The sequence below is a fragment of the Pseudoflavitalea sp. G-6-1-2 genome, assembly GCF_012927185.1.
GTDB lineage: Bacteria > Bacteroidota > Bacteroidia > Chitinophagales > Chitinophagaceae > Pseudobacter.
The window spans coordinates 2,132,725-2,248,067 of sequence record NZ_JABBGB010000001.1; the positions used below are offsets into that span (position 1 = coordinate 2,132,725).

Genomic DNA, 115,343 nt, shown 5'->3' on the forward strand with positions numbered 1-115,343 from the left:
CGCTGGCCGCACGCTCCACATAACCATCGCTGGATATTTTGGAGATGCGTGCATCGATAGTGAAATGATTGTTGATCAATCCGCTTCCTGCTTTCACGGTATGTTTCCATGTGTTGAAAGATCCTGCACTGTTGCTGATCTCGCCATAAGGAGTGGTGATCACTTCATTGGTGGAGAGATTGAGTGTAGCGCCGAAGGCAGTACCGCCGTTGCTGGATGTACCAACACCGCGCTGTATCTGCACATTGCTCACATTGGAGCCGAAGTCGGGGAGGTTCACAAAGAATGTTCCCTGCGATTCAGCATCGTTGTAAGGAATGCCGTTGAGTGTAACATTGATGCGCGTGGCATCTGTACCTCTGATGCGCATGCCCGTGTATCCGATGCCGGTTCCTGCATCGGAGCTCACTACAACAGACGGAGTCTGATTGAGCAGAAAAGGAATATCCTGCCCCAGATTCTGTTTTTCAATATCTTTTTTGGTGAGATTGGTTTTGGTGAAAGGCGATTTCTCACCTGCCTGAATGGCTTTCACTTCTACCGGTTGCATAAAGAGGTTGAGCCTTTCGAGTTTGAACTCTTGTTGCTCATCACTTGCTGAAACAGTTATCTCTACTGCGTTGTAGCCGATGCTGCTGATACGCAGACGATAGTTGCCGGCTTTGATTTTTTTGAAAACGAATTCGCCCGATGCATTGGTGGATGTAGTGGCGATATTGCTTAATTCAACAGTGGCCGATGCTACGGCGGCCCCTGATTGGGAGTCTGTTACTTTGCCCTTTATTTGCTGAGCAAGTAAACAATGGGAACACAATAAATAGCATATCCCCAAAAACAATTTTTGCATGTCCATTTGTTTAATGGTGGGAACAAAGTTTCCCGTGATAAAATTGATTTGAGAGAAAATGCTGCGGGAGTGAAAAGTAGGAGCGATAAAAGCCTTAAGTCTACCTTCCCTGCGCAGGCATTACCCTGACCAGGTTCAACGGGTATTATCTCAGCCGCCTTATTGTATTCAGGCAGCACCCCGGGGAATCTGAAATCTCTTTGGCCAAAGAGGGCGTAAAGATACGTTCAAAAAACTGGTTCCTCCAAACGGGTCGCCGGCCATTTTTCATTTTCGCTTCATACTCGTCTGATAGGTTTGTTGTTGTAATTGATCCGCAACTCTCCATTATTAAAATCAAAACAGTATGAAAACTGGATTATTTATTGTCGCCTCCGTATTGCTTTCCGGCACTGTTATGGCGCAGGAAGCTGCAGTGAAATCAGATAATGCCGCAAAAGCTCAGATCGCTACCAAACCTGTATCGGCAAATGCTGAAGCAAAAGCTAAAACCGAATCTGAATTGCTGAAAGGAAAGGGAAAGGGAAAAGAGGCCACTCAACCGAAAGAAAATAAAGGCAATGCCTATGCCTATGGCAAAATCAATGCTGAAACGCCCAAAGAGGACCGCAAAGAAGTGAAAGCTGCATTGAAACAGACAGTGAAAGACAATCAGGAAGAGGTAAAAGCAACAGCTGCCGCGGGCCGCGCAAAAGGGGATGAACTGAAAGTAAAAGGCGAAGCGAAAGCCGAAGCTGCCAAAGCCAAAGCTGACGCGAAAGTAGAAGCTGCCCATGCCAAAGGAGAAGCTGCGAGAGCTGAGGCAGTCACCAAAGTGGAGGCCGCTCACGATAAAGGATCAGAAAAATTGAAATCTTCCGGAGGTTCTGTAAATTCAACGCTGAATAGTGCTGCGCAAACCGAAATCAAAACACCAAAAATAAAAACCAGCCATCACGCCAATGTTCAGTCACAGATAAAAACAAAGCCCATCAAAGCTTCTGTGAAAACTGTAACAGCTGTGAAAGCAGGTCTAAAATAATAACAGATTGTGCTGTCGAAACTAAATAGTCACAAGAGAGCCAAACCAATCGCTGTATTTATTCTATTGGCGATCTGTACCCTGCAAGCCTGGGCCAATGTGGAAAAGCCACAGCCCAGGCTGCGTTATATCCGGAACCATAGCTTCACAACGCTTCTTCAAATCAGTATCAACGACACAGTTCCGATTACCAAACCCGCCAATCCCAATACAAAAGAGGAGCTGAAAAAACAGGAGCCCTCCGTTGGCCAGGCAAAGCAGACTGCTAAAGACGCAGCCAAAGATGTGCCTGTGCAGGAGGCCATCAAACCCATCAAAGAAGTTCCAAAAGCCCGCAGACAAAATAAACCCGTAGTTGTACAGGGACCGAATATCCCTGTGAAAGTGCCGAGAATCAAAACACCCAAAGTGGTGATCAAAAAAATAAAGCTCTGATAACCGAAGGCTGAAAAAATTTATACATGAAACAATTCATCGCGGTTCTGTCTCTGCTGCTTTGCGCTACCAGTCTGAGTTTTGGACAGGAACAGCAAACTGCTGTCTCCGATACTGCCGCTACAGAAGCGGACAGTGTACCTCCTAAATCAACGCTCACCGTTGGAACAACCTTTGCCAGCAATGCCAGTTACTACGGACAACGGGCCGAAGAAAAAACACCTTACATTGCGTTGCTTGCTTCCTGGAACCACAAATCGGGTTTCTATCTCACTACGGTTGCCTATCGTTTGCTGAACGATTCGTCGAGGCTCGCCTCCGCTTACAATATCGGAGCCGGTTATGAGTTCAAACTCTCTGAAACTTTCTCCATGGACCTCGGATACAATTACACTTTTTATCCGAAGCTGTCGCCGTTTTTACAGGCTGCCAATCCGCACATGGTCAACGTTACGTTCTCGCATGAGAAATGGATGAAATCCAGTCTCACGCTCGATTACGCATTCGGCAAAACGAATGATTTTTTCACCACGGCAGGTTTCTCCAAGTCGTTCGATCTGTTCAGCATCGGTAAAAAAGATATCGTCACTTTTACGCCGCTGGCAGAGATTTCAGCCGGCACCCAGCATTTCTACGAGTATTACGGAACAGAGAAAAAGAAACGCGACAGCATACTAGGCAAAATAAAAGATATCATACCTGGTATCGGAAATGGTAATGGTAATGGCAACGGAAACGGCAATGGCAACGGTGGTGGAAATGGTAACGGTAATGGCAACACCACCACCATCATTGAAAAAAGCACTACCAGTTTTGATCTGCTTTCTTACAATCTCAAATTACCCATCGCATATAACCGCTCCAATCTTGTCTTTGAACTGAGCTGTCAGTTTTCTTTGCTAAGCAACAAAGTCGCTTACAGACCCGGTAAGCTCAATACATTTTTCGGAGCCAGTTTTTATTATCAGTTCTGACCATATGAAAGTACTCATAGTAGAAGATGAAAGATCGATGGCGCTGGAAGTGGAACACTTTCTCAAACGCTCTTCCTGGCTCTGCGATCTTGCTTTCACAGCAAGACAGGCGAAGCAGTTCATGGAAGAAGGCAGTTATGATTTTATTCTGCTCGATCTTGGTCTCCCTGATCAGGATGGACTGAAAGTGCTGGAAGAAGCCAGAAAGAATTGTCCGGATGCCTCTTACATCATCATCACCGCCCGCGGCAAACTCGAAGACCGTATCATGGGCCTCGACCTTGGCGCTGATGATTATCTGAGCAAACCGTTTTCACTGCTGGAGCTGCAATCGCGCATGCACGCCATTGTTCGCCGCAAATCGGGATTGAACAATTCAATAGTGGCAGTGGGCGATTTTTCCATTCACCTCACCAATCGTGTGGTGCTGTTCAATGAGGAGGATGTTGGCCTCAGCAAAAAAGAATTCGATCTGCTCAGTTATCTGGTGCTGCATAAGAATCGTCCACTTACAAGAATGCAACTGAGTGAGCATATCTGGGGAGGATTTTCAGACGGCGATTACGATTCCAACTACATCGATGTGCACATCAAAAACATCAGAAAAAAAATGACGGCCTTTGCTCCGGTGGATTGGTTGCAAACCATCCGTGGAGTAGGATACAAAATAAAACTCTGATCACTAACATGAAGCTGCTCACCAAACTCACGCTGTTCTCCACGATATCGAAACTGGTTATCGTGTTGCTGTTCGTTTGGTTGCTGCCGATTCTTGTAGACAGGGTAGCCTTCGGATATGCCGATTACAGGCTGAAGCAGCAGGAGAAAAAAGTGTTCGATGTGATAAAGACAAACGGCATCGATTATTATTTCGCAGGCGATTCAACATACGGCAGCTACACACTGCTGAAAGAAGAATATGTTTCACTGGAGAAAGCAAATGCGTTGGTCTATCCCGATACGTTGCAGACTGCCGAACGTATTGTGGAAGGAGATACGCTCAACTATCGCATGCTCATCCGCAACTTCGATTACAACGATCGGCATTACACGCTCGAAATAGGAAAAACCATTGCCAGCATCAGGCAATACAATGTGCCGCTGCAAAGAATTGCGTTGTATGTGCTCGCGGCGTTGGTGGGCATCACGCTGCTCACCGATCTTTTTGTTACCCGCACATTGTTGCGGCCACTCAGCAATATCATTCGGGATAAACTCATCAATTCATCTTTTCCATTCCGGCAAACATTCAAACCTGTTAAAACCAGCACCGCCGATTTCAGGTACCTCGATGAAAGCCTCATGGCACTGATGCAGCAGATCACGCAGGATTTCGAGCGCGAACGCGCTTTCACTTCCAATGCCTCGCACGAACTGATGACGCCCATCGGCATACTCCAGACAAAAATGGAAAACCTGATGCTCAGCGAAATCGACGAAGCTGCGCAGCAACGCCTGATCGATATGATGACCATCCTCGCCAGGCTCAAGCGGATAGTAAATGCCCTGCTGCTCATCTCCCGCATCGAGAATGCGCAGTACGCAAGAACTGATGTGGTGAATATCGATCAGCTCATTCACGAGATCACAGATGAGCTGAGCGATCGCATGGAAAGCAAGAACATCACCCTTCAGTCCGATATGCAGAAAAACCTGCAGCTGAAACAGCTGAACCGCGATCTCATATTCCAGCTTTTCTATAATCTCATCACCAATGCCATCCGCTACAACAGGGAAGGGGGACGGATCGACATCTCCGGATCGTATGACAATTCAGGATCATACGCCATTACCATCAGCGATACCGGCCAGGGTATTCCGGATGATGAGCTGAATGTAATTTTCAACAGATTCAAAAAAGGCAGTAACCCCACCGGTGAGGGAAATGGGCTTGGACTATCCATTGTTCAGAGTATTGCCGGGTATCATGGGATAACCGTTTCGGTAAAGAGCTGGCCCGGCGCCGGTACGGCCTTTACAGTTACATTTCCGCAATCCATGGTAGCTGAATGACCCTTCAGGCGCAGTTTCCGGTAATCCTTCCAAAAATCTCAGGTTGAGCAGAAAAAACTGTAACATTTCGGTATGGTGGTGCGTCATTATTACTGAAACCGATCAAACCGAAAATAATTTGCTATGAAAAAAATTGGACTAAGCATTGCAGCTCTGCTCTTTACAGTAGTTTTACTGGGTCAACGTACCTTTAACGATCCCAATGCCGAAGTGCGCGAAGTGAGTAATTTCAAGGGGGTGCGTGTATCAACCGGAATTCAGCTGATACTTACGCAGGGAGATACTGAAGCCTGTGCCGTTAGCGTTCCTGAAGAGGAATGGAGAAAGAAAGTGATCACGCAGGTGGAAGACGGAATTCTGAAGATCTTTGTTGAGCATACCGGCGTCACAATCCGGTTCAAGAAATTCAGGAAACCCATCAAAGCGTATGTGAGCATCAAAACGGTGGAGAAACTGGTGGCGTCTGCCGGAGCAAGCATGGAGATCGACGGAACCGTAAAATCGGATGCTCTCGATCTGAAAGTGGCGAGTGGTGCGGACTTTAAAGGAAATATCGAAGTGGCTTTTCTGAAAGCGGAAAGTGAAAGCGGTGCCGATGTGAAAATTTCCGGAGTAGCTTCGAAAGTTGACATCAGCGGAGGAAGCGGAAGTGATTTCCACGGATACGATCTTATCACAGAAAAAGCGAATGTAAAAGTGAACAGCGGAGCATCCGTAAAACTCACTGTAAATAAAGAAATCAGCGCTACAGCCGGTAGCGGGGGAGATGTACTGTACAAAGGCAATGCAGTAAGAACATCTGTACATACCAATAGCGGCGGCAGTGTTACCAATACAAAATAAGCCCGAAAAACAAGCGAGACTATGATCAGAAGATGGATAATAATGTTACTGGCCCTCCTGCCACTTGCGGCATCAGCGCAGAAAGTAATCATTAACGACCCCAATGTAGCCCCCCGAACGTTGAATGAATCTTTCCATTCCATCACCGTTTCTCATTCGATCGATCTTTTTGTTTCACAGAGTGATCAGGAAGGACTGGCAGTAAGCGCTGTAAAAGAAGAGTATCGCGATAAGATCCGGACCGAAATAAAAGGCGGCGTACTCAGAATTTATTTCGAGAACGACAAGATGGTTTCCTTTCATGGCAATATGAAACTCCGTGCCTACGTGAGTTTCAAAGAACTGAAAAAGATCACAGCGTCCGGATCAAGCGATGTTATTGCAACCAACACCATCAATGTGCCCGATCTCACCATCGACATGAGTGGTTCCAGCGATTTCAAAGGAACCGTAACTGTTACCAACTTAACGGCCAAACTCTCCGGCGCATCTGATGCGATACTGAGCGGATCGGCCACTAATGCAGTGATCAATGCCACAGGCGCCAGCGATGTGAGAGGTTACGATCTGAGTGCCGATTACTGTACCGTTGAATCGAGTGGTGCGTCGGATGTTCATATAACGGTGAACAAAGAACTCAATGCGCGTGCATCCGGCTCAAGTGATATCAGTTATAAAGGAGAAGCGCCGGTGCGGAATGTGAGCACCAGTGGCAGCAGCAGTGTAAGCAAAAAAAATAATTAGGTTTCTGCATCATCGGCCGAAGGCCCAGAGCAGAAATGCAGGAAGTTCAGCGCTCCAGTAAGGCCAATCGTGTTGCCCCTGGGGCGCTTCTTTGTATACGATATTTGCTGCGGGAACATTTTTCTCTTTGAGCAGGGCGATCACATCCTGTGTATCGTCGATCACATCGATGATGCCATCTTTGTCCCGGTCTGAATTCTCTTCTTTTGCTCCGGCGTAGAACCAATATTGCTGATCAGGTTTTTTGCGCGATGCTTTCAGGCGGGCGATGATGATGCGGTTCTTGTCGTTATTGTAACTGCTGTCTTTGGTGTCTTTGTCGCGCCACCAGAAAGAGCCGGAGAATACCCCGATCTTATCGATCTTGTCGGAATGTGTGAAGCCGATATCGAAAGCGCTCAATCCTCCGAGTGAGCAGCCTGCAATGGCAAATGACTGAAATTTTCTTACTCCCGATTTCTTTTTGATGTATGGATAGAGTTCGTTGTTGATGAAGTCGTCGTAATGATCGGCTTTGCCGCCTCTTTGTTCGTAATCGGGTTTGCCGGCAACGCCGTACTGCTGCATGCGATCGCCTGCATGAACGGCAACAATCACGAGTGGCTTGATGGCTTTGGCTTTCCAGAGGCTGTCGGTAATGGCTTTGATGCGAAAGCGTTCGGCATCTTGTCCGTCGTTAATGATCAACAAATTGAGTTGAGCATGATCATCGGGTACAGGTGTATTGATAACTGTAAGTAATATTTTTTGCTGAAGGTGGCGGCTGTAAAGTTCGTCCTGTTGTTGTGAAACGCCCTTTCCACAGGAGAAGAAGAAGGGGATGAAAAGCGGTAGAAGGGAGAGGTATTTCATGTTGTGAATATACAATTTGTAAAAAAATGAATCTCAATGAATATGAAACCCCTATATTTGCATCGCGAAGTAGAGCAGCGGTAGCTCGTCGGGCTCATAACCCGAAGGTCCCAGGTTCGATCCCTGGCTTCGCAACCAAAGAAAGTAAGGCCCGCTCATCGAGCGGGTTTTTTCGTTTGGGTGATGCAGGAACGGTTTGTGAGCGATTGCAATTCATAAAAAAGTGAATTTCATTTTGGTAGGAAACTGAAAACCCCTACCTTTGCACTCCACATCGCGAAGTAGAGCAGCGGTAGCTCGTCGGGCTCATAACCCGAAGGTCCCAGGTTCGATCCCTGGCTTCGCAACAAGAAAACACAAAACCCGCTCCTGTAGCGGGTTTTGTGTTTTCTGGATTTCTGCGAAAAAAATAAATGAAGTCAGTGGTGTTTGATTCAGATAGTTTGAAGAACCGATGCAGCTGATCTATTTTTTTGAGTAGAAAGATGTACAAAATTGAAAACGGAGCAGGATGGCCTGCCCGGAAAATTTGTTGATCGTATTCTTTTTTGAAATTTTTAATTGCGGCATACGGAGTCGCAGCGGAATGGCAACTTTATGTAGCTGTTCCGTTTTTTATTGCCTCATAGTGAAGAAGCAGTTGCAGGGCAACAAATTTGCAATAGTCCATATGCGTTTTTCTTAGATGACTAGTGAAGCAGCATGATCGCACCGCGGTTATGCTGCTTTTTTTGAAGGGGACTTATCTTTTTGGGCCTTCCATTGTTCCTGAGAATGATTTTTTCCAGCTTTTCATAACTGTCTGCTAATCATAACTTCACTAAAAATTCCTGCTGCCCGTCCTTATTTCAGTACCTTTGCACCGCCCGCCCCGGCGGGTATCATTATTTCTGACCAGCTCATTCAGTATGAAAACAGGATTTGTGACCATATTCGGCCGGCCCAATGCCGGCAAAAGCACGCTGATGAACGCCCTCATGGGCGAGAAGCTGGCTATTGTATCACCCAAGGTCCAAACCACCCGTCACCGCATCAGGGGCATCCTCACTACCGATGATTATCAGATCATCCTCAGCGATACCCCCGGCATCATCGATCCTAAGTACAAACTCCAGGAGAAAATGATGATGGCAGTTAAAAGCGCCATGGAAGATTCCGATGTAGCGCTGCTGCTGTTCGACGTAAATGAAGATCTCGAAGAAGCCAACACTATCTTCGAAGCGCTCAAGCTGAAAGTGCCGGCCATTGTTGTGATCAACAAACTGGATAAGGCCAGCAAAGAAAGAAAGGAAGAAGTATATGCTTACTTCGGTTCCAAAGCATACTGCAAAGAACTCGTTGGCATATCTGCACTCAAAGGAATGCAACTCGACGATCTGTTGAAGGGCATTCTCAAGTACCTTCCTGAAGGCGCACCATTTTTCGACGGAGAAGAAATGACGGATCTGCCCACAAGATTCTTTGTGGCCGAAATGATCCGCGAAAAAATATTCTACCTGTACAAGGAAGAGATACCTTATCATACCACGGTGATCATCACCGAATTCAAAGAAAAATCAACTTTAACTAAGATAGTGGCCGACATCATCGTGCAGCGGGAAACACAAAAAGTTATCCTGCTGGGCGAAGGCGGAAAAATGATCAAACAGCTCGGAACCCAGTCCAGAGTAGACATTGAAGCCTTCATCGGCAGAAAAGTGTTCCTCGAACTGTTTGTGAAAGTGCGTCCCAAATGGCGCGACAACGAGTTCATGCTGAAAGAATACGGATACTATTAATAAAATCAAGAGGCATCATGGCAGGTTTCACTGTAGCAATCGTCGGGCGACCGAATGTAGGGAAAAGTACATTTTTTAATCGCCTGCTTGAGCAGCGCAAAGCAATTGTAGACGATCAGAGCGGCGTAACGCGCGATCGTCAGTACGGCGTTTGCGACTGGAATGGAAAAGTATTCAACGTAATCGATACCGGTGGTTTCGTTCCGCAGAGCGAAGATGTGTTCGAGCGCGAAATCCGCAAGCAGGTAATGATTGCTGTGGAAGAAGCCAATGCCATCGTATTCATGGCCGATGCTGCAACCGGCATCACCGACCTCGACGAAGCGATGGCCGATGTACTTCGCCGTACTTCAAAACCCGTATTCATCGCAGTAAATAAAGTAGATAATCCTGAACGTCTCCTCGAAGCCACCGAGTTCTACAGCTTCGGGTTCGACAATATATTTTTCATCTCTGCCATGAGCGGCAGTGGCACCGGCGAAATTCTCGATGCCATTACCGAGCTCATCACCGATAAAGAAGCAACAGAGCAGGAAGAGCTGAATGAGCTCCCACGTTTTGCCATCATCGGACAGCCCAACACCGGAAAATCCTCTCTGCTCAATGCATTGATAGGACAGGAGCGTACCATTGTGAGTGATATCGCAGGCACTACCCGCGACACCATCCACACCCGCTACAATCTCTTTCAGAAAGATTTCTTTCTGATCGATACAGCAGGTATCCGTCGTAAGAACAAAGTGAATGAAGATCTGGAGTTCTACTCCGTGATCCGCGCCATCAAAGCGATGGACGAAGCCGATGTTTGTCTGATGCTGCTCGATGCTGAGAAAGGCATCACTCAGCAGGATCTGAACATCTTCAGCCTTGCCGCCAAAAAAGGAAAAGGCATTGTGCTGCTGGTGAACAAGTGGGATCTGGTATCGAAAGAAACCAACACTGCCCGCGATTATGAAAAAGAACTGAAAGAAAGGATCGCTCCATTTACCGATGTGCCCGTTCTCTTCATTTCAGCAAAAGATAAGATCCGCATTCACAAAGCAATCGAAGTAGCGTTGCAGGTGTACGATAACAAGAGCCGCAAGATCCCTACTTCCAAGCTGAACGAAGTAATGCTGAAAGCCATCGAAAGCTACCACCCGCCGGTGGTTCGTGGCGTTCCCATCCGCATCAAATACGTTACGCAGTTGCCAACGCATGTGCCTTCATTTGCGTTCTTTGCCAACCTGCCGGATGAGATCAAAACACCGTATAAGAACTATCTGGAAAATCAGCTGAGGCAGAATTTCGACTTCAAAGGAGTTCCTGTAAGAATATTCTTCAGGAAGAAATAATTGTGAATTTTTGATGATATATGTCAAATCACTTGCAAGGAATAAAAAACCTTCTACCTTTGCGCCCATCTGATTAAACTCTAAAAAGCAAGTTCGCATGAAAAAGATTTTCGCAATCATGGCAGTAGCCGGTGTATTAGTAGCATGTAACGACAGTGGTCATACCGAGCCTAAAACTGGTACTGACTCTTTAACTAATCAACAAGCTGCTCCAACACCAGCACCAGATTCAACTGTAAACAAGTCTGATTCTTCTGCTCCTAAAGTTGACACTACTGCAAAGAAAGATAGCACTGCAAAGCACTAATTGCTTTTCGCATAAACTTCTTGCAAGAAAGGCCCCGGAACATTCCGGGGTTTTTTATTGCCCACACCCTTGCATGGTATCTTTTTTTATTTGTATCTTGCCTTCCTGAACCACACTTTCCTCTATATTCCATAAAGTTTCCTACCAAAAAAACCTCTGGAATCCATCTCCTGTGCATTCTGCTTCCTGATTCTTAAACTACTCATGTATGAAAAAAATCTACATGCTTACCGTAGCATGGGTATTTATCGTTGTGGCCAGCGGTTACGCTCAATCAACTAAATACTGGAGAGGCCCTGCAGGTGGAAACTGGAATAACGTGGCCAACTGGTCTGATGATGGTATTTCAACGCCCGCTTCTTCTGTACCCGGCCCACTCGATGTGGCTATTTTCAACCAGGGGTCCCCGGTTGTAAATGTCGATTTCGGTACTGCTTACAAGCTCAAATCTCTTGTTGTTACCGGTAATATCACTGTGAAACTCGTTGCTGCAACTGCAGCCACCATCGATGTTTCCGGCGATGGTTCCACGGATTATGGATTGAAGATCGATGCAGGCAGCAGGCTCGAAGACAGTACATCTGCCGATGTTTCATTCAAATTCAATTTTGCCGACAACTCAAGAGGACTGGTCAATGGCACCTGGTATTTTGGTGGTCATAGTTCTGTAACCGGAACAAACGGTCCTACGTATAGCTTGCCTGTAGCTAACACATTTACCAACAGACTCGATGTGAATGGTACTGTGATCGTTTCACAGAAATGTTTTCCTTTTACCGGCAGCTCCGGCAGTACCTACATTTACTTCAACGATAACTCCGAGTACAGGCATGCTATGAATGGGGTAGGACTGGTGCGTGCCAAATGGGCTGTTAATTCTACTATCAGAATTACCGGCATCACAACCAACCCGCCGGCCACGAATATGCCGTCGAGTGCAGAAATCGGAAACCTTGTGATTGATTGTCCTAATATAGTTAATGATGGTATGAACCTTGCACTGCCCAACAATCTCAACATTAAAGGCAATCTGCAGTTTCTGAATACTAATAATAAAAGGTTCGAGATTGGTGCTGTGAATTTTCCTACTAATCCTATTAACTATACGATAGAAAAGAATCTCGAGATCAGCGCCAACTCCAATGTTTCGTTGGGTGGAGTAACTGCCAATGCAACAAAAAGCTGGATTGTTCAGGTAAACGGAAATTTCATTCAGAGTGGCGGAACATTCAATATCCGCGATGCTGCTACCGTTAATGCAACAGCTGTTACCGAACTTAAGATCAAAGGCAATATGCTGCAAACAGCAGGTACTTTTGGTGCCGCTTCTACAGCTAACGCAAGTGCGACCGACCTGTTCGTTGTAGAACTCAATGGTGCTGCGGCACAGACCGTAGGCATCAATTCAGGTACCATCGATAACGCAGGAAATTATGTAATGCTTCGCATCAACAATTCCGGCAGCGGAATAACACTTACCAAACCTTTGGCTGTTGGCCGTCTTATCTGGACAGGCAACAAAGGAAAGATCACTGCCAGCGCAGCAAATGCACTCACAGTAAATAACCCTGCACTGACTGCTGTAAGCGGACAAGCTGCAAACGGATACGTTGCGGGCAAGATGATCCGCCGAACCAATCAGGCAACAGCCTATGAGCTTCCTGTTGGTGGTGCTGCTTATCGTCCATGTCATGTAATTCCGAATGCTGCAACTGTATCGTCTTACGCAGCTGAATATGTAACCGGCGCTTATTCCGTTATAGCTGTCACTTCTCCATTAACCAAAGTGTCGAACAGCGAATACTGGAATATCGATCTCGTAAGCGGGGTTCCTGCATCAGTTCAGCTGACATTGAATGGCGCAGTGAATGGCGCCAGCGCGCTCAATGAGATCACCGTTGCACATTTCAATACCGGCACCAACAAATGGGAAAGCGCGAAAGGCGCTACAGGTACAGTTTTGACCCCAGGCAATTCCAGCAGCGGAACAGTGAAGTCCGATGTAATGAACAGCTTCAGTCCGTTTACCTTCGGCGTTCTGCCAGGGTCCGCACTGCCCGTGTATCTTGTATCTTTCAATGCGAAGAAATTATCTTCTTCAACCGCCAAACTTGAGTGGACCATCACTACCAACAGCGACCCCGACAGATTTGAGATCCTGCGTTCCGATGATGGCATCAACTTCCGTCAGATAGGAACTGTAAGAGCAGTTGGATCGCAACTCAGTTATACATATCAGGATGATCAGCTTCCTGCAAAAACTGCTTACTACAAACTGCGCATGCTCGATGTGAAAGGCCTCGAAAACCAAAGCCGCATTGTTACGGTATTCAACAGCGTTGAAGGTCTCGTTATCAACTCCATGTTGCCTACATTGGTGACCAGTCAGGCAAAACTCAATATCAGCACGGCGGGTAGAACAAACCTCAGACTTGCTGTAACAGATATGTACGGAAGAGTTGTGTATCAGCAGCAGACTGCACTTGCCGCAGGCAGTCAGGATATATTCCTGCAACTCGGTCAGCTTGCTGCCGGAGCCTATCAGGTGACCGGTTATCTTGAAAACGGACAAAGAACCACCAGCATCCGTTTCATCAAACAATAGACGTTTTTGATGTTCTGAATATGCAAAAGCGGCAGCCCTGAGGCTGCCGCTTTTATTTTTCAGCACTTACAAAGTCGCTGCATTATTTCCACTTCTTCGCAAGCGAAGCGATTGTTTTTTTATACTCTTCCAGCGAAGCTTTTTCCTGTTTGATGAACCCGTTGTCTTCCAGTTTGCCCAGCACTTTGTTCATCTCCGCAGTGGTTTCGTATACCATTTTGCGGAAAGGATTCTTATAGTCCTTGGCTCTTGAAACATAGATCCCTTCTGTCATCCAGGTTTTCACTGCAAGGCTTTGTTGCAACAGTTGCTGCATATCCGCAGGTTTTATTTTTTTCATGTTCAGGCCATACACAGATTGCAGCGCTGCCATGGCATGCACAAATTTTTCCTGTGCATACTTGTCGGCCTGCTCTTTGTAAAATGCATGTACCTGTTCCCAGCTCTTCACTCGTCCCTGATGGATCTGCGTTATCAGCTTGTCGATGGCTGTGCGTTGGATCAGTTGTCCGCCTACATTCATCCAGCTGCTCAACGCTGGTTTGCCAGGGATGCTGCCGATCGATGCATCCAGCTGCCGGAACTGTTTGCCTGCATTGGCGATGAGCTGCTGCACGGCATAGTGAGCGATCAGTTCGCGATAGATATGATACGCATTGGTTACTTTGATCAGCTGAACCGGCCGGGTGCTGTTCTCGAAACCTTCTGCCAGGATCTCCAGCTCATTTACCTGCGGATCGCGGGCCATCAGCAATCGTCTGCCTTCTGCGATGGCATCTTCAGCAGAGAACTTTCTGCTGCCCTTCGTTAGTTTCAGGTAGGCTTTCCCGGTAGATGTTTCCAGAATAGTGATCGCTTCGAGAATCTCATTCACCGAATCAGGAGCGAGGTAATCGAATTCGAGCAGTTGTGTTTTGTTGATGCGTTTATCGCGGTCTCCGTACTTCCATGCATTGCGTGCCAGTGCATACATATTGTGCATGAACCAGTACGCCGGCATCACTATCAGCCTGTTCCTGCTCACATCATTGCTGATGAGAGAGAAGGGCAGAGGGATATTCAGCTCCACCGGAAAATCGCCTTTGGCGAGTATGGAGAACGAAGCAAATTTCGAATTGTGTTTGAGGCTCACACAGAGGCCAGGCCAGAACCCGCGCCCGGCAATGATTTCGCCATCTGCTCCCCGCGAGTTGTGATTGGATCCCACCGTTGCACCCGCAGCCATATTGCTCTGCCCCTGCAGCATCGCTGCGCAAAGGAATGAGTTGTTATGGTGTTGCTCATGCGATGGGAAGATCAGTGAATTCAACACTTCACAACAGGAGATGGTACTGTTCTCTCCGAGATAGGAGTTGATCAGCCTCGCACCATATTTCAGTTGAGAATGTGCTGCCAGAACAAAACGAACGGCTTTTACACCGTAGAACAAACGGCATCCGTAACCGATGATGCCATTCACCAGCTCACATCCTTCTCCTACCTGTGTTTTCGCTTCGGCAGATGAATTGAGGGTAACGTTCTTGATCTTATTGGCGCCTTTGAGATAAGCATCTGTTCCGATCTTCACATCTTTGATGATGCGGCAGTTTTTGATCACTGTACGATCTCCGATGGTGCCGTAACGACCTCGTCTGGTATCGATATTGTTCTGTACAAATTCTTTGAACTTCTGCTGCAACGCATCATCGTCACGGAACCTGCTCCAGAGGAAGGCATCACCGGGAAGCATGCCATCGAAAGGCATGATGCGGCGTGCGCCGTTCTCATTGCAGACTTCGAGCCAGATGCGGATGTTTTCGTCTTCGCCTTCCATCAGTACACCATTGCCGAACTTGGAGTGATTGGAAGCAGTGATCTCGTTCACATTCACCAGCATCACATCGTTGCCGGTGATGTAGTGCGAAATGTAGTTCACATTGTCCACTACAACGTTGTCGCCGAAGTCGCAGCTGATGATGGTGCTGTTGTACAATCCAACAGGGCGGCGGAGATCGTGGAAGTCGAGATAGTACGGTTCGAGTTTTCCGATGCGTACCAATCCGAAGAACTTGCAATCCTGCACCAGTTCTGGATTGAAGGCATCAGACACAAAAATATTGTTCCAGTTGTCTGATGTGTTTCTGTTGCGCACCAGCATCTCAATTTCATATGCTGTAAGATGCCTGTACTGCAGTCCATTTCTGTACTGCTGATTGCGCAGGTAATATTCATCTTTCCCTTTGGGTAAATAAGTTTCGGGAATGAAATTATAACCCAAAGTATTGATGGGGCTTTTCCGGATCTGATTCATATGGAAGAAAACTAGGTGATCAATGATTATTCCACAGTTACGCTTTTGGCGAGGTTGCGGGGTTTATCCACGTCCAGGTCTTTGGCGATGCCGATGTAGTAAGCCAGCAACTGCAGCGGAATTACGCTGAGTATGGGGGCTAAGATCTCATCGGCTTCCGGAACGGCAATTACATCGTCTGCCATGGCGGTGATGGTGTCGTCTCCTTCTGTTACCACGGCAATCACTTTTCCTTTTCTTGCCTTGATCTCCTGAATATTGCTCACGATCTTTTCGTGGTAAGAATCCTTTGTTGCAACAAATACAACAGGCAGGGTTTCGTCTACCAGTGCAATAGGACCGTGTTTCATTTCTGCAGCAGGATAACCTTCTGCATGTATGTAGGAGATCTCTTTCAGTTTCAGGGCTCCTTCGAGTGCGATAGGGAAATTGTACCCACGACCGAGATAGAGGAAGTCCTTCGCATCTTTATACTTCTCTGCAAGCGTCTTCACCTGCTCTGCGGTCTGTAGTGTGGTGCGTACTTTCTCTGGAATATCGTGCAGTTCGTTCAGCAGGTGAATGAATCGTTTCTGATCGATAGAACCTTTCTCATGCGCCACTTTCAGCGCAATGAGCGTGAGTACTACCAGCTGTGCAGTGAATGCTTTTGTGCTGGCTACGCCAATCTCAGGGCCTGCGTGCGTATAGGCGCCGGCGTTGGAGATGCGTGCGATGCTCGATCCTACTACGTTCACCACGCCGAAGATCATAGCGCCTTGCTCTTTTGCTTTTTCGATGGCAACAAGGGTGTCGGCTGTTTCGCCGCTTTGCGATACGGCAATGATCACATCGCCGGGGCGAACGATCGGGTTGCGGTAGCGGAACTCCGATGCGTATTCCACTTCAACCGGAATGCGGCAGAGCTCTTCGAAAATGTATTCTGCCAGCAAACCCGCATGCCAGCTGGTTCCGCAGGCGATGATGATGATGCGGTTTGCATTTTTTATCTGATCGATATTGTTCTGAACACCGGCCATGGTGATGGTTCCGAGCGATGCATCGAGACGTCCGCGAAGACAGTCGAAGATGGTGTCGGGCTGTTCGAATATCTCTTTCAGCATGAAGTGATCGTAGCCGCCTTTCTCGATAGCAGCCAGCTCCATATCGAGCTTGGTGATGAAAGGAGTGATCTTTTCGTTGCCGAGGTTTTTGAGGATCAGTTCATCCGGACGGATGATGGCCAGCTCATAATCGTTCACATACACCACTTCTTTGGTGTACTCGATAATGGGCGAAGCATCGGAAGCGAGAAAATGTTCTCCTTTGCCGATACCGATCACCAGTGGACTTCCCTTGCGGGCTGCGATGAGTGTATCCGGATTATCTTCATCGATCAGCACAATCACATAAGCACCCACTACGCGTTTCAGTGCAATGCGCACTGCTTCTTCGAGTGTGCAGTGATTGTTCTGCTGGATGTCTTCAATGAATTTCAGCAATACTTCGGTATCCGTATCGCTGGTGAACTGGTAGCCTTTTTTCATCAGTTCATTTTTCAGCTGGCTGTAGTTCTCGATGATGCCGTTGTGGATCATCGCCAGTTTGCCGTTGGATGAACTGTGAGGGTGAGCATTACGGTCGCAGGGTTCACCATGGGTGGCCCAGCGGGTATGCCCGATACCGATATTTGCGTGGAGATCTTTGCCCATCAGGCTGTCTTCCAACTCGGCTACTTTTCCTTTCTTCTTATAAACTTTCAGGCCGGAATTAAGCAAGGCCACGCCGGAGCTATCGTATCCACGATATTCCAGACGTTTGAGACCTTTCAAGATAACAGGGTAAGCTTCTTTTGGGCCAACATAAGCAACAATGCCGCACATTTTTTACTGAATTTATTGGTTATTGGTTGTGAGACGACATAAATGCAAAAAGGCCATAGCGCGATTTTTTCCTTCGCCTGATGCTGCGAAGAAAAAAATCCCGTTACGACCTTTTCGGTATTTTCTTAGAACAAACGATTGCGCAATTTATCGAAAAATCATGCCGGAACCTCCGATGCGGCTATTTTTTAAGATTGGTTTCAAATAGCTTGAAAATACGCTTGTATTCGTCGGTCCAGCTGCTGGGCTCCACAAAGCCGTGGTCTTCCACGGGGTAGGAGGCCAGTTCCCAGTTGTCTTTGCCCAGTTCGATCAGCTTTTGGGTAACACGTATGATGTCCTGGTAATGCACATTCACGTCTACCATGCCATGGCACATGAGCAGATTGCCTTTGAATCCGTTCACGAAATTGATCGGTGAACTGCGATAGTAGGCGATGCTGTCCGTGAATGGCTCGTTGAGAATATTGGAGGTATAGCCGTGATTGTAGTGTGCCCAGTCGGTCACCGAGCGAAGCGCGGCTCCGCTGTTGAAAACGCCGGGTTGGGTGAAAAGGGCCATCAGTGTGATGAAACCTCCGTAAGATCCGCCATAGATGCCGATATTTCCGGCATTCACGCCCAGCTTATCCACCAGATATCTGGCGCCATCCACCTGATCGGAAAGGTCTTTTCCGCCCATGTAGCGATAGATGCCGGTGCGCCAGTCGCGGCCATAACCAGCGCTGCCTCGGTAGTCGATATCGAGTACGGTATACCCGTTATCGGCCAGCAAATTGTGGAACATATATTCGCGGAAGTAGCTGCTCCACCATTTGTGCACGTTCTGCAGGTATCCTGCCCCGTGTACAAAAATTACGGCTGGCTTGCTGGGATGCGCATTTGCCGGGCGGTACAATCTCGCGTACACATTGGCGCCATCGCGGGCTGCGAATGTGATCAGTTCGGGTTCTCTCCATTTGTAGGATGCAAATTCCGGCGACTGTGCCAGTTTGGTCACCTGCTTCGGCTGTGCGCCGGCTTTGTTCTCCTGCACGTACAGTTCCCATGGTTTGTTGCTGTAGCTGTAGAGAAAGGCGAGCCATTTTTCATCGGGTGAAAGGCTTACCTGATTGGAGCCGGTCATGCTGGTGAGCTGCTCTGCTTTTCCGCCGGCAACGGGCAGTTTGTAGAAGTGCTGCTCTCCGGGGTGCACCTGATTGGTGGTGATGTAGAAATGTTTTTTATCGCGTGAGAGTTGTACGTCGAGTACTTCGTAGTTGCCGCTGGTGAGGGCTTTCTTGTCTTTGCTCTGGATGTTGAGCGTGTAAAGATGGCTGTAGCCGGTGGCTTCGGATTGGAACCAGATGGTGCTGGCATTGATCCAGCCGATGCTGCGGCCGTTTATGCCGGGACCTGCAATCCATGCTTCGTCGCGCTGACGATCGAGCGGAGAGAGTTTGCCGGTTGATCCATCGAGCAGTACCAGCCAGCGGTCTTTATTGTCCTGTGAACGGAGCTCAACCACTGCGTATGCGCCGTTGGGACTCCAGCTGAGACCTCCGATGCTCACTGCACGTGCAGCAGGGGTTTTAGTTTTTTGCGCCAGTGCTGCAGGATAATCTTTCAGATAGTCGGGCAGGTCTTTGATTCCGGCCAGGCTGTCTGTTTTGATGGCATACGCGGTATCGCGCTGACTGTCGAAAAGATACAGCTCGGTGGTACCGAAGTTGGATCCAACCTTTGTTCTTCCGGGAATATCTTCTGTGAATCCGCTTTCTGTGATGTAGTTGGGGACGATGGTGTTCTTTCCCGGCGTGGTTTTGAATAATCTGTATGCGATGAAACGCCCGTCCGGACTGATCTGTAAGCCGGTAGCCATTTTGTCGGCTGTGTACAATGCTCGAAGCGTTTTGATCTTCGGCATCAGTTTGTTCATGGAGTCGGTGGCTTCTCTTTCTTCTTTTCTGCTTTGCAGTACCGTTGAGTTGGCGATGGATTCCGCGAACAGCCAGTTTTGCTGCGTGCCTTTGTCTGCATTTTTTGCTTCAGGTAATGGTGCATTGCCCGATACAAAATTGGTGAGCTGTGTAATGGTGCCGCCGTAAATCTGCCATGAAAACAAGTTGTTGCCTCGCTGAAATACAATGCGCGTTTCATCGAATCCGAATGCCGGTGACATTTCCTGCTCCACGGTTTCAGTAACGCGTCTGGTAAGGCCTTTCAGGTCGGTAAAATAAATATCGCCATTCATCGCATACACGTATGCGGTATATTTTGAATTGTATCGCACATTGTCTTCCAAAGGAAGGTTTTGCCGGGTCTCCCAGTCAACCTTGTACGGTTTGAGATCAGCCGGATGGATGCTGTACAGCGAGTCGCTGGCCGCATTAACGGGGTTCCAGCTGAACTGCAAAGATCTGCTGTCGGCGCTCCAGGACAGATTGGAAGGTGAGCTGCCGATCCATTTGGGATCGCGCATGATCTTGTCTACCGTCAGCGGGGATAAGGGTGTTTGTGCATTGGCCGATGCCGCAATGAGCAACAGCGCAAAGCCATAAGCAAGCTGTTTCATGAAATGTTATTGGTTTTAGCTACAACAAAATACCACTCAAAATCATATACGCCACGGAAAAATATATGAGCAGTCCGGTTACATCCACCAGTGTAGCCACAAAAGGAGCAGAGGAAGTGGCAGGGTCTGCGCCCAGTTTTTTGAGGAAGATGGGAAGCATGGAGCCGGAGATGGTTCCCCAGAGCACCACGCCAATGAGCGAGAGGCCCACGGTAAAGGCTATTTCGGTGCCATGTTCGCCATAGGTGTGGAATACAGAATTCCAGAACAGTACACGGGTAAAGCCGATAATGCCCAGCACGGTGCCCAGCATCAGACCCGAAATGATCTCGCGTTTAAGTACTCTCCACCATTCGGCGATAGTGATCTCACCCATGGCCATTGCCTGGATGATGAGGGTGGATGCCTGCGATCCGCTATTGCCTCCGCTCGATATGATGAGCGGTACAAAAAGAGCCAGTACAACGGCCTTGGCGATCTCATCTTCAAAATATTTCATCACGGTGGCGGTGAGCATTTCTCCGAGAAAGAGTACTACCAGCCATACTACGCGTTTCTTGAAAAGCCGGCCCAGCGGCATTTCGAGATAGGGCTCGTCGAGGGCTTCGGTACCACCGATCTTCTGAATGTCTTCGCTGAATTCTTCGTTGGCCACCCAGAGCACGTCGTCGATGGTTACGATGCCGAGCAGGATATTGGCATCGTCCACCACGGGCAGGGCCACGCGGTTATTCATTCTGAACACCTGATTGGCTTCTTCCTGATCGTCGTTCACATTGAGCGTGATGTAGCGGTAATCGATGATATCGCCAACACGGCGGTCGGGACTGGCGAGAATTATTTCACGGATACGAACGTCGTCTACGAACTCTCCTTTTTCGTCTACAACGTAGATCACATCGATGGTTTCCATTTCCTTGCCTTCTTCGCGGATGAGATCGAGCACATCCTGAACGGTATCTTCCACATCAACGGAAATATAATCGGGCGTCATCAGACGGCCTACGCTTCCTTCGGGATAACCGAGCAGCGAGAGGGTGATCTGCCGTTCTTCGGGATTGAGCATTTTCACCAGCTCTTTCACCACTTTGCCGGGAAGTTCTTCGAGAAAGGAGGTACGGTCATCCGCCGGGAGTTCGTTGAGCAGCTCCGCTGTTTTGAATGGAGGCAGTTCGCGTATGATGGTTTTCTGATCTGTAAGATCGAGTATCTTAAATGCACTGGCAGCCCGGTGAATACTCATATTGCCAATAATCTGGCTGGCGTATTCGGGCAGTTCGCCGATCAGTTCGGCAACGTCGCTGATGTTCTGGTGATTCAGCAGTTCGCGTACCTGCAGTACATCGTCTTGCCGGGCCAGTTCAAGGAATTGTTCCCTTAGGGCATCAAGTTCAAGCTCCGTACTCATGGCCCCAAAATTAGGGAATAGTGGATGTGTATGCGCATTTAAATGTAATTTCGGGGCGATGATATTACCATGCCTTTATATAGCGCAAACCGGAGAAATGGGGCGCGGCGTATTCACTTCCGAACCTATTGCAAAACACGAGGTAGTTGAAATTGCACCCGTACTGGTGATGAATGCAAGCGACAGAGAACATCTCGAAAGAACCCGCCTGCACGATTATATTTTCGAGTGGGGCGAATTCGATGTGTGCATGGCATTGGGATACATACCTATTTACAATCACAGTTATTCTTCCAACTGCGATTACCATATGGATTACGACGATGATACCATCACCATCATCACCATGCGCGATATTGAAGCAGGAGAAGAGCTGTTCATCAATTACAATGGCGCCTGGGACGATGATAAACCCATCTGGTTCGATGCGAAGTAACCTGCATCACTTCTTCCCAAACTGATATTTCAATCCGAAAATAATTCCATAGCTGTTCAGCTGAATGTCCCCATTGCCGATTCCTTTTACAGGAATCTTCAGATAGGGTTCTGCCTGAAAGAATAATTTCTTGCCGATCTGCCATTCCTTTCCGGCGGAGAGATTGAGCACAGAGAAAAGATAATTGGAATTGGAATCTGTGTTCCAGTTCTTGCTGGCGCGATATCCGTTGTACAGATAGTAGTAATCGTAGTTCTCACTGGTCATGAGATAGCTGGAGATGCCTGCGCTCACAAACGCCCGACTGTTGGGCTTTACAGAAAAATCGTAACGCAGATTGATTGGAATATCCCACATGGCGCAGTTGCCTTCGATGGCTTCGATATTGTAGTAGACCATCGCACCCTTTGGCGTGAAATCTTTTGGCCGGGCTTTGTAGTATTTTTTAGTGAAACTGATGCCGGTGCTGATGCTCCATCTTTCCGCAAAATAGTAGTTGGCCTGTACGCCTGCCATCAGTCCGAATTTACCCATGGAACTGAACTTTACATTGCTGATATCGGGCCCTACAAAAAGTGTAACGCTGAACGATTTTTTTCTTCCGGACGGAGTAGTGTTCAGGGGCTTTTTGTTGGCTGTTGTTCGGGTGGCTGGTTGTTCGGGAGTTGGGTGAGGGATTGCATTCGAATCAGTTGCCTGCAACTGCTGGTTGGGTAAAATGTTTTGTAAGGATGTGTCTGACTCACTGATTTCCTGTTGCGCAGACTGAGGCTGGGTAAGCGTTTGCTTTGATTGATTACCTGCCTGTTGTTCTGCTTCTTTCGCAGACACATCAGCTGATTTATCCAGGATAACCGTAGTAGGAATTTGCAGCAAATTATTTTCTGATGATTTGCTTCTTCCCGAAATCAGGTTGCTGCGCTTGTTTGAAAGATGCATTTTGTCTGCGACCTGCTTCTCTGTAATTCTTCTTCCGGTTATTCTTTCTTCGTTGTTTGCTGATTGATCATTGTTTGACTTGAAGCGGTCATTCACCATTTGTTTTTGTGCAACATTCTCCGGCCCGGAACCAGCAGCGCTTTTTTTGTTATCGTCCTTCTTCACTTCGGATGAGTTGCTCGTATGCTCATCTTCTGCAATCAGCTGCTGCCTCATTCCTGCGGCGGTATCCTTCTGTGTGCTCTGATGTGCCTGCCTGTTTGCAGGCAGCGTGGTTTTTGCTATAGGTTCTGAATTGTCAGATGTAGTTTGTTTGTTGATGATGAACCAGCCACCGCCGAGCAGCAGCATGCCTGCGAGCAGCCACCAGAAGAAGAATCCTCTGCGACGCTTGCGCGGCAGTTCTTCGTCCAGCCGTTGCTGCACGGCCTCCCAACCCGATGTGCCAACCTCCACATCGTACTGGTCGGCGGCTTCGCGGCTCAGTCGGTCCAGTTCATTATCATTGAGGAGAGGCATATACGGTAAAGTGGTTTTTATTCAACAATAGTTTTCTGAGGTTTTCCCTCGCTTTGGAGAGATTGGATTTCGATGCGCCCACTGAAATGCCCAGCTGCTGACCAATCTCTTCGTGGCTCAATCCTTCAATTACGAAGAGATTGAACACTGTTCGGTATGCCGGCGATAATAGCCGGATAGCTTCGATGATCTCTTTGTAACCGAGTACATCGATGCCTGTTTCGCTGTTGTCTGGAATAGTTTCAGATTCATGGGTCAATACATGCCCATGTACAGATGCGTGGTTCTTCCGGTAATGATCGATGCAGGTGTTAACCAGTATTTTCTTGAACCAGCCTTTCAGGCTCAGCAGCATATCGGGTTGCCGTTGCTGGTCGAACTGGTGGATGTTTTTGAAGAGCTTTACAAATCCTTCGTTCACGATCTCCTCCGACTCATGCTGCTCATTGGTGTACCTGTAGCATATCTTCATAGCAAACCCTCTGAGCAGGTAATAGAGCTCCTTCTGGCTGTTCCGGTCATTAGCCAAACAGCCAAGGATCAATGTGGAGACCTTTGGGTTATCTGTATGCAAGAATGGTTTGGTTTGCAGTGAACAGGGTTGCCCCTGCAAAAGTTACGATTTTTCGTAATCTCATTCTTGATACGGGTAGCCCGTCAGAAAGGTTGCCTTGATTATTTCATATTTATAAGATTGGCCGGCGGTGTGCCGATCAGCGTGATGCTGGCACGGATAAATGCCTGAACCTGAACATGGTTTTCCTGCGGAAGTATTCCTACCAGTTTCAGTTCGTGCAGAGTTCCCGTGCTGCTCAGCCAGGGCGTTACCTGCTGGTTCAGCCTTGCTTCGATCAGGGCTTTGTTCTTTTCGATCAGCGCCCGGATGTCGAGTACACTCTGACCCGCAGCTTCTTTCATGATCTTCTTTTTGATCAGTCCCTTTGCGATATTCACCAGTACATCTTTGGTATCGATACCTACCTGAATATCGGCGAGCGACAATACCTGACGCGCGGTATCCAGCACCGGGCGGCCACTCAGACTGATAGTGCCTTTGCGGTTGCCGCTGAAAGAAAGATCTACTTTGATGCGGCCTTCGTTGTTGCCGCTTACATTCACGTCTTTGATCACGAAAGTGCGGCCATCAACATCGAACACGCGATTGCGCAAACTGTCGTTGAGGAGTTTGTTGAAGAATTTGTATTCGTATACGGCATTGAGGAATGTGCTGATATTGCCGCTGCGGTCTGCATTTGAAACGGGCGGAAGTCTGTCGCCGGTAACCAGTTTCGCACTGTCTGAATGGAACTGAGGAAATCCGCTGAAGCCCATGGAGAAAACGAGCGTGTCTTTCACCACATTGAATTTGCTCACTCCCAGCTGACGGAGGTTCAGGTTGAGATAGCCATATTTGCTGAGTGGCATTACACGGCTGCCGCCATTGCGCCAGTTGGCGAGGAAGGCGTTGTTGTTTACACTCTGCACAAAACTGTCGAAGGTGGTGCAGTAGGCTTCGATGGATGCTTTCACACTGTCGAGGATATCCTTGGTCATGTCGTTGTTCATGAGGGTTACCTCACATTTGTCGAGTGGCTGCAGTTTATCCAGATGCGTAACGGTGCTTACAGAGTGATTGGGATTGAGCGTGAGTTGCGAAGAGATGGAGATATCCAGTCTGCGAAGCGGCTCTTTGTCGAATCCGCAGCTTCCGTTCACCCAGGGCGACACCTGTTTGCCGAAGGCACAGAGGGTGCGGCTTCCGGCGATCTGGTAATTGCCTCGGAAGGCGATGGTTACTTTGTTATTTACAACTGCGAAACTGAATGGCGAACGAACAAAGCGGTACTTGTATCTGAAATCGCAGCCGCTTTGCGTGTAGTCGGGCCATTTATCGTTCATAAATTCTTTGGCAGTATTCGATTCCATTACCGACAGTAACGGTTTCATATATACTTTTACAGGAACATTTATAAAACTCATTGGCAGCGCAGGTAAACTGCGTGCCGGTGTGGAAGGTTTGGTATTGGTGGTGGTGGTGGCAGTTTTGCTGCTTCCGCAACTGATCAACACGATAAGGGCAAAGATGAAGGGGATCACCCGGGTAATTGACTTCATGCCGCAAATATCAAAATTTCCGCGCTAATTTTCACTATCTTCAATAGCGGCCCCGTACCTACCGCAGGAGAAGAAAAAATGGTTTATGAACAAAATGCCCAAACCGGCTACCATCCTCCAATTGTTACGAGCGGCTTTCAGGGAATTCAAACAGAATGAACCCTTACGGATGGCCGCGGCTACCGCTTTCTTTGCCACATTTGCCATGCCGGCAATTTTTATCATACTTATTCAGGTGTTCGGGCTGGTGATCAGTCCACGTTTTATAGGACGCAGTCTGGTAGAGGCTTTGGGCGGAGTGATCGGTCCGAACTCCGCTGCCGAAGTACGGCATACGCTCCGCAGTGTTCGCACATTGGCATCCACCTGGTACATCGCATCCGGTGGTTTTATCTTTTTGTTATTTGTAAGTACCACACTCTTCAAAGTGATCAAAGACTCCGTAAATCAGCTCTGGAAAATAAGGGTGGTGAATGGGAGAGGAGTGATGCCTCAACTGAAACAGAGAGGCATTTCGTTTTTAGTGATCCTATTTGCCGGCATATTTTTTCTGGCCACCCTGATGATCGAAGGAGGTGTGGCCATCGCGCGCGAGCAACTGGATTTTCTTCCCGGTAAAGAAGCGGTGGTATGGTCTGTCTTCAGTCAGATCGTTTCACTCACGGTGGTTACAGGATGGTTCACCATTCTCTTCCGTTATCTTCCGGACGGACATACCACCTGGCGCGTAACCATGGGCGGTGCTTTCTTCACAGCATTGTTATTCACGCTCGGAAAATTCCTGCTGCGATTTCTGCTGAGCTACTCCAATATGAGCACCGTGTACGGAACATCCACTTCTTTTGTACTGATGCTGCTCTTCATATTTTATTGCGCATTCATTTTTTATTTCGGCGCCTGCTTTCTGCGCGCCTGGGCAAATCATAAGCAACAGCCTGTAGTGCCCAACCCGCACGCAGAATCCTATATTCTGCAACAGGTGAAAACAGAAACTCTTGACAGATAATTTCCGGATATTATTTTTGTACCATGATCACTTATAATCCTAAAGACTGGTTCACCTTCGTGTTCCGTTTTCATAAGGCCGATACACTGAGAAAACTCATACCCCTCATTCTGGGAATATCTGTATACTGCGCGCTCATCGCTTATCTCGAATTGAATGTGTTCAAACTGGCGGAGAACAATCACATGAAGAATATCTCCATGATGAATACCCTGCTGAGTTTTGTGATCTCCATGCTGCTGGTATTCCGCACCAACACTGCGTACGATCGCTGGTGGGAAGGAAGAAAACTGTGGGGAGCATTGGTGAACAGCAGCCGCAATCTTTCTATCAAACTCAACGCCATACTGGGCCCTGCGGAAGATGATGATAAGAAGTTTTTCCGTCGTGTGATACCGATGTATGCAGCCGTTCTCAGCCGTCACCTGCAAAGCGAACAAACAAGGCTGGCGCTCGATACGGAAGAGCACCACGAGATAGCGCAGCTGGACAGCAGCAAACATTTGCCCAATCAGATCGCATCACTGCTGTACAAAAGAATCACCCGCCTCTACGAGCAGGGACGTATCAAAGGCGATCAGCTGATAGTGATCAATCAGGAATTGCAAACGTTTACCGATGTGTGCGGCGCCTGCGAACGGATCAAGAATACTCCCATTCCATTCTCCTATAGCGTATTCCTCAAGAAATTCATTTTCTTTTATGTGATGACGTTGCCGCTGAGCTTTGTGTTCAGCCTGGGTTATCTCACCATTCCTGTGGTAGCATTTATTTTCTATGTGCTGGCCAGTCTCGAACTGATTGCAGAAGAAATTGAAGATCCTTTCGGCGATGATGCCAACGACCTTCCAACGCAGAAAATTTCAGAGAATATCAAGAAGCATGTGGGAGAGATCTTCAGCTGACAGCAGGATCCTGTTTGAAGATCATTTCCAGGTATTCGTATAAATCAGGATGTTTTTCTTTGAGCAGTTCGGGCCGCTCGAAAAAGTATTCGGAGATCACGGCAAAGAATTCACTTTTGTCGGAAGCTCCATATGGGTTGATGTCCGAACGGTTCTTTCTGATCTCTTCGATCTGTTCTTTCATCAGATTCAGCCAGGGGATGGTATACTGATGCGCGAGCAGGTTTTCGGGAATGCCATCCACAGAGCCATCCGATTTGTCGAGCAGGTGAACAAATTCGTGAATGGCGGTATTGTTCTTGTCGTTGGTTACCTCGAAACCTTCACGGAGCGCGCGTTGTGAGAGAATCATCTTGCCGTTCATCGGGCCGCTGCCTACCATGCCGAGTATAGATCGGTTGTTCCCTTCGAATTGATAATCGGTGTTGAAGGTATCGGGATAGATCAGCACATCGGTAAGATTGCGGTACTCCCATTCCGGAAATCCGAAGATGGGGATCACGGCGCTGGCGGCTACATAGATTCTGTCGCGTTCTTCAATGGTTGCACCTACACCCTCTATGCGCACATTGGCGAGAAAGCTGCCTACCTTTTCGCGGAACCGTTGCTTGCCGGCATCGTCGAGCCGCTGATAATAACGAACATGGTTTGCAAGAATATCATTATCCGGACCGGTGAGTTCAACGGGTTTTTTCTTTACTGGCTTGTAGGTCCAGAGAAAGAAGCAAATGGCTGCAATGCCGATGAGGATGTATATGGGCGTCATGATGATGATTCAGAATTAGTGGTACCGAATATAACGAATATCCGGAAAGGCGAATGCAGGAACGTTGGTGTTATCGTTGATTTAACGAAGCAGGCAGGCGGTGGCCCATCAGTTAGAAAGTCTCGTAAAGCGCATGAAAAGTATTTTTTATTTCAACATTTTCTGTAGGAGCAGGCACATATTTTTTCAATTGTTCTTTGATGTTTGCAATGCGCTTTTCAAACACCGGGTGAGTGCTGAGGAAGTTCAGGGTGTTGTCTTTTCCGCCGGTAGATTTTTGCAGCAAGGTCATCAGGTTCGACATTCCTTCGGTGTTGATATGGCTTTCGTGCATCAGTCTGATGCCATTGTTGTCGGATTCGGTTTCGAGTTCACGCGAATATTCCAGTCCTTTCAGGTTGTCTGCATGTTCGACCAGAACGGAAGTGAAACCAGATTCGCTGCCCAACACCAGCGACAGGAACATCTGCCGAGCGAGTGTGCGGGAAATATTTTTCAGTGAATGACGGAGTTCGATATGGGAAACTTCGTGCCCCAGCAGTGCAGCGAGTTCTTCGGGAGTTTTCATATTATCGAGAATGGCATCGTACACAACGATGTGTCCGCCGGGAATAGCGAAGGCATTTACTTCAGGGCTCGATACCACTGTGATCTCGATGGGATACGTGGTTTTATAATTGAGTTGTTTGTAAAATTCATTGATCAGTTTTGTTCTGCCTGTGTCGATCTTTTCGCCCATGGAGATGGATTCGTACATCTTTTTTCCGATGGAGATCTCTGTATCTTTTGAAATGCCGGAGGCCATTCGTTCGCCGAGCCATGGCGCGAGCCACCAGTAACCGATGAGAAAGAGACCGATGAAGATGGATACCATTACCAGGAACTTGCTGAAGAAGCTGTTCATGGCGCGTGCAGGCATATTGCCGACGAATTTCTGGTGGCGGAAATTCTTTCTGATGGCCTGAAATAATTTCGGATCTCTGAAATGCAGTATGGAGACCTCTCCCTGCTTAGATTGATGATGTAAATAGTAGGAGTCGTCTGCGCGTGTTTCGAGTTGTTGAATATCGTCGCCGAGCCAATGTATCTCCTTTTGGTTGCCTTCTTCATCAGTGTATTGCACGGTGAGTGTAACAGAAGATAAGATGATGGTGGCTAAATATTGCTGCTTGTCGGGGCTATGGTATGTTGCGGAATAGGTAGTGATCATTGTTAATTCGATGCTGATGATCCGCTAAAGTACAAAAAACAAAACCTTGAAGATTGAACCGGCCGTAACCATAGTCGGATCAATCGTTTCAAGGTTTGTTACACCGAAAAAACATCCACCCTGTCTGCGGGAAATTCCCCACCTGTAACTGATCCGCATACCGGCAACGGACATTGCCGGAGGGGTGGAACAAGATTAGGTTTAATAGCTAATGCATTTGAAATAATGCAGGGGCAAGCTACATCGTATTGCATGTTTGCATTCGCGTAGAACTACGGGAATAGTATACGTGGTTACTATTAAATTTTTTACACAGTGTGGAAACCATTACTCAAAACTTATTTTTCTTATGCGGTGATTGCTGAAGAGCGAACTGCCTGTCTATGTATCGGTCGCACAAAAAAAGGGCCGCCCTTCTCAGGCGGCCCTCACAACTAAAAATGATCAACACTATTTTTTAGCAAATGAAGCGCGGATCACGTTCAATGCACCACCGGCTTTGAACCATTCGATCTGCTGCTCATTGTACGTATGATTCAGCACCACAGAATCTTTGCTTCCGTCTTTGTGGTTCAGCACCATCGTAATGGTAGAACCCGGAGCGAAAGTGGTAAGACCATTCAGTTCAATCACATCATCTTCCTGAATCTTATCGTAATCTGCTTTATCGTTGAAGGTAAGCGCCAGCATACCCTGCTTTTTGAGGTTGGTCTCGTGGATACGTGCAAAGCTGCGTACAATGATGGCACGAACACCGAGGTGACGTGGCTCCATCGCTGCGTGCTCGCGGCTGCTGCCCTCTCCATAGTTCTCATCACCTACCACAACTGTTCCGATACCGGCTGCTTTGTAAGCGCGCTGCGTAGCAGGAACAGGACCGTATTCTCCGGTCAGCTCGTTCTTCACGTTATCTGTTTTCTCGTTGTAGAAGTTCACAGCGCCGATCAGCATGTTGTTGCTGATATTGTCGAGGTGACCGCGGAACTTCAACCATGGACCAGCCATAGAGATATGGTCGGTAGTACATTTTCCTTTTGCTTTGATCAGCAGACGCAGGCCTTTCAGGTCGGTGCCTTCCCATGCTGCGAAAGGAGCGAGCAGTTGCAGACGCTGAGACTCGGGGCTCACAATTACCTGAACACCGCTGCCATCGGCTGCAGGTGCCTGATAACCGGGATCGTCTACAGAAAATCCTTTTGGAGGAAGTTCAACGCCGGTTGGCTCGTCGAGCATTACTTCCTGTCCGTCTTCGTTCTTCAGTTTATCTTTCAGCGGGTTGAAAGTAAGGTCTCCTGCGATCGCGAAAGCAGTCACGATTTCAGGTGATGCTACGAATGCGTGGGTAGAAGCCAGACCGTCGTTACGCTTGGCGAAGTTTCTGTTGAAAGAAGTGATGATGGAGTTCTTGCGGTTTGGATCGTCGATATGACGTGCCCATTGACCGATACAGGGACCGCAGGCGTTAGCGAGTACTACGCCGCCGATCTGATCGAAGGTCTTCAGGAATCCGTCTCTTTCGATAGTATGTCTAACCAGTTCAGAACCGGGAGTGATAGTGAACTCGGCCTTTGCTTTCAGGTTCTTTTTGATAGCCTGCTCTGCCAGAGAAGCGGAGCGGCTGATATCTTCATAAGAAGAGTTGGTGCAGCTTCCGATGAGGGCCACTTCCAGACGCTCAGGCCAGTTGTTGGCTTTAACGGCTTCAGCAAATTTGCTGATAGGCCATGCGAGATCCGGAGTGAATGGTCCGTTTACGTGTGGCTCCAGTGTATTGAGGTCGATCTCGATCAGTTGATCGTAGTATTTCTCAGGGTTTGCGTACACAGCTTCGTCGGGGCGGAGGTGTTCGCGAACGCCGTTGGCCAGATCAGCCACTTCGGTACGGCCTGTAGCGCGGAGGTACTCTGCCATTTTCTCGTCGTAAGCGAAGAGAGAGCAGGTTGCACCGATCTCGGCACCCATGTTACAGATAGTTCCTTTACCGGTAGCGGAAAGGCTGTCGGCACCTTCACCGAAATATTCAACAATAGCGCCGGTACCACCTTTTACAGTAAGGATACCTGCCACGCGGAGGATTACATCTTTGGGAGAAGCCCATCCGCTCAGTTTGCCGGTGAGTTTAACACCGATGAGCTTAGGCATTTTCAGTTCCCATGCCAGGCCGGCCATAACGTCCACAGCATCAGCGCCACCAACACCGATGGCAACCATACCGAGACCGCCCGCATTGGGGGTGTGGGAGTCTGTTCCGATCATCATACCACCGGGGAACGCGTAGTTCTCGATCACCACCTGGTGAATGATGCCGGCACCGGCTTTCCAGAAGCCGATACCATATTTATTGGAGATAGAGCTCAGGAAGTCGTATACTTCTTTATTTACGTTCAGGGCATTCTTCAAATCTTCTGTGGCACCGGTTTTAGCCTGAATCAGGTGATCACAGTGAACGGTAGATGGAACGGCTACTTTGTCGCGGCCACAGGTCATGAATTGGAGCAGGGCCATCTGGGCGGTAGCGTCCTGCATCGCAACGCGATCGGGTGCGAAATCCACATAATCCTTTCCCCTTGTGTACGCTTTGGCGGCGGGTTCATACAAATGCGCATATAGAATTTTCTCAGCCAGCGTCAGCGGCGTACCTGTCAGTTTGCGCGCAGCTTCCACTTTTGAGGGGAGGCCTGCGTACAATTTCTTGATTAAGTCCAGATCAAAGACCATGATTAATTATTTAGATTTACGGAAAGTGCTGCGAATTTACCTAAAAAATGCCTTATCAAAATAACCTGAGGGTTGTACATTTTGTTTTATATTTTTTAATTTAGTGGTGTGAACCAAACCCCTGGGTGAAGGTGCCAGAACATTTTTCGCTAACAAATGTTAATTCCAGTGAACCGATTCAGACAATTTATCGAGTGGCAGGCTTTCGGCGTATGCACTGCCATGGGTGACAGACTTGGAATTGCTGCCACCCGTATCCGCACCTGGTTCGTTTACATATCATTTCTTACAATGGGTTCTCCATTAATTGTGTATTTTGTTTTAGCTTTCTGGATGAATATGAAACGGTATATCTTATCCGGTCGTCGTAACCCGCTGAAATACCAATGATCCCTTCGGGTTTCATATTCTGTTACTGTCTTGTTCTGAAATAGAATTTTCGCTTGCTGGCTCTGTTATGTTTTAATTGAAGTTAGGCTGCTCTGATATTGCACCGTAGCTGCATCACTAAAATACTTTGCAGGTGTTCCATCTCGATTACACTCATACCAATTATGAAGCGTTCCTGCATCATGTGGGCGAACGCCTCAATGTGCCCGTTATCAACAACGAAGTTCAGTTTCCGCAGGATACGGCCAATGGCACGTTTACGTTTGTGGAACTTCCGAACGGACTGGAAGCCACCATCATCAACTGTGTACTTACCGACGACTGGCTCATTCACCGCAAAAAGATCTCCGAAGAGTATTACACCCTCCGGATAGATATGCTAACGGTGCCCGGTACACTGGTAGTAACCATCGACGAAGACAAAGTGAAAGACATCAATACCAGCAAGTCGATGGCCTATCTCACCAGTTCCATGTTCGACTGGAGCTACTACAGTACCAAAGGCACCACTTATCTTGGTGTGGCCATCCTCTTCAATAAGGAGTGGCTGGCAAAGTACCTCGATCTCGAAACGGCCGAGAACGTGCTGTCCACCTACATTTCATTGAAAGCGGAGAATATCAATATAGTGCCGCTCGACAATAAATTCCGCCAGTGGATGCAGGCCGTGATGGATGTGGAGCAGGATAATCCCCTTCGGCTCACCATCATCCAAAACCGAATAATGCTGATGGTGGAAAGGTTCTTTGCCATCATATACGAAAAAATGCACAACCCTACTTTCAGGGTGCCGCTCTCGCAGGAAGACATCAACCGCGTAATGCAGGTAGAAGATATTCTCACCAAAGATATTTACCAGAGTCCGCCTCCCATATCACAACTGGCCAAAATGGTGTCGATCAGCGAATCGAAACTGAAGAAAGATTTTAAAGTGATGTACGGATCTCCCATCTATGAATACTATCAGAAAGCAAGGATGCAGGCCGCGCAGGATAAACTGCTTACAGGCAAATTCTCTGTGAAGGAAGTAGCCATGGAACTCGGCTATGCCAACCTCAGCAATTTCACAATCGCCTTTAAGAAGGCCTTTGGCGTATTGCCCAGCAGGCTTTTGTCGAAATCGGCCTAGATATTAAAATAATTTTAACCGGGTAATACACGTTGCAGATGGTCCTGTGACGGTTACAGATAACCATTACCGGTATCGCGTGGTAGCTTTGCGGAACAAGAAACACCGAGAGAAAATCCACGAAAAATCGCAAGGAAGTCCCGTTTTTGATCCATGAGAGCTTTGAAAAGCCTTGACCCCATCCCAACCCTGGGAAAACGGAAAATATACCTACGAAAACTCATTGAAAATAAATCAGCCCCGATGCATGCGGGGCTTTTTTATTTCGAAGAAATCTACACAAAATCCCATGCGTAAGCCAATGATTTTTGGGCATTTGAATGGCCCGCTTTTTATCTCATACAACCCGAAGATGAAGAAAAGATGAAATTCATCTAATTGAAAATCAACTTCGAACAAAGTGTAATTTAGTTAAATATGGCATAATTTTGGACTTGAAAAGGCGTTAGTCCATTTTTAAAACCCACATTATGAAAAAGCTTTTTTTCAGTGCCTCCCTGCTTATTTTATCAACCGTATTGATTACCTCCTGTAATGACTCCGATTCCATGCCACAACAGTCTGCGCGATTGGAAGTGCGCCTCACGGACGCTCCCGGAGACTTCGACGCAGTAAAAATTGATCTGGTAGACATTCAGATCAACGTAACCGGCAACGACGACAAAGGCTGGCAAAGTCTTCCCGGCGTACAAAAAGGAATTTACAATCTGCTCGATCTTGTAAACGATAAAGACACACTGCTGGTGAATGCCTTTATTCCCGCAGGCCGTGTTCAGCAAATCCGCCTGATTCTCGGACCCCGCAACAGCATTGTTGTAAATGGAGTGGAATCCCCGCTTCAGACTCCGAGCGCACAGCAAAGCGGCCTGAAACTGAATATCCATCAGGATGTAGCCGCAGGTATTCTCTACACGCTGCTGATGGACTTCGACGCTGCACGTTCAGTAGTGCATACAGGTAACGGAAAATACATTCTGAAACCAGTGATCAGAACCGTGCTGAAAGCAGCCGGCGGAAGCATTGCCGGTAATGTTCAGCCACGCTCTTTCCGCACAGCCGTGTTTGCCATTCAGGGTACCGATACCCTGGCAGGCACTTTCACAGACACTATTGGCAATTATCAGATCAGAGGCCTGAACGCAGGCGCTTACTCAGTAGGTTTTCTGCCAACAGATACTGCCAACTACCTGGGCCAAACCAAAGTTGGGGTGATGGTTGCAACTGGTGTAGTTACAAAACTCGATACGGTAAAGTTGGTGCATAAATGATAAGCATAGGTTGCAAATGGAAATGGCTGCCCAAAGGCAGCCATTTTTTTATCGTTTCAGTTTTTGTTCTGATGGTGAATCTTCGCCTGTATGCCGGACGTGCATTCTGCTCAATTCTTCTTCTGCAATAGCAATGAAGTGGATTCATCATCCAGCGAAAGATTGCTGTTGGTATCCATCATTCTGAACTGCCTGCTGAATTCCGACGGCGAAATTTCTGCATCTCCGTCTTCATCCGTTACCTGGATGGCACAAAGCTTTGCTGAACCATTACAGGATGAAAATCCTTCAATCTGGAAATAACTGGTGCGCAGAGATTGCGGACCTTCAACATAAATAAGCGTGATATTCGACGGTTCTTTGTGGGGACTGTGTTTGGGCGAGGGGAGGTTATAGGCTGTGAATGTAACGGAGGTCGCAACCGCCATCCAAGGCAAGCAATAATTTTTCATTGCATAAGGTTTTTAATGGAAAATGGATAGCGAAAATACCGGCCATCCAATCAACCTTATTATGAATCCGGGAGTTTTACTTTATCTAAAAATACAATATGGGCGGATGCCATATCCGCCCATATTGAGTTATGTTGTTGATAATCTGTCTGTTCGGTTAAATCACCGCTTTTCTCAGCTTCACCAGCTTTTCGAGCAATGGTTCCAGCAGATCGAGCTTCAGCATATTGGCGCCATCAGACTTGGCAACTGCCGGATTGGGGTGTGTTTCGATGAACAGACCATCGGCTCCGGTTGCAATCGCAGCCTTGGCAATAGTGCCGATCAGCTGTGGATTTCCGCCGGTAATGCCACTCGTCTGGTTCGGTTGCTGGAGGCTGTGGGTACAGTCCATCACCACAGGTGCGCCGTGTTCCTTCATCCAGGGAATATTGCGGTAGTCGACTATCAGATCCTGATAACCGAAAGTATTGCCACGATCGGTGAGTATCACTTTATCGTTTCCTGCCTGACGGATCTTTTCAGCTGCAAACTTCATGGAAGGTCCGCTGAGGAACTGTCCTTTCTTCACATTCACGATCTTTCCGGTCTCTGCTGCAGCAACCAGCAGATCGGTCTGACGGCAAAGGAAGGCAGGGATCTGCAATACATCGATGTATTTTGCAGCGATCGCCGCTTCTTCATGCGCATGAATATCTGAAGTAACAGGGAGCTTGTATTTTTCACCGGTTTTCTTCAGCAACTGCATAGCGGTTTCGTCGCCAAGGCCGGTAAAAGAACTGGCGCTGGTGCGGTTGGCTTTGCGGTAAGATGCTTTGAAAATATAAGGGATGCCCAGGTTTCTGCAGATGCCCGATACTTTGTCGGCTACCTCCATCAATAACTCCTCACTTTCCACCACACAGGGGCCCGCGATCAGGAAGAAATTGTTCTCGTCGTACTGCTGACCGGCAAACAGGTCTTTTAACATTTTTTCCATGGGCGCAAAGATACGACCAATTTTTCATGCCATAATCAGGTGATTCCCAACCCCATGTTAAAGGAATTTGTGATTTGTTCCAATTATGTGTAAATTATACACTAAGTAATAAATACCTTATCACTTCAAAATTGATTGCTGTATGAAAAAACTGTACACTGCCTGCCTGAAATGGGCATGGATACTGGTACTGCTCATCTCTGCGAGCCTGCAGGCACAGAATCCCTGGAACGGGAAAGTAGTGCTGCAAGGTTTCTGGTGGGACTACTGGAACAACAACTACAACAATGGCTGGAGCAATTATCTGGCCGACCTCGCACCGCGCTTGCGCGACATAGGTATCGATGCTGTTTGGATACCGCCCAGCATCAAAAATGCCGGCACTAACAGCAACGGATATTCGCCATTCGATCAGTACGATCTGGGCGACAAATACCAGAAGGGCAGTCTCAAAACCAGAATGGGCAATAAGAATGAACTGCTTCGCATGATCGCCGTAATGCACGCCAACGGAATGGATGTGGTGCAGGATGTAGTGTTCAATCATATGGATAATGCCGGTTCTGCCACTGGCGATGGCGGACAGGATCCACTCGCCAGCGGCAACAGCGATGGCAATCTCTACAAGAATTTCCGGTACGTCAGTTATGCCACACCTGCCAGTTCAGAAACCTCCGTCAACTATCTCGCCCGCTCCGGCAGATGGCCAAAGAACTGGCCCAACTTCCACGCAAACACCGATCATAACTGCAACTCAGGAGATTTGTGCGGCGCATTCTTTGGTCCGGATATCTGCTACTATTCCGGTGCATATGGCCAAAGCTCCAACGCCACCTACAACCCCGTACAAACCAGCAACCATATGCGAAATGGCGCCCGCGACTGGCTGGTATGGATGAAAAAACAAACCGGAGCAGACGGCTTCCGCTTCGATGCCGTGAAACATTTCGAGCCATGGGCCATGCAGGATTTCCTCTGGAATGTTAAGTACAACGCCAGCTGGGCCAATGGTGGCGCCAATATGTTTGCAGTAGGTGAATATGTGGGTAGCGCCACCGATCTCGATACCTGGATCAACAATGTAAAAACAAGCAATGGAGGAAGCGAAGACCTCGTGGGTACTTTCGATTTCAGTCTCCGGCAGGAACTCAAAAATATGGTGAGCGGCGGTGGCGGTTACAACCTCGCCAATATTCCCGGCTCACAACAAACCAATCGTTTCAGAACGGTTCCTTTCGTGAACAACCACGATACGTTCCGTCCCACCAAAGATGCCAACGGCAACTACACCGGATGGGACAGCGGCAATGAACTCGGTGGCGGGCATATCGATCCCTTCGATGGCAGGCTCTCGGCAGCATATGCCATCGCGTTCGCAGTGGACGGCTCGCCGCAGGTATTCTTTGAAGATCTTTTCAATGTAGGAAACACCGGCAAACGATACACGCATCAGCCCACCAGTGCAACCGATCTGCCATTGCGCGATGATATCGTAAACATCATCTGGTGCCACCAGAAACTCAACTTCAAAAAAGGAGCTTACAAAGTTCGCTGGCAGGCCAACGACCTGCTCATCATCGAAAGAGGCTACAAAGCCGGACCCGAAAACAGCTACGCCATCATCGGCGTAAATGATAACTGGAGCACCTGGCAGAGTGCCACCATCCAAACCGATTTCGGCCCAAACAAACAATTGCACGATTACTCCGGCGCCAACGCCTCCGATATCTGGACGGACGCCACCGGCAAAGCCACCATCTACGTACCACCCTGCGATGGCAGCAACATACGCCGTGGCTACAGCATCTGGGGACCCGCAGGTATCAGCGGAGGATTTGCTCCTGCACAACGTAGCACCACCCAGGAATGGGAGATGAACAATGATCTCGGCGACTCACATGCCAGCTCATTGCAGCAGGGCGGTGCATTACCGGCAAGCTCCACTGCACTGCGCAACGTGGGGAAGATATTCGCTGAATCTGGAAAGAGCATCACAGTGAACCTCTATCCTTCCAACACTACACCCAATCTCACTATAAATTTGTACAACAGCACAGGAACACAGGTACAGACAGTAAGTGGTACAGGAAATCTCACACTCAGTTACACACCCGGTTCCACAGGTACATACGAAGTGAGGGTGAAGAATACAAACGCAGCCAATCCTGCGCAGCATGTTTTTGTGAAAGTAACTTATACAGCACCGAAGGTAGCCAGCACAGCCACCAACCCGATGGCAATAGTTGCACCGCCATCGGAAGTGTCAGCCATCAGTTATGAGCTCTCCGGAAACCCGGTACCGGTGCGCAATACAAGCCGCATCAGTTTCACGCTCACTGCAGGTAGCTATACCACATTGGAAGTTTATAACCTGAATGGACAACGCGTGCAGACATTACTGCAGCAAAATCTGACAGCAGGAAAACATTATGCAGACTGGAATAGTAGCGGATTGGCATCGGGCATGTACCTGCTCCGGCTCACCGGAAACAAGGGAACAGAAACGAAGAAAATAATGGTAGGAAATAATAACTGATTTCAGCATCAGCCTTTCCCTGGCCGTCCGCAAAGCGGGCGGCTTTTTATTTAGAAAGATTGGGTGAAAAAACGGTAGAAGTTAGTAAGTGGAATCCCCTACTTTCGGCGCTATTCCTAATACAAATTACTGGTTTATGAAACTGACTTTATTGACGCTTGTTTCAGTACTTGTTTGCCTCTTTGCAATAGGACAAAGAAAAACAACCACTGTAAGAAGTTATTTCAGGAAGGATGGAACTTTTGTTCGCTCACATACCCGTCACTACAATGCAGGAGATGGAAGCGGAAGTTCCTATTCCTACAGCTCAACAGGTGCGAGTTCGGGCGGTAGTACAGGCGCAGGTATAGCGGATAATATTGAGATTAGTGAAACTGAATTGAAAGTTGCAGTAACTGAATCCGGAGAGCTATCTAAAAAGATTGGTGGACTTAAAGTTTACCCCTCCAGAATTAAAGTAGATAGTAATGGTGCTACAATATTGATTGCAGTGCTTCGATATAACGATTCGGTTGTTGACGTTTGCCCTGTACCAAGAAACATTGTTTCTTATGATTATAATGGATATTCAATGGACCTTAAGTTAAAGATTTTGAAAGCGAGATTAAAGCCAGAGCACGTTGATGAACTCACATCAAAATACCAGTTTGAATGGATTGACGACCAGCTTAGAAGAACAATATTCCTGGGATATGGGAAAATTGAGTTACCTAAATATCTTGACCTGAAAATTGAAGCATTAACGCTTAAATAATCGATTTCTCTAAACGTTCATCTCAGAGAAATCCTTTGCAGAAACTCTTCTTTCTTTCGGCGCGCCACATCTACATAATTCCCATTCTGCATTTCAATCTGCCCGCCATCTCCTTTGATATAACGCTTTAGGTATTTCAGATTTATGATATGCGAGTGATGCGGCCTGAAAAACACTTCCTGCGGAAGCAACTCTTCAAACTCTTTCAAAGTTCGGCTGGCAGTTAGTTTCGGCTGGTCTTTGAAATAGATCACCGTGTAATTGCTGTGCGCTTCGAGATGAATGATGTCTTCGATATTGAAGAACAGCAATCCCTCCAGCGTTGGAATGGCCAGTTTATTGAGCGGGTTATTCTTCTGAAGATTATCGGCCAGTACCTGCAGTTTGCGCGATGTTTCCGATTGCGATTCTGCTGCTGCAATTTTCTGTACTGTTGTTCTCAGTTCTTCTATATCCACTGGTTTGAGCAGATAGTCGAATGCCGAAAACCTTATTGCCTTGATCGCATACTGATCATATGCCGTGGTAAACACCAGATGGAATTTCTGCTCAGACAATTTCCGCAACATCGCAAATCCATCCATACGCGGCATTTCAATATCGAGGAAGATGATCTGCGGCTTCAGCTGCTGAATGAGGGCAATGCCTTCTTCTCCATCGCCGGCTTCGCCGGTTACAGTAACTTCCGGACAATAATCCTGCAGTTTCTGGCGGAGGGCGATCCTGCCTTTCAATTCATCGTCAATAATAATGGCGGATAGCATTATTGAATTTTTAATTGTACTTCAATGCGGGTGCCTGCGGGCTGATCGTCTTCTTCTAAATCTGTGATCTGCACGGAGGCATCGGTTTCTTTGTTGAACAGCTTCACTCTGTCGCGGCTCATAGCCATTCCGTACGAAGCGTTCTCCCTGCGAATGGCCGTAATGGCTGCATTGCGGCCTACGCCATTGTCTTCGATCACGTAATGCAGCTGATCTCCAACGCGGAATAAACTGATCCTGAGATGCCCGTTATTGCCTGGCCTGTTGCGCAATCCGTGAAGAATGGCATTCTCTGCATATGGCTGAATAATCAGTGGCGGCACTTTCACATCGTCCTGCAATAATTCTTCCGGCACTTCTATTTCAGCTATGAATTTGTGCTCATTGCGGAGTTGTTCCAGTTCGATATAGAGCCTCAGCGTATCGAGATCTTTTTGCAGCGGAACTACATGCTGATTGGAACTGTCGAGAATATTCCTGATCAGCCGGGCGAATTTATTCAGGTAAACAGTGGCGTTGTATTTATCGTTGCTCTGAATGAGCGCATCGATGCTGTTGATGCAATTGAAAATAAAGTGAGGATTCATTTGCGCGCGAAGCGCCATCATTTCCGTTGTACTGATCTTGTGCTGCAGTGCTGCCTGCTTTCTGATATTGCTGATCCTGCGTCTGATGAGCCACCAGATGAATGCGATCACCAGCAGCAGTATCGCAGCCATGAACCATTTGGTTTGCCAGAATGCCGGCATGATGGTTATGGAAAGGCTTACCGGATCTGCGTTCCAGTTACCCTGACTATTGGCAGATCTTACCTGAAAAACATACCTGCCGGGCGGAAGTTTGGTGTAGGTTGCGCTGCGTCGGGTACCGCTGTTCACCCAGTTGTCGTCCACTCCGGAGAGCTTATACGCATATACGGTTCTGTTAGTATGGGAATAATTAAGCGATGAGAATTCTATGTTGAAGAAATTCTGTGTATGCTGCAGACTGATGGCTGTTTGATTCTGCAACACGTTTTCAGGCTGCTCCGTAGTGTTGAGCAATGAGAAACCTGTGATAACCGGAGATGGATTGAATTTGTCCGCCGGCACATTGCTCGGATGAAACCAGGTAAGCCCATCGATGCCGCCGAAATACATAGTGCCTTCGACGCTGGCATAACAGCAGGAGGTATTGTATTCCAGTCCGGGTAAACCATAGCCCATATCGTAATTGAAGAACCGGTTCTGCACTGCATCGAAACAACTGAGGCCGTTGTTGGTACTTAACCACAACCTGTGCTGATGATCGCGCAGAATACCATACACTACATTGTTGGCAAGCCCGTCGGCGGTTTGCCAGATCTTCTTCACCTGTTTGGCAGATAGCTGATATTGCACCAAACCATTATCGGTTCCGATCCAGAGAAAACCATTGCCGTCGTTGAAGAGGCTTCGGATATTTTTCGTCTGCAAGCCCGGAAGTTCGATGGCCGTAATCTTGTTTTGTGAAGGAGAATAACGGAGCAGTCCCATGCCTTCGGTTCCCATCCAGATCTGCTGTTGTGCATCTTCATAAAAACATCGTACTACAGGTTTGGAATAGAGGAGCAGACTGTCTTTATCGATCCAGTTGAGCCATTGTTCTTTTTCTGTGTCGAACTGATAGATGCCGTTCATGCCACTTACCAGCAACAGCTGACTGTGCTTCGGTCTGAATACGGTGTAGAGATAAGTTTTGCTGGCATCCTTTCCGGTGGAGAATGTTTGGAAAGCCTTTTGTGGGGCGGCTTCCATGTTGAGCTTGCACAGCCCGCCCCAGGTGGCCAGCCAGAGGATGTTTTCGTCGCCTGCGGCGATTCCGTAGACGGTGTTATGGATCACACCATCAGTACTTAGGTCTTTGTAGCTGGTGAAACTGTTTTGGCTGGTATTCCATTTTACTACACCGCCGTTCTGTGATCCGATGTACAGGTGTTCATCACCGTTACTGAAGAGAGAAAAGAGCATATTGTCGGTGAGCTCACTGTTATTGCGATAATTCTTTCTCAGGGTATGGAAGATGGAATTGTAAGGATCGTATTTGGCGAAGCCGCCGCCACTGAGGCCAATCCAGATAAGTCCTTGTCTGTCTTCAAACAGGGAGAGTACAAAATCTTTGCGCAGTGATCCGGGTTGATCGTCTGCGTACTGGCAATGGATCAGTTCGCTGGTAGCGGGATCGTAACGATAGAGTCCTTCATTGCGGGTGCCGATCCATATGCGTTGCTGCCGGTCTATGATCGTGCAGGTGATAGCATGGATACCGTTGTTTTGTTGTGAGGGAGCAAACTTTCTGATGTCACCGGTTTTGGTATTCCAGATGAGAATGCCCTGCTCTGCGGTGCCGATCCAGATTTCGTCGCCTGTGGCGCAGATGCTTCGTATTCGCAGTGTTTTATCGGGAGAAACAGTGGTGAGATTGATGCTGACCGAAGGCGCTTTCATGCCGGGTTCGTACACATAGAGCGTATTGAGATCGGCAATCCATACTCTTTTTTTGTTGTCGGCTGTAATGCCCGCCAGCCGGTCTTTCTGGCCGGGCTCGGAAAAGAAATGCTGCAGGCGGCCATCGCGGTCCGAAACGAAGAGACCATGATAGCGGGTGAGTATCCATGTATTGCGCCAGGCATCTTCAAACAATTGCAGTATGCTTACCGAATCGATCAATGCAGGTGGCTGATGAAAATAATTGCTGAATGCATGCAGTTGATTGCTGTGGGAGTCGAGTAAGAAAAGTCCATCCGGTGTGCCTGCCCATAGCCGGCCATCTGAGCCGGTGAGCAGTGCATCCATCTGATTCGATACTGCCGGTTGCAGTGGTTGTCTGATGGTGGTGAAGCCGTAACCATCGAAGCGGTTAAGTCCCTCCTGTGTGCCCATCCAGATAAAGCCGCGTTTGTCCTGCGTGATGGAATAGCCGCTGTTCTGAGAAAGCCCGTTGAGCATAGTATAGCTCTCGAAAAAAAGTGGGGACTGTCTGCCGGCTGCAAGCTGACAAACAATCAGGAAAAGAGCCGTGATGCAGTATCGGGAACTGTTCACAGGTAAAGTTTGTATGCAAGTTAAAATTAAAATACTGCTTCCGGTGTGATCCTTAAAATATGCGTTTGATCAGTTTTCGGGCAGGTGGTAGAATTTACGCATTGCTTCATAATCGGATGGATCGATTCCAGCCCGGCTATGAAGATTGGGGCTTACTCCCAGTTTGGTGATCTTACCGGCATAGACTCTTATTACTCTGGTTTTGGAATAGAGTTCTCCCGGACCGTTCCTGTCGATGTAGATTTTTGCATTGGGGGACGTATAACCAATGCTTACCCTGTAGGTAGTATTACCACTAAGGCCCTGTCCCGGCAGTGCATACCATCGTTCCAGGCCTGGTTCGAATAAATAGACATACCATTGTGAATTGTCTACTGTGTCCTGGGTGGTAGTGATATTGAAAACAACATATCCGGTTCTCAGATCTGCCTGCCCAAAATTGTACTGCACTACATTGGCATTGCCGTTGATGCCCGGAATGCCGGGTTCCCCTTGCTCTCCCCGATCTCCTTTTTTGCAGGATAATGAAAGGCAAAACAGACAGAAAACTGTAATCGAAAGAATGATTCTCATAACAAAGGTTTTATGGTTTGAATAAAGGCTGCTTTTATTTCCCTTCTCCGATTGCCCTTACCGGAATATTGGTGAATTGCCCGTTGATAGCGTAATTCCTGCCTTTTACATCTTTCAGCGTTCCGGAAAATGTGCCGCTGCATGTTTTGCCGTTGAGTGCGCTTAATTGCAGCGCACCCGCTGTAGGAGTGAGATGGGCTGGTATGCTGTCTGCCGGCCTGCCGGGGGCGGAATAAATGCTGATAGTGGCTTTCCCCTGCTGCTGGTTTTCGCTCAAAGGGTAGTTGCCGGAATGGTTGTTGCCTACATAACCCATGAAAGCGTGGCGTGTATCTGTACTGTTCAGTTCAATCATCAGTCTGTCGGTGTCGATCACGGCATTCGGACTTCTGCATTCGTAGCTCACCAGTGTTTTGCCATTCAAAGAAATAGTTACACTCGCTGAAACGGGCTGTGGTAGCGGTTTTTCGTCGGGCAGGGGAGGGCCGCCCGGACCAGTATTGATATTTTCGCAGGAAAAGAGCAGGCTTGCAAGATAAATTGTAAATATTCGTATGCATATCACCGTTACAGTCATTGGTTTTTTCATACAGGGGCATTTGGTTTCACTGAACTACAAATTTCAGGGAATGAGTAGTGTGTAGAGAAGACGTAATGAGTGGTCAGCGGAATTGGGTTAGCAGATGGCTGAGAATGAATATATTTTGAAGATGATCGTCTGCATCTTACTTTTGGAACCCGTAAAGTATACAGTACCATTATGATGAAAGAAAAGATACTTGTAATTGGCGCCTCCGGCCAGATAGGTGTAGAGCTTACCCTGGCCCTGCGCGAGATCTACGGGAATGCCAATGTAATTGCATCCGACCTTAGAGAAGAGAGCGACCTTCTGAAAGGTTCCGGCCCCTATGTGAGCCTGGATGTAATGAATAAAGAAATGCTCCACGTGCAGGTGATCCGTCAGAACATCACGCAGATCTACCTGCTCGCCGCCATTCTCTCAGCTACCGGAGAGAAGAATCCCAACCTGGCATGGCATCTCAATATGCAGAGCCTGCTGAACGTGTTGGATATTGCCCGCGAGGAGAAGCTCCACAAAGTGTACTGGCCCAGCAGCATCGCTGTGTTCGGTCCCACTTCTCCAAAGCAAAACTGCCCTCAGCAAACGATCATCGAGCCAACCACCGTGTACGGCATTTCGAAGTATGCCGGTGAATTCTGGTGCAATTATTACCACCAGCGTTATGGCGTGGATGTGAGAAGTATCCGTTATCCCGGACTGATCAGCTACAAATCACCTCCCGGAGGTGGTACCACTGATTATGCCGTGGAAATCTATCACGAAGCACTGGAAGAAAAGAAGTACACCAGCTTCCTGAAAGAAGATACCTACCTCCCGATGATGTATATGCCCGATGCTATCCGTGGTACCATCGAACTGATGGAAGCCCCGGCCAGCAAGATCAACGTTCGCCACTCTTACAACCTTTCGGGTATGAGTTTCTCTCCGAAAGAGATTGGCGCAGAGATCAAAAAGCATATACCGGAATTCGCCATCGATTACAAACCCGACTACCGTCAGGCCATCGCAGACAGCTGGCCCGCGAGTATCGATGATTCCGTTGCAAGAAAAGACTGGGGGTGGAAGCACGAGTTCGATCTGGCAAAAATGACTACCGACATGCTGGCGAACCTGAAAAAGTAGGGCAGACTCAGTAAAATCCGACAGGAATCCGGGTTACAATTTGATTATGTATAGCACATACATATAATGATTTGTGCTGCTTGTATATTTCAAAAACCCAACAAACCTTTCGCATGCCTATGCTACGAATTGTGTTACCTGTCATGCTTTGCTGTTTCATGACGCTCAACACCATTGCCCAGAAAAAGAGTAATGCCCCCTCTATCCAGAAAGTTCGCGTAGAGTGGGAGATCATTACCAATCAGGCCAATGGAAAATCAGGATTTCAAAGCGCCTTTACATTCACCAATACGGGAAAAAGCGACCTTCCTGCCACAGGATGGTCGCTTTATTTCAATATGGCCCGTGCCATCAGACCCGAATCGGTGGGTGGTGATATGGTGATCGAAAACATCAATGGCGATCTCTTCAAACTCAGACCCGGCGCTGCTTTTAAAGGACTGAAACCCGGTCAGTCTGTAAAAGTGCCCTTCGTGGGAAGCGATTGGGTGATCAATTTCACCGATGCCCCTGCAGGTCTCTTCTGGGTGCTCGATCAGGATGCTTCCAAAGGATTTACTGTAGCTGACTATCGCATTATCCCTGCGACTCAGCTCAAACAGATCCAGCGCAATGCCGACGACAAGTACGGATTTACCACACCTGCTGATATCTACAAACAGAACAGCAGGATCCAGGACCTGCCTGTTGAAAGCCTCACCAAAATTTTTCCGCTTCCCAATTCTTACAAAGAAACAGGTGGAACCTTTGCCCTCAGCAATATCAAAGCGATCTATGCTGATGCATCATTTGCCAAAGAAGCGAACTTCCTTGCAGAAAAGCTTATACAACTGCTCGGAGAGAAACCACGCGTATCAGCCGGAAAGCCCGATACCATCGGTGGCATACAGATCATCAAAACCGATCTTGCTTCCGAAGCATATGAGATCGATATGAATGCTGAGCAGATCACGCTGAAGGCAGGAGATGCTGCCGGTGCGTTCTATGCCATTCAATCACTGCTTTCTCTGGTACCGGCCGATGCATACAATCACAAAAAGCCGGGCAGCGCCGTTATCCCCGTTGTTGCTGTGAAAGACGCACCCCGCTTCGGTTTCAGAGCCTTTATGCTGGATGTGGGCCGCAACTTCCACTCCAAAGAAGAAGTGCTTCGCGTACTCGATCTGATGGCGTACTTCAAACTGAACGTATTCCATTTGCATTTTCATGAAGATGAAGGATGGCGTATCGAAATGCCTTCTCTTCCCGAACTCACCAGCATCGGTGCCCGCCGTGGTTTCCCTATCGATGAGAACAAACAGTTAATGCCCTCCTTCGCTTCCGGCCCTGATAATAATTCACCCGGCACCGGATATTACACCAAAGCAGATTTCATCGAAATACTTCGCTACGCAAATGATCGTCATATCCGTGTGATACCCGAAATAGAATCACCCGGCCACGCACGCGCAGCAGTAGTGAGCATGAAAGCACGCTACGAGCGCCTGATGAAAGAAGGCAAAAAGGAAGCGGCAGAAGAGTTTATGCTCCACGATCCCAACGACAAAAGCGAATACCGCTCTGTTCAGGGATGGCGCGATAATGTGATGAACCCTGCAAACCCTGGAGTGTACCGTTTCTTCGCACGTGTATTCGATGATTTTATCGCGCTGTACAAAGAAGCAGGCGCTCCGCTCAACGCCATTCACTTAGGTGGAGATGAAGTGCCGAATGGCGCATGGGAAAAATCTCCGATGGCGCAGGATCTGATTGCAAAAGTTCCAACACTCAACGAAACATACGATCTCTGGTATTACTACTACGGCAAACTCAATGAGCTGCTGAAAGCCCGTGGTCTCGTATCATACGGTTGGGAAGAAGCCGGCATGCGCAAAACCAAACTCGATGGCAAAACGCATTGGATCCCCAATCCCGATTTTGCACGCGATACTTTTATGGTAGATGTCTGGAACAATATGCTCGGATGGGGAGCAGAAGACCTCGCCTATCGCCTTGCCAATGCAGGTTATGAAGTTGTGCTCTCTCCTGTAAGCAATGTGTATCTCGATATGAGCTACTACAAAAACTTCGATGAGCCCGGCTACTACTGGGGAGGATTCGTAGACCTAGATAAACCATGGCAGTTCATTCCTTACGATTACTATCGCAATGCGCGCAAGGATAAACACAACAACGATCTGCCTGCATCTTTCTTCGAGCACAAAGAACGACTCACCGAGTACGGCAAAAAGAATATCATGGGTGTGCAGGGATTGCTTTGGAGTGAAACGCTCACCAGTCCCGAAAAAATGGAATACATGCTGCTGCCCAAATTATTCGGAGTGGCAGAGCGTGCCTGGAGTGCTGATCCGGCCTGGACTTCAGAAGCCGAACCAATGGCTGGGACTGCCTATTGGGCCGACTGGTCGAACTTCGTAAACCGCATCGGCAAACTCGAACTGCCAAGACTTGGTTACCGGGTTGGCAAATTCAACTACCGCATCCCTACGCCAGGACTTGTTGTGGAAAACGGAGCTGCAAAAGCAAATATTCAGTTGCCCGGATTTACGCTTCGTTATACCACCAATGGCAAAGAGCCAAACGCAGACAGCAAAGTGTACACTGGTGCAATTACTGAGAAAGCTGTGATCAAAGTAAAAGCTTTCGACGTGTGGGGAAGAAGTGGCAGAACAGCTGAAGTGAATAATCAATAGTCTTTTCAAACACGAGTATATAGAGCCCTCTCCGCACTGGAGAGGGCTTTTTTTGTACGGATGAATTTTGTGCATGTGATGGCGTCGTTTGTCCATGTTCCGGCAAGCAGTCTTTGAGCAATTTTGTGTTGTCGATATCGACATCCAAAACAAAAAAGTAAATCATATGTCACGTTTATTTGTCCCCAATCCTGAAACAACAACCGGTAAATCAAAAGAGCTCTTCAATGCCATCCAGTCAAAACTGGGAATGGTGCCCAATATGATGAAGACAATGGGTAACTCACCGGCCCTGCTGAACGGTTACCTGCAATTGAGTGGTTCACTCGGAGAAGGCGTTCTTGGCGCCAAGCTGGGAGAGTTGATTGCGCTTACGGTAGCTAATCAGAATGGTTGTGAATACTGTAATGCGGCGCACAGCTTTATCGGCGAAAAGCTGGTACATATCAGTGGAGATGCCATTGAAGATGCCAAAAGAGGAAGATCAGCTGATGCTAAAATACAGGCAGCGCTGACCTTTGCAAAAGTGTTGACGGAGAAAAAAGGAAATGTAAGCGACAGCGATGTAGCTGCCGTAAAAGCCGCTGGCTTCGATGATGCGGGTGTTGCCGAAATCATTGGTCATGTTGCCCTGAATGTACTCACCAATTATTTCAACATTGCTGCTGCAGTAACTGTTGATTTTCCGGAAACAGCACTTGCTTAACTTTACTGTATGACACAAACTTCCTTTTCATTGATCGATCCGCAGTCGAAGAACCTGGCCCTGAACCTGTTTGCGTTTGAAGATGATCATGTTTTCAGAGAACAGCAATTGCGTAATTACTATTGCATGGTACTGGTGTCCAAGGGGAAGGGCAGGTTGAATGTGGATTATTCGGAGTACTCGTTTGAAGCTGGTCAGTTGATGTGTTTTTCGGTTTATCAGCCTTTTGTGATAAGGGCGGAGAGTGACTTTGAGGGCTATCTGGTTTGTTTTCATCCTGATTTTTTCTGCATACACAAGCATCAGGATGAGGTAGGATGTAATGGAGTATTGTTCAATAATGCATATGGTTCACCGATCGTTGAACTGAACACGGAGCAACGAAGTGCTTTACTGGCAATAATCGATCATCTGAAAACAGAAGTGCAGCATGAGGGGCCCGCGCGTATGGAGTTGCTGCTGTCTTACCTCAAGATCTTTCTGATTCAGGCTTCGAGATTCAAATTGAGTCTGCTTCCGGAAGTGACGGTAACAACAGAGAAAGAGCCATTCATTCTGAAAACGCTGAAAGATGCCATTGAAGAGCACTACAGGAGTAAACACGGAGCGGCTGAATATGCAAGTTTGCTGAACATTACGCCGAAGGCGCTGAATAAGATCACCAAACAGCATTTCAACAGAACATTGAGTAATCTGATCAGTGAAAGGATCATCATAGAAGCGAAACGCGAATTGTATCTGACGTCGAAACCAGTGAAAGCGATTGCGTATGAGCTGGGATTCTCCGATGAGTTTTACTTCAGCCGTTTTTTCAAGAACAATGCATCGGTATCTCCGCAAACATACAGAACCACGGTTGGTTTTGCGAAGGGTGAGTGATACCTGTGTTACCGTTCGATGCTGAATCCGAAGAAGGCATGTGGTGCTACGGTCTCCACATCCACCGAAGCAACTTCTGCACGTGCAGGGCCTTGCTTGCACCACATCACCAGTTGAAGCAGCTGTTCTGTTGTGCCTGAAGCGAGTATCTTCACAGAGCCATCCGGCTGATTCTTCACATAGCCTGTAATGCCCAGCTGGAGCGCTTTTTCTTTGGTGCTCTGCCTGTAATAAACTCCCTGCACTTTGCCTTTAACGGTGATGGAGTAAGTCTGTGTCATACATGAAAGGTAAATAAAAAAAGAAGGCCATAACGATGCTGTTATGGCCTTTTATCATTGAGAGGAGATGTATTACAATCCCATCTTCTGTTTCAGTTTTGCGTCGATGGCATCGAGGAACTCTTCAGTGTAGAGGTAGTGATCGCCATGGCTCACTTTGTTGCCATGAATGCACACTGCGAGATCTTTGGTCATTTTGCCTTCTTCCACCACTTCGATACAAACTGCTTCGAGAGCGTTTGCGAAGTTGATCAGCTCCTGGTTGTTATCCAGTTTGCCGCGGAATGCCAGACCACGTGTCCATGCAAAGATAGATGCGATGGGGTTGGTGCTGGTTGGCTTACCTGCCTGATGATCGCGGAAGTGACGTGTAACGGTTCCGTGAGCAGCTTCTGCTTCCATGGTTTTTCCATCGGGAGTAACCAGTACGGAAGTCATCAGTCCGAGTGATCCGAAGCCTTGTGCTACGCTGTCGCTCTGAACGTCGCCATCATAGTTTTTGCAGGCCCATACGAAGTTGCCATTCCATTTGAGGGCAGAAGCCACCATATCGTCGATGAGGCGGTGTTCGTATACGATACCTGCATCCTGGAACTTCTGTTTGAACTCAGATTGATAGATATCTTCAAAGATGTCTTTGAAGCGGCCATCATATTTTTTGAGGATGGTATTCTTGGTGCTGAGATAGAGCGGCCATTTTTTGCTGAGCGCCATATTGAAGCAGCTGCGCGCAAAACCAATGATGCTCTCGTCGGTGTTGTACATGCTGAGTGCAACGCCATCTCCTTTGAAGTTGTACACTTCGAAGGTCTGAGGTTCGCCACCATCTTCAGGAGTGAAGGTCATGGTGAGCTTTCCTTTTCCTTTGATCACTGTATCGGTAGCACGGTATTGGTCACCAAATGCGTGGCGGCCAACGATGATGGGAGCAGTCCAGTTACTCACCAGTCGTGGAATATTCTTAATTACGATCGGCTCGCGGAATACAGTACCGTCGAGGATATTGCGGATAGTGCCGTTGGGGCTCTTCCACATTTGTTTCAGGTTGAATTCTTTTACGCGGGCTTCATCAGGGGTGATGGTAGCGCATTTGATACCAACGCCGTATTCACGGATGGCATTTGCTGCGTCGATGGTCACCTGGTCGTTCGTCTGATCTCTGTACTCGATACCGAGGTCATAATACTTGATATCAACTTCGATATAGGGGAGAATGAGTTTTTCTTTGATGAATTTCCAGATGATCCGGGTCATTTCATCACCATCCAATTCTACAACCGGATTAACTACTTTGATTTTTTTAGCCATGTCTATGATTTTAAGCTCAGTTAAGTTTGCGAATCTACAGCAATTGAGCTAATTCAGCAACAGTTCCCATATGCAAAAAAATTATCTGTATTGGCTGAGTTGTAAGGCTGAAATACACGTTTTTTTGTGAAAGGATAGTACCTCTGTGCTGTTTTTGTGTTTCTATTAAAACGGGTACTTGATCTAAAAGCGCACTATGGCCGAAAACACGGAACAAAAAGCAGCGATCCTTCTGGCATATATCGAGCGGCTGCAGCAGTATACAGGCAGGCCGTTGCATCTCACGGCAAGCGATGTATCGTCGCTGGCGCACATAATGGTGCAAAGAACTTACAGGCGAAGAATCACTATGGCGCGCACCGGTGAAAATGAACAATTTCTTCATTTTATGGTAAAAGGCCTCGCAAGGCAATACTTCTACGATGGCAATGATGAAGTAACCATTTATATCGCCAAAGAAGGAGATATGATAAGTTCTTTCGTCTCCTATTTTTCAGGAGCCCCCTCCGAAACCATGATCGAAACACTGGAACCCACCATCACCATGGCCATTCCTCGGGTGAAGCTGGAACAACTGCTTCCTTACTCCAGTCGAGTGAACAGATTTGCCAGACTGGTGTTATCGGAACAGATACTTCAGATGGAGAACTGGGAACTTACCCTGCTCCGGTACAATATCCGTGAACGCTTTCTGATGTTCATTCGCAACAATCCTGATCTGTACACCAGAGTGCCGTACAAGATACAGGCCAGCTTCCTCGATATTAAACCCGAAACCTTCAGCCGGCTGAAATCACAGCTCGACAGAAAAGTGAAAGCAATACAAGGAAAATAGATTGAAAGTTATGGCCAGGATTATTGAAGTGCGGAATTATTTTGATCCATTGTTTTCTTACCTGCATCGTTATACGCAGTTGAGAAAGGAAGAATTGCTGCAGGTGGTTCCCTTCCTGGAGATCAGTATGTTTGAAAAGAAGAGCATCATACTCCACGAAGGTGAAATAGATAACTATCTCAATATTGTAATGAAGGGGATGGTACGCAAATACATTGTGCTCAGTAAAAAGGAAGTGACACTGCAACTGGCTACAGAAGGGCATTTGGTGCATTCTGAGATCAGCTTCAATACGCGTACGCCATCAGAAGTATGGCTGCAGGCGGTGGAGCCTTCGATACTGGTGCGCGTAGATCACAATAAACTGGAGACCATCCTGCAGCAGTATCCGTGGGCCGAAACCATCGGCAGACTGCTGGTTACAAAACTGGCTGCATCGAAAGAACGCCGGATGTACAATGTAAGAATGAAAACACCCAGACAGCGGTTTGTCGAGTATGTGGAGCGGCATCCGCAGATGCTGATGCGCGTACCACAGAATATTCTGGCATCCTACCTCAATATCAATCCTGCTACTTTCAGCAGGCTGAAGCATTTACTCATCAAGCGATAGTTCGCCTCATTTTTTATCGTGATCTGAACGTGGACCAACATTCACTACCAGCACAGGAATGTTCAGTTCGTGACGAACGGAATTGATGGTTTCGCCATACAGCCAGTCTTTGATGCCTGTATGCCTATGCGCACCAATCACCAGCATGTCTGCTTCCTGTTCTTTCACTATGCGAACGATCTCTTTGCTTCTGTTGCGGAAGCCAAGATGGCCACTGGCATTGAAGCCTTTCTCCTGCAATTGCTGCACGTAGAACTGCATGCGCTCTTCATCGTTGCGTGTTTCAAAATCGTCGCTCTCCAGCCCAAGCATGCGTGCAGAGGCGCTTTCAACGATATGTATGAGAATGTAGGCTGTATCTGTTTTTCCCTGCCCGATGGCATGCGCCACCAGCTGATTGTCGTGCTCGCCAAACTCCATGGCTACGGCAATCTTTTTGTAGGCAGGCGTATCGGGCAGATGCAATGGTGTGATCTCCGGATGCATTTCGATGGAGCTGGCCGGTTTTCTTCTTGCCATGATCGGATAAAAAGTGATGTAGGCAAGCAGACCGAGAAAAAAGAGCCCCCCTGCAATGATCACCATTTTCCATACGATGCTGCCATCGGCTGTAAAAACATTGCCTGCCTCTGCCAGCACCATCTTGATGTTGAGATATACCAGCACCGATGCTATCAGCCATGCTGCTACCTGTACAATGGGTTTGATGGCAAACTGGCCCATCGTTTTTTTATCGCTCACGAAATGTATCAGCGGAATTACTGCAAAGCCGAGCTGCATGCTCAATACAACCTGACTGAAAATAAGCAGGCTGTCCACTTCCTGCTCTCCGAATATTCCGATTACGATAATGGCGGGAATGATGGCGAGCAAACGCGTGAGCAGTCTGCGCATCCATGGATTGATGCGGAGGCGGAGATAACCTTCCATTACAATCTGTCCGGCTAAAGTTCCGGTGATGGTGGAGCTTTGTCCTGCTGCGATCAATGCCACAGCAAACAGTACCGGAGCGAGTTTCGAGCCGAGCATACCTTCGAGCAGCCGGTGCGCTTCGCCGATCTCTGCAACGCCCAATCCGTTTTTGAAGAACACGGCAGCGGCGAGTACGAGAATGGCGGCATTCACCAGAAAGGCAACGTTGAGTGCGATGGCTGCATCCACGAAACTCCATTTGAGTGCCTGTTTGATGCCCGGTGTGGTCTTATTGATCTTGCGCGTTTGAACCAGCGCGGAGTGGAGATAGAGATTGTGCGGCATTACTGTGGCGCCGATGATGCCGATGGCGATGTACAGTGCTTCGTTATTGGGGAAGGTGGGAATGAAGCCTTTCACTACTTCGCCTGCCACAGGCTTTGCAAGAATGATCTGTACAAGAAATGATATGCCTACTACTGCTACTAGTCCGATGATGAAAGCTTCCATTTTCCGGATGCCTAACCGTTGCAGCATCAGCAGCAGAAATGTATCGAACACCGTGATGCCTACGCCCCAGATCAAAGGCAGGCCGGTTAACAGGTGGATACCGATGGCCATACCCAGCACTTCTGCAAGGTCGGTGGCTGCGATAGCGATTTCTGCGAGTATGTAAAGAACAAAGTTTACGCCTTTGGGGTAGGTTTCGCGGTTGGCCTGTGCCAGATCCCGTCCACGAACAATGCCGAGCCGGGCTGAGAGACTTTGCAGCAGCAGCGCCATGATATTGCTCATGAGCAGCACCCACAGCAGTGCATAACCGAATTTGCTTCCTCCCGCGAGATCGGTGGCCCAGTTGCCGGGATCCATATAGCCTACACTTACCAGGTAAGCGGGACCGAAGAAAGCAAGCACTTTTTTCCAACGGTTGGTATGTTTCGACACATCCACGGAAGCATGCACTTCGCCGAGAGACTTGTCTGACTGGAGTTTATTCATCATATTTCACAAATACGTTTTTGGCAACATGCTCACTTACAGTTACCACGTTCTGATTTCTGACCTTTATTTCGAGTGAATTGTCGAATGCGAAAACCTTTTTTACTTCAATGCGGGTGCCCAGGCTGATCTGCTTATGTTTGAGCAGTTCGAGCATTTCGGGGCTCTGGTCTCCAATGCCGCTCACGTCGCCGCTTTTGCCCACGGGCAGATGCAGCAGGTCTACCTGCTTCACCAGGGTGAATTTACCCTGACTGTCGGGGATGGGATCGCCATGCGGATCGGTTTTAGGGAAGCCGAGAAATTCATCGAGTTTGTCGATCAGCTTCTTGCTGCTGATATGTTCGAGTTCTTCTGCGATCTCATGTACTTCGTCCCATCCGAATTCCAGTTTCTCCACCAGAAAATATTCCCACAGGCGATGTTTGCGGATGATCTGCAAAGCCACTTTACGGCCTTCCTGACTTAATTTGAAACCTTTATAGCGTTCGTAGATCAGCAGCTTCTGAGCCTTCAGCTTTTTGAGCATATCGGTTACAGATGCAGGCCGGGTCTGCAATTCATTGGCAACATCGTTGGTGGTAACTACTCCGTCACTTTTCTGAAGATGGAAGATGGCCTTCAGATAATTCTCTTTACTGCTCGAATATTTCTGCATAATCATTCGTTGTTTCCGTCGGATGTTCTCTAAAAATAAATTTAGACAAATCTAAAACATAATTCGTAACAATCAAATAACTTTTCCCGGAGTGCGGCTGAATCGCTACTTTTAACGGATCAACCACAAAACCGGTACATGAAAAAAATTCTCTTCTTTTTGCCTGTATTGCTGCTGCTTGCGGGAGCATGCAAGAACAAAAAGACATCCATGAAAGACGACGACAAGGTAGAGATCGGGGACTTTATCGAATTCTTTCCCGAAGCGCCACTTCCTTTCAGGATGGACGACACTACATTGCTCAAAAAATCCACCGATTCTTCACAGGTAGGATTGAAAATTTTCAAACAATTCATTCCCGACAGCATCCTCAGCAAAGAATTCAGCAGCCTTACCAATCTGCATCTGTATTCACTTGCCAGAGCCCAGGAAAAGGATAAAGAGAAATATCTTTTCATGAAAGCCGTAGCCGGCAACAAACGTGTTTGTTACCTCATTTGTTTCAGCAACGACAATAAATACCTCCGTGCAATGCCCATTGTGCGTACAGGATTCGATAATTCTACCAGCGCCTATGGCATACTCGATAAGAAGTTCCAGATCACTACTTACCGCGAACGCAAGCAGGGCAATGATTTCAGCTTCAAGCGCAATGTTTACTTCTACAACAATACTTCCAATGAGTTCACGCTCATAATGACGGAGCCGAATGAAGAGATCATCGAGAATGTGATCAATCCCATCGACACATTCAGCATCAAGCACAAACTCGCGGGCGATTATGTGCTGAACAAAAAGAATTTTATTTCGTTCCGCGACAGCAAGCGTCCCAATGAACTCAGTTTCTTTGTACACTTCGAGAAGAACGACGGAACCTGCAAAGGCGAACTGAAAGGTGTAGCCAAACTGGTGAAACCCAATCTGGCCGTGTATAACGAAGGCGGCAACCCCTGCGAACTGCAATTCACTTTCGATAGGAATACTGTAACCATGAAAGAAACAGGCGGATGCGGATCATACCGCGAAGTGAAATGCTTTTTCGAAGGAAGTTTTACCAGGAAAAAAGCGGCAAAACCCGCTGAAACCGCGCCTAAGAAAAAGTAACCGGAGCATCCGGCTTTCGTTTTTTTGGAAAAGGAAGTATATTGCACTTGTTTGTGTATTTAATACACATTGTTAAATCGCTAATTTTCTGATCATTATGAGCTTTACCAACTATACGGTTCCGTACCCCATCAACGAAAGTTATAAAACAAGCGTAGCCTACTTCTCCATGGAGTTTGCCGTGCATCAGCCATTGAAGATCTATTCCGGCGGCCTCGGATTTCTGAGTGGTTCGCACCTGAGAAGCGCTTATGAACTGCGTCAGAATATGATTGGAATCGGCATTCTCTGGAAATATGGTTATTACGATCAGGCCCGCAATCAGGACGATACCCTGCAGGTTACCTGGATGGAAAAACACGCCAGCTTTCTCGAAGATACCGGCATCAAATTTCAGATCACCATTCACGATGCACCGGTTTGGGTGAAGGTTTGGTACCTGAATCCCGAAACATTCAAATCAGCTCCTTTATTCCTGCTCAGCACCGATCTTCCTGAGAACGATTACGTGAGCCAAACCATCACACACCGCCTCTATGACGCCAACGTAGCTACGAAAGTGGCGCAGTTTATTCTGCTGGGTGTTGGTGGCGCAAAGTTGGTGGATGAGCTGAACTTCAACCCGGACAGATACCACCTGAACGAAGCGCACGGCGTTTCTTCGGTATTCTACCTCTATAAAAAATTCGGCAGCGTGGAGGAAGTGAAAAAGCGACTGGTGTTCACTACGCACACTCCCGAAGAAGCCGGCAACGAAAAACACGATATCTATCTCTGCCACAAAATGAGTTATTTCTGTGGACTGGGGCTCGATGAAGTGCGCAAGCTCACTGGTATCGAAGACGATCAGTTCAATCATTCGCTGGTGGCGCTTCGCTTTGCACATCTGGCGAATGGCGTATCGCAGCTGCATGGAGTGGTGAGCAGGCTGATGTGGGGAAAGTATCCCGGCGTTTGTCCCATCATTTCCATCACCAATGCACAGAACTGGCGCTACTGGGCCGACAAGCAGCTCTACAAAGCAACGGAAGACGGCAACGATGCAGCCTGGGATGATCGTAAACGTTACCTCAAGCAAAGATCATTCGAAATAGTAGCCGATCAGACCGGCAAGATCTTCAATCCCGATGTGTTTACCATCGTATGGGCCAGAAGATTTGCAGGATACAAACGCGCCGACTTCCTTACACGAAATAAGGAAAGATTCGAGCGACTGCTCAGCAACAAGCAATATCCTGTTCAGATCATCTGGGCCGGAAAGCCTTATCCGATGGACTATCCGGCGATCAATGAATTCAATGGTCTGGTTAATCTCAGCAAGAATTACAAGAACATTGCAGTGCTCACCGGATATGAACTCACGCTCAGCAAAAGACTGAAGCAGGCAGCAGACTGCTGGCTCAACAATCCACGCGTACCGCGCGAAGCATCCGGCACCAGTGGTATGACTGCCGCTATGAACGGCGCTGCCAACTTCTCCACCGACGATGGCTGGATCCCCGAATTTGTGGATCACGGTAACAATGGCTTCGTTGTTCCCAAGGGCGATTATGCGCACATGAACACGCAGGAGCAGGATGAGTATGATCTCAACAAAATCTACGATATTCTCGAACAGGAAATTCTTCCACTTTATTACAATCAATACGACACCTGGAGAAATGTAGTGAAGAACGGAATGCGCGATGTTCGCTTCCGCTTCGAATCTGGCAGAATGGCCAATGAATATTATCAGGAGTTGTACAAATAATCAAAATATTTTCCCTTACACAAATTTGTTTGTGTAATCGCAAAGAACTGCGCATCCGGTTAGCTGTATTCACCAAAATCTCTTTGTATGAAGCAGCTAATACTTGTCGCAGTTTTTTGTTTTTCATCGTTATCCGCTCTGTTGGCGAAGCCCGGCCCCGGCGGAAATATAGTGTCTTCCAGCCTGAAGTCTGCTATCGTATACCGCTCTGGTGCTGAGTTGTATCACACAGCCAAAGTAACACTGTCGCAGGGTAACAATGAATTTATAATAGATGGTATCAGTAACAGGATAGAGTTAAACAGTGTACGCGTGGCTTCCGATGCTGCGCTCACTATTATGGCCATTGAATTCGGAACCAATTATCTTGTCGAAGAGAATCGTTCTCCCGAACTGAAAAAACTCGATGATTCTCTCATAGCTGTAAACAAAGATTTCTCCCTCGTTCAAAGCAATATCAAAACCAATAAGGAATTGCAATCTGTACTCGCTTCCAACAAAACCATCGCAGGTGCACAGAATGGTGTGAATGTACAGGAGCTGATGAAAATGATGGATTATTACCGTAGCAAATCGCTGGAGCTTCAGAAAGAATTGCTGCAGTTGCAGGAGAAAGAAGATAAACTGCTTAAACTGATTCGCAAACTCGGTGAGCAGATCAGCGAAGCTGAGCAGAAGAATGTAAAAACAACCGGACAATTATCCATCCGTGCTTTTTCTCCGGCGGCAGGTGCAGTGAACCTTACCATATCATACATCACACCACTCGCCAGCTGGAACCCCACCTACGACCTGCGTGTAGACAATATCAACAAACCAGTGAACATCGGCTTCAAAGCGAAGCTCACACAGACTTCCGGCATCGACTGGAAGAATGTGAAACTCACGCTCGCCACTTCCATGCCGAACCTCAATGCTACAGCACCTGAGCTCCAAAGCTGGTTGCTGGCTTTTCCTGCCATTGCACAGGCAAGACAAAATTCATTGCAATATGCCCTTCAGGGAAAGGTTGCTGGTGTGGCAGTTGCTGCAGCACCCTTGCAGGAAGTAGTTGTAACCAGAATCAGAGGTAACTCTTCCATAGCTTCAGATGAGGCAGTTGAACCGATCTATGTGGTGGATGGCAATGTTATGGAAACTGATGATTACAAAAAGATCAATCCGAAAGCCATCAAATCCGTGAGCATACTCAAAGATAAATCTGCTATGAGTTTGTACGGAACACGTGCTGCCGGTGGTGCAATTGTAGTTACATTGAAGAAAGGTCTCGAAGATTATGTTGCGGTAAGCGATAACGAACTCAACGTTACCTACGAAATAGAGCTGCCTTACGATGTACCCACCAATGGCAAAGAACAGGTGGTGGGATTGAAAGATCGTGTTGCGGAAGCATCCTACAAATATTTCTCGGCGCCTGTGCGCGACAAAGATGCTTACCTGCTCGGATGCATTGCCGACTGGGGCAATCTCCAGCTGCTGCCCGGCGAAGCGAATATCATTTTTGAAGGTACCTATGTTGGTAAAACTTTCATCGATCCCGGTACAACTAAAGACACGCTGAATCTCACGCTGGGCAAGGATAGGCGCGTAGTGGTGACCCGCGAAAAACTGAAAGATTTCAGCAGCGTGAAATTCCTCGGCAACAATAAGAAACAAATTCTCACTTACGAGATCACCGTGAAGAACAATAAGAAAGAAGAAGTGCAGCTGCAATTGAAAGATCTGTATCCGATTCCTACCGATAAAGAAATCGAAGTGGAGTTGCTCGAAGCCAGCAACGCATCTGTAGATAAAGAAGCAGCCTTCCTTACCTGGAACCTGCAACTGAAACCGGGAGAATCGAGAAAGCTACGGCTGAGCTACAGTGTGAAATATCCGAAGGACAAACAATTACCTCTTTAGTCAGAACAGGGTTATACTTTAAGCCGTTCCGTTTTCGGAGCGGCTTTTTTGCTGAAAAGAAAAAGGGAGTTTCGCTCATCTGAGGAAACTCCCTTTTATATTTTGATGGATGCAATTACTTCTTGATCACATCGAGCAGTGTTACTTCAAAGATCAGTGCTGATCCTGGTTTGATGTCTGCACCTGCACCCTGATCGCCATAAGCGAGTTCAGAAGGGAGGTAGAGTTTCCATTTGCTGCCCATTGGCATGAGAAGCAGGGCTTCTGTCCAGCCGGGGATAACATTGGTTACACCAAATACGATTGGTTGTCCGCGCTGAACGGAACTGTCGAATACTTTACCATCGATGAGTGTACCGGTGTAGTGAACTTTTACTTCATCGTTCACTGTTGGTTTTTCTCCGGTTCCTTCGTCGATGATTTCATATTGGAGTCCGCTTGCAGTGGTGATCACACCTTTTCTCTTTTTGTTTGCTGCGAGGAAGGCGTCTCCTGCTTTCTTGTTAGGTCCTGCGCTTTCTTTTTTGATGGCGTTGATGCGGTTCATGATGATGGACTGCACCTGACCTTCGTTCAGCAAAGTCTTACCGGCTTTATGATCTGCCAGTGCTTTGGATAATGCCTGGTTGTTGATATCGGTAATGCCTCTGTCTTTGTAGAAGCTGGCGAGGCTAACGCCGAGTGCATAACTGAAGCTGTCCACAGCATTCTTCAGGCTGGCTTGCACAGGTTTGGATGCAGGTTTAGCTGCTGGCTTTCCGGCCACCGGTTTCTTGGTTTGAGCTATAGCGCCGAGGGCTGCGAAGCAGATGGCTGAAAGCAGGATCGATCTTTTCATTCAAAAAATAATTTTAATGGGCCAAATATAGGGGAAAACTCACTGCTTCGGAATATTGGCCGCTTTTTGAAATATGGCCTGCGCCGCAGCTGCATCCACACGCTGCAATGAGATGCCCAGCTGATTCCACACTGCAGGCAGATCCGGGTAGAGCATGCTGTTGAGCCGATGTGTGAAAACCGCCTTCTGCACTTCTCCGGCTCCCAGTTGAATGCGTCCGAGCGACAGCAGCTCTCCCGCATTTTTACAAAGCGGTTTCAGTATCGAAAGCAGCTCCGTAGTATCGCCGGTTCGCTGCTGCCATTTCGGATTTACATACCATTTCAGTAAGTATCCTGCTGCCCGATACTGCGGAACATACTGCTCATTGCGGCAGATAGCCAGCAGATCGGCTTCGATGCTGTGTACTGGCGATTCAACAATGCGGCCCGTTTCTTTTCCATGTTCATACACAATAAGGGTGGGTACACGAAAAATATCCTTCCCGCGCTCTTCATGCGTAGGACTTTGTTTGTAGGTGCTGTCGGTTCTTCCGGTGCAGATCAGCTGTATCGATGATGGCTTAACGCCGCATTGATGCAATACTTTGAACATGCGCGGCACTTCTCTTCTGCTGTCTCCACACCAGGTTCCCATAAAGATTTGAATATTCTTCCCTTTGAGCAATGAGCTGAGTTGAACGATTAGACTGGCATCCGGCGAATATGCCTCATAGTTAGTATTGTACCATTGTCCGAAAGGCGTTTCTTTCAGTCTGCTTTCGGTTGCGATGCCTGCAAGTTCAATATCGCCGGAAGTGTCTGTGAGAATATGATTCACTGGAATTCCCGTCTGTGCTGACTTAGGGCTGGAACAGGAAATGAGGAGGATGGCAAAAATAATTATGATGATGAATGATTTCATACAAAAGGTTTGAAGAATAAATAAATAAAATGATGATTGATTACACGGGCATAGCCGCGCTTAACATGCATTTGTTTGCAGCCAAACAAATTATCGCAGGTGCATTGTGGCTGATTCTGCAATAATCATCCGCTGCCATATGTGAAGCCGGGCAGGAAGCAATATTCCGCCTGCATCAACAAGCAGGTTTTGTTCAGCTGCAAAGGGCAGCGCAGCAATTTTGTATGAAATCAGCAACGGGGAGGCCTGAGGATACCGGAATCATTTCCTTCCGGCAGGGGAGCAGACAATAATTGAGTTTGTTCCAAAACGGAACCTGCTGCACTGAGCTCCGGCAGCAAATGGTATGAATGCTCATACACATCTTCCGAAACAATCTTCTGTTGAACGGATACGCTGAAATTGCCCTTCGCATCTGCCTGTTTGGCTATCAGCTTTTCGCAGTCGCAGCGTGCTGCCGTGGAATTGGCCATCAGCCGGCATTCCCAATAGCTCATGATTCTGCCATACTGGATGGCAAAGAAGCAGACGAAGCATAGGAGTGCAATCAAACGGCGCATATGTTAATTCTTGCTTCAGGAAAAATACCCATATTTGTTGAATAAAAAAATACGGTCATGAGTGCATTTCTGAAACCATTGGAGGTTCGTTGGTCAGACCTCGATCCTAATTTTCATCTGCGCCATTCTGTGTATTACGATTATGGTGCATATGCCAGAATAAGTTTTCTGGAAGAGCATGGGCTTACGGCTGCCTTCATGGCTGCTAATCAGATCGGTCCCATTTTGTTCCGCGAAGAATGTGTATTCCGGAAAGAGATCAGACTGGGAGATACCATCACTATCGATCTGGAATTGCTCGCAGCCCGTGAAGACCAGAGCCGCTGGAGCATCCGCCATAACATTCTCAAAAATGGCGATACCGTTGCCGCCATACTCACTGTGGAAGGCGCCTGGATGGATGTGGCCAAACGCAAGCTCACAGCCCCTCCTGAGAAAGTATTGGAAGTGTTCAACAATATGGTTAAGACACCGGAGTTCAAGTGGATATAAATATGTGTGGTCTTAACAACTTTTTGTGAGCACTCATCGTTTCTTTACACCAAATGATATCGCTATGAAACGTATACTTCTACCTGTTTTACTGTTGGCTTCTGCCGTTTCTTTCGCACAGGGCGGATTGCTGAAAAAAGCAGGTGACCTGCTGAATAAATCCAAAAGCGGAACCGGACTGAGCAATGACGACATCGTATCCGGACTTAAAGAAGCGCTCTCACTCGGCGCTCAGAACGGCGCATCCAAATTGTCTGCCGTGGATGGATTCTTTGCCAATGCAGCCATCAAAGTACTGATGCCCCCTGAGGCTAAAAAAGTAGAGACCACGCTTCGCGGTCTGGGTATGGGAAAACTCGTAGATGATGCTATTCTCAGCATGAACCGCGCAGCAGAAGAAGCAGCCAAATCAGCCGCTCCTATTTTTGTGGATGCCATCAAAGGCATGAGTTTTCAGGATGCGTTGGGCATTCTCAAAGGAAGCGATACCGCTGCCACCGGCTATCTCAGAGGCAAAACATTGCCTGCACTCACTTCTGCTTTCTCTCCGGTGATCGAGAGCGCATTGCAGAAAACAGAAGCCACCAAATACTGGAAAACAGTATTCGAAACCTACAATAAACTCCCAACCACTTTCAAAAAAGTGAACACCGATCTTTCCGGATATGTTACGGAACGTGCATTGGGTGGTCTCTTTATTCAGGTAGCGCAGGAAGAGCAGAAGATCCGCAAAGACCCTGCCGCCCGCGTAACTGAAACATTGAAAAAAGTATTTGGATAAGCATTTCCTACTTTTGCGGCATGGTTCCAGAAAAATTCGAAATGTTCCGCAACAGGTTGGTGAAAGTGTTCAAACATATTCACAAACAGGCAGTTCGTCAGCATATCACTTGTTACAGAGTGTATGATCACGATCTGCCTGAATTTCCCTTCTGCATAGAGATCTACGAGAACCAGATCTATCTTGCCGAATATAAACGCAGACATTCCCTCACCGAAGAAGAGCATGAGCAGTGGCTCGAAGACTGCATAACAATCATCAGCGAAATTCTGCAACTCCCATCTGAGAACGTATACATCAAACAGCGTCAGCGCAAGGCAGGCAGACTGGGGCAGTATCAACGGGTGGATACTTCAGGCAATTTCTTCACTGCTAAAGAAGCAGGGCTGGACTTCAAAGTAAATCTCTCCGATTATCTCGATACCGGTCTCTTTCTCGATCACCGCATTACGCGCGGGCTGGTCCGTGATATTTCCGAAGGCAAAAGAGTGCTCAATCTTTTCTGCTATACCGGTTCATTCTCTGTATATGCTGCCGCAGGTAAAGCGGCGTCCGTAACTTCCGTAGATCTTTCCAAAACCTATCTGAAATGGGCGGAAGAAAACCTGCAGCTCAATAATTTGTTCGACGAAAAGAAACATCAGTACGTACATGCCGATGTATTGCAGTATCTCGATACGCTTCCTCCAAATTCATTCGATCTGGTGATACTGGACCCGCCGACTTTCAGCAACAGCAAACGCATGAAAGATTTTCTGGATATTCAGGCAGATCATGTGACATTGCTCAATAAAACTCTGAAAGCCCTGAGTCCCGGCGGCATTATCTATTTCAGTACCAATTACCGACGCTTTGTGCTGGACCAGGAAAACATACAGGCGGCTGAGATCAGGGACATCACCAAAGCCACCACTCCATTTGATTTTCAGGGTAAACTGTTCCGCTGGTGCTACAAACTCACTGCACCTCTCTGATCGGTTGATACAGGTATTCCCGCAGTTTGTTGAATAATTGCTGCAATATGTATGAGCAGTGCATCAGCCCTCTGGCAAATGCCATAAATTTTGTGTACATTTCATACAGTGATAAAACCTGAAAATCCTACATATGACTCGTTTAATTTTCTGCCTGCTGATGGTTGGTGTTCCCGGCCTGCTGCAGGCGCAGAGCTTTGGGGTGGGCAGTATGGGTGGCCCGAAAATAGTGCTGCCTCCCACCATTTTCCTTTCTGATGTTTCCGGCCGGCGTGCCATGGATGAATGGAAAAGCGACCTCGTTAAAGGAACTCCCTTCTTTATTCAGGACTGGGCTTATTCGCAGGTAACATTAAAGGATAACCGCAGTTTCGAACGTGTATCCATCCGGCTCAACTGTGTTAACAATACCATTCACTATCAGAATGCCAATAAAGAAGAACTGGTAGCGCCTTCCGGCCTTATCCGGGAAATATTGCTGCGCGATTCGTCGGACAAAGGCATTCGTGAATATACCATCGTAAGTGGCTATCCGCCCATTGATAAATTCAATGAAGAAACTTATTACGAACGCAGGATGAATGGGAAAGCACAATTGCTGGTATACACAAAGAAACGCCTGATGAATATCCAAACCATGGGAAGTGCAGGCAAGGAGCAGGAATATTTTTCTGTTGAAATGATCTATCTCTACAAAGATGGCATCATCAAAGAGTGGAAGAAGGATAAGGAATTCCTCATCGATTTTCTCTCAGACAAAAAAGACGAACTGACCGAGTACATCAAAAAAGAAAAGCTGAAATGCAAAACCATGGAAGATCTGAAAAAGGTATTGTCTTATTACAATATCAATTCCTGATCTTTCGCGTAAAATATGGCAGCAGCATGGGAACCCGCTGCTGATACTCTTTGTAAGCTTCGCCGAAAATCCGGCGGAGCTTTTTTTCTTCGAATAACGTTCCGATACAGGTGTAGAGAATGATCATCGAAGCATCCACCAGATTGCCACCTGTGGGAAACAATACAAAGAGACAGATCACCAGCAGTATGGTTCCGCTGTACAAGGGATGACGCACGTAGCGGTTAAGTCCTCCGGTTTCGAGTTTGTCTGATTGCTGCTTTGCAGGAAACAACACATCGATACCGCTGAGATGAAAGAAGTATTTACGGATGCAGATGCTCATGATGGCAATCGCTGCAATCAGCAACAGCCATGCCGGAATGCGCAGCCAGAGCGGGATGACGAAGAGTGATATGTCTGGTTGATTGTATTGATAAAACAAAATGCCGCCCAGCAACATAAAAGACAAAAGCGAATAGTATAGTCTGTAATAACGAAAGTGATTACCCATCAACCGGCTGAACCATCGTTTAACTCCTTCAGCAGCGAGCAGGCTGTGAAGCAATCCGAAAAGCAACCAGTATGCGATAAGCCATCCGTACATAAGTATTACAAATGAAAAGATACATTGAGCGAGCAGCCTTTGTCCGGCGACGATGTCAGTTGCATTCTGCCATTCACCTGCTGTAGTCTGCTGCGGATATTCATCAATCCCATTCCGGGGATATTGGTACGCGGATCAAATCCTTTGCCATTGTCTGTGATCGTGAGCTGCACATCTGTTTTCTGTTGTTTGAGATGTATCAGCACATGATTGGCTTTGGCATGTTTCAGCACATTGTTGAGCTGTTCCTGCACAATACGGTAAAGCATCAGCTGTACGGGTTCGGGAAGGCCTTCATCTGCAAGCCCTTCATTTTTCAGTTCGATGCCGATGGCATTCACTTCGCGCATCACGTTCACCAGTTGGTCGAGGCTGGTGAGCAATCCGTTTTCATGGAGGGCAGGAGGGAGCAGTGAGCGGCTGAGCAGTCTTATTTCTTCGATTACCTGGCGGATATATTCTGAGCATTTTTCGAGCAGTTCATCCTGCATGGCTTTGTTCACCATGGCATGCTGCACATAGAGTTTCACCACACCCAGGAGCTGATTAATGTTATCATGTAATTCTTCTCCCAGTTTTTTCCTTTCTTTTTCCTGTGCTTTCAGTACGGCTTCGGCGAGTTCGAGGCGGTGTCTCTCTTTTTCTTCCTGCAGTTTTTTATTCACCCATTTTTCCTGGGCGGCTTCCATTTCGTTGAGGATCTTTTTGCTGCCGAAGTAGATCAGCAGGGCAGCCAGGACCATAAACAGAAGTCCTTTTGAATGTTGAATGATGGAATACATCTCCAGATCATCACGGGTTAGCTGGCGGGAGATCAGATCGGAGCTGATGATCCATGCAACGCCAAAAACAAGAAAAATGGCGGCCAGTTTCAATGAGGATACGATGGGGCTCTTCATAAAGGGTGTAATGGAACTACAATGATACAATATAGATCCTGAAAATTGTCCCCTCGTGGATAACCCTTTCATTTCGGTGGATTCAGGTATCTTCGCGCCATGCATTATGTTTCTGTAGAAGGGCTTTCCAAAAGCTATGGCGTAAAGCCCCTGTTTGAGAATATATCTTTCCATATCGAAGAAGGCGACAAAATTGCGCTGGTAGCCCGCAACGGAAGCGGAAAATCTACCCTGCTCCGCATTCTGTCCGGCGCCGAAACCGCCGATTCGGGTACGGTCTGGATCAATAAAGAATGTACCGTAGCCCTCTTTGAACAGGAGCCCGAATTCTATGAGGGATGGTCGGTGCTGGATAATATCTTCCATCACAATCACCCCGTTATCAATGCCATCAAAGAATATGAAGCAGTGAGCGAAAGCGGCGATCCCGAGAAACTGAGCGCTGCTATTGTGAAGATGGACGAAATGGGCGCCTGGGATTTCGATGCCAAAGTGAAGCAGATTCTCGGCAAGCTGAATATCCATCAGCTCAATCAGGCTGTTGGTACACTCTCCGGAGGTCAGCGCAAGCGGGTAGCCCTCGCCAAGACCCTTATCGATATTGGCTTTGAACATAAACACGTGCTGCTGATCATGGACGAGCCCACCAACCACCTCGATGTTGAAATGGTGGAGTGGCTGGAACATTACCTCAGTCAGCAACATATAACGCTGCTGCTGGTTACCCACGATCGCTATTTTCTCGATGCCGTTTGTGAAGAGATCTGGGAACTCGATCGCAGCGAACTCTTCGTTTACAAAGGCGATTACGAAAACTATCTCGAAAAGAAAGCAGCCCGCATGGAGAACGATGCAGCCAGCATCGATAAAGCACGCAATACCTACCGCAAAGAACTGGAGTGGATGCGCAAGCAACCCAAGGCCCGCACCACCAAATCGAAGAGCCGGCAGGATAATTTCTACATCGTTGAAGCCAAAGCCAAACAACGCATCGAAGAAGAACAGCTGCAGCTGCAACTGAAAATGAACCGCCTCGGCGGCAAAGTGATTGAGCTGAAAAAAGTGTACAAGAGCTACGGCGAAAAAGTGATCCTCAAAGGATTCGACTATACTTTCAAAAAAGGCGAACGCGCCGGTGTGGTAGGAAAGAATGGTGTAGGAAAAAGTACATTCATCAATATTCTGCAGGGTATCGAAGAAGCAGACAGCGGCAAGATCAATATCGGCGAAACCGTGATCTTCGGTAATTATTCGCAAGGCGGACTGGTGCTGAAAGAAGACATGCGCGTGATTGAATTTGTGAAGAATATCGCCGAGAGTTTTCCGCTCGCCAGTGGCGGATCGCTGAGCGCCGCGAAGTTTCTCGAACTGTTCTTATTCCCCGCAGACCAGCAGTACACCTATATTTCGAGCCTCAGTGGTGGCGAGAAAAGGAGACTGCACCTGCTGAGTATTCTCTTCCGCAATCCGAACTTTCTGATACTCGACGAACCTACCAACGACCTCGATCTGCCAACACTCGGTGTACTCGAAAACTTCCTCAGCGAGTTTCAGGGATGTCTGCTGATAGTGTCGCACGACCGTTATTTTATGGACAGGCTGGTAGACCATCTTTTTGTATTCGATGGAGACGGCGTAGTGCGCGACTTCCCCGGCAACTACACACAATTCAGAATATCGAAGAAAGAAGAAGAGCAGAAAGAAGCTGCTCCGCGTGTTCAGGAAGTAAAGCAGGAGAAAGCCGCGAAAACAGAAGAGAAAAAACGATTGTCTTTCAAAGAAAAGCGGGAGTTTGAAATGCTGGAGAAAGAAATTGCAGCGCTTACCAAAGAAAGAGAAACGGTAACGGAGAAGCTGAACAGCGGCAGTGCGCCTTTCGATGAATTGCAGCAACTGAGTGTACGCATCGGCGAGATTGCGGCCCTGCTCGACGAGAAAGAGCTTCGCTGGCTGGAGTTAAGTGAGTTTGAGTAACCATTCAACATTGCAAATTCGCCATTCAGCCATAGCCCCGCTGAATTTATGGGCGTCATTCATATTTTACCGTTAAGAAATTGGGAATAATGAAATCATACTTACTCATTGCCATGACAGGAATGTCACTGGCCGCGGTTGCACAAAAGCCCGCCAATCCAAAACCGTATGCCACTACAATCACGGCAGCGGACCTCAAAAAGCATCTCTACATTGTAGCATCAGCAGACATGGCAGGCCGTGAAACGGCTACCGAAGGTCAGCGCAAGGCAGCTGCTTACATTCAGGATCAGTTCAAGGCACTTGGACTGGCTCCGGGCAATGGAAGCAACTACCAGCAGGCGTTTCCGGTTTATCAGGATCAGCCTGGCGACATCTATGTAGAAGTGAACGGTACTAAATTCTACGATGTTGCCACTTACGGCAGCTACGCATCCACCATGTTTCTGAACGAAGTGGTGTTTGTAGGGGATGGCCTCACAGACGAGAACCACGACAGTTACAAAGGCATCGATGTACACGGAAAGATCGTTCTGATCAGCGGAGGAAAAAGCGGTGCGGTACGTTATCAGGGCAGCAACAATGCCGGTACAAACCCGATTGCCAATGCCAAAAAGAACGGAGCCGTTGCTGTTCTGATGGTGAACGATAAAGTGCGTGCAGGCGCTCAGCGTCCGCAGATGTACCTGAATCCATATAAAGCAAGTGCGGGTCCGAATGTTTTCATGGTCTCCGATAAAGTGGCTAAAGCCATCATGGGAGAGCAGGAGTATGCAGATGGTACAGCAGCAGCCGGTAAAGGCACTGCGGTATCCAAAGTTTACAAATCCGAAGTGGTGATCAATTACGAGAAAACCATCGAGCGTCTCGAAAGCACCAATGTGCTGGGGGTACTCGAAGGAACGGATAAGAAAGATGAGTATCTCTTCATCACTGCCCACTACGATCACGAAGGGGTGAAAGCCGGCGAGATCTATTACGGAGCAGATGATGATGGTTCAGGTACAGTAAGCGTTCTCGAACTGGCCGAAGCATTCGTGAAAGCGAAAGCGGAAGGCAAGGGGCCACGCAGAACCGTCGTGTTTATGTGTGTATCCGGAGAAGAGAAAGGTCTCTGGGGATCTCAGTACTACAGCGAGCATCCGATCTTCCCGCTCGAAAAAACCACTGCCGATCTCAACATCGATATGATCGGAAGAATCGATCCATTACACAAAGATGCCGATTCTGCCAACTACGTATATGTTGTGGGCGACGATAAGCTGAGCTCAGATCTCCGCATCATCAGCGAGTCTAACAACAAGAAGTATACGAAGATGAAGCTCGATTACAAATTCAATGCACCCAATGATCCTGAGCAGATCTATTACCGCAGCGACCACTACAATTTCGCACGTAAGGGAGTGCCCATCATTTTCTACTTCAATGGTGTGCATGCAGATTACCACAAGCCAACGGATACACCGGACAAGATCAATTATGAGCTGCTCGCGAAAAGAGCGCAACTGGTATTCTATACAGCATGGGAAATGGCTAACAGAAACGACATGCTGAAACGCGATATTCCTCTGCCTGCTGCATCCAGATAGGCTATTCGCCGGCAACGGCCATCATCAGCCAGCATAGCAGTGCAGTGATCAATAGCACAACAACCCACTTGTAGCGGTCCCACAGGGACCGCTGCTTTTTTATACGGAGGTTCTGATGCAGCAGATCGTGCATTAAAGCATCATCACCGGCAAGCTGAAGCAGCAGATCGTGAACAGGAAAATAATGCTGAAGAGGCAGTGCGTCGGCACAATGCACCAGGTTTTGAATGATGCTTCGGTTGGTCGCTTCATTTTTGTATTGCTGCAGTATGCCGATATTGGTTTGGCTGAGCAGCTGCTGGATGCTGTAGGAAAGTGAATTGAAATCGAGCCTGAAATGATTCATGCCTGCCACCGTTTCTTTCAGCTGCGAAGAAGCGCTCAGCAGCTCATCGGGTGTAAGCGGACGATTGGCATAACCTTCGCCTTTGTAGCGTACATACCATCTTTCGTAATTGTAGGCTTCCCTTCGTTTGGGATTGCTGAGGATCTCGTAGGCTTCCTGAATTTCAACGAAACGGGCAGCAGAAAGCTGGTCGCCATCATTCTTATCCGGATGATATTTCAGGGCAAGTTTTCTGAAAGATCGTTTGATCTCCTGCAGTGTGGCAACGGGCGTTACCTCGAGGATTGTATAATAATCTTTTAAACTCATTTATCAATCGCAACAAAACTATACCTTGCGTCGTTTACAAAAAAGTTTTGATTTCTCAGTTACCATTTTTCTACTATGAACACCCTGCTCCTGAACCCTGTTGCGAAATTTCGCACATTAACCCTTGTGATAGCAGCTGCCGGCATTATGCAGGCCTGCAACAGTACAGACGCTAAACCAGCCGATGCCTCCAAACCTGCTGTGGCAGCAGATTCTGCGGCTCCGGCACCAGTGGCTAAATCAGCTGCGAAGCCCGCTGCGCCTGCCACCGATATCAATGGCATTAAAGTAGCGGATGCAGCATCAGTACTGGCGAAGCCGGAAGTGCCCATTCTCTGTTATCATCAGGTGCGCGACTGGAAACCCACCGATTCAAAATCAGCAAGGGACTATATCGTTCCCGAAGAATCTTTCCGTGCGCAGATGAAAATGCTGGCCGACAGTGGCTACCATACCATTCTGCCCGATCAGTTGTATGCTTACCTCAATACGGGAGCAGCGTTGCCATCGAAACCAGTGATCATTACTTTTGATGATACCGACCTCGATCAGTTCACGTTTGCAAAGCCATTGCTGGATAAATACAATTTCAAAGGTGTATTTTTCATCATGACGGTATCGTTGGGAAGACCGCGATACATGAGCAAAGAGCAGGTTCGCACGCTCTCCGACGAAGGACATGCCATCGGTTCGCATACCTGGGATCACCACAATGTGAAAAAATATCAGGGAGACGACTGGAAAATACAGATCGAGAAGCCATCCAAACAACTGGAAGAGATCACGGGCAAGCGCATTCAATACTTTGCCTATCCCTTCGGACTCTGGAATCCTCAGGCGATCCCTGAGCTGAAAAAGAGAGGAATGGTGGCTGCATTTCAGCTGTATGCCCCAAGAGATCAGCAGGACCCGCTGTACACGATACGCCGGATCATCGTTCCGGGTACATGGAGCGGCGCAACACTCGATGCCCGCATGAAGAGCAGTTTCGGATTCAAATGAGTAAAAAGATTGATGCAACGGTAATGATCCCAAAATTGTCTAGCTAAGATCACAGACAATTATTTATTTTAGTTACCACGTTTTTTCAATTACTCATTTAAAAGATTACACCGTGCAAAGAATGAAACGATTCGCATCATGGGGTGCAGGTTTAGCAGTGATTGCATCGATCATGACTGGTTGCCTTAAATCAAACAACACCCCTCCTGAGCCTTTCACAAACATCAAGATCATGCAGATGGCAGCTACTGCGCCTGCAATCGATATGTTTATGAATGGTCAGAAATTCAACTCCTCTGCTCTTGATTTTGGCATCGCTCCGCACGGGTACATGCCTTTTAAGATCAATCAATATGATGTGGTCTATAAAAAGTCTGGTGCAGACAGCCTGGTAGCAGAGTTGCCTAAACTTTCTTACGATTCAGCCAAAGCATATACGCTCTTATTGTATTCAAAAGCAGATGGTACTGCAGGGGCAACAAGAATCTCTGATCTTCCTCCTCAGAACGCAGGAGACAGCAAAGCTTACTACCGTTTCTGGCATCTGGCACCAGGTGTAGGAGAAGTGGAAGTTTGGTTTGGTGATAAACGCATGGAATCTGGCCGCAACCTCATAGACAATGTGAATTCCGGCGCATTCAACAGTTTTGAGAGCATCGATGCCAGCGACTATAGAATACAGGTGAAAAAAGCAGGTACCAACGAAGTATTGGCTGTATTAGAAAATATCAGCCTGGCCAGATACACAGGTTTCACCATCTACCTGAAAGGTATCGAAGGTGTGACGGGAGGAAACAAAGACCTCGCAATAGGCATTACGAGAAACTTTTAACCGATCGGTGGTTTCGGCATACCGTATCTATGATAGTATCGCCATCCCTTGCGGATGGCGATTTTTTTTGCCCTGTATTTTCTACACTTCAAATCTGCGTACTTCAGGATCTGCCAGCAATGCCTCTACCAGTTTCTCCTGATTCTTTTTCGAGCCCTGTACACGCCAGCTGCACTGGATCATGCCATCGGTTTTGCTTCTTTTCTCCAGTTCAAATTTCAGCAGGCATCGTGTCATCAGCGATTCGTAATGGGTAATCACTCCTGGTTCATATTTGCATACGATGGTGTAGATCCTTTCCTTATTGATGGTAGCAATCAGGGTTTCAAAACGAATAAAGAATGCCAGCACCAGCAGCATCATGGCGGCAGCAATTACTGAAGCCAGATAAAGACCTGCGCCTACCGTCATGCCCAAAGCAGCTGTAGCCCAGATGGCAGCTGCGGTGGTGATACCATTAACCCTTACTTCGCTTTTGAAGATCACACCGGCACCAATGAAACCGATGCCTGTAACGATATTGGAGGCAATTCTGTCGGGTGTGCCGCCGGTTAAGCTCAGCGATACTATCATAAACAGGCAGCTTCCCATACAGATGAGAATGAGCGTTCGGAGACCGGCAGATTTATCGCGGTGTTCTCTTTCGATGCCAAGTGCAAAGCCGATGGCCATGGCTATCAGCAGTCGTTCGGTAATTGTTTCCGGTGAAAGCATGCAGTATCAAATGTTTGAGTTGGCATTGGGGTCTTCTTCTTCATTCTCTTTGTCTACACTCCATTGATTGTTGGCTTCGTCTTCGGAGCCGGCGGCTTCATCGGCATCATCGTCTTCACTGCCGGGTACATCGAGGTCGTCGCCGGCATAATCGTCGGATTCGTTGAGCGGATCGCCTTCATCATCCACTTCATCGAGCCGGCCACGGCGGAGGGCTTCGTCGTCGGGGTCGTAATCGCCGGCTTCGTCGAGCAGTTCTTTTTCTTCGGGAGATACATCGCTGTCGTCGTCCAGCAGCTCATCATCCTCGTCATCGAATATACCGGAGCCTTCTTCTCCTGCGGAACTGGCAGTAACATCGTTGAACTCCCTGAGTTTCGGCGGGCGGATATGCTCCTGACCAGGAATGTCTTCTACGTCTGGCAGTTCGATGGAGTCCGGCTTGGATGGCTTAGCAGACTTCGGAATGGGTTTGTCTGTCTGGTTTTGCTGTGGCGTTGTTTGCTTGTTTTCCTCATTACTCTTTTTCATAGCGCTGTATTTTAAGTGAGTTGAGTAAAAATGCATGCCCGGAACATAGGCGTATGTTTTACACGGCAGGGGTGGTTTGAGAGGGGGCTACAAAGATCATGAAAAATGTTGGTTTCAAAATTGCAATGGTTATGCATGGCGATTATTTCTTTTATGTAAAATTTTCGCTAATAGCCGGAATGCAGTGGGCTTTTGTACTACCTTTATTGTATTCAATTCTGCTATTACCCCGGTACCTGACCCGCAGCCAACCTGAAAATCAACATGGATTCTTGCTATATGTCCGATTATGCCAATGTGAAATGATGGAATCAGATCCGTTCATCGACTAAAAGTATGGGACATGAAAAAGTACAAAGCAAACGGTCTTGCAACTACCATTACCAGAGCTCCGTTAAGAAAGCTCACACACCGCAGTAATGCATTGTCTACGGTTGCCACGCAGGTGAAACTGTCAGGAGTAACCGAAATTAAAACAGTAACGCCTCCCAGTGAAGAAGTGGTGAACCGATTGAATGCAATGGGGAAGGAATATCCTTTCTGTGTGATCAACAGATCGGGTAATCATCTTATTCTCTGAACGTTTTGGGAAGGGTATTAAAAAGTGAAGCCGTGTTCATAACAAACGTTATGAGCGCGGCTTTTGCATTTACTTCGGGGGCAGCTCCTGAACAATTCAGCTGAAAATAAAAAAGGGCCGACCTTTTGGGTCAGCCCTCGATATTATTTGAAGTAAGATTAATTCGCTTCAGCTTCAGCATAGGCAGAAACAGGTTCGCAGGTGCAGATCAGGTTTCTGTCGCCATACGTATTGTTCACTCTGCTCACACTTGGCCAGAACTTGTTCTCAGCTACGTATGGCAGCGGGAAGGCTGCTGTTTCGCGGCTGTAGTTGCGGTTCCAGTCGCTGCTGATCACCACCTGTTGTGTGTGTGGTGCATTCTTCAGCGGATTATCTTTCTTATCAGATTTGTTTTCTTCGATAGCGCGGATCTCTTCGCGGATGCTCAGCATGGCATCGCAGAAACGATCCAGCTCGGCCTTGTCTTCGCTCTCTGTTGGCTCGATCATAATGGTGCCCGGTACAGGGAAGCTCAGTGTAGGAGCGTGGAAGCCGTAATCCATCAAACGTTTTGCTACGTCTTCTGCTTCGATCTCTGCTGTTTTCTTGAACGGACGCAGATCGATGATGAACTCATGCGCACAAGTGCCGTTGCTTCCGAGATACAGAATCTCGAACTGCTCCTGCAGGCGTGAACGCATGTAGTTTGCATTGAGGATCGCGTATTCAGTAGATGCTTTCACACCGGCATTACCCAGCATGCGGATATATGCGTAGCTGATCAGCAGGATAGATGCAGAACCGTAAGGTGCTGCGCTCACTGCATGGATCGCTTCTTTACCGTTCTCGATGGCAACGTGGCCGGGCAGGAAAGGAGCGAGGTGCTCTTTCACGCAGATGGGTCCCATGCCAGGACCGCCACCACCGTGTGGGATAGCGAAGGTCTTGTGCAGGTTGAGGTGACAAACGTCTGCGCCGATGAGTCCGGGAGCGGTGAGGCCCACCTGAGCGTTCATGTTGGCGCCATCCATGTATACCTGTCCGCCATGTTCGTGGATCACTGCTGTGATCTCTTTCACGGTTTCTTCGTATACACCGTAGGTGCTTGGGTAGGTGATCATGATACCAGCCAGTTCTTTGCTGTACTGCGCTGCTTTTGCTTTGAGGTCAGCTACATCGATGTATCCGTTTTCGAGTGCTTTCACCACTACCACTTTCATACCGGCCATCACTGCGCTGGCAGGGTTGGTACCGTGTGCGGAGATAGGGATCAGCATTACGTTACGGTGTGCTTCGTTGCGTGCTTTGTGCCATTCGCGGATCACTAACAGTCCGGCATACTCGCCCTGTGCACCGCTGTTCGGTTGCAGGCTGCATGCGTCGAATGCAGTGATTTTGCAGAGGTACTCGCTCAGTTCGTCCACGATCTGCTGATATCCCAGCGTCTGATCTTTAGGTGCGAACGGATGCATTTTGCTCCAGTGGCTCCAGCTCAAAGGAATCATCTCACTGGCTGCATTCAGTTTCATGGTGCAGCTTCCGAGGGAGATCATGGATGTATTGAGAGAAAGGTCTTTGTTCTCCAGTTGTTTGATGTAACGCATCATCTGTGTTTCGCTGTGGTGAGCGTTGAACACCGGATGTGTGAGATACGGAGATGTACGTGTGAGTGAAGAAGGCAGATGATAGATGCCTGCATCTTCGCTGATGGTGAAACCTGCCACACTGTGATCGTTTGGCTGATCGAGCAGCAGCAGAATATCGAGCACATCGGAGAGTGAAGTGGTTTCGTCTACAGAGATACCGATCTCGGTATTGCTGTAGTAGCGGAAGTTGATCTGCGCTGCTTCTGCTTTGGCGCGGATAGCGGCTGCATCTTTCACTCTGATGGCTACGGTGTCGAAGAAATTATTGTGAAGCACATCATATCCTTCAGCAGCCAGTTCTTCGCTGAGTGCATTGGCGAGGATGGTTACGCGCTTGGCGATATTCTTCAGTCCTTCCGGTCCATGATATACTGCATACATCGCGGCCATGTTAGCCAGCAGTGCCTGTGCAGTACAGATATTTGAAGTAGCTTTTTCGCGTTTGATGTGTTGCTCTCTTGTCTGCAAAGCCATGCGCAGTGCGCGTTTGCCCTGAGCGTCGATGCTTACACCGATGATGCGGCCGGGGATGGTTCTTTTGAAATCTTCTTTCACAGCGAAGAATGCTGCGTGAGGTCCGCCGAATCCGAGCGGAACGCCGAAACGTTGTGCAGATCCGCAGGCTGCATCTGCTCCGAGTTCTCCGGGAGGAGTGAGCAGGGTGAGCGCCAGCAGGTCGGTTGCCATTACAACATAGGCTTCTGCTGCATGTACTTTATTGATGAACTGACGATAGTCTTCTACAGATCCTTTATCGTTGGGGTATTGTACCAGTGCACCGAAATACGTGTTGTCGATGTCGGCTGTTCTGTAATCTCCCTGAACCACTTCGATACCTACGGGGGTAGCGCGTGTGAGAATCACATCGATGGTTTGAGGGAAAGTATCTTTATCTACAAAGAATTTAGGACGGGTGATATGATCATGATCTCTGTTGAGCGCGTTGAAGAACATGGTCATGGCTTCAGCAGCGGCAGTGCCTTCGTCGAGGAGAGAGGCATTGGCGATGGGGAGACCTGTGAGGTCGCTCACCATTGTCTGGAAGTTCAGCAGGCTTTCGAGACGGCCCTGAGCGATCTCAGCCTGGTATGGCGTGTACTGCGTGTACCAACCTGGATTTTCAAACACATTACGCAAAATCACACTGGGGGTGATGGTATCATAGTAACCCTGACCGATATAGTTCCTGTACACCTTATTCTTCAGACTCACTTCCTTGATGTGCTGCAGGTACTCATATTCGCTCATGGAGGGCGGGATGCTGAGCGCTTTGCTCATGCGGATGGTTGAGGGAACGGTTTTGCTAACCAGAGATTCCAGGCTGGATTCTCCTACAACAGCGAGCATTTGTTTCGTCTCAGCTTCATTGGGCCCGATATGACGGCTGATAAATTCAGCGTTTTGTTGTTCGAACAGATTCATATAATGTAATTAAAGTACTTTTTGCGCTAAAAGATTTGCAAAGTTAGCACTTATTCAGCTAGACTAACTGATGTTTGTAGACCTGGTTAATTCATTGGGGAAAAAGGGTAAATTGTGGCTACTTAACCTTTAACCAGCATGCACCAAGCTAACTGCCTCAATTGCAACGCAGAACTCGCGTCCGTACAGCATTTCTGCTCAAATTGCGGCCAGAAAAATCCGGTTCACCGCATCACTTTCGGCCATGTGCTCCATGAATTCTTCCACGCATTCACCCATGCCGACAAGGGCATTTTGTTCCTGCTGAAGGAGCTGACCCTCCGTCCCGGCACCGTTGCCAGAGAGTATGTAGGAGGAAAAAGAAAGAAATATTTCAATCCCTTCACCTTCTTTCTGCTGGTAATGGGTCTGTTCGTGTTCTCCAATACGATGTTCCTGAAATCCGATATTCCGGCGCAGCCCGATCCGCGGGTGCTGGCCCAGCTTCCAACTCAGGAGGCAAAGGACAGTTATTCGGGGATAGTGATCCGGTCTCAGAAGGCCAGTCATTTCATGAGCCACTATTCGAATGTGGTGGGGATGGTCGCCGTTCCGTTCCTCAGCCTTCTCACCTGGCTGTTCTACAGAAGACGGGGATTCAATTATGCAGAGCATCTTACAGGTAACCTGCTGTTTACATCTTACAATAATTTATTATTTGCGATACTGGTGGTTCCGCTGGACCGCACCATGACCACTCCTCAGCATCATGTGATGCTGCTGGGTTCCGGCATGCTCATCCATGCCATCTATCTGAGCTGGGGCCTCAGCGGATTTATGCAGCTGCGGGGTTGGTGGAATCGCATAAAAGCTTTTCTGGTGGCTACTTTCGCCACAGGGCTCTGGGCCTGCCTTTCCTTGCTTGGAGTAATGATGTACATTATGGGCGATCTGCGTTTCTGGAAACTGTTCACCTGGATGGCAGGCAAACACTAGCGCAGGGCGGATTATTTCGTCTGTACCCTTTCTTCCTGCAAAATGCTGGTATTGCCGTGTTGGGCGTCTTCGTCGGCACGCATTTCATCGCTGGTCATGCGGCTGCCGTCGTGGCTCCATCCGGGAGGACCGAAGAGATAATTCCATTTGTCTTTCCACGAAATGTCGGTGCGTCTGATATCTTTCCAGATGCTGGTCCATTCGTGAAAAACAATGGTAACCGGTGTTTCTTTCTGGAGAGGACTCGTAAGTCCGTATTTGATAGGTTGGTATTCTTCCTTTGGCAGCTCCGGCTGGAAGGTTCCGAAGATCTTGTCCCAGATGATCAGGAACATGCCCATGTTCTTATCGAGGTATTTGGGATTGCTGGCGTGATGCACTCTGTGGTGCGAAGGCGTAACCAGAATATGTTCGAGCCAGCCCATCTTATTGATGAACTCCGTATGCACAAAAATGCCCCAGATCTGCGTGGCTGAATACACGAAAATGATATCCAGCGGCGAGAAGCCCATCATGGCAAGGGGAATGAAATAGAGGAAACGATACAGCGGCTGAAACACCGAGCTTCTGAATCCAACAGTAAAGTTGAACAGATCGGAAGAGTGATGGGTAACGTGCACAGCCCAGAACAACCGTACTTCGTGATCGAAACGGTGAAGCCAGTAGTACAGGAAATCTTCCAGCAGCACTAACATAAACCAGTATACGATCACATGGTCGAAGTTGAAAATGTGATGACGATAGAAATAATCGAGCACAACGAGGTAAACGCCACGGAACAGCAGATCGAGCGCTCCGTTCATGAGCATGAGATAAAGGTTCACGCCGGTGTCTTTCCAGGTATAGGCCTTCTTGTGTCTGTAATTGCTCAGCAGTACCTCTGCGAGGATAATGATCATGTAAACCGGAGTACTGAGCAGAATCAATATTTGTTCTCTGATAGCTTCCACTGCGGGCAAAAGTAATGCGCTTGCGGATACATGCCAATGCGTTAACTACATCTTAATACTTTTTTATTACATCTTTCTTATCGTGAGACCATCCGGGAGCGCGGAACATATATTGAATTTTTTGCTTCCAATTGATGTCCTTTCTTTTGATATCCTTCCAGATGCCGCGCCATTCGTGGAATACAAGCGATGGAATGCTTCGGTTGTTCAGTGGTTTGGTGAGGCCATAGCGAATGGGTTCATATTGTTCTGCCGGCAATTCTTTTTGAAAAGATCCGAAGAATTTATCCCAGATGATGAATACGCTGGCCATGTTTTTATCGAGATACTTATCGTTGGAGCCATGATGCACCCGATGATGCGAAGGCGTCACCAAAAAATTTTCGAGCCAGCCAAGGTGGTTTATTTTTTCGGTGTGTGTGCAGATGGCCCATATTTCGAGGCAGGAATAAACCAGCAGAATGTCTATTGGTTGAAAACCCGCAAACGCAAGCGGGGTAAAGAACAGAAAGCGATACACAGGCTCCAGCACCGCTGCTCTGAAACCTGTAGTGAAATTGAAATGTTCGGATGAATGATGGTTTACATGAACCGCCCAGAAGAAGCGGCTGGAATGGCTGAGCCGGTGCAACCAGTAATGCAGAAAGTCAACTGCGAAAATGAGTATGAGCCAGTACCACCATGTTTGTGCCGGACTCCATACCGATAACGAAAAACAAAAACTCAGCACTGCAAGCGATACGGCTCGCATCAGCAGATCGGTAAATCCTCCTAAAATGCTCAGCGAAAAATTATGGAATGTATCGCGCCAGGTATAGCTTCGCGTATGATGCAGGGTGCTCAGCAGCAATTCTATGCCGATGATGATCACATAGAGCGGCGTACTTATCAGCGTAACGAATTGCTGGTGCAGCGTATTCATAGCACGTGATATTCAAATTAAATACCATGTTATGGATATTTTGTCTGTAATTTTGCAGCACGCAGTTCAATTAACCAATTTTTAATTGATTTTCAGGTGGCTAAACCCCTTTTCAGCAACGGATTTACAATAGAAACACTCGACAAGATGCAGTGGAAGCGTCGTTCTGCCGAGCATCAGAAACAGTACAAACATTTTCTGAAAGCGGCAGATAAGAACAAAGTGCTGAAACAATTGCCCAATCTGCACGAAGAAGCTTTCAGTCAGATCGATTGTCTGCAGTGCGCCGCCTGCTGCAAAAACTATTCTCCAAGATTTAAAACGCCCGATATAAAACGCATCAGCAAACTGATGCGCATGAAAGAAAGTGCGTTCATAGATACCTATCTCAATCTCGATACCGAAGGAGATTATGTGGTGAAGACTACTCCCTGTCCGTTTTTAGGTGCAGATAATTTCTGCAGCATTTACGACGACAGACCTTCGGACTGCCAGCGTTTCCCTTACACCGATGAAGATGTGATATTGAAACGCCCGCAGCTTACATTGAAGAACTCCGAGTTTTGTCCGGCTGTGTTTGTTGTAATGGAGAAACTGCTTGCCGCAGGAACTTAATATTCGAACTTGCGCAGGCTCGGCGCTTTGAACCAGCTGCCGATCACCACCAGCAACGTCATGCTTCCTCCAAAAATAACAGAGGGCACTACGCCCATCAGCTTTGCAGCCACACCGCTTTCGAAACCGCCGATCTCATTGGCGGAGTTGATGAACATGCTGTTGATGGCCGATACACGTCCACGCATTTCATCGGGTGTTTTCAGTTGCAGAATGGTTCCGCGGATCACTACGCTGATGCCATCGAGCAATCCACTTACCAGCAATGCAACGAAGCTCAGCCAGTAGATGGTACTCAATCCGAATGTGATTATGCAGATGCCGTATCCTGCCACTACGTAGAGCAGTAACAGTCCCTGTTTTTTCTTCAGCGGAAACAGTGTAAGGAATATGATGATTACAATAGATCCTATATCTGTAGCGGCATTCAGCCATCCGAACCCGATAGCGCCCACCTTGAGTATCTCTCCTGCGAAGAAGGGGATCATGGCCACGGTTCCTCCGAACAGAACAGCGAAGAGATCGAGCGTCATGGCGCTGAGCAGTTCTTTTGTTTTGAGAACGTACGACAATCCTTCTTTCACACTGTCCCAGGTTTTCTGGTCGGTTCGTTTATTCTGGATCGGTTTGGGTTTTATCAGAAATGCCGCCACCGACGCAATGAGAATTAAAGTGATGATCACTGTGAAAGTTACCGTCAATCCAGCATAAGCGATGAGAAAACCTGCCGATGCGTGGCCGATCACGGATGCGCCCAGCCATACCCCCGATCTCCAGGTAACTGCAATCGGCAGCAATGGCTTCGGAACCAGTTGCGCAAGTATGGCATTGGTAACAGGGCCGAGAAAGGCACGCACCACACCCGTACCGAATATGGTGAAGTAAATGGCGTATTGCATGAAATGCTTGCCCACAGCATGTTCTACCGAAGGCAATGAGATCACCAGCAGCACCAGTGCAAAGAATACATACATCAGTGTGGTGATGAACATCAGCTTGCGGTTATCTGTCTTATCCACCACATGCCCTGAGTAAAGCGACAATAAGATTGCAGGAACTGCTTCTGATAAACCTATGAACGCAACTGCCAGCGGATTCTTTGTGATAACATACATCTGCCAGAACACAACCGTGGCAATCATTCGCATGGCCATGGTGAAGAAAAGACGTTGGATGATGTACAGCCTGAACTCTTTCAGTTTGAGTACGGCAAATGGACTTTCGGGTCTAAGGTCATCATTTTCCATACCCCAAAAATACTACAGCGAATATTTTATGGCAAAGTAAAAAAGTGCTGACCGGGACCATAATCTTTTCCGAGGGCATCGATGATCACCTGCAAATGCTTTTCATTGCCGAGAAAATCGGCATTGCTGGCATCCACAAAAATGGTTTTCATATTGTGCTGCTTGATGTACTGCGTATAGGTTTCCTGAATGCTGAAGAGGTATTCATCAGGGATATGCTGTTCGTATGATCGGTTGCGTCTGCGGATATTCGATTGCAGGCGTTGTACAGGCGCATGCAGATAAATAAGTATGTCGGGCTGAACAATCTGCTGGTGAATAATTTCAAACAACTTTTGATACAACCTGAATTCTTCTTCGGGCAGATTCACTTTAGCGAAGAGCAGACATTTGGTGAAGAGGTAATCGCTGATAGTGATGGTTTGAAAAAGATCCCTGCTCTGTACCAGTTCTTTCAGTTGCTTGTATCGCTCCGCCATGAAGAACAGTTCCAGCGGAAACGCGTATTGCTGCGGGTTTTCGTAGAATTTGCTCAGGAAGGGATTGTCGGCGAATTCTTCCAGTATCAGCCTTGCTTCGAATTTCTTGGCAAGCAGATGGGCCAGGGTAGTTTTTCCTGCGCCGATATTGCCTTCGATGGTAATGAAATGATAATTCATGAACTATTTTAATCGTTTAACCGGTAACGGATCAGTGCATTCATCCAGCAATTGTGTGATGGATTTATGATGAACGGGATGCTGGAAATCCGGTGCCAGTTCGGCCAGCGGCTCCAGCACAAATCTGCGTTGCGCCATGGCAGGATGCGGAACTGTCAATGATGGTTCATCAATAACAGCATGATTGTAAAACATGATATCGATATCGATGGTGCGCGGTCCGTTCTTCTCCATGCGTTTTCTTCCCATCTCCTGTTCGATAGCGAGGGTGTGCTGCAGCAGATCCAATGGCTGCAAATGTGTATTCACCAGCAGTGCCTGATTGAGAAAGGCAGGCTGATCGGTTTTGCCCCAGGCAGCTGTTTCGTACAGTGAAGACACTTTAGCTACATTTCCGATCCCATTATGAATCAGCTCAATGGCATGTTTCAGTTGTTCTTCCCTGTTGCCCATGTTGCCGCCTATCAGTAAATACACTTTATTCATATATTGCACTTGCTCAAAGTTCAAATATCAAAGAATTTTGTTTAAAACTCAATTGTAAATGAAGAGCTTTTTCAAGATATTTCTGGCGACCCTGCTTGCACTGGTGATCTTTTCCCTGATAGGATTTTTTATTCTGATGGGCATCGTGGGCGGCCTCGCAAGTTCAGATAAGCCAACGGTGGGAGCAAGAGCAGTGCTGGTGGTTGATCTGGAAGATTATTATCAGGAGATCGCAGAAGAGAATCCACTTGCACAGATCGGTGGCGGAGAGAACAGCGACAAACCTGCACTCTATGATCTTATCCGTATCATCCGACATGCGAAATCAGATTCAGCTGTGAAAGGCATTTATCTCCGTTGCGGAAGCAATGCCAACGGATTTGCTTCAGGAGAATCTATCCGCAATGCGCTGGCCGATTTTAAAACCAGCAACAAGTTTGTGATTGCCTACGGCGATGTGATCTCACAAAGCGGTTATCGCGTAGCCAATATTGCCAGCAAGATCTACTGCAATCCCAAAGGTGGTGTAGACTGGAGAGGATATGCAGTGCAGCTCGCTTTTCTGAAAGGCACTTTGCAGAAACTCGAAATAGAGCCGCAGATATTTTACGCAGGAAAATTCAAAAGCGCTACGGAGCCATTCCGCGAAACACAGATGACGGATGCTAACCGTCAGCAAACATCGGAGCTGATCAATTCGCTGTACGGACATATGCTGCTGCAAACAGCAGAAGCCAGAAAGCTCGATACAGCAACACTGCACCGCTACGCGAATGAAAGCCTCATCCGTTCTGCCAGCGACGCTTACCGTTACGGATTGGTAGACGGATTGAAATACGACGACGAAGTAAAGGACGAAATCAAAAAACTGGTCGGCATTGGAAAATACGACGGACTCAATTACATCACTGCCGCCAAATACATGAAAGCGGTTGAGATCAAACGCGACGGAAAAGATAAGATCGCAGTGATCTTTGCACAGGGAGACATCATCGACGGAAAAGGGGAGCGTGATATGATCGGCAGCGAAAGCTATCGTGCCCTCGTGCGCAAAGCGAGACTGGATAAAAATATCAAGGCAATTGTATTCCGCATCAACTCCGGTGGAGGAAGTGCACTGGCCAGCGAAGTGATCTGGCGCGAACTCACGCTTGCAAAAGCAGAGAAGCCCGTGATCGTAAGCTTTGGCGATGTAGCAGCATCAGGCGGATACTATCTGGCCTGCAATGCAGACAGCATCTTTGCTGAGCACAATACCATCACAGGAAGCATCGGTGTATTTACCATGCTGCCCAATATGCAGAAGTTCTTCAACAATAAACTGGGCATGACATTCGACGGCGTGAAAACATCGCCCGATGCAGATGCGCTCACTGTTACCAAACCACTCACCGAAGCGCAGAAACGTTACCTTCAAAATGGGGTGGACAGTACCTACTTCGATTTCAAGACCCGTGTAGCCGAAGGCCGCAAGCTCGATATCAACTATGTGGACAGCATTGGCCAGGGACGTGTATGGATCGGCAGCAAAGCCCTCGAACTGAAACTGGTGGATCGCATCGGCAGTCTCGATGATGCCATCGATTGTGCAGCGCGAATGGCCAAACTCACCAATTATCGTTTGCGCGAGTTCCCCGACAAACGCAGCTGGATGGATATTCTGCTTGGATCGAAAGATGCAGCGCCGCAGGCTGCGCTCCGCAAGGAACTCGGCGAAGACGGTTTCCGCACCTATCAAACCATCAAACGCGTAAAATCTATGACGGGTGTGATGCAGGCGAGAATGCCGTTTGAGATAGTATTTGAATAAGGGCACTCATCAATAAATTCAGTGAAAGGACGCCTCCGGGGCGTCTTTTTTTTGTGGCGTTGCCTGTAGGTGTTTCAGCCTATCTTCAGCCTATCTTCAGCGCTTTTTCAGGGTATTTCAGGGGGAAGCCAGCCAGTATGGTGCCATTAACGAGCCAGTACGGAGCCATTCCGGAGCAGGTACCCGGCAAGCACATACCGGTTTTTGCAGCCCTGAGAGCTCAGATTTTCAATCCGGAAAATATTCAGTGTTCCCCGCTTTTTGCATCATTCTACAGTAACCTGATACTTCGCTCCGAACATATTTTTTCTGAGTTAACCTGTATTAGCTGCTATTTGCTGCTGCATCAACTAACCAGTCGTTAACATAAGCCGGGATGCTTTGCGCAAACTCCGCATTTCTTTTTCAGCTGAAACCGTGTAGTTTTGCTGCTCTATGCCGCAACCATATAACCAGATACGCGCGATGCTGGCCATCACAAAAGCCAGCGCGAAAGCCATCTTCAAAAGCCCCCAGGCCGTTTTCTTCGGATTGTTCTTCCCGATTGTACTGATCTCCATTTTCGGAGCACTTGGTGGAAGAGGCGGTGGCGCCAGTGTAGACATTGCTTTCGTTAAAGGAACCGATACGAGCAACAGCGTTTACCAGACCATCAAAAATGTTCCCGTACTTAATGTGGAAGACGGAACCGAAGCTGAGCTGCTGGATGATCTGATGAAAGGCCGCATCACTGCACTGGTAGAGATCAAAAAGAATACTGCCGGCAGTAAGGTGAATTACGATGTGCATCTGAAAACAACTTCAGCAGGCATGAAAGAGCTGCCGCTGCTGGAAACGATATTGAAACAGATCATCGGTGAGATCAATAATGAGATAACTCCTGCTGAACATACCTATGCAAGCGTGAGTTCGGAACAGCTGCCGGGGCGTCCATACAAAATGATCGATTTCTTTCTGCCAGGCATGATCGGTTTCTCACTGATGGGCTCTGCAGTATTTGGTGTGGCATTCGTATTCTTCACTTTCCGCGAAACACTGGTGCTGAAACGGCTTTACTCAACACCTATCAAACGATTCTATATTGTTCTGGGTGAGAGCATCGCGCGCGTAACCTTTTTGCTTACCACAGCAATCGTGCTTATCGGCTTCGGTTATTTCTTCTATCATTTTACACTGGCGCATGGAGCTGCTACTTTCTTTGAGTTGCTGTTCCTCTGTCTGGTAGGCTCGCTGGTGTTCATGGGCTTCGGTTATGCCATCAGCGGACTGGCTAAAAACCAGAATGTGATCCCCGTATATGCGAACCTGTTTATGTTCCCGCAATATTTTTTGTCGGGTACTTTCTTCCCCAAATCCCAACTGCCCGCAGCTATGCAGCCGATCATTAAATTTCTGCCGCTTACTGCCATGAACGATGCATTGCGCAAAGTTTCTTTTGAAGGCATGCATATCTGGAATGTAGGAACAGAGATAGCCATTTTGCTTGGATGGTGCGTAATTGCGTATGGCCTTGCAGTGAAAACATTCAAGTGGGAGTAATCCAATAATCTTTTTCTATTTATGCGTATTGTTAAGCTGGCACTGATCAGTGCCGTAGTGATCTTCGGAGTTATTTTTCTGTTGAGCCTGCTGATCCCTTCGCAGGTGCGCGTGAGCCGCGCTATCAATATCGATGCACCTGCCGATTCTGTGATGGCACAGATCCGCGATCTCCGTACCTGGAAGAACTGGAACGAAATGATGAACAATGCCCAATACACCAATGTGGCATATGGCGAGAACGATTTCTCATCCGATCAGGTGAAAGTGGAGTTGCTGAGAGCAAGCAAAGACAGTGTGATAACCGACTGGCATCAAACTGGCGGGAGAGATATCCATTCCGGTTTTGCAACCATGACCATGAGTGGGGTAACCGTAGTGCAGTGGTATTTCGATTTCAAACTGCGCTGGTATCCCTGGGAGAAAATCGGCAGCATTATTTTTGATAAGCAATTAGGCCCGCCCATGGAAAAATCTCTGGGCAACCTTAAAAAGATACTCGAAAAGCAGCCCTGAGTTCAGTACATTCATCCAGCAAAAAAATACTTTCGTCATGAAAAAATTATTGTTCTTATCCTCTATGTTGCTGGGTGTGCTGGGTGTGTTTGCACAGGAAAAACCTGCCAGCCCACCGGCAAATGTGTCTGAAACTGTAGGCGGAACCGTTGTAACAATCAATTACAGCCAGCCAGCCCTGAAAGGCCGTACCATTGGAAATGAAGTAGCTCCTTTTGATCAGGTATGGCGCACCGGTGCCAATGAAGCCACTACGTTTGAAGTAAGCAAAGATGTGAAAGTGAATGGCAAAGCCCTTGCTGCAGGCAAGTACGGCTTCTTCACTATTCCCGGAAAGGCAGAGTGGGTACTGATTTTCAACAAAACCTGGAAGCAGTGGGGCGCTTATGAATACAAAGATGCAGATGATGTGCTGCGTTTGAAAGTAAAACCGGTAAAGGCAGCAACAGCCAGCGAACGCATGACCTTCGTTATCGGAAAAGATGGCAAAGTGCAGTTGTTGTGGGGAGATGTGGCAGTGCCGTTTGAAGTGAAGTAAAAGCGACTGAAAAAATTGAAAGGCCGTTCGTGAGAGCGGCCTTTTTTATGCATTATGGTTTTGGAATAACCGTCATTGTATCGAGCTGCTGCAACAAACTATCCATCCTCGCTTTCAGCGATTCTTTTTCTCCTGTTCCCGGTAATCTTTCTTTCTGATAGAATTCCATCGAAGGAAGTGTTTTCACTACTTTCAGCAACACATACATATCATGTACCGTGGTGTTCTTTCTGTTGATGAGGCTATCGAGTTCCCGGTGCGATGCCACAGATGCATTGTATTCTTTCAGGCTGCTTTGAAGAATTGTCCTGATCTTTCTTTTGATGGCTGAATCAGATACTGTGCCATTGGCGCCTTCCGCAAATTTGTAATAAGCGCGGTTTCTGCTGTCGTATTGAGCAAAGCTGTCCGCAGCCTGCGATTGAAGCTGACCGAGGGCTTTGATATTGGCGTCGAGGATTTGGAGTTCCTGCGATTTGCTCAGCAGTTCCTCGTAGAGATTTTCAAAAAGATCCGCTCTTTTTTTGGAGAGGCTGGTTACATCCACATGCTTGCCTTCGAGCACCATTGGGATTTTGGCATTGGCAGGTTTGGCTTTCTGCTTTTCAGTACAGGCCGCAATGCATATCAGTAGCACAATGGGTAGAATCGATCTCATTGAATAGGTTTTGTGTTGCTGAATAGCTTCGTCGAACAAAATAGTTCAATTTCCGGTTACGGTCAAGCGAACTCAGGCAGTATTTCCAGGATCACTTTGTATACATCTTTCAACTCTTCTTCCGTGATGCAGTAGGGCGGCATCAGGTACAGCGTGTTGCCTAACGGCCTGAGGTATACGCCGCGTTCCATCACCATTCTGGTAACTACGGTACTGATATTGTTGAGGTATTCATCTTTCCCCTTATCTATTTCAAATGCAATGATGGTGCCCAGCACCCGGATATTTCTCACGGGTAGTTTCGTCTGCTGCAACTCCGATCTGAATTGCTGATGCTGTTGCTGAATGCGCTGCATTTGCTTATTGCATTCTGGTGTAAGCAACAGGTCGAGGCTGGCGAGTGCGGCAGCGCAGGTGATAGGGTTGGCGGTATAGCTATGTCCGTGGAAGAATGTTTTCAGCAGGTCGTCGTGTACAAATGCTTCGTAGATCTTTTGGTTGCAGGCGGTGATAGAGAGGGGCATGGTTCCGCCGGTGAGGCCTTTGCTGAGACAGATGATATCTGGCTGATGGCTCATGTAAGCGGATGCGAAGAGTTTTCCGGTTCTTCCGAAACCCGTCATCACTTCGTCGGCAATGCAGATGATCTGGTGTTGGCGGCATTGGGCGATGAGGTTATCGAGGCCGGCGGCAACGTACATCTTCATACCACCTGCACCCTGAACCAGCGGCTCGTAGATGAAACAGGCGATCTCGTCCCAGGGAATATCATAATTGACAGCGGCTGATTCGGGGGCATCGATGAAAATCACTTCAAAGAGTTTTTCATGGAAGGCCATGGTGAAAACGCTGCGGTCGCTCACGCTCATGGCGCCGAAGGTGTCGCCATGGTATGAGTTATTGAAAGCGAGTATCTTATTGCGTTTGGGTTCGTTGCGGTTCCACCAGTACTGAACAGACATTTTGATGGCAACTTCGGTGGAAGTGGAGCCATTGTCGGAGTAGAACACCCTGCTCATGGGGGCGGGGAGTATTTCGAGGATCCTTTCGGCCAGCCGAACGGCGGGCTCATGCGTGAATCCGGCAAAGATCACCTGTTCGAGGGTGCTCGCCTGTTCGAATATTTTCTGTGCAATGTACGGATGGGCATGTCCATGCAGGGTGACCCACCAGCTGCTGATGGCATCGATATACCGGCGGCCGGCGGCATCGAACAGGCAGGTGGCTTCAGCTTTAACAATTGGAATGGGTTCCGGCATATACTTTTGCGGTGTAAAAGGATGCCATATCACTTTTTTGTCTCTGGTAATCAGTGATTCCGTGTTCATGATCCAAAGGTAAGGGACTGGGGCACGGAGGAAAAAAGAAAGTGAATGCAACGGCGCAACCCTGTTTAGTGTCAAGCGTTATACTAAGAAGATGGACTATAGCAGGCTGGTAAAAGAATGTTTGAAGGGCCGCCCTGATGCCCAGCGACAACTCTATGAGCATTTTGCCGAGGGTATGTTGGGGGTATGCTATCGCTATACCAAATCCATGGCCGATGCCGAGGATGTGCTACAGGAAGGATTTATAAAGGTATTTACCCATCTGGGTCAGTTTAAATCAGAAGGGGAATTGGGAGGATGGATCCGCCGCATCATGGTGAATACCGCCCTCAATTTTCTGAAGAAGAACAGCCGCTATCAGCAGGATCTGTCTTACACCGATCCGGGATTGCATCCCGTTTCAGATGATAACCCTGAAGTATCTCTGAATGCAAAAGACCTGGCTGAACTGATCCGTCAATTACCCACCGGTTATCAGACAATATTCAATATGCATGCAGTGGAAGGGTTTTCGCATGTTGAGATCGGGAAGATCCTCGGAATAAATGAAGGGACCTCCAGATCGCAATATGCGCGTGCCCGTGCATTGCTGATAACATGGCTCAAAAAAAACAACATGGAAGCAACAAAAACTGAATCGTATGTCCGCCCATGATTTTGAAAAACAGGTGCAGTCGACAATGGAGCAGCTGAAGCTGCGACCATCGGAGGCGGTATGGACTAAAGTGGATAAGCGGATCCGAATGGAGAGGCGACGCCGGAGAATATTGCTCTGGTTGCCGGCCATGGTGCTGATGCTTGGCGCCGGCGGATACTTTTTCTATACCCATCAAACTTCCGAAAAACAAATCACTGCCTCTGACAATAACTCTACGCTTCAACAATCTGTTTCACCGAATGAGGGTAATACTGCTGCATATCCTGCAACACCGGTACAACCCTCCAATACAACCGAAAAAAATTCCGGAGATAATTCAGCAGCTCCTGCAGTTGCAAATACGGATGCTTCTCCATCGACATTACATGCAGCAGATCAGCCTGGCAGCACTCCACCTGCTGCCCCTGCTGTTTCTTCCGAACAACCTGCAATCGTTTCTCCGAAAGATGCGGCACAACAACCTGCTGACCCCGGCATCGCGAAAAAAGAAAGCAATACTCCTGATGCTTCGGTTACCACTGTAAATAAAAACCTGCCCGCAGGTATATCAGCCGAAAACAAAATTGTTACCGGCAAAACTGAAAAGAACAGCAATAAAAATTCCGGAACCAGACAACAGGATGTTATTGCAAAAGCGCCAACAGTTTCGCCTGCCTATGACGGCAACAATCAGCCATTTAGCCTGAAGGCTGGCAAAACATCTTCAAAAGACCGCCCAACATTGAATAAGGCAAGTCTTGTTCAGTTAGAACGCTCATCCGCCAAACCAACTGCAAACGATAAAAATATTGCTCCTGCCGGTAACACCACCACTGTTTACAACTCCGGCCAGCAGCAGGTTTCAACAGAAGCAGATCAAAGAGAACACGATCTTGCATACAGCACTCCCGGGTATCACCGTCTCACTTCTCTGAACAACGAATTGCCAGGTACATTGAATCCGGTGTTCGATAAAAGATTATTCAAATCCATCCCCAGACATCAGCGTCTGGCAATGCTCAACAATCTCGAAGAAGAAAAACTGAAGAAGACCAGCAAGTGGAGTTACGGAGTAGTGGCATCGGGGGGCGGATCGCATATCTCCAAAGGTGATCCCTTCGATATCTTCAACAAGAAGAATAAAGAACCTGAGAACCTTGCACAGAACAGTCCAACAACAGGAGTAAGCGGAGCAGTGGGCTTCAACAACGGTGCTGCCACCTACAATAAGCCTTCCGAGATCAGCATGGGATTTTCGTATACTGTTGGCGGATTTGTTCAGCGAAAAGTAAGCGAGCGTATCAGCTTTTCAGCCGGACTGGAATATGGCTATTACAGCACAAAGATGGAAGTAGGCACACTGGTAAATTCGCCGGCCAATGTTCGCAGTGCAGATCAGCAGGATAAGCATGTGAATCAGTACTATCAGGGAAGGAATAACTTTATGGCCAATTCCTTCGTACCGATGTATGGCATACCTCCTCCGACAGAAACTAAAAAGTACACCAACAAATATCATTTCCTGGAATTGCCGGTGAAAATGCACTGGAGGGTGAATGATGGCGAAATACTTCCGATTCTTGTAGATGCCGGATTCACCGTATCACAGCTGCTTTCTACGAATGCGCTGCATTACGACGGTACCAACGATTTCTACTACGAGGATAAATCTTACTTCAACAAAACGCAGTTTGGAATGAATGTGGGCGTGAGCTTCGCCCTCTTCAACAACAGCAAACATCCGCTGTGGATTGGTCCAACAGCGAAATATCAACTCACCAATCTGCTGTCTACCAAAGTCTCTAACGGACAACATATCTGGTCGTTCGGATTGAGCGCTAAGATGTTCCTGAAAAAATAATCACTGCTGAATGAAGCGGAGGTTGCGGTGAATGCCTGCGAATTTTGCCCGCTTCAATGGTGAGTGGCGGAAAATGCTTTTGAAAGCATCTTCGGTGAGAGATTCCCAGTCTTTGATGTTGAACTCGAGCAAAGCCTTGATGGGCTTGAATTCGGGCTCGCTGGTGGAAACGGAGAAGCGGTTCCATGGGCATACGTCCTGGCAGGTATCGCAGCCGAACATCCAGTTGTCGAACTTCCCTTTCATTTCGTCTGGTATCAGCAGATCCTTCAGTTCGATGGTGAAGTAGGAGATGCATTTGCTTCCATCCACCACTTTATTGGCACCGATGGCCTGTGTAGGACAGGCGTCGATGCATTTGCGGCAGGTGCCGCAGTAATCTTTTGCAATAGGATCGTCGTAGAGCAATGGTACATCAACAATCAGCGTGGCAATGAAAAAGAAACTGCCTTGTTGTTTGTTGATGAGGTTGCCATTCTTTCCGATCCAGCCGAGTCCGCTACGCTGTGCCCAGCTGCGTTCCATCACGGGGGCGGAGTCTACGAACCCTCTTCCGGTAACAGCGCCGATCTCTTCGTTCATCACGGCCAGCAACTGATGGAGTTTGGTGCGGATCACTTCGTGATAATCATTTCCAAATGCATACTTGCTCACTTTGGGAGCATCGGTTGCCTGCTGCTGTTCGGGGAAGTAATTCATCAGCAGCGTGATAACGGAGCGGGCGCCGGGAACCAGTTTGCCGGGATCGATCCTCAGCTCGAAATGGTTTTCCATGTATTTCATGGCGCCATTCATGCCTTTGTTGAGCCAGGCTTCGAGGCGGCGGGCATCGTCGGTAAGGGGAACGGCCTGAGCGATGCCGCAATAGCTGAATCCCAGCCGGGTAGCGGCAGACTTAATGAGGAAGGTATTTTTCTCTACAGGGCTCATGCGTGGAAGAACCTGCAAGGTACAAGCTTTTGAAAAGATGACCACCGGGCTTACTCAATGGCCAACCAGACTGAAAATATTTTTATGTAATCGTTTGCACAAATCATGCAAAAATGCCTACTTTAGATGCTTCTCCCTAAACGATTGCTTATATGAACAATTCACTGGGCTACGGCGATTACTTAGTATTTCTGATCTACTTCTTCATAGTAGCCGGTTATGGTTACTGGATCTATAAAAAGCGTCAATCCAAAGAAACAGACACCCAAAGTTTTTTCCTTGCAGAAGGTTCGCTCACCTGGTGGGCAATCGGTGCATCGATGATTGCGAGCAATATCTCTGCTGAGCAATTTGTGGGCATGAGCGGAAGTGGCTTCTCCATGGGGTTGGCCATCTCGGCCTACGAGTGGCTGGCGGCGATTTCGCTGATCATTGTGGCGGTATTCTTTATGCCGATCTATCTGAAGAACCGGATCTTCACCATGCCTCAGTTTCTGAAGCAACGGTACAATGAGAAAGTGGCGCTGCTGATGGCCATCTTCTGGTTGTTCCTGTATGTATTCGTAAATCTTACATCCATTCTTTATCTGGGATCGGTAGCAATCAGCAACCTCGCAGGTACACAATACTTTCACCTGATTATGATATTGCTGGCCATTTTTGCGCTGGTGATCACATTGGGTGGTATGAAAGTGATCGGTTATACCGATGTAATTCAGGTGATCTTCCTCGTGATCGGTGGTCTCGCAGCCACTTATCTGGCGCTTACCAAAGTGAGTGAACATTTCGGTTATGGAAAAGATTTCATTGCGGGTATCGATCAGCTTTTCAAGAAAGCGCCTGAGCATTTCGATATGATATTCGACAAGCCTACTACCAATTCAACGGAAGCAGAAGTGAAGAACTATCTCAGTCTTCCGGGAGTTGCGATGTTGCTGGCTGGTCAGTGGATTGCCAACCTCAACTATTGGGGATGTAACCAGTATATCACGCAACGTGCACTGGGCGCCGATCTCCCAACGGCAAGAAAAGGAATTCTGTTTGCAGCCTTCCTCAAAATTATGATGCCGATTATTGTGGTACTTCCGGGTATCGCTGCATTTGTGTTGTACAAAGGCGGACACAATGATGTGCAGGCTGCGATGGAAGTGGGAGGAAAGGTGAATGCAGACAGAGCTTACTCAACAGTACTGGCATTCCTGCCTGAAGGTTTGCGTGGATTGAGCATGGCTGCACTCACAGCAGCAATTGTGGCGTCACTCGCAGGTAAGGCAAACAGTATCTCTACCATCTTCACACTCGACATCTACAAAAAATACGTAAGCAAAGAAGCATCAGAAAAGAAACTGGTATGGACTGGAAGGCTCACCGTACTGCTTGCGATGATCATTGCCATTCTCTTCACATGGAACGACTGGCTGAACATTGGCGGCGAAGGCGGCTTCACCTTCATTCAGAAATACACTGGCTTTGTATCTCCGGGTATCTTTGCAGTATTTCTGCTTGGCTTCTTCTGGAAGCGCACCACATCACTGGCAGCAGTGGCAGGTATTGTTGGAGGCTTTATTCTTTCAGTACTCTTCAATAGTTATTTCCCTCAGTGGTTTGGCCATGAGACATTGTTGTATACTGCGTATATCAACCCGGATAACGGATTGTACGAAATTCCGTTCCTCACCAGCATGGGATGGGTATTCGCCATCTGTGTGGCACTGATGGTAACCCTTTCTGTGCTCGATCCAAAAAGCAGGAACAATCCGAAAGCAACGCAGTATGATAGCAGCATGTTCAAAGTATCCAATGGTATGCTGGCGATGATACTGGTGATACTTGGCATTATTGCAGCACTCTATGTGAGATTCTGGTAACTGATTCAGATTCCCTCTTTAATAAATCAGTAAGTGAAACCTGCGCTCCGGCGCAGGTTAACTTTTTTTATGGGCATACTGTAACATCTTACATTGAAATTACCACCGATGAAAGTTCAGTATGTTTTGATGTTGCTGCTGTTGATGACAGTGGCATCCTGCTCAAAAGGAAACAACAAGAAGAATGATGGGGACAATAACGGCGATACCACTTATCCGCGAAAAGGCTTCGGTACTTCCGAAGAAATGCCGGAAGGAGAGCAGTTCAAATTGCCGGCTGGTGTTTCACTTATAGGCGAGATCAAAGGATATAATGAAGCTCTGAAAGAATTCTGCGATCACAAAACAATGAAAGATGCCCGTGGCAGCGGACTGGGTGTGCCCCTTTGCATTGGCCTTCGTAACACAACTACGCAGATCATACACGTGAGTTTTCCTTCGGGAATGATCTTTATCAGTCAGGAACATAAGACACAGCACGGTATTCTGGTTCAGGGAGAAACGGTAGAGTTGCCACCCGGATTGGATTTCTATGTGCCCATCATGCTTTGCTGTATGAATTCAAGTCTGGTAAGTGCCGGTCCGGATGATAAATACGTTTTCGGTCCTGTTTCGAGCGACAAGGAAATTAGAAAACTGTGTGCATTGCTCGAAAACAAAAAACTGGATGCAAATGGCCCAATTGGACAAAAGCTGGAACAGATTATCTGGCATTTATCGGATGAACCGTTGCGGGACGAAGATCGTGCTTTTGTACTATCACTTCCCAACAAATAGAAAGGTGTAGCTGTACAAAATAAAGCCGCTTCAATTGAAGCGGCTTTATCATTTTATATGCAATAAGTTATTTGCAATTCCCCAACCATGCATCGATGATTGCCTTAAACTGAACAGCTACATCGCGTTTCACTTCTCCTTTGGCATCTTCCACAAAAATGATGGCCGCATACTTTCTGCAAAAATCAACATATGGCCAGGTGCCGCCAAGTGAAGGGCTGCAAATGGTCTGTGCATTTCCTGCGGCATCGCGTTCCTGCACATAATTACCCATCGCTATATCGTAACCTGCCAGTTGCTCCGGATTGTATTTCACGGGTGTGTTGCCAAGTTGTGCACGCTGCAATTCTTTGATGGCCTCGGCACTGAGAACTTTTTTGCCTTCGAATGTGCCGCCGTTGAGCAGCATCACCAGAAAATTGATGTAGTCGTTTGCGGTGGAAACGGCGCCGAATCCGGGATTGGGGCTCTTGCCATCGTTGTTGTTGAAATTGGTGGCGCGCATCTTACAGGGGCGGGTAATACGTTCCTGCACCAGGCGCTCGAATGGTTTTTTACCCACGATTTCAATCACTCTTGCTGCGATAGCCGGACCATAATTACCGAAGAAATATTCTTCTCCTGCATTGGTGGAGATCTCTTTGGCAGCAAGTGCATTCACCTGAGCTTCGAGGGTTTCGTATTTGCGGCCAAAGCTCAGTTTATTGGCTAATCCTTTCTCACGCTCGAAACCGGTGCTGTGCATCAGGCATTGCCTGATAGTGAGATAGCTTTTCATGTAAGAGTTGAAAACAGGAATGTATTTGCCAACAGGATCATCGAGTTTGAGCTTTCCTTCATCTACAAAACTCATAACAGTTGCAGCGGTTAACCATTGACTGGCAGCTGCGATGGGAGCCTGCACTTTGCCGTTGAACTCTACACCCGCATCACGTTGGAAAATGATCTTTCCATCTTTCCATACCAATGCAACAGCGCGGCCGAATGCTTTCTGATTTTTAGTCAGCAATGGACCTATTGCAGCCGTATCCGATTGAGAGAATGCAGGTTGAATAAAAAGCAGCATACACAACATGCCGCCGAAACGGGGAATTAGTTTGAACATAACTATCAGGATTAGGGTATATGCACCAAAGTTTAAAGTTATCAGAAATAAATGATTCCGGCGAGCGCTGCTCCGTCGGACGATCTGTAGTAACAAAAAATTGACATATTTATTTTGTGTGAAGCCTTCAGCAGCGAAGAAATTGCCTGTTAAATGTGGTATATTTAGCAAGAGTTGTTGCGTAAGAGTTTCTACTTATTTGCTCTCTGCACCAGGAATCCAAACCACTATTCTTTCTTTTCCTCCCTCTCCCTTTCATACCTGTTCATCTACAGGCATGCAGGTGGTTATTTCTATTGCCAACTTTCAAAACCCTTAACACATGAACGAAAGAGCATTGCAATCAAGGCTTAGGAGTGAAGAGCTTATAGCTGAAGCTGCTGCTGCTTTCCTGACAGCCAATCTTCAACGAAAACCTACTCAGGAGCAGGTATGCAAACACGTAGGTGTAAATGAATTCAAACTCAAAAAAGTATTCAAGAAAAAGTACAAAGTGGGACTGTTTCTTTATCTGAGGCTAAAACGGATGGAGAAAGCCAGACTGCTGATGGAAGAATCGGATCTCTCCATTTCCCAGATAGCCAATATGGTGGGATATTCCGAAGCCGCATTCAGCACAGCATTCAAGCGATTGTACAAAGTGTCGCCACGGTATTGGAACGCAGAGCAAGATACTCCCGGATGAAAAAGAAAGGCTCCCAAAAAGAAAAGCAGGTGAGCGTAACTTACACTCAGTAGATCACCAAAAGATACCATGTTATGAAGACAGTTGAACCTGTACTGATGCCTCCTGCAGGCACTGCAAGGATTCCTTTGCATAAAAGGGTAGTGAGTAAGAGCAGACAGTGGCTGAATAAACTGGCACGTTTTCTATCAAAGAAAGAGACCATCACGGAGGCGATCTGTGCATTGCTGATAATATTGTTTTTGTATACGGGCGTGAATAAGATGTGGGATTACAATGAGTTCAAAACACAGATGGGCAGATCGCCTTTTATCGGCGAACTGAATGGTTTTATTGCTGCCGCATTACCGGCCGGAGAAATGTTGTTGTCTCTTTTACTGGTGATAAAGAAAACCCGCTACATAGGATTGTATCTGTCTTTTTTACTGATGGGGATGTTTACCGGATATATCTGGCTCATGCTGACATACGCTCCTGATCTGCCATGCAGCTGCGGAGGCATACTCGCTGCGATGGATTGGAAAGATCATTTGTATTTCAATGCCGGCTTTACTGTACTGGCAGCCATTGGTATGCTGCTGCAGGGGCGGATCGCAGCCCGTGGCTGATGTTGGGATGAGTTTGTTGCAATAATTTTCTAATCATTAAAAAATTAACCATGAGACGTTTCAGAATTAGTTTTCTGGCAGTTATCGCCGTGCTCGCCATTGGCCTCACTGCTGCAACCAAAGCCGATCTTTTCAAAAAGAAAGATGTGTCTGTGTATGTATGTAAACCAGGAGTTGATTTCGAGAAAATTTTCCCTACGGCACCAGGTATCGGTGGTTTGTTTATACCAACCGGCATTCCGGTGAATGCTCCGGTAAGAAACCCATGGGTACCGGGCACTGAACCTATCAATTGCCAGATGGATTTAGGCATGGCCTGTATCCGCAACGGCCAACTCGCCACCCAGCCATGGCAGTGCGATCAGGCAAGCCAGGTTTTCTGTTGTGCTGAACGCATCAATCCGCCTGCACCATGCGGAACAATTGCCGGTGGTGTAGATTTCAGACCATACCCTATCAGAGTAATAATTCATTGCAAATCTGATCGCATTTAACAGTCGCTGTTCAGATAAAAATACCTGCCGGTTTTCCGGCGGGTATTATCATGCAAAACAATTTTCTGTATACTCAACGATTAAGCTCATGCAAAAGAAAACAATGCTGTTGCTGACAGGTGGAACAATTTTGATACTGCTTTCGCTTTTCGTATTGTTCAGATTTTCTACGATCCCAAACGAAAGGCCCAATGGCTTTGTGCGTTACTGGCAACCTGGAGTACTGTCCACCAGTTACAGCGTGCCCGTTGCTGCTCCGTTGGAGAATATCGCAGGGTATACTCAAAACCATGTTTACTTTTCTGTGCCCAATCCGCAATGGATCGTTTCGCTCGATATCGCGAAGAAAGAAATGGATACCATTAGTTATGGCATGCAAATGCCGGTAGATGATATCGGCGTAAGAACCACCATTGTCGATTCTCCGCATGTGTGGCTGTTTGCTCAGAATGTTCCGGGGGTGTACAGAGGCATGCTCGGAAAGAATCAATTGTCCGGAACAAGGCTGCCTTATGTTTTCACAAGATCCGAAGTGATCTCCCAGGAAAGTGTAGTGCTCAGGTCTGTTGATACATCACTGGAGAAGCAAACCTTTCAGAAAGTAAATGCGATCAACGGTAGAGTAATTGCCGAAACATCTCTTTTCTCCGATCAGAAAGATGGCGGCTTCGACCGCGATGGATTTCTGAATTATGATTCCGCTACCAACCGCATTTATTATCTCGAATATTATCGCAATCAGTTTTATTGTATGGATACCAATTTCAATCTGATCTATACTGCCCGCACCATCGATACTATTTCGAGTCAGCAGATTGAAATAAAAGAAGTGAAAATAGGCGGCGAAGAACGCATCATGCCTGTATCTCCCAGAATACAGGTAAACAGAAATTGCTTCATCGGAAACGATATGCTGTGGGTTGTATCCGGACTCAAATCCGATAACCAATCTTACGGAGATTTTCGCTCCAATGTGCCCATCGATATGTACAGATTGAAGGATGGGAAATACATGGGCAGTTTCAACCTGCCGCGAATCGGCATCATCCGGCCAAAATCATTGGCTGCTGCAGGAGATAACCTCATAGCATTGTACGAAAAAGAGATCAGGCTGTTTCAACTGCGGTTGACAGACCTGAAAGAACCTCATTGATTCCTTCCGCATCCTCATTCCTCCATGTTATAAAAATTCAGGATATTTATAGTCCGGCCATCGACCGGACACTTCCCCTTTGCAACCACTTTCCGGGCCTGCAACAATTGCAGGCAAACTGCGCTGAAACTGAAGATGAGACAGATTTTGTTGATATTTAATGACATAACTGCGGGATTCACCGGGCTGGTGTATCCTTTGCAGCAATAATTACGCTGTTCGGGAAGCCTTAGTTCCTGGCGGCTCAAAAGGAGAAATACAATGAATCTGAACAATTTTACAATCAAAGCACAGGAGGCAATCGCACAGTCGCAGCAGCTGGCTTTCAATAACAACAATGTAAATATTGAAACCGAGCACCTGCTCAGAAGTCTGCTCGATCAGGAAGATTCGCCTGTTGAATACTTACTCAAAAAGAATAACGTAACCGTCAATCTGCTCAGCACAAAACTGGATGAAGCCATTGACAAGTTACCCAAAGCAGTGGGTGGCGCACAGCCGGCACAGATGATCGGCAGAGACGCCAATAACGCCATCCTGCGTGCAGGATCGGTACTCAAACAATTCGGCGACGAATTTGTGAGTGTAGAACACCTGCTGCTTGCCATATTGCAGGGATCGGACACTGCCGCGAATCTGCTGAAGGATGCAGGCCTCACGGAGAAAGGGCTTGTTGCAGCGATCAAGGATCTCCGCAAAGGCGATACCATTAAAAGTCAGACACAGGATACACAGTTCAACGCTCTCAACAAGTATGCGAAGAACCTGAACGAACTCGCGCGTCTGGGTAAACTCGATCCTGTTATCGGCCGCGATGAAGAGATCCGCAGAACCCTGCATATTCTCAGTCGCCGAAGCAAGAACAATCCGATACTCGTGGGTGAACCCGGTGTAGGTAAAACCGCCATCGTGGAAGGATTGGCGCATCGCATCATCAATGGCGATGTACCGGAGAACCTGAAAACAAAGATCATCTACGCACTCGATATGGGCCTGCTGATTGCAGGAGCCAAATACAAAGGAGAATTTGAAGAAAGACTGAAAGGCGTTATCAAAGAAGTAACCGGCAGCGATGGTGAGATCATACTCTTCATCGACGAGATACATACGCTTGTTGGCGCCGGTGGTGGAGAAGGAGCGATGGATGCTGCGAACATACTAAAGCCCGCACTCGCAAGAGGCGAGCTCAGAGCAATCGGTGCAACCACACTCAACGAGTATCAGAAATTCTTCGAGAAAGACAAAGCGCTGGAACGTCGTTTCCAGAAAGTGATGATCGAAGAACCAACTGTAGAAGATACCATCTCCATACTTCGTGGTTTGAAAGACAGGTACGAAACCTATCACCATGTAAGAATCAAGGATGAAGCGATCATCGCTGCCGTGGAATTATCGCATCGTTATATCACCGATCGTTTTCTGCCCGATAAGGCTATCGATCTGGTCGACGAAAGCGCCGCCAAGCTTAGGCTTGAGATGAACAGCATGCCCGAAGAACTCGACAGAATGGAACGTCAGATACGTCAGCTGGAGATAGAGCGTGAAGCCATCAAGCGGGAAAACGACGAAGAGAAACTGAAAGAACTCAATACCGACATAGCCAATCTCAGTGTAGAACGCGATACGCTCCGCGCAAAGTGGAAAGAAGAAAAAGAGATCGTAGAGAAAGTGCAGAACGCGAAAGCTAGCATCGAGCAACTGAAGCAGGAAGCAGAACGTGCAGAGAGAAATGGCGATTACGGAAAAGTGGCCGAGATCCGCTACGGAAAAATAAAAGAGCAGGAGCAGGTGATAGTTCAGTATTCCGAAGAGCTGCAAAGCATCAACGAAAAAAGAATGCTGAAAGAAGAAGTGGATGCAGAAGATATCGCAGAAACAGTAGCCAAAGCCACCGGCATACCTGTAACGCGCATGTTGCAGAGCGATAAGGAAAAACTGCTGCAACTCGAAGAACACCTGCATCAGCGTGTAGTTGGGCAGGAAGAAGCGATCACAGCCGTAGCCGATGCTATCCGCAGAAGCCGCGCAGGATTGCAGGACCCGAAGAAACCAATCGGATCATTCATTTTCCTCGGAACAACAGGTGTTGGTAAAACCGAGCTGGCGAAAGCGCTCGCAGAGTTCCTCTTCGATGATGAAAGCATGATGACGCGCATAGACATGAGCGAGTATCAGGAAAAACATTCCGTATCACGCCTCGTAGGTGCGCCTCCGGGATATGTAGGGTACGATGAAGGTGGACAACTCACAGAAGCCGTGCGCCGCAAGCCTTACAGTGTAGTGCTGCTGGATGAGATCGAGAAAGCGCATCCTGATGTATGGAATATCTTATTGCAGGTGCTCGACGATGGAAGACTCACCGACAACAAAGGTCGTGTAGTGAATTTCAAGAACACCATCATCATCATGACCAGCAATATCGGAAGCCACCTGATCCAGGAAGCATTCGAGAATGTAACCGAACGCAACCGTGATGAAGCAACCGAAAAAGCGAAGGGTGAAGTAATGGGCCTGTTGCGCGAAACCATCAGACCGGAGTTTCTGAACAGGGTAGATGAGATCATCATGTTCCAGCCACTGCTGAAGAAGGAGATCAAAGGCATCATACATATTCAGCTGAACAATCTGAAGAGTCTGGTTGCGCAGAACGGCATCAATCTGCAATTCAGTGAATATGCAGTTGATTACCTGGCCGAGAATGGATTTGATCCGCAGTTCGGTGCGAGACCGCTGAAAAGGCTTATTCAGAAAGAGATAGTGAATACGCTCTCACGCAAGATACTCGCAGGAGATATAGATAAATCGTATCCGGTACTGGTAGATGTGTTCGATGGAGTGGTGGTGTTCAGAAATGAATTGAATGGAAACGGAAAACCACCGGCAGACGATAAGAAACAAAAAGCCGCTTCGTAAGAGGCTCATTATAAACTACACTGCAATACCGTTCTGCGATTGCTGAACGGTATCTGCATTTTAAAGAAGGGATGCGCGAACAACGGCATCACGGAAATTGTTATATAACCAGCCAACTGTTGCCCGAACACTTGCTTTGAGACAAATAAAAAAAGGAGAAATATGGCAACGAACAATAAACCTAAATTGGTAGAAATCAAACCGCCCAAAGACATTTGGGTAGGATCGGCGGATGCGCCGGTAAGCCTGGTTGAATTTGGGGATTATGAGAGTGAGGCCTGTGCCAAAGCGCATGAGATAGTGAAGAAGATCATGGAGGATTACGAGGGCAGGGTGAAATTCAATTTCCGCCATTTTCCATTGACACAGGTGCATCAGCGTGCACAGAAAGCTGCGGAAGCCAGCGTAGGAGCAGCCCAGGAAGGAAAATTCTGGGAAATGCATAACCTGCTGTTTGCGCACCGCAGGCAATTGGGCAGCGTGAGCTTACGGGAATATGCCCGCGAAGCAGGCGCAAAGGATAAGAACTTTTTGCCCAAACTGGTAGATTCGCTCTACGGCTGGACTGTAAGGAATGATCTGCTCGAAGGCCTCGACAAAGGCATTCGTGATATTCCTGCATTCCTCATCAATAACGAAATATATACCGGGAAAGTTACTTACCCCGGGCTGAGCAAGGCTATCGATGATGCCTTGCAAAGCAGCAAGAAAAAAACTACGGTAAAACAAAGAGCCTGATCGTGAGATCGGGCTTTTTTTTGTGCAGGATTCCGTATCGATTCTCCTCCGGCGACATTAATTGCGCACCGCTGTGTTAATGCTTCGCAAACACTGGCAATTAACCACTTGCCGCAGCACAGGATTTGCAGGTTATTTACGCTAAAAGCTTATTTTGCCGTAAATACTATGGAGGTCCATGAGAGTTAGCCGGTTGCTGATAATATTGTGTTGTACTGTATCCCTGTTAGCGCTCGACATCCGGAGCCTGCAGGCGCAGAAGGATACTGCGCGTACCCGGCAGGGGCTCGACAACTACATCCAGAAGCGCAAAGGCCTCATCGGCAAACTCGCCCGTAACCTCCTGCGCGATACTCTCCGCGAAAATATAGCCGCACTCACCCCCATCAGAAACGACCTTGTTTTCAGCATCTACGAAGGACGTGTGATCCGCAGCGTAACTGTAAAAGGACTCGATTTCGGTACACCCATCAACGATACGGCCAAAGTATTCAGAAGCAGGCTTACCAGAATGGCCAACGGCTTCCATCACAAAACGCGAAGCTGGGTGATCCGCAATAACCTCTTTTTTGAACCGGGTGATAAAGTGGAAGCCTATCTGATGGCCGATAACGAAAGGCATCTTCGCGACCAGCCTTACCTGCAGGATGCCCGCATTATTATCAATACTGCCGATAACAGCAACGATTCGGTAGATGTGATTGTGCTCTCCAAAGACGTACTCAGCATCGGTGGATCCCTGCATATACACAACACCAAAGCTTTCGACGTATCGGCCAAAGACGATAACCTGGCAGGGTGGGGCGACCGCATTCAGGGCGGTGTTCTCTACGATACCCGCCGCGTAGACAGAATGGGTTATGGCATGGAATACATCAAACGCAATATCGGCGGATCTTATATCGATGCTTTTGCAGGATACAGCACATTTGCGGATGGCATGAACAGTGGCCGCGATGAAGAGACCACTTTCTACATGCGTTTTCTGAAACCTCTCGTAAACCAATACACGAAATTTACTTATGCTGCGGAAGCCGCATGGCATGAGACTTCCAACCAATACATTGCCGATACCAGCTACAGAAAAGAATTTCAATACAAGTATTACAACTACGATGCATGGCTGGGCTGGAATACCGGTGCTTTCAGCATCATGGAACTCAAACAAAATGATAACCGTCTCCGTACCATCGTAGGGGCACGTCTCATGAAGAAAAGGTTCGAGCTTACTCCGGATACCTTCAGGATAAAATATGATGCGCGTTATGCCGATCTCTACGCCGTGCTGGGATCGATCTCCATATTCGGACAGAACTTCTACAAAACCCGCTACATCTATGGCTTCGGCAGAAACGAAGACGTTCCCGAAGGAATGGATATCTCCGCCACTGCCGGCTGGACCCGCAAGAATGGCCAGGACCGGCCATACATGGGGCTCGATGTAAGCCGCAACTATTTCACCGCTCAGGAAAGCTATTACAATTTCACTTTCAGGGTCGGCGGCTTCTGGCATAAGAGTAGACTCGAAGATGTGGACATACTCACCAATCTTGAATATTTCAGCAAGCTCCGCACCATGGGGCCACGCTGGAAGCAGCGCACATTTGTGAGCCTCGGCATAACCGGACAAATCAATAAAGTGCTGAATGAGGAACTCTATCTCGAAAGTGCATTCGGACTGCGGGAGCTCTACAATGCCCGGAGAATCGGCGGCGACATGCGTGCCGTGCTGAAGTCGGAGAGTGTGTTCTTCAGTCCGTGGACCTTTCTCAACTTCAAATTCGCGCCATTCGGGTTTGCCAATTTCTGCTTACTCACGCCGCCCGGCGAACCAGTGAAGAAAAGCGATCTGTATCAGAGCCTCGGTGCAGGACTGCGCGCGCGCAACGAGAGCCTTATCTTCGGAACTGTTGAACTGCGTGCGCATTATTTCCCGCGCGCCAATTTCTATGGCGATCACTGGCGAATCGACTTCAATACCAATATCAAGTTCAAGTACAATACGCAGATCATCAAACGTCCTGAGATCATTGTGGTGAATTAGACATAACAATGCCGCAGTCACTATGCAGCGTCTGTTGAATGAAGATCCCCTAAAAGAATGTTAGTGTATCAATCAGCCATGCAGTTTGTTTTGCAGGTACAGGGCATTCTGAATCGCATGTCCTTTTGTGGTATTGTTGAAATAGAGATATACATCCCTCACCTCTTCATTGCTGCCTATGGTGTCGCTGATGGTATCGAGAAACTCGGTAGGGTACTCGCTTTTGTAGAGTATGGGTACGCCGTGAAAGCGGTAGTATACAAGTGGAGTGTTCATTACCGGTTCATCAGGTAGTTTGGGATGGCTCACGCCACAGAAAGACACATTGCGGCTGCTGAGGCTTTGGTATACATCGGGGCGCCACCAGCTGACGTCCCGGAATTCGAGTACGTTGGTGAGGCTGGTGTCGAGCTGATCTAAAATTTCTTCGAGCAGTTCAGGACTGTACACCGTTTTGGGGTGAAACTGAAACAGAATCGGCCCCAGTTTTTCTTTCAGTCCTTCTTTGGCAACATTGTAGAAATCGTCGAGCAGTGGCCGCACATCTTTGAACTGTTTGAAATGTGTGATCAGTCTGGGCGCTTTGATGGAGAAGTTGAATTTCTCCGGGCTTTCCTGATGCCAGTTCTCCAGCAATGCCACCTGTGGGAATCTGTAAAAAGTGTAATTGAGTTCAAGCGTATTGAAGCGGGTGCAATAGTAATCGAACCATTTGCGCTGAGGAGTTTCGGGCGGATAAAAAATATGTTTCCACTCCCGGTAATGAAAACCGGAACACCCGATCCGCCATTGAATTTTATATGCCATAACCATTGGATTCTTCTAAAAATTGTGCCGCCCTCTTATGTCTAAACACCTACTAAAGATACATATCTATATAATTAAAAAGTTTTATTCTCACAGTCGGGCAACAAAAAAAGGCAGTGTAGAAACACCGCCTTTCATCAACGATTGCTTGCCATATGAAAAAAACACTTCTTTAAATACCGATGGCTATGGCTGCCATAATTTTTTATGAAGGCGATGTAGAAACACCGCCCTGGGGCTCAATGATATTGAACCGATGCAAATAAGCAGTTACGGGTGGATTCGAACCACCGTAGAAGGTCTTGCGTACCTTCGCCTTCCCCCTCGGCCACGTAACTCATATTCAATGGATTCAGCGTCTTTGCTGATATACCCAGCTCAGGTAATATTCTCTGATTGTTTCAAAGTATCGCAGTATCAGCAGGCCTGCTGGCAGCAGCAAAACACTCAGCCAGATGGCAGGATATGCGATCACTATTCCGATGGTTACCGTGAGTAACCTGAGAAATTCCAGATAAAAAACCCATCTCTTTTGCTCCATGATCGCACCGCAATTGATTAATGTCAAAATCAGTGCAAGCGATATCAGCAACTGCTGCGTAAGGGGCAGATAATGCTCAAAAAGGATAAACACAAAGAGCAGTGAAAGACTGAGTATGATCTGCCACACAACGTATCTGTTCAACCGATGCTCCACGGCATAACCGAGATGAAAAATGTTGAACCTTTTCTCCACTGCTTCGCGTGCCTGCGGATCTACCAGATCGGGTTTGCCGAAGATCAGTTTCAGGCGTTGTGTAAATCCTTTTGTACGTCTTACAGCATATACCAGCTCTGCCATGAAATGCACATGCTGCCATAGAAAACTGTAACTGTTCAGTGGTTTGGTAAGTCCGTATGTTATCTCCACTTCGTCTTCTTCTTTCTGAAATGTTCCAAAGAGCTTGTCCCAGATGATGAACACATCACCATAGTTTTTATCGAGGTACTGTTCGTTGCTGGCATGATGCACTCTGTGATGCGATGGCGTTACCAGTATGTATTCCAGAATGCCCAGTTTGCCGATCAGCCGGGTATGGATAAAAAACGGGTAGAGCCCATGTACCAGCAGCAGACTGGTTATCATCAAAGCCGGAAAACCCAGCAATGGAAGAATGGCCCAGAAACCGGTACGGATGAATGCCTGAAAAACAGTGATGCGCGCACTCACGGTATAATTGAAATCTTCGCTCTGATGATGCACCACATGCGCTGCCCAGAATACATTCACTTCGTGTGCAAGCCGATGATACCAGTACCAGATGAAGTCTGTAGCCAGCAGCAACAGTATCCACATCAGTACGCCGGATTTTATCTCGAAGAGTCCATAGTTCGTTTGCAGGTAATCGTAGAAGAAATAAAAAGCACCTGTTACCCAAACATCGAGCAACCGCTCTGCAATGCCGATACTCACATTGGCTACTGAATGATGCAGGTTGAAGTAAGGCAGCTTCTTCTTTCTTGCAATCAAATACTCCAGCACCATGAACAATACGAAAAATGGAACTGCAAATGCCAGCAGATTGAGCTTCATAGAATTTTGATATTCGTTTGAGTTCAGTCTTTGGGTTCAAGTTTGATCACCTGCTTCTCCGAAGCATCCGATGCACTCACTTTCTTCTTCTTGAATTGCGGATGTTCAATTATCAATGTTACCGGCAGGGGTTGCCAGGTGGTGATCCTGAATTGTCCGTTTTTGTCCGAAAGACTCTCTTCTTCGCCCGAAACAATATAGATGTAAGCGTTCTCTACTTTTTGTCCGTTTCCGCTGTGAACGATCTGTCCGCTGATATTGGATGGCTTGGCCGGATAGATCTCCGTTGTACTGAAGATCAGTGCCGGAACGGCTATCAGCCAGGGATATGCCGGTGTTGGTTTCATACAGAGCTGATTATGATTGCTGATGGTTGACAGCACAATATTAGAAGTAAATTATTAGTCCACCAAATTAGTAGACTAAATATTTTGCCCTCCGGAAACTTATCCACCTTTTTTAACACAGGCACAGTAATTGTCGTTCATAGCCGTTACCTCATTCTTCTACAAAAACCGCTCTGTATGAAAGTGTCAAAACTGTTTGGTTTTGGGACCGCTGTTGTATTGTCCGGATTTCTTTTGTACTCCTGCTCCAAAGACAATTCAAAAGGTTCTGAAGAGCTGCCTCCCGGCAAGCAGCATGTAAGTCTTTACCTCACCGATGATCCGGGATTTTTTGATAATGTACTGGTGGATATCAAAAGCGTGAAAGTGCTGATCGATACCTGCAATAAGAAAAATGATGATGACGACGATGATGATCACGACGATCACAATCGTGTGCAAAGCAATGGCGATCATGATCACGACAAAGGCAAGTGGGAGCGCGAAGACAGCTGCGTCAACTGGCAATCGCTCGATATCAAACCCGGCGTGTACGATCTGCTGACGCTTCGCAATGGTACAGATACTTTACTTGCGAACGGCGTGATACCCAAAGGCAAGATCAAATTCATAAAGATCGAACTGGGCAATAACAATTCTCTGGTGAAAGACAGTGTGAAGTATCCGCTGAAACTGTTCCCCGGAATTTCGAGCACCATCATAGTGAAGGTCAGAGGAGGAGATTGGGATGAGTATACACCAGACAGGTTCCGTCTCTGGCTCGACTTCGATGTGGCCCGCTCCGTAATTCGTGTACGCGATGGTGTGTTCTACCTCAAACCTGTGATAGTGCTGTTTACGGTACGTGCTACCGGATCAGTGGCAGGAGTGGTAGCGCCGAAAGATGCATGGCCTGTGATCAGCGTGTACAACGCTGCAGACACTGCCTATGCGTTGCCCTTCTGGAATGGACAGTGGCGTGCACGCGGCCTCAAAGAAGGAAGTTATACGGTATTCGTAAATGCGTCCAATGGCTATAAGGATACTACCATCACCGGTGTAAATGTTGTGAGAGGAAAAGAAACGGTGCTGGATAGAATAACCCTGCATAAATAGATCTGACATTCATGTGAATCAGCCCATGTTAAATCAGAAAGAGGCCGCTGTTGGGCGGCCTCTTTGTTATAAAGATATGCGGATGATTATTTCACTTTGCGCTCGATATTCTCTACTCTTTTTTCCATTGCTTTGAGCAGTTCTTCCTGTTTCTTCAGCAGGCTCTGCAATACATCGATTTCCTTCTCCTGTGTTTTGATGGTCTTCTGATCCTGTACCTGTTTGTTCTCCAACACATCTACCGCTTTATCCTGCACCTGCAGTTTCTTCTGCATTTCGAGGATCAGTTTCTGATGCGATTCTACCTGCTTTTGCAGATCGATGGTGTACAAGGTGAGCTCTTCGATTTTCTTCAGTGCGATGGCTGCATTGCTGCCAAGATCAACACCTTCTTTGTGAACCTCTGCTGCTGTAGGAACGCCGGGCAGGTGACGATTCTGCTGAATGAATTGTTCCAGCTCGCTGAGCGGCATCAGCGCATACTCTTTCTCAAATACATAGTCGGGCCATGTGCTGTTGTCTACACGTACTTTTCTTGCGCGGATATTTCCTTCTACGTACAGTTTATATCCGGTTGCTATCTGAGTGGTTCCGATACCTACGCTTCCATTGCTGGAGATGCGCATTCTTTCTACATTGTTGGTGATGATCGGCAGATCGAAGTTGTCGATAGTGCCCAGCATTTTGATAGCGCCAACACTTGAACCTCCCTGGCCCCAGCCGGTACCGCTTCCTGCCGGAAGATCTTTCCAGGTACCGATACCTGTCGCATCTGTAGTAAGCACTCTGCCTGCTACTGCATTGGTGGGCATAGTGAATCCTGTGGCCTTCAATGTGCCTACAACGTTGGTGTTGCCTTGTACGTGCAGGGTGAAACCGGCGAGCGGTGTATTGTTGATGCCTACCGGTCCTCTGAACACCACATTTCCATCTGACTTGATATAAGAGGTTACATCGTTGTTTACCCCTCTCCACTCGAAGTTCTTATAAAGTGTTTGGTTAGAGAACTTTGTTACGAGGCCATTCTCCACGTTGGGGCGATCCATGATATATTCCATTTCAGTCATGCTGATGATCTGGGCAGCAGGCGCAGTTAAAGTGATTTCGATTACCTGCAAGCCGTTGAAATTACTGCTCAGCGTGCCTTCCCAAACATTATTGGTAGGTATGGTAGCAATGTTTGTCCAGTTGGTGATATCCTTCCATGTTCCGTCGGAAATTCTGAATCTTCCTGTGATTGACTGTGGCCCAAGCGAACCATAAAAGTGCAGGTAGAATTTGCCTCCGGGATAAGTTACATTGCCTGTACCTTTTGTGGTCATATCAATGGTAATAGTGCCTGTTCCATTTGCCGCTACTTTGTATGGCATGCCATCATACCCCCCGTCGAACAAAGCATCAGGAGTGAATAAGTCAACTGGTGTAGATGTTACAGTAAACCGGGAAGTAGCTGAGTACAAAAAGTTATCAGCATGCTGGTACCGCAGAAATGGTTGGCCGAAAGGGCCGGAACCACTTACATAAGCTTTGTATGGGATATATTGTTGCGCGGAGGACTGTATTGATAACAGAGAAAGGGCGAATACTGCCAACAGCGTAATTTTTCGCATATGGTTTGGGGGTAATTTTTTAAAGTGCGCAAAAATAAGGAGAAGTCCTTCATCCTGTATTGTTGATTTAGTAACTGTGCAGTTTCATCCAGTATTTACTCAAAATCCCACCTGATTTTCGTCATTTATCCGTATCTGGCAATTACCCTACCTTTGTTTTACATTCTATTCTATGCTCATCTATAAAGAGTTCACATTCGACTCCGCCCACTTCCTGCCCAATGTACCCGACGGACATAAATGCAAAGAAATGCATGGCCATACCTATCGTCTCCGCGTATGGATAGAAGGGCAGCCCGATCCGCATCTCGGATGGGTGATGGATTTTGCCGTACTGAAAAAAATAATCAAACCGGTGGTAACTGCACTCGATCATAAATGCCTCAACAATATTCCGGGATTGCAGAATCCTACCTGCGAACTGATTGCCGTTTGGATCTGGGATCAGCTGAAGCCGCAGATTGCGCAAATGATCAAACTGGAATTGCACGAAACGCCCACCTCCGGCGTTGTCTACGAAGGAAAGTAATGCACATTATTCCGAAGTGGCAGGTTATTTGGGGTGTTGCCTGAAGTAATTATCCAGTGATAACGGTCCGCCACCTTCTACGAGGAAGAATATCAGCAGCAGAAAAATCACTACTGTCATCGGAAACATCGATCCGGATGCGAAGATGCCCTGCTGGTTAGCGATGAATACCAGCGCTCCCAGCAGAATCGGGATCTGCAGTGCTACCGCCCATCTGGTGAGCAATCCGATGATGATCATGAAACCTCCGAGAAGGTGCGCCCAGGTTACGCCGATGGCTATCCAGCTGTCGTAGGCCGCCAGCCTTGAGTTTTGAACATACTGCTCTACCGCAGCTGAATTGATCATAAAAGATATTCCCTTGATGAAAAGGCATAATCCCAGTGCAACCCGGATGACTACCAGCCAGCGCGGGTGATGTGTTAAGCTCCACGTGTGGATTTGTTGAAGCGTACCCATGGCAGATATTTTTATGAACAATTGAGAAATTTGTCTCATATAAAGTTACACTTATCCGGGGCGGTTGGCAAGTTAAAATTTGGATGTAAAATATTTTTCACAGTGCCGCGTTTTCTTGAGTATTAACGCTGATCTTTGCGCACATTTTAAACAGTTTTAATCAAATTTCAGCGCTGATCCGACCGTTAAAACAGCAATAACTTATGAAAAGATCCACCTGGTTATGGGCAGGAATAGCTGCCGTAGTAGTAATTGTTTTGGTTCTCGTATTCACCGGGTGGAAACCCGGAACTGCCGGCAAAGCAGCAGAACCCCAAATTCCCCAGCAAACCGCAAAAAAAGACACTGATGTTGTAGCTCCATCTCCTTCTGTACAAACAGCTGCAGCCACTACGCTCGACACAGCGCTTTACAATCAGAAAATGCAATGGATCGTGAACGGAGATTCCACTGGCAAATGGCCGGTGAAAGCCGATTATCCATTACCCGGCGCTATCCTTCCATTCAAAAGAGTACTCGCTTTCTATGGCAACCTGTACTCTACCAAAATGGGTATCCTCGGAGAATTGCCGGAGAAAGAAATGCTGGCCAAATTGCAGGAAGAGGTAAAGAACTGGCATGCTGCCGATACAACCATGGAAGTGGTTCCGGCGCTTCACTATATTGCTGTAACTGCACAGGGCAGCGCAGGCGCTGATGGCAAATACCGCCTCCGCATGGCACATGGACAGATCGATAAGATCCTCGCCATGGCAGAAAAGATCAATGCACTCGTGTTCATCGATATTCAGGTAGGATTGAGCAGCCTGCAGGCTGAAGTTCCTTTGCTGGAAAAATACCTGAAGATGCCGCATGTGCATCTCGGCATCGATCCTGAGTTCTCCATGAAAACAGGCAAGAAGCCCGGTTCTGTAATCGGAACTTTCGATGCTGCCGATATCAACTACACCACTGAATACCTCGCCAAACTGGTGAAAGAAAATAACCTGCCTCCTAAAATGCTGGTAGTTCACCGCTTTACGCAGGCGATGGTTACCAACTACAAGAACATCAAGCTCCGTCCGGAAGCACAGCTGATAATGGATATGGACGGATGGGGAGCAAAGGCAAGAAAGATCAGCACCTACCGTTCTTTCATTCACCGCGAACCCGTTCAGTACACAGGTTTCAAACTGTTCTACAAAAACGATTTCCGTGAGAAAGGCAGTGCAATTATGACGCCCGCAGAAGTACTGAAGCTGAAACCTCAGCCGATTTACATCCAGTATCAGTAAGCCGAACGGTTTTACAATAGCATTTCCGAAAGAAGCATAATAGAAGGCCATCCGTTGAGGGTGGCTTTTTTTGCTGGGTACATGGTGAGGTAGATTCGGGATGATGGGGTGTCCGGCTCGATTTCGCTGATGGTGCAACGGGTAGAGTCACCTTTCATTTACAAGATCAGCTTTGTTGAAAAGCAGGATGGATGAGATGGCCATTGATGGAATAGAGGGCAGGCCGGAGTTGGGGCTGTCAAATGATGGTCTTGAAATCTGTTGCGCAGCAGCTGAGATCAGCAGCACAGTTCAATCCTGCCTCCCTAAGCTTATCGAAGATCCTACTCTGCCCGGCAGATTTCACAACCGAATTTGACAGCCCCAACTCCGGCCGGCAGCAACACTAATCCAATCTATTTTACTGGTTGTGCACCCAGCCATTGCTTCCTGAATTCCAGTTCGGCTGTGCCGGCTGTTTTTCCTTCTTTCTCAAATGAAACCAGCGTGAGTGCAGGACTTTCGGCGAGTATGATCTTTGTACTCACTTTCTGACTGCGATGCTCATATTCGATACCCAGTTCTTCGCCGGGTTTATGTGCGGCGAGTATGGCTTTGAGCTCTTCTTCTTTCTTCACGGGTTTGCCATCGATGGAGATGATGAGATCGTCGATATCGAGGCCTGCATTGTAGAGCGGTGTGCCGAGTACGGTGTTGGATTCGATCTTCAATCCCTTCTCTTCATTCCAACCCACATTACCGATCCAGGCTTTACCGGGATTGGCCTTTTTCAGCGCCAGTCCGGCTTTTGCGAGCAGCGGCGTGTAATCGAGGTACTCATGCCCGTAAATGTATTTTTTGAAGAAGTCGGCTGCAAAGGCTTTGTCTTTGGTGAGGCTGGCCAGAACATCTTCGAGTCCCGGAATAGTATAGGCTACTTCTGGTTTGGCAAATTTCTTCCACACGGCAGCCATGTAATTGTCGAGCGTAAGTTTGAAACGTATGCGCAGTTCCAGCTCCAGCGCCATGGCAACCGATGCGCCGTAGGGGTAGTAGGAAGTA

The 115,343-nt window shown here is 47.6% G+C and carries 103 protein-coding genes, 2 tRNA genes and 1 riboswitch (2 of these 106 only partly in view); of the genes, 59 read left to right on the plus strand and 46 right to left on the minus strand.

What is annotated here, in order from left to right:
- Positions 1-847: the beginning of a TonB-dependent receptor gene (locus HHL16_RS08910; RefSeq protein ID WP_169424775.1), read on the minus strand. The gene continues 1,496 nt to the left of window position 1, outside the view; the window shows 847 of its 2,343 coding nt (coding positions 1-847); its start codon is at positions 845-847; its stop codon lies beyond the left edge, outside the window.
- An 89-nt stretch (positions 848-936) separates the two neighbouring features.
- A riboswitch (TPP riboswitch) is annotated at positions 937-1,040 on the minus strand.
- Between the two features lie 153 nt (positions 1,041-1,193).
- Here HHL16_RS08910 and HHL16_RS08915 point away from each other — a divergent pair.
- From HHL16_RS08915 to HHL16_RS08945, 7 genes are all read left to right on the plus strand, one after another.
- Positions 1,194-1,868: a hypothetical protein gene (locus HHL16_RS08915; RefSeq protein ID WP_169424776.1), complete on the plus strand. Its 675-nt coding sequence runs from the start codon at positions 1,194-1,196 to the stop codon at positions 1,866-1,868.
- Between the two features lie 9 nt (positions 1,869-1,877).
- Entirely contained in the window at positions 1,878-2,303 is a 426-nt protein-coding gene (locus tag HHL16_RS08920) for a hypothetical protein (protein ID WP_169424777.1), read from the plus strand.
- 26 nt (positions 2,304-2,329) lie between these two features.
- Positions 2,330-3,277, plus strand: coding sequence for a hypothetical protein (locus tag HHL16_RS08925; RefSeq protein ID WP_169423094.1), 948 nt, complete (start codon positions 2,330-2,332; stop codon positions 3,275-3,277).
- Positions 3,278-3,281: 4 nt separating this feature from the next.
- Positions 3,282-3,956, plus strand: coding sequence for a response regulator transcription factor (locus HHL16_RS08930; RefSeq protein WP_169424778.1), 675 nt, complete (start codon positions 3,282-3,284; stop codon positions 3,954-3,956).
- Positions 3,957-3,964: 8 nt separating this feature from the next.
- A complete protein-coding gene (locus HHL16_RS08935; protein WP_169424779.1) occupies positions 3,965-5,290 on the plus strand; it encodes a HAMP domain-containing sensor histidine kinase in 1,326 nt (441 codons plus the stop codon).
- 123 nt (positions 5,291-5,413) lie between these two features.
- On the plus strand, positions 5,414-6,133 hold the full coding sequence (locus HHL16_RS08940; RefSeq protein ID WP_169424780.1) for a head GIN domain-containing protein: 720 nt from the start codon (positions 5,414-5,416) through the stop codon (positions 6,131-6,133).
- Positions 6,134-6,154: 21 nt separating this feature from the next.
- Positions 6,155-6,877 (plus strand): head GIN domain-containing protein, encoded by a 723-nt coding sequence (locus HHL16_RS08945; RefSeq protein WP_169424781.1) that lies wholly within the window; start codon positions 6,155-6,157, stop codon positions 6,875-6,877.
- A 9-nt stretch (positions 6,878-6,886) separates the two neighbouring features.
- Here the strand turns inward: HHL16_RS08945 and HHL16_RS08950 are convergent, their stop codons facing one another.
- On the minus strand, positions 6,887-7,729 hold the full coding sequence (locus HHL16_RS08950) for an alpha/beta hydrolase-fold protein (RefSeq protein ID WP_169424782.1): 843 nt from the start codon (positions 7,727-7,729) through the stop codon (positions 6,887-6,889).
- Positions 7,730-7,792: 63 nt separating this feature from the next.
- Here HHL16_RS08950 and HHL16_RS08955 point away from each other — a divergent pair.
- The 6 genes from HHL16_RS08955 (at position 7,793) to HHL16_RS08980 (ending at position 13,753) form a co-directional block, all read left to right on the plus strand.
- A tRNA-Met gene (locus HHL16_RS08955) sits at positions 7,793-7,867 on the plus strand.
- Positions 7,868-8,004: 137 nt separating this feature from the next.
- Positions 8,005-8,076: transfer RNA gene (locus HHL16_RS08960), tRNA-Met, on the plus strand.
- Between the two features lie 561 nt (positions 8,077-8,637).
- Positions 8,638-9,507: a GTPase Era gene (gene era, locus HHL16_RS08965; RefSeq protein ID WP_169424783.1), complete on the plus strand. Its 870-nt coding sequence runs from the start codon at positions 8,638-8,640 to the stop codon at positions 9,505-9,507.
- A gap of 17 nt (positions 9,508-9,524) precedes the next feature.
- Positions 9,525-10,841 (plus strand): ribosome biogenesis GTPase Der, encoded by a 1,317-nt coding sequence (der, locus tag HHL16_RS08970; protein WP_169424784.1) that lies wholly within the window; start codon positions 9,525-9,527, stop codon positions 10,839-10,841.
- A 97-nt stretch (positions 10,842-10,938) separates the two neighbouring features.
- Positions 10,939-11,148 carry a hypothetical protein gene (locus HHL16_RS08975; RefSeq protein ID WP_169424785.1) on the plus strand — a complete coding sequence of 70 codons (210 nt, stop codon included), beginning with the start codon at positions 10,939-10,941 and terminating at the stop codon, positions 11,146-11,148.
- A gap of 208 nt (positions 11,149-11,356) precedes the next feature.
- A complete protein-coding gene (locus HHL16_RS08980) occupies positions 11,357-13,753 on the plus strand; it encodes a hypothetical protein (protein WP_169424786.1) in 2,397 nt (798 codons plus the stop codon).
- 82 nt (positions 13,754-13,835) lie between these two features.
- Here HHL16_RS08980 and HHL16_RS08985 read toward each other — a convergent pair whose 3' ends face one another.
- The 4 genes from HHL16_RS08985 to mgtE all read right to left on the minus strand — a co-directional run bounded on the left by HHL16_RS08985 (position 13,836) and on the right by mgtE (position 21,867).
- Positions 13,836-16,043 (minus strand): DUF4954 family protein, encoded by a 2,208-nt coding sequence (locus tag HHL16_RS08985; RefSeq protein ID WP_169424787.1) that lies wholly within the window; start codon positions 16,041-16,043, stop codon positions 13,836-13,838.
- 26 nt (positions 16,044-16,069) lie between these two features.
- Positions 16,070-17,905 carry a glutamine--fructose-6-phosphate transaminase (isomerizing) gene (glmS, locus tag HHL16_RS08990; protein ID WP_169424788.1) on the minus strand — a complete coding sequence of 612 codons (1,836 nt, stop codon included), beginning with the start codon at positions 17,903-17,905 and terminating at the stop codon, positions 16,070-16,072.
- A 181-nt stretch (positions 17,906-18,086) separates the two neighbouring features.
- A complete protein-coding gene (locus tag HHL16_RS08995; RefSeq protein WP_169424789.1) occupies positions 18,087-20,459 on the minus strand; it encodes a prolyl oligopeptidase family serine peptidase in 2,373 nt (790 codons plus the stop codon).
- A gap of 19 nt (positions 20,460-20,478) precedes the next feature.
- Complete coding sequence (gene mgtE, locus HHL16_RS09000) at positions 20,479-21,867, minus strand: magnesium transporter (RefSeq protein ID WP_169424790.1); 1,389 nt, start codon at positions 21,865-21,867, stop codon at positions 20,479-20,481.
- Positions 21,868-21,925: 58 nt separating this feature from the next.
- On the opposite strand from mgtE, the gene HHL16_RS09005 reads away from it, so the two are divergent.
- Positions 21,926-22,303 (plus strand): SET domain-containing protein, encoded by a 378-nt coding sequence (locus HHL16_RS09005; RefSeq protein ID WP_169424791.1) that lies wholly within the window; start codon positions 21,926-21,928, stop codon positions 22,301-22,303.
- Between the two features lie 6 nt (positions 22,304-22,309).
- Here the strand turns inward: HHL16_RS09005 and HHL16_RS09010 are convergent, their stop codons facing one another.
- The 3 genes from HHL16_RS09010 to HHL16_RS09020 all read right to left on the minus strand — a co-directional run bounded on the left by HHL16_RS09010 (position 22,310) and on the right by HHL16_RS09020 (position 25,876).
- Complete coding sequence (locus tag HHL16_RS09010; RefSeq protein WP_169424792.1) at positions 22,310-23,761, minus strand: porin family protein; 1,452 nt, start codon at positions 23,759-23,761, stop codon at positions 22,310-22,312.
- Positions 23,745-24,374, minus strand: coding sequence for a sigma-70 family RNA polymerase sigma factor (locus tag HHL16_RS09015; protein ID WP_346766828.1), 630 nt, complete (start codon positions 24,372-24,374; stop codon positions 23,745-23,747). Before HHL16_RS09015 ends, HHL16_RS09010 begins: the two co-directional genes overlap by 17 nt.
- A 62-nt stretch (positions 24,375-24,436) precedes the next feature.
- Positions 24,437-25,876, minus strand: coding sequence for a DUF4403 family protein (locus tag HHL16_RS09020; RefSeq protein ID WP_169424793.1), 1,440 nt, complete (start codon positions 25,874-25,876; stop codon positions 24,437-24,439).
- A gap of 85 nt (positions 25,877-25,961) precedes the next feature.
- Between HHL16_RS09020 and HHL16_RS09025 the strand changes: the two genes are divergently transcribed.
- Positions 25,962-26,882 carry a YihY/virulence factor BrkB family protein gene (locus HHL16_RS09025; RefSeq protein WP_169424794.1) on the plus strand — a complete coding sequence of 307 codons (921 nt, stop codon included), beginning with the start codon at positions 25,962-25,964 and terminating at the stop codon, positions 26,880-26,882.
- Positions 26,883-26,905: 23 nt separating this feature from the next.
- Positions 26,906-27,787 carry a bestrophin family protein gene (locus HHL16_RS09030; RefSeq protein WP_169424795.1) on the plus strand — a complete coding sequence of 294 codons (882 nt, stop codon included), beginning with the start codon at positions 26,906-26,908 and terminating at the stop codon, positions 27,785-27,787.
- On the opposite strand, the gene HHL16_RS09035 is transcribed toward HHL16_RS09030, so the two are convergent.
- The 3 genes from HHL16_RS09035 to HHL16_RS09045 form a co-directional block, all read right to left on the minus strand.
- On the minus strand, positions 27,780-28,553 hold the full coding sequence (locus HHL16_RS09035) for a M90 family metallopeptidase (protein ID WP_169424796.1): 774 nt from the start codon (positions 28,551-28,553) through the stop codon (positions 27,780-27,782). The genes HHL16_RS09030 and HHL16_RS09035 overlap by 8 nt on opposite strands.
- A 112-nt stretch (positions 28,554-28,665) precedes the next feature.
- On the minus strand, positions 28,666-29,763 hold the full coding sequence (locus HHL16_RS09040) for a M48 family metallopeptidase (RefSeq protein ID WP_169424797.1): 1,098 nt from the start codon (positions 29,761-29,763) through the stop codon (positions 28,666-28,668).
- Between the two features lie 450 nt (positions 29,764-30,213).
- Positions 30,214-32,481 (minus strand): aconitate hydratase, encoded by a 2,268-nt coding sequence (locus tag HHL16_RS09045; RefSeq protein WP_169424798.1) that lies wholly within the window; start codon positions 32,479-32,481, stop codon positions 30,214-30,216.
- A 156-nt stretch (positions 32,482-32,637) separates the two neighbouring features.
- Between HHL16_RS09045 and HHL16_RS09050 the strand changes: the two genes are divergently transcribed.
- From HHL16_RS09050 to HHL16_RS09060, 3 genes are all read left to right on the plus strand, one after another.
- Positions 32,638-32,871, plus strand: coding sequence for a PspC domain-containing protein (locus HHL16_RS09050; RefSeq protein WP_206022304.1), 234 nt, complete (start codon positions 32,638-32,640; stop codon positions 32,869-32,871).
- 133 nt (positions 32,872-33,004) lie between these two features.
- Positions 33,005-34,000 carry an AraC family transcriptional regulator gene (locus tag HHL16_RS25315; protein ID WP_169424800.1) on the plus strand — a complete coding sequence of 332 codons (996 nt, stop codon included), beginning with the start codon at positions 33,005-33,007 and terminating at the stop codon, positions 33,998-34,000.
- Between the two features lie 470 nt (positions 34,001-34,470).
- Positions 34,471-35,268 (plus strand): DUF4382 domain-containing protein, encoded by a 798-nt coding sequence (locus HHL16_RS09060; RefSeq protein WP_169424801.1) that lies wholly within the window; start codon positions 34,471-34,473, stop codon positions 35,266-35,268.
- Positions 35,269-35,378: 110 nt separating this feature from the next.
- On the opposite strand, the gene HHL16_RS09065 is transcribed toward HHL16_RS09060, so the two are convergent.
- Together HHL16_RS09065 and kdsA are read right to left on the minus strand one after the other, a co-directional pair.
- On the minus strand, positions 35,379-35,720 hold the full coding sequence (locus HHL16_RS09065) for a hypothetical protein (RefSeq protein ID WP_169424802.1): 342 nt from the start codon (positions 35,718-35,720) through the stop codon (positions 35,379-35,381).
- 157 nt (positions 35,721-35,877) lie between these two features.
- Positions 35,878-36,699, minus strand: coding sequence for a 3-deoxy-8-phosphooctulonate synthase (gene kdsA, locus HHL16_RS09070; RefSeq protein WP_206022305.1), 822 nt, complete (start codon positions 36,697-36,699; stop codon positions 35,878-35,880).
- A 142-nt stretch (positions 36,700-36,841) separates the two neighbouring features.
- Here kdsA and HHL16_RS09075 point away from each other — a divergent pair, with 142 nt between their 5' ends.
- Together HHL16_RS09075 and HHL16_RS09080 are read left to right on the plus strand one after the other, a co-directional pair.
- Positions 36,842-39,235, plus strand: a complete 2,394-nt coding sequence (locus HHL16_RS09075; RefSeq protein ID WP_169424803.1) for an alpha-amylase domain-containing protein — start codon at positions 36,842-36,844, stop codon at positions 39,233-39,235.
- A gap of 136 nt (positions 39,236-39,371) precedes the next feature.
- A complete protein-coding gene (locus HHL16_RS09080; protein WP_169424804.1) occupies positions 39,372-39,989 on the plus strand; it encodes a hypothetical protein in 618 nt (205 codons plus the stop codon).
- A 17-nt stretch (positions 39,990-40,006) separates the two neighbouring features.
- Here the strand turns inward: HHL16_RS09080 and HHL16_RS09085 are convergent, their stop codons facing one another.
- The 4 genes from HHL16_RS09085 to HHL16_RS09100 form a co-directional block, all read right to left on the minus strand.
- Entirely contained in the window at positions 40,007-40,753 is a 747-nt protein-coding gene (locus HHL16_RS09085; protein WP_169424805.1) for a LytTR family DNA-binding domain-containing protein, read from the minus strand.
- Positions 40,753-43,815 (minus strand): sensor histidine kinase, encoded by a 3,063-nt coding sequence (locus HHL16_RS25320; RefSeq protein WP_169424806.1) that lies wholly within the window; start codon positions 43,813-43,815, stop codon positions 40,753-40,755. The genes HHL16_RS09085 and HHL16_RS25320 overlap by 1 nt, the downstream gene beginning before the upstream one ends.
- 69 nt (positions 43,816-43,884) lie before the next feature.
- Positions 43,885-44,388, minus strand: coding sequence for a hypothetical protein (locus HHL16_RS09095; RefSeq protein WP_169424807.1), 504 nt, complete (start codon positions 44,386-44,388; stop codon positions 43,885-43,887).
- Positions 44,389-44,422: 34 nt separating this feature from the next.
- A complete protein-coding gene (locus tag HHL16_RS09100) occupies positions 44,423-44,977 on the minus strand; it encodes a hypothetical protein (protein ID WP_169424808.1) in 555 nt (184 codons plus the stop codon).
- Positions 44,978-45,148: 171 nt separating this feature from the next.
- On the opposite strand from HHL16_RS09100, the gene HHL16_RS09105 reads away from it, so the two are divergent.
- The 4 genes from HHL16_RS09105 (at position 45,149) to HHL16_RS09120 (ending at position 50,371) form a co-directional block, all read left to right on the plus strand.
- The gene (locus tag HHL16_RS09105) at positions 45,149-46,093 is read left to right on the plus strand and encodes an NAD-dependent epimerase/dehydratase family protein (protein WP_169424809.1); all 945 of its coding nucleotides are present in this window, start codon (positions 45,149-45,151) and stop codon (positions 46,091-46,093) included.
- 113 nt (positions 46,094-46,206) lie between these two features.
- A complete protein-coding gene (locus tag HHL16_RS09110; protein WP_206022306.1) occupies positions 46,207-48,786 on the plus strand; it encodes a family 20 glycosylhydrolase in 2,580 nt (859 codons plus the stop codon).
- A gap of 166 nt (positions 48,787-48,952) precedes the next feature.
- Positions 48,953-49,492 carry a carboxymuconolactone decarboxylase family protein gene (locus tag HHL16_RS09115; RefSeq protein WP_169424810.1) on the plus strand — a complete coding sequence of 180 codons (540 nt, stop codon included), beginning with the start codon at positions 48,953-48,955 and terminating at the stop codon, positions 49,490-49,492.
- A 9-nt stretch (positions 49,493-49,501) separates the two neighbouring features.
- A complete protein-coding gene (locus tag HHL16_RS09120; RefSeq protein ID WP_169424811.1) occupies positions 49,502-50,371 on the plus strand; it encodes a helix-turn-helix domain-containing protein in 870 nt (289 codons plus the stop codon).
- Between the two features lie 8 nt (positions 50,372-50,379).
- On the opposite strand, the gene HHL16_RS09125 is transcribed toward HHL16_RS09120, so the two are convergent.
- Positions 50,380-50,652: an acylphosphatase gene (locus HHL16_RS09125; RefSeq protein ID WP_169424812.1), complete on the minus strand. Its 273-nt coding sequence runs from the start codon at positions 50,650-50,652 to the stop codon at positions 50,380-50,382.
- 72 nt (positions 50,653-50,724) lie between these two features.
- Complete coding sequence (locus HHL16_RS09130; protein WP_169424813.1) at positions 50,725-51,960, minus strand: isocitrate dehydrogenase (NADP(+)); 1,236 nt, start codon at positions 51,958-51,960, stop codon at positions 50,725-50,727.
- Positions 51,961-52,156: 196 nt separating this feature from the next.
- Here HHL16_RS09130 and HHL16_RS09135 point away from each other — a divergent pair, with 196 nt between their 5' ends.
- The gene (locus HHL16_RS09135) at positions 52,157-52,795 is read left to right on the plus strand and encodes a Crp/Fnr family transcriptional regulator (RefSeq protein ID WP_169424814.1); all 639 of its coding nucleotides are present in this window, start codon (positions 52,157-52,159) and stop codon (positions 52,793-52,795) included.
- A gap of 10 nt (positions 52,796-52,805) precedes the next feature.
- A complete protein-coding gene (locus HHL16_RS09140; RefSeq protein ID WP_169424815.1) occupies positions 52,806-53,408 on the plus strand; it encodes a cyclic nucleotide-binding domain-containing protein in 603 nt (200 codons plus the stop codon).
- A 6-nt stretch (positions 53,409-53,414) separates the two neighbouring features.
- On the opposite strand, the gene HHL16_RS09145 is transcribed toward HHL16_RS09140, so the two are convergent.
- Positions 53,415-55,322 carry an Nramp family divalent metal transporter gene (locus HHL16_RS09145; protein WP_240965937.1) on the minus strand — a complete coding sequence of 636 codons (1,908 nt, stop codon included), beginning with the start codon at positions 55,320-55,322 and terminating at the stop codon, positions 53,415-53,417.
- Positions 55,312-55,977, minus strand: a complete 666-nt coding sequence (locus tag HHL16_RS09150) for a metal-dependent transcriptional regulator (protein WP_169424816.1) — start codon at positions 55,975-55,977, stop codon at positions 55,312-55,314. The genes HHL16_RS09145 and HHL16_RS09150 overlap by 11 nt, the downstream gene beginning before the upstream one ends.
- A 138-nt stretch (positions 55,978-56,115) precedes the next feature.
- On the opposite strand from HHL16_RS09150, the gene HHL16_RS09155 reads away from it, so the two are divergent.
- The 3 genes from HHL16_RS09155 to HHL16_RS09165 all read left to right on the plus strand — a co-directional run bounded on the left by HHL16_RS09155 (position 56,116) and on the right by HHL16_RS09165 (position 60,733).
- On the plus strand, positions 56,116-57,081 hold the full coding sequence (locus HHL16_RS09155; protein WP_169424817.1) for a hypothetical protein: 966 nt from the start codon (positions 56,116-56,118) through the stop codon (positions 57,079-57,081).
- A 97-nt stretch (positions 57,082-57,178) separates the two neighbouring features.
- Complete coding sequence (glgP, locus tag HHL16_RS09160) at positions 57,179-58,831, plus strand: alpha-glucan family phosphorylase (protein WP_169424818.1); 1,653 nt, start codon at positions 57,179-57,181, stop codon at positions 58,829-58,831.
- Between the two features lie 87 nt (positions 58,832-58,918).
- Positions 58,919-60,733: a DUF4139 domain-containing protein gene (locus HHL16_RS09165; protein WP_169424819.1), complete on the plus strand. Its 1,815-nt coding sequence runs from the start codon at positions 58,919-58,921 to the stop codon at positions 60,731-60,733.
- A 115-nt stretch (positions 60,734-60,848) separates the two neighbouring features.
- Here the strand turns inward: HHL16_RS09165 and HHL16_RS25210 are convergent, their stop codons facing one another.
- The 3 genes from HHL16_RS25210 to HHL16_RS09180 form a co-directional block, all read right to left on the minus strand.
- On the minus strand, positions 60,849-61,571 hold the full coding sequence (locus tag HHL16_RS25210) for an FKBP-type peptidyl-prolyl cis-trans isomerase (protein ID WP_169424820.1): 723 nt from the start codon (positions 61,569-61,571) through the stop codon (positions 60,849-60,851).
- A gap of 39 nt (positions 61,572-61,610) precedes the next feature.
- The gene (locus tag HHL16_RS09175; RefSeq protein WP_169424821.1) at positions 61,611-62,474 is read right to left on the minus strand and encodes a hypothetical protein; all 864 of its coding nucleotides are present in this window, start codon (positions 62,472-62,474) and stop codon (positions 61,611-61,613) included.
- A 230-nt stretch (positions 62,475-62,704) separates the two neighbouring features.
- Complete coding sequence (locus HHL16_RS09180) at positions 62,705-63,034, minus strand: hypothetical protein (RefSeq protein WP_169424822.1); 330 nt, start codon at positions 63,032-63,034, stop codon at positions 62,705-62,707.
- Between the two features lie 57 nt (positions 63,035-63,091).
- Between HHL16_RS09180 and HHL16_RS09185 the strand changes: the two genes are divergently transcribed.
- The 4 genes from HHL16_RS09185 to HHL16_RS09200 all read left to right on the plus strand — a co-directional run bounded on the left by HHL16_RS09185 (position 63,092) and on the right by HHL16_RS09200 (position 66,140).
- The gene (locus HHL16_RS09185) at positions 63,092-63,526 is read left to right on the plus strand and encodes a thioesterase family protein (RefSeq protein ID WP_169424823.1); all 435 of its coding nucleotides are present in this window, start codon (positions 63,092-63,094) and stop codon (positions 63,524-63,526) included.
- Positions 63,527-63,590: 64 nt separating this feature from the next.
- Complete coding sequence (locus HHL16_RS09190; protein WP_206022307.1) at positions 63,591-64,307, plus strand: DUF4197 domain-containing protein; 717 nt, start codon at positions 63,591-63,593, stop codon at positions 64,305-64,307.
- A gap of 20 nt (positions 64,308-64,327) precedes the next feature.
- A complete protein-coding gene (locus tag HHL16_RS09195) occupies positions 64,328-65,281 on the plus strand; it encodes a class I SAM-dependent methyltransferase (RefSeq protein ID WP_169424824.1) in 954 nt (317 codons plus the stop codon).
- A gap of 133 nt (positions 65,282-65,414) precedes the next feature.
- Positions 65,415-66,140, plus strand: a complete 726-nt coding sequence (locus HHL16_RS09200; RefSeq protein ID WP_169424825.1) for a hypothetical protein — start codon at positions 65,415-65,417, stop codon at positions 66,138-66,140.
- Here HHL16_RS09200 and HHL16_RS09205 read toward each other — a convergent pair.
- Entirely contained in the window at positions 66,130-66,726 is a 597-nt protein-coding gene (locus HHL16_RS09205; RefSeq protein ID WP_169424826.1) for an isoprenylcysteine carboxylmethyltransferase family protein, read from the minus strand. The two genes, HHL16_RS09200 and HHL16_RS09205, sit on opposite strands and share 11 nt — an antisense overlap.
- 5 nt (positions 66,727-66,731) lie before the next feature.
- Complete coding sequence (locus HHL16_RS09210; RefSeq protein ID WP_169424827.1) at positions 66,732-67,625, minus strand: ATP-binding protein; 894 nt, start codon at positions 67,623-67,625, stop codon at positions 66,732-66,734.
- 99 nt (positions 67,626-67,724) lie between these two features.
- Here HHL16_RS09210 and HHL16_RS09215 point away from each other — a divergent pair, with 99 nt between their 5' ends.
- A complete protein-coding gene (locus HHL16_RS09215) occupies positions 67,725-69,599 on the plus strand; it encodes an ABC-F family ATP-binding cassette domain-containing protein (RefSeq protein WP_169424828.1) in 1,875 nt (624 codons plus the stop codon).
- An 89-nt stretch (positions 69,600-69,688) separates the two neighbouring features.
- Positions 69,689-71,188: a M28 family peptidase gene (locus HHL16_RS09220; RefSeq protein ID WP_169424829.1), complete on the plus strand. Its 1,500-nt coding sequence runs from the start codon at positions 69,689-69,691 to the stop codon at positions 71,186-71,188.
- A gap of 1 nt (position 71,189) precedes the next feature.
- On the opposite strand, the gene HHL16_RS09225 is transcribed toward HHL16_RS09220, so the two are convergent.
- Positions 71,190-71,843, minus strand: a complete 654-nt coding sequence (locus HHL16_RS09225) for a J domain-containing protein (protein ID WP_169424830.1) — start codon at positions 71,841-71,843, stop codon at positions 71,190-71,192.
- 75 nt (positions 71,844-71,918) lie between these two features.
- Here HHL16_RS09225 and HHL16_RS09230 point away from each other — a divergent pair, with 75 nt between their 5' ends.
- A complete protein-coding gene (locus HHL16_RS09230) occupies positions 71,919-72,845 on the plus strand; it encodes a polysaccharide deacetylase family protein (RefSeq protein WP_206022309.1) in 927 nt (308 codons plus the stop codon).
- A gap of 121 nt (positions 72,846-72,966) precedes the next feature.
- Positions 72,967-73,677, plus strand: coding sequence for a DUF4397 domain-containing protein (locus tag HHL16_RS09235; protein ID WP_169424831.1), 711 nt, complete (start codon positions 72,967-72,969; stop codon positions 73,675-73,677).
- Positions 73,678-73,758: 81 nt separating this feature from the next.
- On the opposite strand, the gene HHL16_RS09240 is transcribed toward HHL16_RS09235, so the two are convergent.
- Both HHL16_RS09240 and HHL16_RS09245 read right to left on the minus strand, forming a co-directional pair.
- Positions 73,759-74,391, minus strand: a complete 633-nt coding sequence (locus HHL16_RS09240) for an MgtC/SapB family protein (RefSeq protein WP_169424832.1) — start codon at positions 74,389-74,391, stop codon at positions 73,759-73,761.
- Positions 74,392-74,397: 6 nt separating this feature from the next.
- Positions 74,398-74,922 carry a hypothetical protein gene (locus HHL16_RS09245; RefSeq protein ID WP_169424833.1) on the minus strand — a complete coding sequence of 175 codons (525 nt, stop codon included), beginning with the start codon at positions 74,920-74,922 and terminating at the stop codon, positions 74,398-74,400.
- A gap of 343 nt (positions 74,923-75,265) precedes the next feature.
- On the opposite strand from HHL16_RS09245, the gene HHL16_RS09250 reads away from it, so the two are divergent.
- Positions 75,266-75,502, plus strand: a complete 237-nt coding sequence (locus HHL16_RS09250) for a hypothetical protein (RefSeq protein ID WP_169424834.1) — start codon at positions 75,266-75,268, stop codon at positions 75,500-75,502.
- Between the two features lie 158 nt (positions 75,503-75,660).
- On the opposite strand, the gene gcvP is transcribed toward HHL16_RS09250, so the two are convergent.
- Positions 75,661-78,552: an aminomethyl-transferring glycine dehydrogenase gene (gene gcvP / locus HHL16_RS09255; protein WP_169424835.1), complete on the minus strand. Its 2,892-nt coding sequence runs from the start codon at positions 78,550-78,552 to the stop codon at positions 75,661-75,663.
- 138 nt (positions 78,553-78,690) lie between these two features.
- Here gcvP and HHL16_RS09260 point away from each other — a divergent pair, with 138 nt between their 5' ends.
- Entirely contained in the window at positions 78,691-79,527 is an 837-nt protein-coding gene (locus HHL16_RS09260) for a DUF3667 domain-containing protein (RefSeq protein ID WP_169424836.1), read from the plus strand.
- Positions 79,528-79,538: 11 nt separating this feature from the next.
- Here the strand turns inward: HHL16_RS09260 and HHL16_RS09265 are convergent, their stop codons facing one another.
- Both HHL16_RS09265 and HHL16_RS09270 read right to left on the minus strand, forming a co-directional pair.
- A complete protein-coding gene (locus tag HHL16_RS09265) occupies positions 79,539-80,426 on the minus strand; it encodes a sterol desaturase family protein (RefSeq protein WP_206022311.1) in 888 nt (295 codons plus the stop codon).
- Positions 80,427-80,529: 103 nt separating this feature from the next.
- Entirely contained in the window at positions 80,530-81,399 is an 870-nt protein-coding gene (locus tag HHL16_RS09270) for a sterol desaturase family protein (protein ID WP_169424838.1), read from the minus strand.
- A gap of 96 nt (positions 81,400-81,495) precedes the next feature.
- Between HHL16_RS09270 and HHL16_RS09275 the strand changes: the two genes are divergently transcribed.
- Positions 81,496-82,014: a YkgJ family cysteine cluster protein gene (locus HHL16_RS09275; RefSeq protein ID WP_346766829.1), complete on the plus strand. Its 519-nt coding sequence runs from the start codon at positions 81,496-81,498 to the stop codon at positions 82,012-82,014.
- Here HHL16_RS09275 and HHL16_RS09280 read toward each other — a convergent pair.
- From HHL16_RS09280 to folK, 3 genes are read right to left on the minus strand one after another with little or no spacing between them, the layout of a single operon-like run.
- Positions 82,011-83,261 (minus strand): MFS transporter, encoded by a 1,251-nt coding sequence (locus HHL16_RS09280; protein WP_169424839.1) that lies wholly within the window; start codon positions 83,259-83,261, stop codon positions 82,011-82,013. The two genes, HHL16_RS09275 and HHL16_RS09280, sit on opposite strands and share 4 nt — an antisense overlap.
- 26 nt (positions 83,262-83,287) lie before the next feature.
- Entirely contained in the window at positions 83,288-83,920 is a 633-nt protein-coding gene (locus tag HHL16_RS09285; RefSeq protein ID WP_169424840.1) for a deoxynucleoside kinase, read from the minus strand.
- Positions 83,921-83,923: 3 nt separating this feature from the next.
- Entirely contained in the window at positions 83,924-84,406 is a 483-nt protein-coding gene (gene folK, locus HHL16_RS09290; RefSeq protein WP_169424841.1) for a 2-amino-4-hydroxy-6-hydroxymethyldihydropteridine diphosphokinase, read from the minus strand.
- Positions 84,407-84,464: 58 nt separating this feature from the next.
- Here folK and sppA point away from each other — a divergent pair, with 58 nt between their 5' ends.
- From sppA to HHL16_RS09310, 4 genes are all read left to right on the plus strand, one after another.
- Positions 84,465-86,216, plus strand: a complete 1,752-nt coding sequence (sppA, locus tag HHL16_RS09295; RefSeq protein ID WP_169424842.1) for a signal peptide peptidase SppA — start codon at positions 84,465-84,467, stop codon at positions 86,214-86,216.
- Positions 86,217-86,651: 435 nt separating this feature from the next.
- On the plus strand, positions 86,652-87,755 hold the full coding sequence (locus HHL16_RS09300; protein WP_169424843.1) for an ABC transporter permease: 1,104 nt from the start codon (positions 86,652-86,654) through the stop codon (positions 87,753-87,755).
- A 21-nt stretch (positions 87,756-87,776) separates the two neighbouring features.
- Entirely contained in the window at positions 87,777-88,271 is a 495-nt protein-coding gene (locus tag HHL16_RS09305; protein ID WP_169424844.1) for an SRPBCC family protein, read from the plus strand.
- Between the two features lie 37 nt (positions 88,272-88,308).
- A complete protein-coding gene (locus HHL16_RS09310) occupies positions 88,309-88,809 on the plus strand; it encodes a DUF2911 domain-containing protein (protein ID WP_169424845.1) in 501 nt (166 codons plus the stop codon).
- A gap of 52 nt (positions 88,810-88,861) precedes the next feature.
- Here the strand turns inward: HHL16_RS09310 and HHL16_RS09315 are convergent, their stop codons facing one another.
- Positions 88,862-89,467, minus strand: a complete 606-nt coding sequence (locus HHL16_RS09315) for a hypothetical protein (RefSeq protein ID WP_169424846.1) — start codon at positions 89,465-89,467, stop codon at positions 88,862-88,864.
- A 62-nt stretch (positions 89,468-89,529) separates the two neighbouring features.
- Positions 89,530-90,795, minus strand: a complete 1,266-nt coding sequence (bioA, locus tag HHL16_RS09320; RefSeq protein WP_169424847.1) for an adenosylmethionine--8-amino-7-oxononanoate transaminase — start codon at positions 90,793-90,795, stop codon at positions 89,530-89,532.
- A 91-nt stretch (positions 90,796-90,886) separates the two neighbouring features.
- Here bioA and HHL16_RS09325 point away from each other — a divergent pair, with 91 nt between their 5' ends.
- Positions 90,887-91,450 carry an RNA polymerase sigma factor gene (locus HHL16_RS09325; protein WP_169424848.1) on the plus strand — a complete coding sequence of 188 codons (564 nt, stop codon included), beginning with the start codon at positions 90,887-90,889 and terminating at the stop codon, positions 91,448-91,450.
- Complete coding sequence (locus HHL16_RS09330) at positions 91,437-93,293, plus strand: outer membrane beta-barrel protein (RefSeq protein ID WP_169424849.1); 1,857 nt, start codon at positions 91,437-91,439, stop codon at positions 93,291-93,293. The genes HHL16_RS09325 and HHL16_RS09330 overlap by 14 nt, the downstream gene beginning before the upstream one ends.
- Here HHL16_RS09330 and queG read toward each other — a convergent pair whose 3' ends face one another.
- Positions 93,294-94,241, minus strand: a complete 948-nt coding sequence (queG, locus tag HHL16_RS09335; protein ID WP_240965951.1) for a tRNA epoxyqueuosine(34) reductase QueG — start codon at positions 94,239-94,241, stop codon at positions 93,294-93,296. It abuts the gene before it with no gap.
- 134 nt (positions 94,242-94,375) lie between these two features.
- On the opposite strand from queG, the gene HHL16_RS09340 reads away from it, so the two are divergent.
- Entirely contained in the window at positions 94,376-96,091 is a 1,716-nt protein-coding gene (locus tag HHL16_RS09340; protein WP_169424850.1) for a sodium/sugar symporter, read from the plus strand.
- Between the two features lie 108 nt (positions 96,092-96,199).
- Positions 96,200-96,868 (plus strand): hypothetical protein, encoded by a 669-nt coding sequence (locus tag HHL16_RS09345; protein WP_169424851.1) that lies wholly within the window; start codon positions 96,200-96,202, stop codon positions 96,866-96,868.
- Between the two features lie 67 nt (positions 96,869-96,935).
- Here the strand turns inward: HHL16_RS09345 and HHL16_RS09350 are convergent, their stop codons facing one another.
- The gene (locus HHL16_RS09350) at positions 96,936-97,973 is read right to left on the minus strand and encodes a serine hydrolase domain-containing protein (protein WP_169424852.1); all 1,038 of its coding nucleotides are present in this window, start codon (positions 97,971-97,973) and stop codon (positions 96,936-96,938) included.
- Between the two features lie 322 nt (positions 97,974-98,295).
- On the opposite strand from HHL16_RS09350, the gene HHL16_RS09355 reads away from it, so the two are divergent.
- The 7 genes from HHL16_RS09355 to HHL16_RS09385 all read left to right on the plus strand — a co-directional run bounded on the left by HHL16_RS09355 (position 98,296) and on the right by HHL16_RS09385 (position 106,608).
- Entirely contained in the window at positions 98,296-98,658 is a 363-nt protein-coding gene (locus tag HHL16_RS09355) for a helix-turn-helix domain-containing protein (protein ID WP_169424853.1), read from the plus strand.
- 74 nt (positions 98,659-98,732) lie between these two features.
- Positions 98,733-99,266, plus strand: coding sequence for a MauE/DoxX family redox-associated membrane protein (locus HHL16_RS09360; RefSeq protein ID WP_206022312.1), 534 nt, complete (start codon positions 98,733-98,735; stop codon positions 99,264-99,266).
- Between the two features lie 50 nt (positions 99,267-99,316).
- On the plus strand, positions 99,317-99,760 hold the full coding sequence (locus HHL16_RS09365) for a hypothetical protein (RefSeq protein ID WP_169424854.1): 444 nt from the start codon (positions 99,317-99,319) through the stop codon (positions 99,758-99,760).
- Positions 99,761-99,848: 88 nt separating this feature from the next.
- Positions 99,849-100,913 (plus strand): hypothetical protein, encoded by a 1,065-nt coding sequence (locus tag HHL16_RS09370; protein WP_169424855.1) that lies wholly within the window; start codon positions 99,849-99,851, stop codon positions 100,911-100,913.
- Positions 100,914-101,174: 261 nt separating this feature from the next.
- Positions 101,175-103,826, plus strand: coding sequence for an ATP-dependent chaperone ClpB (gene clpB / locus HHL16_RS09375; RefSeq protein ID WP_169424856.1), 2,652 nt, complete (start codon positions 101,175-101,177; stop codon positions 103,824-103,826).
- 162 nt (positions 103,827-103,988) lie between these two features.
- Positions 103,989-104,564 carry a thioredoxin domain-containing protein gene (locus HHL16_RS09380; RefSeq protein WP_169424857.1) on the plus strand — a complete coding sequence of 192 codons (576 nt, stop codon included), beginning with the start codon at positions 103,989-103,991 and terminating at the stop codon, positions 104,562-104,564.
- A gap of 178 nt (positions 104,565-104,742) precedes the next feature.
- Positions 104,743-106,608, plus strand: coding sequence for a hypothetical protein (locus HHL16_RS09385; protein ID WP_169424858.1), 1,866 nt, complete (start codon positions 104,743-104,745; stop codon positions 106,606-106,608).
- A 72-nt stretch (positions 106,609-106,680) separates the two neighbouring features.
- Here the strand turns inward: HHL16_RS09385 and HHL16_RS09390 are convergent, their stop codons facing one another.
- The 3 genes from HHL16_RS09390 to HHL16_RS09400 form a co-directional block, all read right to left on the minus strand.
- Positions 106,681-107,415: a DUF72 domain-containing protein gene (locus tag HHL16_RS09390; protein WP_169424859.1), complete on the minus strand. Its 735-nt coding sequence runs from the start codon at positions 107,413-107,415 to the stop codon at positions 106,681-106,683.
- 352 nt (positions 107,416-107,767) lie between these two features.
- Positions 107,768-108,988 carry a sterol desaturase family protein gene (locus HHL16_RS09395; protein WP_169424860.1) on the minus strand — a complete coding sequence of 407 codons (1,221 nt, stop codon included), beginning with the start codon at positions 108,986-108,988 and terminating at the stop codon, positions 107,768-107,770.
- A gap of 23 nt (positions 108,989-109,011) precedes the next feature.
- Positions 109,012-109,335 carry a carboxypeptidase-like regulatory domain-containing protein gene (locus tag HHL16_RS09400; RefSeq protein WP_169424861.1) on the minus strand — a complete coding sequence of 108 codons (324 nt, stop codon included), beginning with the start codon at positions 109,333-109,335 and terminating at the stop codon, positions 109,012-109,014.
- A 177-nt stretch (positions 109,336-109,512) separates the two neighbouring features.
- Between HHL16_RS09400 and HHL16_RS09405 the strand changes: the two genes are divergently transcribed.
- A complete protein-coding gene (locus HHL16_RS09405; protein ID WP_169424862.1) occupies positions 109,513-110,430 on the plus strand; it encodes a DUF4382 domain-containing protein in 918 nt (305 codons plus the stop codon).
- An 86-nt stretch (positions 110,431-110,516) separates the two neighbouring features.
- On the opposite strand, the gene HHL16_RS09410 is transcribed toward HHL16_RS09405, so the two are convergent.
- Positions 110,517-112,040: a hypothetical protein gene (locus HHL16_RS09410; protein WP_169424863.1), complete on the minus strand. Its 1,524-nt coding sequence runs from the start codon at positions 112,038-112,040 to the stop codon at positions 110,517-110,519.
- Positions 112,041-112,212: 172 nt separating this feature from the next.
- Here HHL16_RS09410 and queD point away from each other — a divergent pair, with 172 nt between their 5' ends.
- On the plus strand, positions 112,213-112,569 hold the full coding sequence (gene queD, locus HHL16_RS09415; RefSeq protein WP_169424864.1) for a 6-carboxytetrahydropterin synthase QueD: 357 nt from the start codon (positions 112,213-112,215) through the stop codon (positions 112,567-112,569).
- Between the two features lie 24 nt (positions 112,570-112,593).
- Here the strand turns inward: queD and HHL16_RS09420 are convergent, their stop codons facing one another.
- Complete coding sequence (locus tag HHL16_RS09420) at positions 112,594-113,067, minus strand: DoxX family protein (RefSeq protein WP_346766830.1); 474 nt, start codon at positions 113,065-113,067, stop codon at positions 112,594-112,596.
- A gap of 164 nt (positions 113,068-113,231) precedes the next feature.
- On the opposite strand from HHL16_RS09420, the gene HHL16_RS09425 reads away from it, so the two are divergent.
- A complete protein-coding gene (locus HHL16_RS09425; protein WP_169424866.1) occupies positions 113,232-114,302 on the plus strand; it encodes a hypothetical protein in 1,071 nt (356 codons plus the stop codon).
- 395 nt (positions 114,303-114,697) lie between these two features.
- Here HHL16_RS09425 and HHL16_RS09430 read toward each other — a convergent pair whose 3' ends face one another.
- Positions 114,698-115,343, minus strand: partial view of a PDZ domain-containing protein gene (locus tag HHL16_RS09430; protein ID WP_169424867.1) — the final stretch only. The gene runs 1,178 nt beyond the window's last position; the window shows 646 of its 1,824 coding nt (coding positions 1,179-1,824); the start codon falls outside the window, past its right edge — the gene reads right to left on this strand; it ends in the stop codon at positions 114,698-114,700.

Bases quoted from the DNA above. Each gene is read 5' to 3' on its own strand.
- HHL16_RS08915 (WP_169424776.1), top strand. From the start codon at position 1,194: ATGAAAACTGGATTATTTATTGTCGCCTCCGTATTGCTTTCCGGCACT.
- HHL16_RS08925 (WP_169423094.1), top strand. From the start codon at position 2,330: ATGAAACAATTCATCGCGGTTCTGTCTCTGCTGCTTTGCGCTACCAGT.
- HHL16_RS08930 (WP_169424778.1), top strand. From the start codon at position 3,282: ATGAAAGTACTCATAGTAGAAGATGAAAGATCGATGGCGCTGGAAGTG.
- HHL16_RS08935 (WP_169424779.1), top strand. From the start codon at position 3,965: ATGAAGCTGCTCACCAAACTCACGCTGTTCTCCACGATATCGAAACTG.
- HHL16_RS08940 (WP_169424780.1), top strand. From the start codon at position 5,414: ATGAAAAAAATTGGACTAAGCATTGCAGCTCTGCTCTTTACAGTAGTT.
- HHL16_RS08945 (WP_169424781.1), top strand. From the start codon at position 6,155: ATGATCAGAAGATGGATAATAATGTTACTGGCCCTCCTGCCACTTGCG.
- HHL16_RS08950 (WP_169424782.1), bottom strand. From the start codon at position 7,729: ATGAAATACCTCTCCCTTCTACCGCTTTTCATCCCCTTCTTCTTCTCC.
- era (WP_169424783.1), top strand. From the start codon at position 8,638: ATGAAAACAGGATTTGTGACCATATTCGGCCGGCCCAATGCCGGCAAA.
- der (WP_169424784.1), top strand. From the start codon at position 9,525: ATGGCAGGTTTCACTGTAGCAATCGTCGGGCGACCGAATGTAGGGAAA.
- HHL16_RS08975 (WP_169424785.1), top strand. From the start codon at position 10,939: ATGAAAAAGATTTTCGCAATCATGGCAGTAGCCGGTGTATTAGTAGCA.
- HHL16_RS08980 (WP_169424786.1), top strand. From the start codon at position 11,357: ATGAAAAAAATCTACATGCTTACCGTAGCATGGGTATTTATCGTTGTG.
- HHL16_RS08985 (WP_169424787.1), bottom strand. From the start codon at position 16,043: ATGAATCAGATCCGGAAAAGCCCCATCAATACTTTGGGTTATAATTTC.
- glmS (WP_169424788.1), bottom strand. From the start codon at position 17,905: ATGTGCGGCATTGTTGCTTATGTTGGCCCAAAAGAAGCTTACCCTGTT.
- HHL16_RS08995 (WP_169424789.1), bottom strand. From the start codon at position 20,459: ATGAAACAGCTTGCTTATGGCTTTGCGCTGTTGCTCATTGCGGCATCG.
- mgtE (WP_169424790.1), bottom strand. From the start codon at position 21,867: ATGAGTACGGAGCTTGAACTTGATGCCCTAAGGGAACAATTCCTTGAA.
- HHL16_RS09005 (WP_169424791.1), top strand. From the start codon at position 21,926: ATGATATTACCATGCCTTTATATAGCGCAAACCGGAGAAATGGGGCGC.
- HHL16_RS09010 (WP_169424792.1), bottom strand. From the start codon at position 23,761: ATGCCTCTCCTCAATGATAATGAACTGGACCGACTGAGCCGCGAAGCC.
- HHL16_RS09020 (WP_169424793.1), bottom strand. From the start codon at position 25,876: ATGAAGTCAATTACCCGGGTGATCCCCTTCATCTTTGCCCTTATCGTG.
- HHL16_RS09025 (WP_169424794.1), top strand. From the start codon at position 25,962: ATGAACAAAATGCCCAAACCGGCTACCATCCTCCAATTGTTACGAGCG.
- HHL16_RS09030 (WP_169424795.1), top strand. From the start codon at position 26,906: ATGATCACTTATAATCCTAAAGACTGGTTCACCTTCGTGTTCCGTTTT.
- HHL16_RS09035 (WP_169424796.1), bottom strand. From the start codon at position 28,553: ATGACGCCCATATACATCCTCATCGGCATTGCAGCCATTTGCTTCTTT.
- HHL16_RS09040 (WP_169424797.1), bottom strand. From the start codon at position 29,763: ATGATCACTACCTATTCCGCAACATACCATAGCCCCGACAAGCAGCAA.
- HHL16_RS09045 (WP_169424798.1), bottom strand. From the start codon at position 32,481: ATGGTCTTTGATCTGGACTTAATCAAGAAATTGTACGCAGGCCTCCCC.
- HHL16_RS09050 (WP_206022304.1), top strand. From the start codon at position 32,638: ATGTTAATTCCAGTGAACCGATTCAGACAATTTATCGAGTGGCAGGCT.
- HHL16_RS09060 (WP_169424801.1), top strand. From the start codon at position 34,471: ATGAAAAAGCTTTTTTTCAGTGCCTCCCTGCTTATTTTATCAACCGTA.
- HHL16_RS09065 (WP_169424802.1), bottom strand. From the start codon at position 35,720: ATGAAAAATTATTGCTTGCCTTGGATGGCGGTTGCGACCTCCGTTACA.
- kdsA (WP_206022305.1), bottom strand. From the start codon at position 36,699: ATGGAAAAAATGTTAAAAGACCTGTTTGCCGGTCAGCAGTACGACGAG.
- HHL16_RS09075 (WP_169424803.1), top strand. From the start codon at position 36,842: ATGAAAAAACTGTACACTGCCTGCCTGAAATGGGCATGGATACTGGTA.
- HHL16_RS09080 (WP_169424804.1), top strand. From the start codon at position 39,372: ATGAAACTGACTTTATTGACGCTTGTTTCAGTACTTGTTTGCCTCTTT.
- HHL16_RS09085 (WP_169424805.1), bottom strand. From the start codon at position 40,753: ATGCTATCCGCCATTATTATTGACGATGAATTGAAAGGCAGGATCGCC.
- HHL16_RS09095 (WP_169424807.1), bottom strand. From the start codon at position 44,388: ATGAGAATCATTCTTTCGATTACAGTTTTCTGTCTGTTTTGCCTTTCA.
- HHL16_RS09100 (WP_169424808.1), bottom strand. From the start codon at position 44,977: ATGAAAAAACCAATGACTGTAACGGTGATATGCATACGAATATTTACA.
- HHL16_RS09105 (WP_169424809.1), top strand. From the start codon at position 45,149: ATGATGAAAGAAAAGATACTTGTAATTGGCGCCTCCGGCCAGATAGGT.
- HHL16_RS09110 (WP_206022306.1), top strand. From the start codon at position 46,207: ATGCCTATGCTACGAATTGTGTTACCTGTCATGCTTTGCTGTTTCATG.
- HHL16_RS09115 (WP_169424810.1), top strand. From the start codon at position 48,953: ATGTCACGTTTATTTGTCCCCAATCCTGAAACAACAACCGGTAAATCA.
- HHL16_RS09120 (WP_169424811.1), top strand. From the start codon at position 49,502: ATGACACAAACTTCCTTTTCATTGATCGATCCGCAGTCGAAGAACCTG.
- HHL16_RS09125 (WP_169424812.1), bottom strand. From the start codon at position 50,652: ATGACACAGACTTACTCCATCACCGTTAAAGGCAAAGTGCAGGGAGTT.
- HHL16_RS09130 (WP_169424813.1), bottom strand. From the start codon at position 51,960: ATGGCTAAAAAAATCAAAGTAGTTAATCCGGTTGTAGAATTGGATGGT.
- HHL16_RS09135 (WP_169424814.1), top strand. From the start codon at position 52,157: ATGGCCGAAAACACGGAACAAAAAGCAGCGATCCTTCTGGCATATATC.
- HHL16_RS09140 (WP_169424815.1), top strand. From the start codon at position 52,806: ATGGCCAGGATTATTGAAGTGCGGAATTATTTTGATCCATTGTTTTCT.
- HHL16_RS09145 (WP_240965937.1), bottom strand. From the start codon at position 55,322: ATGATGAATAAACTCCAGTCAGACAAGTCTCTCGGCGAAGTGCATGCT.
- HHL16_RS09150 (WP_169424816.1), bottom strand. From the start codon at position 55,977: ATGCAGAAATATTCGAGCAGTAAAGAGAATTATCTGAAGGCCATCTTC.
- HHL16_RS09155 (WP_169424817.1), top strand. From the start codon at position 56,116: ATGAAAAAAATTCTCTTCTTTTTGCCTGTATTGCTGCTGCTTGCGGGA.
- glgP (WP_169424818.1), top strand. From the start codon at position 57,179: ATGAGCTTTACCAACTATACGGTTCCGTACCCCATCAACGAAAGTTAT.
- HHL16_RS09165 (WP_169424819.1), top strand. From the start codon at position 58,919: ATGAAGCAGCTAATACTTGTCGCAGTTTTTTGTTTTTCATCGTTATCC.
- HHL16_RS25210 (WP_169424820.1), bottom strand. From the start codon at position 61,571: ATGAAAAGATCGATCCTGCTTTCAGCCATCTGCTTCGCAGCCCTCGGC.
- HHL16_RS09175 (WP_169424821.1), bottom strand. From the start codon at position 62,474: ATGAAATCATTCATCATCATAATTATTTTTGCCATCCTCCTCATTTCC.
- HHL16_RS09180 (WP_169424822.1), bottom strand. From the start codon at position 63,034: ATGCGCCGTTTGATTGCACTCCTATGCTTCGTCTGCTTCTTTGCCATC.
- HHL16_RS09185 (WP_169424823.1), top strand. From the start codon at position 63,092: ATGAGTGCATTTCTGAAACCATTGGAGGTTCGTTGGTCAGACCTCGAT.
- HHL16_RS09190 (WP_206022307.1), top strand. From the start codon at position 63,591: ATGAAACGTATACTTCTACCTGTTTTACTGTTGGCTTCTGCCGTTTCT.
- HHL16_RS09195 (WP_169424824.1), top strand. From the start codon at position 64,328: ATGGTTCCAGAAAAATTCGAAATGTTCCGCAACAGGTTGGTGAAAGTG.
- HHL16_RS09200 (WP_169424825.1), top strand. From the start codon at position 65,415: ATGACTCGTTTAATTTTCTGCCTGCTGATGGTTGGTGTTCCCGGCCTG.
- HHL16_RS09205 (WP_169424826.1), bottom strand. From the start codon at position 66,726: ATGTACGGATGGCTTATCGCATACTGGTTGCTTTTCGGATTGCTTCAC.
- HHL16_RS09210 (WP_169424827.1), bottom strand. From the start codon at position 67,625: ATGAAGAGCCCCATCGTATCCTCATTGAAACTGGCCGCCATTTTTCTT.
- HHL16_RS09215 (WP_169424828.1), top strand. From the start codon at position 67,725: ATGCATTATGTTTCTGTAGAAGGGCTTTCCAAAAGCTATGGCGTAAAG.
- HHL16_RS09220 (WP_169424829.1), top strand. From the start codon at position 69,689: ATGAAATCATACTTACTCATTGCCATGACAGGAATGTCACTGGCCGCG.
- HHL16_RS09225 (WP_169424830.1), bottom strand. From the start codon at position 71,843: ATGAGTTTAAAAGATTATTATACAATCCTCGAGGTAACGCCCGTTGCC.
- HHL16_RS09230 (WP_206022309.1), top strand. From the start codon at position 71,919: ATGAACACCCTGCTCCTGAACCCTGTTGCGAAATTTCGCACATTAACC.
- HHL16_RS09235 (WP_169424831.1), top strand. From the start codon at position 72,967: ATGAAACGATTCGCATCATGGGGTGCAGGTTTAGCAGTGATTGCATCG.
- HHL16_RS09240 (WP_169424832.1), bottom strand. From the start codon at position 74,391: ATGCTTTCACCGGAAACAATTACCGAACGACTGCTGATAGCCATGGCC.
- HHL16_RS09245 (WP_169424833.1), bottom strand. From the start codon at position 74,922: ATGAAAAAGAGTAATGAGGAAAACAAGCAAACAACGCCACAGCAAAAC.
- HHL16_RS09250 (WP_169424834.1), top strand. From the start codon at position 75,266: ATGAAAAAGTACAAAGCAAACGGTCTTGCAACTACCATTACCAGAGCT.
- gcvP (WP_169424835.1), bottom strand. From the start codon at position 78,552: ATGAATCTGTTCGAACAACAAAACGCTGAATTTATCAGCCGTCATATC.
- HHL16_RS09260 (WP_169424836.1), top strand. From the start codon at position 78,691: ATGCACCAAGCTAACTGCCTCAATTGCAACGCAGAACTCGCGTCCGTA.
- HHL16_RS09265 (WP_206022311.1), bottom strand. From the start codon at position 80,426: ATGATCATTATCCTCGCAGAGGTACTGCTGAGCAATTACAGACACAAG.
- HHL16_RS09270 (WP_169424838.1), bottom strand. From the start codon at position 81,399: ATGAATACGCTGCACCAGCAATTCGTTACGCTGATAAGTACGCCGCTC.
- HHL16_RS09280 (WP_169424839.1), bottom strand. From the start codon at position 83,261: ATGGAAAATGATGACCTTAGACCCGAAAGTCCATTTGCCGTACTCAAA.
- HHL16_RS09285 (WP_169424840.1), bottom strand. From the start codon at position 83,920: ATGAATTATCATTTCATTACCATCGAAGGCAATATCGGCGCAGGAAAA.
- folK (WP_169424841.1), bottom strand. From the start codon at position 84,406: ATGAATAAAGTGTATTTACTGATAGGCGGCAACATGGGCAACAGGGAA.
- sppA (WP_169424842.1), top strand. From the start codon at position 84,465: ATGAAGAGCTTTTTCAAGATATTTCTGGCGACCCTGCTTGCACTGGTG.
- HHL16_RS09300 (WP_169424843.1), top strand. From the start codon at position 86,652: ATGCCGCAACCATATAACCAGATACGCGCGATGCTGGCCATCACAAAA.
- HHL16_RS09305 (WP_169424844.1), top strand. From the start codon at position 87,777: ATGCGTATTGTTAAGCTGGCACTGATCAGTGCCGTAGTGATCTTCGGA.
- HHL16_RS09310 (WP_169424845.1), top strand. From the start codon at position 88,309: ATGAAAAAATTATTGTTCTTATCCTCTATGTTGCTGGGTGTGCTGGGT.
- HHL16_RS09315 (WP_169424846.1), bottom strand. From the start codon at position 89,467: ATGAGATCGATTCTACCCATTGTGCTACTGATATGCATTGCGGCCTGT.
- bioA (WP_169424847.1), bottom strand. From the start codon at position 90,795: ATGAACACGGAATCACTGATTACCAGAGACAAAAAAGTGATATGGCAT.
- HHL16_RS09325 (WP_169424848.1), top strand. From the start codon at position 90,887: ATGGACTATAGCAGGCTGGTAAAAGAATGTTTGAAGGGCCGCCCTGAT.
- HHL16_RS09330 (WP_169424849.1), top strand. From the start codon at position 91,437: ATGTCCGCCCATGATTTTGAAAAACAGGTGCAGTCGACAATGGAGCAG.
- HHL16_RS09340 (WP_169424850.1), top strand. From the start codon at position 94,376: ATGAACAATTCACTGGGCTACGGCGATTACTTAGTATTTCTGATCTAC.
- HHL16_RS09345 (WP_169424851.1), top strand. From the start codon at position 96,200: ATGAAAGTTCAGTATGTTTTGATGTTGCTGCTGTTGATGACAGTGGCA.
- HHL16_RS09350 (WP_169424852.1), bottom strand. From the start codon at position 97,973: ATGTTCAAACTAATTCCCCGTTTCGGCGGCATGTTGTGTATGCTGCTT.
- HHL16_RS09355 (WP_169424853.1), top strand. From the start codon at position 98,296: ATGAACGAAAGAGCATTGCAATCAAGGCTTAGGAGTGAAGAGCTTATA.
- HHL16_RS09360 (WP_206022312.1), top strand. From the start codon at position 98,733: ATGAAGACAGTTGAACCTGTACTGATGCCTCCTGCAGGCACTGCAAGG.
- HHL16_RS09365 (WP_169424854.1), top strand. From the start codon at position 99,317: ATGAGACGTTTCAGAATTAGTTTTCTGGCAGTTATCGCCGTGCTCGCC.
- HHL16_RS09370 (WP_169424855.1), top strand. From the start codon at position 99,849: ATGCAAAAGAAAACAATGCTGTTGCTGACAGGTGGAACAATTTTGATA.
- clpB (WP_169424856.1), top strand. From the start codon at position 101,175: ATGAATCTGAACAATTTTACAATCAAAGCACAGGAGGCAATCGCACAG.
- HHL16_RS09380 (WP_169424857.1), top strand. From the start codon at position 103,989: ATGGCAACGAACAATAAACCTAAATTGGTAGAAATCAAACCGCCCAAA.
- HHL16_RS09385 (WP_169424858.1), top strand. From the start codon at position 104,743: ATGAGAGTTAGCCGGTTGCTGATAATATTGTGTTGTACTGTATCCCTG.
- HHL16_RS09390 (WP_169424859.1), bottom strand. From the start codon at position 107,415: ATGGCATATAAAATTCAATGGCGGATCGGGTGTTCCGGTTTTCATTAC.
- HHL16_RS09395 (WP_169424860.1), bottom strand. From the start codon at position 108,988: ATGAAGCTCAATCTGCTGGCATTTGCAGTTCCATTTTTCGTATTGTTC.
- HHL16_RS09400 (WP_169424861.1), bottom strand. From the start codon at position 109,335: ATGAAACCAACACCGGCATATCCCTGGCTGATAGCCGTTCCGGCACTG.
- HHL16_RS09405 (WP_169424862.1), top strand. From the start codon at position 109,513: ATGAAAGTGTCAAAACTGTTTGGTTTTGGGACCGCTGTTGTATTGTCC.
- HHL16_RS09410 (WP_169424863.1), bottom strand. From the start codon at position 112,040: ATGCGAAAAATTACGCTGTTGGCAGTATTCGCCCTTTCTCTGTTATCA.
- queD (WP_169424864.1), top strand. From the start codon at position 112,213: ATGCTCATCTATAAAGAGTTCACATTCGACTCCGCCCACTTCCTGCCC.
- HHL16_RS09420 (WP_346766830.1), bottom strand. From the start codon at position 113,067: ATGAGACAAATTTCTCAATTGTTCATAAAAATATCTGCCATGGGTACG.
- HHL16_RS09425 (WP_169424866.1), top strand. From the start codon at position 113,232: ATGAAAAGATCCACCTGGTTATGGGCAGGAATAGCTGCCGTAGTAGTA.